This window comes from Sorangium aterium, from assembly GCF_028368935.1.
Lineage (GTDB): Bacteria > Myxococcota_A > Polyangia > Polyangiales > Polyangiaceae > Sorangium > Sorangium atrum.
Window position 1 is genome coordinate 57,672 of sequence record NZ_JAQNDK010000003.1, and the last position, 115,033, is coordinate 172,704.

Consider the following 115,033-nt stretch of genomic DNA (forward strand, 5'->3'; position numbering starts at 1 on the left):
GCCCGCTGCCGTCCGCGTCCAGCGCGACCCCCGCGCTCGAGCGGCTCTGCCACGCCGAGTCGAGCGGGGCCTCGGCGCTCGCCGCGGGCTCGCTGCTCCTCATCCTGTCGCAGAACCCGTCGCTCCGCCTGCCCGAGCTCGACGCCCTCGTGATGCGCACGCTCGCCCCGGTGCCTCCCGCGGCGCCCGCGTCGGCCGAGCCGATCGCCGACCCGTGGGACGTGCTCCCCGACGGGCGCGATCGCGACGGCCACAACGCCAAGCACGGCTACGGCCGCATCGACGCCGGTCGAGCTTGCCTCGCCGCCGGAGATCCGATCGCGCTCGCGCTGGTGCTCATCGGCGAGGACGGCGCCGCGCGCATCTGGCACGACGTCCGCGCCGAGGGCCCGCTCCTCCGCCGCCTGTACTCGCGCCGCCTCGCGCGCTGGGCCGTCCGGGCGCTGCTCGCCGACCCGAGCCTCTGCCACGGCGTCTGCGCGCTCGTGCGCCACGCCCGCCTCACCGCGGGCGACCCCCGGCGCCGGCGCGCCCACGGCGCCGGCGCCGTGCTGCGGCAGCTCTCGCTCCTCGTCCGCGCCCTCGCGGCGAGCCGCGCGGCGCCGCCGCCCTCGCCGCGCGTGCGGGACGAGATCACCGCCGTGCTCGACCGGCTCGAGCGATCGGCGACCGACGCCGCCGCCGTCGCCGAGGTCGAGTCTCGCTTCGGAGCGCTGGCCGACGTCGTGTTCGCGGACGCCACGGACGGCGACGCGCACGAGGGCGCCGCCTGAGCGCGCTCCCGTCCCGCCGTGGGGTGATCCCGCTCTCATCTCCGCGGGAAAACGTAATAATAATTGCGTAGTAGCGCTGCTGGGGCGCCAGGATCGCGGGTGCCGGGCGCGTTGCACGCCGTCCGGCGCGCGAGGCCCGTTGGTTCACTCGGAATTCCAGCGTATCGTGAGTGGCTGGCGGCGCAATTTGCGCGCCGTCGGCTCTCCCGATGCCCGCTATCGAGAATCGGCGTTGGCTCCTCGCGGTGGTTGTCCTCGCGGCGCTCGTGCTGGGCGGCTCGGGGATGAGGAGCGCTCTGAGCTGGTACGAGCGCCCGTTCCCCGGCGTGCTCGTCGATCCGGACGGCGTGGTCTCGAGCGTGGGCCTGCCGTCCTGGGAGGGCTTCCAGAAGGGCCTCCGGTACCCGGATCGCGTCGTTGAGGTCGACGGCTGGCGCCTCGAGAGCACCGCGGGGCGCTACCGCGCCGGCGCCTGGGATGCGGCGGTCGAGAGGGCGGCGCGCGAGGGGCATCGCTCGGTGAAGGCCCGCGTCGAGACGGCGGAGGGGCTGCGCGACGTCGAGCTCTCCCTCGTCCCCTTCGACGCGCTCGCCTGGTGGTTCTACGCCGGCGGGCTGATGGTCGTCGCCTCGCTCTACGTGGGCGCCGCGCTCATCGCCCTCAGCGCGAGCCCTCGCGGCAAGCTCGCCCGCGCCTTCGCGAGCGCCGCGCTGTTCGCCGCGCTCTTCCAGTTCGCGCTGTTCGACTACCACAGCTCGCGCCACCTCGTCCCGTTCTTCCACGTCGCCTACGCGCTCGTCCCGATGAGCTTCTTCACGCTGGCGCTGCGGCTGCCGGACGACGTCCCGCTCATCGCGCGCTACCCCGTCTTCGCGCGGATCGCGCACGGGCTCGGCGGCCTGCTCGCCGCCGCCCTGCTCGCCTCGCACGCGATGGGCTGGACCACCGTCGCGCTCCGGAGCGTCTGCGCGATCCTGTTCGTGGCGTCGTTCTTCTTCTTCGCGACCACGCTGATCCTCCGCTTCGCCGCGGCGGAGGGCGACCGCCGCCGCACGCTGCGCGCGCTGCTCCTCGCGATGGCGCCGCCGCACGTGGTGATCGCCCTGGGCTTCATGCTGGCCATGCTCGGCGCCCCGGCGTCGACGCTCGCGTGGTTCGCGATCCCCGCGCTCGCCCTCACGCCCGTCTCGAGCGTCGTCGCGTTCATCCGCTACGACCTCTGGGGGAGCCGCGCGCTCCTGTCGCGCCCGCTCACGCGCGTCATCATCGCCTGCATGATGGTCGCGCTCACGGTGATCCTCTGCTCCGCGTGCGCGGGGTACGCCGGCCTCCCGCTGCTCGGCGCGATCAAGGTCGCGGCGCCGGCCGCCGTCGTCAGCGCGGCGCTCGTCGTGTTCGCGCTCGGCGCCGGCGATCGGAAGCTCTTCCCGGCGCGCGCGGAGTACAAGCCCACCGTCGAGCAGCTCAGCGAGGAGCTGACGCTCGTCGCCGATCCCGACGAGGTCGCCTTCGCGGTCGAGCGCACGGTGGCGCGCTGGCTCTCCTGCGAGCGGGTCACCTTCCGTCGCATCGCGGTCGACGCGGCCGACGGCGCGAGCGCGGGCAACGCCGGCGCCGCGCCGGGCGAGCCGGCGCCGAGGGCGGACGAGTCGAGCGGCGAGCGGGTCATCGAGGTCGAGCCCTCCGAGAAGAGCGCGAGCGCGAGCGAGCTCTCGCTGACGGTCATGTTCCGCGGCCGGCTGCTCGGCGTCCTCGAGGTGGGCAAGAAGCGCGGCGGCGCCCTGTTCACGAGCGAGGATCTCGACCTGCTCCGCACGATCGGCAACCAGGCCGCGCTCGCCATGGCGCACGCCCACAGCTACGCGGAGCTGGAGCGGCGGCGGCGTGAGCAGGCCGCCGCGTGGCGCGACGAGCGCGCGGCGCTCATCGAGACGCTCGCGGCCGAGATCACCCACGAGGTGCGCTACCCGATCAACTTCTTCCGCTCCGTGTTCAAGCGCGGCTCGAGCAACCAGAGCCTGGACGCCGAGGAGGTCGAGATCGGCTGCGAGGAGGTCGAGCGCCTCGAGCGCCTCGTGATGGGGCTGCGCCGGGTGACGCACAGGAAGCTCGAGCGCCGCCGCCTCGCGGTCGAGGAGCTCGTCAGCCGGGCGGAGATGCTCCTGCGCGATCAGCTCGGCAAGCGGCGGATCGAGGCGCGCGTGAGCGCGGGATCGAGGCTCCGCTGCGATCCCGATCAGGCCACGCAGGTGCTCGTCAACCTCCTCTCGAACGGCCTCGACGCGGCCGGCGACAAGGGGACGATCGGGGTCGTCTGGGAGACCACCGAGAGCGGCGCCGAGCTCGTCGTGTGGGACACGGGGCCGGGCATCTCGGGGGACGCGTCGCGCCTCTTCGCGCCCTGGTACACGACGAAGCCGCGTGGGACCGGGCTCGGGCTCGCCATCACGCACCGCATCGTCCGCGCCCACGGGTGGTTGATCGAGCCGGAGCGGCGCGACGGCACGACGCGGTTCGTGATCTCGATCCCCGCCGCCGACGTCTCCATGACCGCTGAGGACGAGGTCGCGTGAAGATCCTGATCGTCGATGATCAGCGGAGCGGCCGCCGCACGCTGCGGCAGATCCTGGCCGCGCTCGACGAGGTCGAGGTGATCGAGGCGGTCGGCCTGGACGACGCGATGGCCGCCGTGGAGCGGAGCGCGCCGGACCTCCTGCTCCTCGACGTGCGTCTGTCGGACGATCCGCGCGACCGCGGCGGCCTGGAGATCCTGCGGCGCGTGCGGGCCTCGGGGCGGAGCACGCCCGCGCTGATGGTCACGTCGGTCAGCGAGCTCTCCGAGATCCGCGAGGCCATGCGGCTCGGCGCGCAGGACTACGTGCTGAAGGACGAGCTCTGCCCGGAGATGCTCCTGCCGATCATCGAGGGCCAGCGCGAGCGGCTGCTCCTGAAGGGCGAGGTGGTGCGGCTCCGCGAGCGGGTCGACCGCACGTTCGGCACGAAGGCGCTCCTCGGCTCGTCCGCGGGGATGGAGCGCGTCCGCCGGATCATCGAGCGGGTCGCCGAGTCGAACAAGACGGTGCTCATCCGCGGCGAGACCGGCAGCGGCAAGGAGATGGTCGCCCGCGCGCTGCACGAGATGAGCTCGCGCCGCGGCGAGCCGTTCGTCGCGGTCAACTGCTCTGCGCTGCCGGGGACGCTCATCGAGTCGCTCATCTTCGGGCACGAGCGCGGCGCCTTCACCGGCGCCGAGAAGCGCATGCGCGGCCAGCTCGAGCTCGCGGGCGCCGGCACCATCCTGCTCGACGAGATCGCCGAGATGCCCGGCGAGCTCCAGGCGAAGCTCCTCCGCGTCGTCGAGGATCGCCGCTTCCGCCCCCTCGGCGCCGAGTCGGAGATCCCGCTGCGCGCCCGCGTCCTCGCCGCGACCCACGTCGACCTGGAGAAGCGCATCAGCGAGGGGCGCTTCCGGGAGGACCTCTTCTACAGGCTCAACGTCGTCACGGTGCACGTCCCGTCGCTCGCCGAGCGCGACGCCGATCTCATCGAGCTCCTGCTCGCGTTCAGCGCGGAGCTCCCGCGCAAGCTGCGCTACACCGACGACGCGATCGCGTGGCTGGTCCGGCGGCCCTGGCCCGGCAACGTGCGCGAGCTCCGGAACGTCGTCGAGCGGCTGGGGCTGCTCGCGGACGACGATCTCATCGACGTCCCCACGCTCGAGGAGCTCGCGCGCGAGCGCCCGGTCGTGGACGCCACCGCGGAGATCGACCGGCTGGCGCGCGCCCTGCTCGCGCTGCCCGAGCGGCTGGGATCGAAGCTCCGCGTGATCGAGCGCGCCGTCCTGCACCACGCGATCGAGAGCTGCGGCGGCAACAAGGCGGCGGCGGCGCGCCTCATCGGCGTCGATCGGAAGATGCTCGAGCGGCGCTGGGACCGGCACACCGGCGAGGAGCCGCCGAGCAGCCGGCGGATGTCGATGCCGACGCCGATCGCCGGGCGCCACCTCGGCGAGGAGCCGCCGAGCAGCCGGCGTCACACGCCCGCGAACGGGACGCGGCACCTCGGCGAGGAGCTGTCGGGCAGCCGCAACCAGACGCCCGCGAACTTGCCGCGGTACGTCGGCGAGGAAGCGCCGACCACCCGCCGCCAGGTGCTGCCGCCAGGCCACGACGACGCCTGAGCGGCGCGGCGCCGCCGGCGTGCCGCGCTATCGGGTTTGGGGTGCTACTTCCTGCCGATGCCCGTGTAAACGAACCCCATGCCGCGGAGCTCGTCCGGCTCCCAGATGTTGCGCCCGTCGAAGAGCGTCGGGGAGCTCAGGATGCGCTTCAGCCGGTGGAAATCCGGGCGCCGGTACTCGTGCCACTCGGTGACGACGACCAGCGCGTCCGCGCCCTCGGCCGCGCCGTACATGCCGTCGCTCAGGAGGATGCGGTTCCCGTAGATGGCGCGCACGTTCGGCATCGCCTGCGGGTCGTGCGCCTGGACGGTCGCGCCCGCCTCGAGCAGCGCGTCGATGAGCGTGAGCGCCGGCGCCTCGCGGATGTCGTCCGTTTGCGGCTTGAACGCGAGCCCCCAGACCGCGATCGTCTTCCCCTTCAGCGCGCCGTCGAAGTGGGCGCTCACCTTGCTGGCGAGCAGCCGCTTCTGCCGCGCGTTGATCCGCTCCGTCGCCCGGACGATCTCCAGATCGTGCCCGACGGAGCCCGCGGTGTAGAGGATGGCCGAGAGGTCCTTGGGGAAGCACGATCCGCCGAACCCGGGGCCGGCGAACAGGAACTTCGTGCCGATGCGGGGGTCGGCCCCGACGCCCTTGCGCACGAGCTCGATGTCCGCGCCGACCTTCTCCGCGAGCACGGCCAGGTCGTTCATGAACGAGATGCGCGACGCGAGCAGCGCGTTCGCGGCGTACTTGGTGAGCTCGGCCGAGCGCGCGTCCATGAGCTGGATGCGGTCGCTCGCCCGCACGAACGGGTTGTAGAGGTGGCGCAGGATCTCGCGGGCCTTCGGGTCGTCCGAGCCGATGATCACGCGGTCGGGCTTCATGAAGTCGTTCACCGCGTCGCCCTCCTTGAGGAACTCCGGGTTCGACGCGACAGCGAACGGCTGGGTGGCGTTCGCGCCGATGATCTGTCGGAGCCGGTCCGCCGTCCCGACGGGGACCGTGCTCTTCGTGGCGATCACCTTGAAATTGTTCAGGTTCTTGCCGATCGTCTCGCCGACGGCCTCGACGGCGGAGAGGTCTGCGGAGCCGTCGTCCGCCTGGGGCGTCCCGACGGCGATGAAGACGATCTCGGCGTCGCGGATGGCGCTGGCGACGTCGGTGGAGAACCGGAGCCTGCCGTCGCGCGTGTTCTTCGCGATCAGCACGTCGAGGCCGGGCTCGTAGATCGGCACCTCTCCGCGCTTCAGCATCTCGATCTTGGCAGCGGACACGTCGACGCACGCCACGTCATTCCCGAAATCCGCGAACCCCGCGCCGGCGACGAGGCCGACATACCCTGTTCCCACGACGGCAAGCTGCATGGGCGGGACGCTACCACGACCCCGGCGCCGTTCGAGCCGGCAGTCGCACGGACTGTGACCCTCGATCGATCTGTCCTACTCCTCTCGCGTGCGCGCGCGCGCCGAGCGTTCGTGCTGCCCTTGCCCTCCCTGAGCAAAGGGGCTGCCGGGCGCTCCACGGCAGAGGCGCCGCGCGGCTCAGGGGTGGACGAACACCACGGTGCCGGTCAGCGAGCGCGCTGCGCCGTGCCATCCCGGCGGGACGGCCGGCTCGGTCCAGAAGAACAGGCGGCGGGCGTCCTCTGGAGACAGGTTGATGCAGCCGTGGCTCTTGGGCCGGCCGAACTTGTCGTGCCAGTACGCGCCGTGCAGCGCATACCCCTCCTCGAAGTACTGCACGTAAGGCACGTCGCGCAGCTCGAACTCCTCGCCGACGGTGTCCGAGTCCATGGTGCTCGTGACGAACTTCGTGTGGATACGGAAGATCCCGCGCTTGGTCGCGGTGCTGGACTCGTGATCATCGAGCCCCGCCTCACCGCTCGAGATCAGCGTCGCATAGACGGGCTTCGTGCCCTCGTAGGCGACGAGCACCTGCTTCGTGATGTTGACGTCGAGCCACTTCTCGCCGTTCTTGCCCCAGGCAGGCATCTTCTTGGCAGGGTCGATGCGGCCTGCGTGGCGGTCGTCGACCCAGTCGCCGTCCTTCGTCTCGTAGTGCAGCTTGCCGCCGAAGAACTGCTGCTTGCCGGTGAGCGGCACGGCGGATCGCCACTCGAGCTCTCCGCCGTCGACGAGCTTCTTGCCCACGAGGCGCCACCGCTTGCCCCCGGCGCGGCGCACGAGCGCGAACGGGAAGTCGACGTCCTTGCCGATCTCGACGCCGTGGAACTCGGAGCCGCGGATGGGGCGGAACCTGTCGGCCGGGATGACGCGCAGATCGGTGGTGACGTTGTAGCGCCGGCCCTCGTGGAGGAACGACTCGAGGAAGGCCATCCCGTTGCGCCGCGAGACCTCGTCGATCTTCACGGCGTCGCTGGTCTTGATGAGGCCGGAGAGGTTGGGGGCGCGCCGGCCGTCGCGCAGGTACCAGGGGATCTCGCGATCGGTGATGCGCTGCGCGAGCGCGTCGAGCGCGGGCGGGGCTGGCTCGGCGCTCCATTTGAGCCAGACGTCGAGGCCGTAGGTGGCGCCGCTCTCCTCGTCCCTGGCCCAGCGATCGAGGTGCTTCTTGAGGTTGGGCTCGAAGCGCGCGAGATCGTCCTCGGTCGGGATGCGCGCGTAGGCGGGGCCGCCGCGCGTGACGGTCCCGTACATGTACGGGAGCTTGTGGGTGACGTCGGGGCGGCGGGCCGCAGCGCGGACGATCTCGTCGTCGAGGTCGAGCGTCGCATCGGGGCCGACGCACACGTAGCCGAACGGCTTGATCTTGCGGAAGCCCCCGGGGCACCCGGACGTGCCGGCGGGCTCGGGATCCATCTCCACGACCGCGCCGGCGCGCAGGAAGCCGACGGGCTTCGCGTCGGTGCTGGGCCGCGCAAGGACGCGGGTGAGCATCGAGGTGCTGGCGAGCCGCGGGCGGCCCTCGGGGACCGGCGCCGGCGGGGTGGCGACGCCGCCGAGCGAGACGATCGGCGGGCCCGCGGGCAGGCCGGGCGGCGGCTCGTCCTCGGCCGGGGCAGACGAGGCGAGGGCCGCAGGGGAGGCGAGGGCGGCGGCGGAGGCGCCCTGGGCCTTCTGGCTTCCGGCGGCGCCGGGGAGCTCGATGGGCGCGTCGGCGGCGCTCCCGGAGCGGCCGCAGGCCGAGAGAGACGCGGCGAGCGCGAGGAGTGCGAGCGCATGGCGGCTCGCCGCGAGCGTGGCTGCGGCGCGCGTTCGAGGCGGCGTGTCCATGGCGCGCCGACCGTAGTGCACAGGAGGGGGAGGAGGGCCAGTTTTCGGCAGGCGGATGGAGGTGGGCTCTCGGCGCCTCACCTCGGATCAGGCGCCGAGAGCCGCCCTCGCCGCGCCTCCACGCCGGGATCGGCGGCCGCGTCGTGGTGCACGATCAGGGTGAACGGATACCGATCTTCACCTCTCGTATCGGGATCGTAGGCCCCGGTGGGCAGCGCGGTCACCACGAGCGTTCGTTTCCCGTCCGCTGCGAGCTTCAGCTCCGCGGAGCCGGACGACAGATCCAGGATCTCGCCGTCCGAGTCGGGCGTCAGACCGGGGACGGCCTGGACGACGAAGCGGCGCCTCGCGTCGTCGGGCGCCTCGAGCGACACCCGGAGCGATCGAGGCGTGTCCGCGCCCGCCGAGAGCTCGATATAGCTGGTGCCGAGCAACATCGGCGCGCGCTCGCGGATGTCGATCCTGCCCGGCCTGGCCTCGACCTGGGCCGCCAGCGAGAGCTTGGCCGCCGCGAGGTTCTCCAGGCCACCCGCGAAGTGCCGGAAATGGCGGTCGTCGATGTGATCACCGGTGTACCAGCGCCAGCGCGCGAGCTCGGGGACGGCCTCGACATAGCTTGTGCCCGCCGCCTCTCGGAGCATCGCATCGAGCGCATCGACGAAGTCAGGCTCGTTGGGCTGCGCGCCGTCGCCTGGGCCGGCAGCGTCGCGCGACCCGAGCCACATGCGCGAGACGAACCTCGGATCGCCGTCGAAGAACCGATCCTTGAGGTAGAGCAGCACCATGGAGGCGCCGTACATGGACCACGTCTCGTAATGGTCGTTGTGGTCGATGGCCCAGTCCGGGTGCCTCTGGAAATCGGCCAGGCTCTCGCCCGCGTAGTGATCCGCGCGGACCTGGTCGAGGAACAACGCCGACATCTCGAAGACGACGGGGCTCTCGCTCCAGTCGTCGGCGGCCTGCGAGGCGTGCGCCATCTCGTGCACCACGGTCTCCTCGAGCGCGGAGCCGCCGTAAGGCCCCCACGGATCGACGATCATGGTGGGATGCCGGTCGTCCCACGAGGTCGACGGCTCGCCTCCGAGGACGTCGACGAGGCAGCTGCGGTGGCCTCTCCACACGAACACGTCCAACGCGTCGTCCGGTCCGCACTCTCCACCATCGCCGATGGGCGGGCGCATGCCGATCTGGTTCACATGATAGTCCCAGCCCTCCTCGACGAACGCGAGGACCTGGCGCGCGGTGTCGCGCTCTTCCGCCTTGTAATGATGGACGAGCACCGGGAGCGTCGAGGATCGAAGGGAGAAAGGAAACATCTCCTCGAAGTCGATTCGCCCACAGATGCTCTCGCCTTCCGGCAAAGGGTGCTTGTACTCCGCAGTTGTGGCCGGGGTCGTGTCATCTCCCTCTGTGCCGCAGCCGACAGGCCCGAGGCCGAGGGTGAAGCAAGCCAGCCAGGGAAGGGATCTCCGCATCGAGGCGCTTTAACCGAGCCTCCGGGGAGCTTGCAAGCTTGCAAGGATGCGAGGAGCGGCTGCCAGCATGGCCGCGTGGCGCGAGGGAGCAGCACCTGGCTGCGTGCGTGCCAGAGGTGCTGCCTCTCACCGCGGCTGGAGTGCTAGGCAGACTGGTCGAGCTCTCGCAACACGTCGCGGAGCGCCTGGGCCTCGGCACGCTCGAGGATCACGGGCGCTGACAGGGGCGTGGGCGCGTGGTCGCGAAACTCCACGGGCTGGAAGGCGGCGAGCGCACCGGACGCGGTGTAGGCGAGATCCAGGCGCACCGCGGAGGTGTCCGGGTCGCCGTCCTCGTCGAGGGCGAAGGGGAGCTTCGCGATGGCGGCGAAGTCCCGCCTCTCCAGGGCGGTGGTGAGCGCTCCGATCGGGCAGGTGAAGTAGCGGAAGCCTTCTTCCACCTTCTCACCCGTGGAAGTGTACACGAACTCGCTCAGGATCAGCCATTTGCGACGGGTGGTGAAGCGAGGATCGGCGCGCAGGAAGTCGGAAAGGTCTTGGATCGCCATCGTGCGTTCATACCGCAACCGGGCTCAAGATATCCATCAGTCCGTCGGGGCGGGTCACGCTGCTCGGTCATCGCGCACACGAACGCAGGGTGGGTCGTCTCGATGCGTTGATCTTATGACATGGCCCTACGGCGGGGGGCGATGAGGGATTACGACCGTCCGAACCTGAGCAGCAGCCCGAGCCAGCCCTTCGCGAGGTAAAGGAGGTTGATCAGCACATACATCCAGAAGAATACGTCGAGCCGGTCCGCGAGCGCGAACGCCCAGATGTGGCTCGGGTAGTGGTTCAGGAAGCGCAGGAACGTCATCACGAGCGCCGCCGCCCGGGCGGCGGACGACCGGGGCCGCTCCTCCGTGGCCGTCTCGTAATAGGCGGAGACCGACGTCTCCTTGCCGCTGATCTCGGGGCGGCGGACGAAGTTCGTCAGCGAGATCGCCGAGGCGATCACCGCGACCCCGACGACGCCGGCGAGCAGGAAGCGCGGGTCCCCGCCGGGCCAGCGGCCGCCGTCGAGCCCGAGGCCGCCGGCGCTGAAGAGGCGCATCGAGAGGGCCCCCGAGAGGAGCACCGCCTTGAGCTCGTCCGTGAAGAAGTCGAAGAGGTGGCCCTCCTTCGACGCGAGTTGCTTGTGCCGCGCCAGCATCCCGTCGGCGCAGTCGAGCAGGTAGCTCAGCTCGAGCACGGCGATGGCGACGAGGCCCCCCCGCCGCCGTGGGCAGCGCGACGAGCAGCGCCGCCGCGACCACGAACACGGCGAGGTTGAGCAGCGTCACCTGGTTCGGCGTGATCGAGGTCCGCGCGAGCAGCGCGACCACGCCGCCGGCGAGCGGGCGCATCAGGTACGTGTTGAAGAGCTGATCGTGCTTCTTCCGCGTGGCCAGGTAGATCCGCTTCGCTTCGCCGAGCATGGCCGGCGCATCCTAGCCGAGCGGCTCGCGTCTTGCTCGGGCGGCGGCGCCTTCACCCCCGGCTGACGGATCGCCCGCCGCCCGGTCAGCGCCGCGCCGGGCGCGAGGCGGGCGCGCCCGCGTCGAGCGGCTCGTCGCTCCAGTCGACGGCGATCGAGTCCTCCTTGGCGGCCTCGGGGCGCACCCACTCCTTGGTGATGGAGCCGCCGCTCACGGGAGGCTCGTCGCTCCAGTCGACGGCGATGGAGGTCGAGACGCTCGCGGGGTGCACCGCGATCGTGGCGGGCCCGCCCTCGTCCGCGGCGCCTCGGGGCGACGGCTGCTCTCGCAGCGTGATCGCGTCCGGAGCGAGCGCATGCGCGAACCGCGACGCGCACGGCGGCGGCTCGCTGCGCAGGAGGGCGCGCACGTCCTCCAGCATCTGGCGCGCGTCGGGGTAGCGCTGATCGCGGTCGAAGGCGAGCGCGCGATCGACGACGAGGCACACGTCGCGCGGCGCGTACGGCGCGCGCTGCGCGAGCGGCGGCGCCGGCTCCCTCCCCATCTTCAGCAGGAGGTCGAAGTCGGTGCTCGCCTCGTGGACGTGGCGGCCGGCGATCAGCCGGAACATGGTGGCGCCGACCGCGAACAGGTCGGCGCGGGCGTCGATGTCGCGGCCCTTCGCCTGCTCCGGCGGCATGTACGGCGTCGTGCCGAGCACCAGGCCCATCCGCGTGAGCTCCCCCTGGAGGCTCGAGTCCTGGCGGATCCGCGCGAGCCCGAAATCGAGGACCTTGATGCGCGGGCCGCCGCCTTGCGCGGGCGCGTCCCCCGCGCCGTCGCCGACGACGTACAGGTTGGGCGGCTTGATGTCGCGGTGGATGATCCCCTGCGCGTGCGCCGCGGCGAGCGTGTCGAGCACCTGCGCGGTGAAGCGGAGCACCTCGGCAAGCGGGAGGCCGCCGAGGCGGCGCTCGCGCTGGGCGAGCGACTCGCCCTCGAGCAGCTCCATCACCAGGAACGGCGCCCCGTCCTCGGCGACGTCGATGTCGCGGATCTCGACGGCGCCCGGGTGGCGGAAGCGGTTCGCGGCCTGGGCCTCGCGCTCGAACCGGTCGCAGATCTCCTTCGACTGCGCGGCCTGCGGGTGCAGGATCTTGAGCGCGTCCCGGCGGCCGATCCGGTGGACGCCGACGTAGACGGCGGCCATGCCGCCGGCGCCGAGCAGCCGCTCCAGCGTCCACTTGTTGCGGATCGTGGTCCCCACGCGGTGTGAGGCGGTTTCGCTGCTCATGGGGTCCTTGCGTTCATGGAAGCGGCGCGGCCGCACGCGGTCAAGCGTATGCTCCGCGCGGTCGCGAGGAGAGCGATGACGAGACCGGGCAAGCAGAGCGGGCGGCAGTACACCGAGGCCGAGGTGCGGGCCATCCTGGAGCGCGCCCTCCGGGACACGCAGGCGCGCGGCGTGAGCCATGACGAACTCGTCGCGGCGGCCGAGGAGATCGGCATCTCGCGGGGCGCCATCGAGGCTGCGTCGCGCGACGTCGAGCATGTCCGGGGCGAGGAGGAGGCGCGCGAGGCCATCCTTGCGCGCCGGCGCAAGGGGTTCCGCACGCACCTGTTCTCGTTCCTCCTCGTGAACGCGTTCCTCTTCGCGGTGAACGCGCTCACGGACGGGCCGTGGTGGTTCTTCTGGCCGCTGCTCGGGTGCGGCCTGGGGCTCGCCTTCCACGCGCTCGGCGCGCTCTCCAGCGACGTGTCCCCGCGCCAGATCCGCGGGGAGCTCGAGCGCAGCGCCGCGCAGGCGCGGAAAGAGCAGCACCGGCGGCTGAAGGAGCAGCGCAGGGCCGAGCGCCTCGAGCGCAAGCAGCGCCTCGAGCAGAGCGCGGAGGACTTCGGGCATGCGGTCGAGGAGGGGGTCGCGACGGTGCTCTCGCGGATCGCGCAGGAGATCCGCGGGAGCGCTCCGCCGCCGGCGCCGGTCGAGGGCGCGTCGAAGCGGTCGCGGATCGCGCCGCTCGACGCGGAGGAGGCGGAGTTCGAGGAGCTCGGCGAGGAAGAGGCGGATCGCGCGGCCCGGCGAGGCCGCGGCGACCGCTGACGGCGGCGCGCAGCGCGCGTGGCGCTGACCTTCGCGGCGCGCGAGCACGTTGGGCCGGCCTGCCATGGAAGTGGGGCGTCGAGGTCGCCCGCACGCCTCGGTCGCGGTGGTCGAGTCGTCGCTCGACCAGCTCATCCCGGTGGAGTTCCGGGCTGACCTGGTGCTCGAGCTTCGAGACGCGAATGGCAGACTGGCGTTGGCGATCGTCCTCGAGGTCCAGCGCGACGTGGACCCGGACAAGAAGTTCTCGTGGCCGACGTACGTCACGGTCGTGCGCGCCAAGAAGCGCTGCGGCACAATCGTCCTCGTGATTAACGTCCTTGGGGCGAAGACCGCCACCGACGTGCTCTCGTGACGGTCGATCGATGCGGCCCAACAAGGCGATGAAGTGAACGGCCTTTGCCCGCTGATCATCCCCCTGGCGTCCGGATGGCGGACGTCGTGCCGAGGTAGCTGGCGAGAGGGGGCACCGAACAACGAGAGTTCGCCGCCACGCGTCTCACCCCGCCCTCCGCGCGCTTCACCCCTTCATCCGGAAGGTCAGAGAAGAACCCGACAGGCATCTGTCGATTTCTTTCGTCGAGCGCTCGTCCAGGCCGCCGCGGGCTTTCGCCCAGCGCCGCTCCCCCACGCCCACCGCCGGCCCCTCTCGCTTCCGCCTCTCCCCCCGGCGGGCTACCCTCGACGGGATGTTTCACCCCGTCGTCGACCGGTGGTTCCGTGACCGCTTCGGCGCCCCCGCCCCCGCCCAGGAGCGCGCCTGGCCGGTCATCGCGGCCGGTCGCGACGCGCTGATCAGCGCGCCGACCGGCGCCGGCAAGACGCTCGCGGCCTTCCTCTTCTGCCTCGACCGGCTCGTCCGCGACGCGGCGCGAGGCGCCCTCGAGGACCGCACGGACGTCCTTTACATCTCTCCGCTGAAGGCGCTCTCGCACGACGTCCACCGCAACCTCGAGCAGCCGATCGCCGAGATCTCTGCGGCCATGGAGGCGGCGGGCCTGCCCGCGCCGGGCATCCGGGCCGTCGTGCGGACCGGCGACAGCCCCGCGCAGGAGCGGCGCGCCATGGCGGCCCGGCCGCCGCACGTGCTCGTCACCACACCGGAGTCCGCGTTCATCCTGCTGACCAGCGCGTCGGGGCGGCGCGCGCTCTCCGGGGTGCGCACCGTGATCCTCGACGAGGTCCACGCGATCGCCGGCGACAAGCGCGGCGCCCACCTCGCGCTCTCGCTCGAGCGGCTCGAGGACCTCGTGGTCGGCCAGGGCGGCGCCCGCCCGCAGCGCGTGGGCCTCAGCGCCACCGTCCGCCCCATCGAGATCGCCGCCCGGCTCGTCGCCGGCGCGCGCGAGCTGCCCCAGATCGTCGACGTCGGGCAGCGGCGGGACCTCGATCTCGCCATCGAGGTGCCCCGCGACGAGCTCGGCGCGGTCTGTACGCACGAGCAGTGGACCGAGATCTACGACCGCATCGCGGCGCTCGCGGAGGGGGCGCGGTCGACGCTGGTGTTCGTCAACACGCGCCGCCTCGTCGAGCGGGTCGCGCACGCGCTCGGCGCGCGGCTCGGCGAGGACGTCGTGGCCGCCCACCACGGCAGCCTCTCGCGGGCCCGGCGGCTCTCGGCGGAGCGGCGCCTCAAGGCCGGGGAGCTCCGCGTCGTCGTCGCGACAGCGTCGCTCGAGCTCGGCATCGACGTCGGCGCGGTCGACCTCGCCTGCCTCGTCGGCTCGCCGCGGTCGATCAACGTCGCCCTCCAGCGCATCGGCCGCTCGGGCCACGCCCTCGCCGCGACGCCGCGCGGGCGGCTCTTCCCGCTGACGCGCGACCAGCTCGTCGAGTGCGCGGCGATCGTGCGCGCCGCGCGCCGTGGCGAGCTCGATCGGATGGCGTCGCGCGAGGGGCCGCTCGACGTGCTCGCGCAGCAGATCATCGCCGCGTGCGCGTGCGAGGAGCGCGACGAGGAGGGCCTCTACGCGCTCGTCCGCCGGGCCGCGCCTTACGAAGGGCTGTCGCGCCGCGACTTCGACGCGGTGGTGGCCATGGTCTCGGGCGGCGCCGCCGCGGCGGACGACGGCGCGTCCGCGGCCCGCGGCGCGCGGCAGCGGGCCGGGTCGCTCGTCTACCGCGACGCGATCGGCGGCCGGCTGCGCGGGCGGCGCGGCGCGCGGCTCGCGGCGCTCACCTCGGGCGGGGCGATCCCCGACATCGCGGCCGTCGACGTGGTGCTCCAGCCCGACGGCACCAAGGTCGGCACGCTCGACGAGGATTTCGCGATCGAGTCGTCCGGCGGCGACGTCTTCCTGCTGGGCAACACCTCCTGGCGGGTGATCCGGCTGGAGGGCGGGCAGATGTGGGTCGAGGACGCCCACGGCGCCGCGCCCACGGTGCCGTTCTGGCTGGGGGAGGCGCCGGCGCGCACGCCGGAGCTCTCCGCCGAGGTCGCAGCGCTCCGCGCCGAGGTCGCGGCGCGCCTCGACGAGGAGCGGGCCGATGGGGCGCGGCCGGCGGCCGAGCGGGGCCAGGGCGGCGAGGAGGCGCGGGCGGCGCGGTCCCGGGCGGCGCGCTGGCTCATGGAGGCGTGCGCGCTCGACGCGCGCGGCGCGCTGCTCGTGCGCGACTACATCGAGGCGGGGCGCGCGGCGCTGGGCGCGGTCCCGGGCGGCGCGACCGTCGTGGTCGAGCGCTTCTTCGACGAGGCCGGGGGGCAGCAGATCGTCGTCCACACGCCGCTCGGCGGCCGCGTGAACCGCGCGCTCGGGCTCGCGCTGCGCAAGCGCTTCTGCCGGTCGTTCGACTTCGAGCTCCAGGCGGCGGCGACCGACGACGGCGTGCTGCTCTCGCTGTCGGCGGAGCACGGGATCCCGATCGACGAGGTGCTCGATCTCGTCCGCCCCGAGGGCCTCGAGGAGGTGCTCGTCCAGGCGGCTCTCCAGGGCCCGATGTTCCGCACGCGCTTCCGCTGGGCCGCGTCCCGCGCGCTCGCGCTGCTCCGGTTCCGCGGGGGCCGGCGGGTGCCGCCGGCGCTCCAGCGCATGCGCGCCGACGACCTCCTGCTCTCGATCTTCCCCGAGCAGCAGGGCTGCCAGGACAACCACGGGCTCTTCGCGCACGTCGAGCCACCGGATCACCCGCTCGTCCGCGAGGCGCTGCGCGACTGCCTGACCGAGCTGATGGATGTCGAGGGGCTGCGCGCGCTGCTCGTCGGCCTGCGCAGCGGGGCGATCCGGGTCGTCGCGCTCGACACGCCGGAGCCGAGCGTCTTCTCGCACGAGATCCTGAACGCGAACCCCTACGCGTTCCTCGACGACGCGCCGCTGGAGGAGCGCCGCGCGAGGGCGGTCCGCGTGCGGCGCGGGCTCCCGGCGGAGGTCGCCGAGCGGCTGGGCGGGCTCGATCCGGCGGTCGTCGCCGAGGTGGTCGCCGAGGCGCGGCCGGACGTGCGCGACGCGGACGAGCTGCACGAGCTCCTGCTCGACCGGGTCGCGCTCCCCGCGGAGGAGGGGATCCGGAGCGGCCTCGCGAGGCACTTCGAGGCGCTCTGCGCCGCGGGGCGCGCGGCCGAGGTGGGCGCCGCCCCGGGCGCGGGCGCCGGCGTGCCGCGCGCGCCGCGCGCGCCGCGCTGGGTGGCGACCGAGCGGCGGCCGCTTGTCGAGGTGATCTGGCCGGAGGCGGTGTTTGCGCCCGACGTCGCGGTGCCGCCCGCGGTGCGCGGGGCCGCCGGGGCGGTCGATCGCGGCGCCGCGATCACGGCGCTCGTCCGCGGCTTCCTGAGCGCCGCGGGGCCGATCTCGACCGAGGATCTCGCGTCGCGGCTCGACGTGCCCGCGTACGAGGCGCTGTCCGCGCTCGCGCGGATCGAGCTCGCCGGCGGCGCGCTGCGCGGGCGCTTCCTGCCGAGCGCGCCGTCGCGGCCGGCGCAGGCCGCCGCGGGCCCGAGCGATCCGTCGATCGAGTGGTGCGACCGCCATCTCCTCGCCCGCATCCACCGCCGCACCGTCACCGGCCTGCGCAAGGCGATCGAGCCCGCGACCGCGGCGGAGCTCCTCCGGTTCCTCTTTGCGTGGCAGGGCGTGCGGCCGGGCACGCAGGCGCGCGGGCCGGGGGGCCTCGGGCGGGTGATCGAGCAGCTGCAGGGCTTCGAGCTCGCCGCCGGCGCGTGGGAGCAGGCGGTGCTGCCCGCGCGCGTGGCCGGCTACGACGAGGGCCTGCTCGACGCGCTCTGCCTGTCCGGCGAGGTGGCGTGGGGCCGCGTGGTCCCGCGCGACGCGGCGGCGCCCACGCGCGCGGCGCCGATCACGCTCGCGCTGCGCCGCGATCTCCCGTGGCTCCTCGCGCCGCGGGAGGCCGAGGGCGCGCCGCCGCCGGCGTCGCTCTCCGAGGCGGCGCAGGGCGTGCTGTCGTTCCTGACGCGCGCGGGCGCGTCGTTCTTCGACGACCTCGTGGGCGGCGTGGGCCGCTCCCGGGACGAGGTCGAGGAGGCGCTCTGGGAGCTCGTCGCCGCGGGGCTCGTGACCGGCGACGGCTTCGCGGCGCTGCGCTCGCTGCTCGGCGGCGGCGGCGGCGCGCCCGTCGCGCTGGGCGCGGGCCGCCTGCGCGGCGGGGCGCGCCGGGGCGGCCCCGTCGCGTCGGGCAGGTGGTCGCTCCTTCGATCGCGCCCGGACCCGTTCGCGCCCGCTGCCGGCGACGCCGGCGAGGGGGCCGAGGGCCCCGACGCCGTCGAGGCGCTCGCGCACCAGTACCTCCGCCGCTACGGCGTGGTCTGTCGCGAGCTGCTCGCGCGCGAGCCGCGGCCGCCCGCGTGGCGCGACCTCCTCCGGGTCTACCGGCGGCTCGAGATGGCGGGCCAGCTCCGGGGCGGGCACCTCGTCGCCGGCTTCGTGGGCGAGCATTTCGCGCTGCCCGAGGCGCTCGACGCGCTCCGCGCCGTCCGGCGAGAGCCCCTGTCCGGCGAGATCGTGCAGCTCTCGGCGTGCGACCCGCTGAACCTGGTCGGCATCGTCACGCCGGGGCCGCGGGTGCCGGCCGCGCTCGGGAACGTGGTCATCTACCGCGACGGCGTGCCGCTCCTGCCCGTGGCCGCGGCCGCGCCGGGCGGGCTGGGACGGGCGATGGCCGTTGCCCCGGGAGCAGCGATGTGAGGGCGGCCTCTTCGTCTCGGTCAAGGAAGCCTGGAATGGACTCGAGATTGACGCAGACGGGGAGCGCGCGTTCGTCTGCAATGGTCTGGTTCGGGGCTGGGCGATCGATTGAAAGGGAGGGTGGCTGACGCGGAGCGCATGTCGGCGCTTCTCGGCGGGCCCTGCCAGGGATCTGCCTCGCGAGCGGAGAGAGAGTTCAACGCAAAGGTGCCAAGAGCGCAAAGGCGCAAAAACGCACGGTGATTGTTCCTTGGTTTGCGTCTTTGCGTCTTTGCGTTGAACTCTCTCTCCGCGGATCCCTGGCCGGCGTAACTACGCCATCGGCTCATCGCGGCGACCCACTCTCCGCTGGTCATCACGCGGGAGATGCGCCGGCAGGGCAAGCGTCGCGAGACAGACGTGTAATGTCTCCGTCACACGCGCGCCGCGCAGGCAGCCGACGTGCGCCAGGCCGGAGCACGGCGGGCTTCTGCGATGAACGAACCGAGCTCGTGTCCCTCAGCGGTGGGCATCGAGGCGCGCAGCAGGCGTCCTTGACGCTCGACCGCATGGCGCGAGCTGCCGTACTCTCACGCCGATGGCCAGCGAAAAGAAGAAGAAGGCACGAACCGAGGCCGCCTCGGACGCGGGCACGCAGGGCGAGAAGCCCTCCGCTGAGCCGCAGCGGGGCGGCAAGAAGAAATCGACGCTCACGGCCGCCCAGCGGCAGGAGCTGCTCGATCTCGATCCCGCCTATGAGGCGCCGATCGACCACCCCGTCTCCGATACGTTGCAGGAGGCGCGGGAGCTCGAGGTCGCCTTGAGCAAGCTCGGCAAGGAGATCTACAAGAAGAGCAGGCTCTCGAAGGAGGTCGGCACCTCGATCTCTGCCCGGCGCGACCTGCTCGCCGCGGCCGAGTCCGCCTGGACCGAGGTCCGCACGCTCCCGCTCTCCTCCGACCTGCGCGCGCAGCGCAAGGACGCGGAGGCCCTCAAGCGCGACGCCATCGCGGCGCTCCGCTACTTCCTCGCGGCGGACGAGGAGGTGGAGCGGCGCGTCGACGGGATCGTCCTTGGCACCGGCGTCGCCGACCTGGTGAGCGATCTGAGCCAGCTCGCCGAGCTGCTCGAGCAGCACCGCGACGCGCTGGCCAGGGCCGATCTTCCGAAGCGCGCCCCGGAGCGCGCCCGTGAGCTCGCCGCGGCGCTCAGCAGCGGCGCGGCGGAGCGCGCCGTCGACCCCCAGGGCAACGCCGCGATGGCACTCCGGAATCGCGCCTTCTGGTGGCTGCGCGAGGCCATGGACGACATCCGCGCCGCAGGCCGCTATGTCTACCGCGACGAGCGCAAGGTGCTCGCGCTCTTCCGCACATCGAGCGCGCGTGCCCGCGCGCGTCGGCGCGCAGTGAAGCAGGATGAGCCCGAGACGACTGGATCGAGCCCGACACCGGCAGCGCCTGAGCCTGAATCGACCTGACGGCAGCGCAATCCGACGCGTCGGCAGCGCGATCGGACATGCAGGGAGCCCGATCCGACATGGCAAGAGCGCGATCGGACACGCCGGGAACGCGATCGGACACGGGTGGGGCCCAATCCGATAGGACCGCAGGGCGATCCGACACGTCGAGAGCCCGATCCAAGCCGCTTTCGTGAAGCGGACACCGCTGCGGCGTGCCCACGCGCACGTTGCGCTCCAACCCTGATGCGTCAATATCGTGCGGCGAACACGCGCTCGGGGGGGCGTTCCTGGTCATCTGAGGCCGCCGCCATGTGGACTGTCCTTCCCGAGCTTCGCCAGCCTGCCAACTCCCGTCACCGCGCCTCCGGCCCGCCAAGGGTGCTCTGGACATTGCCGGTCGCGTTCGCGGCCGCTCTGCAGTGCCTCGCATGCAACCAGGGAGCATCTCAGCCCGGCGGCGCGAAGGCGGAGAAGCCCGCGGCCAGCGTCAAGGAGGTGACGCTCGCCCCCGTGACGGAGCTCGTCATGGAACAGGCCGTCGACATCTCGGGGACCCTCGACGCCGACGAGCAGGTGACGCTCGGGGCCAAGGTGGCCGGACGCCTCGCCTCGATCTCGGTCGACCTGGCGAGCCCGGTCCAGCGAGATCAGGTCATCGCTCAGCTGGAGGCGCGGGACTACGAGCTGCGCATCGAGCAGGCCACGGCCGCGCTGGCGCAGAGCCGCGCCCAGCTCGGCTTGCCCCCGGACGGGCCTGACAGCGAGCTCGATATCGAGGGCACGGCGATCGTGAGGCAGGCCCTCGCGACGTTCAAGGAAGCGCAGGCCAACCAGGTGCGGGCGCGGGGGCTCGCCAGGGAAGGGTTGATGTCGGGCATGGACCTCGACGCGGCCGAGGCGGCGGCGGTCCGCGCGGAGACCGCCGTGCAGTCGGCGCGGGAGGAGGTGCGCATCCGCGAGGCCGCGGTCCGCCAGCGGCGCTCCGAGCTGCGCATGGCGCGGCAGCAGCTCACCGACACGATGGTGCGCTCGCCGCTCGATGGAGTCGTCCAGGTGCGGCGAGCGAACGTCGGCCAGTACCTCGCCGCGGGGGCGCCGATCGTGGATGTCGTCCGGATCGACCCGCTGCGGCTGCGCGTGGCCATCCCCGAGCTCGAGGCGGCGGGCGTGCGCGCCGGCCAGCCCGTGCGCGTGACCCTCCAGGGAGACGGCGCCACCTATCCGGGGACGGTCGCGCGCCTCGCGCCCGCGCTCGACCCGCAGAGCCGCACCCTGCTCGTGGAGAGCGACATCAAGAACCCCGGCCACCTGCGGCCCGGCAGCCTCGTCAGCGCGCAGATCGTCGTGAGCTCGAGGCCGGTGCCGACCGTGCCGGCGACCGCCGTCGTCCGGTTCGCCGGCCTCGCGAAGGTCATCACGGTCGAGGAGGGCAAGGCGAAGGAGAAGCAGGTCACCACGGGAAGGACGTCGGGAGATCGGGTCGAGATCGTGTCCGGCGTCGCGGTGGGGGAGTCTGTCGTCGCCCGGCCCGGGTCGCTCCAGCAAGGGCAGCCGGTGCGCGTGGTGGAAGGGGGCTAGGGTGCAAGCGCTCGCCAGGATCTGCATCCAGCGGCCCGTGTTCGCCGCCATGCTCACGCTCGCCCTCGTGGTGGTCGGCGCCGTGGCGTACTTCAAGCTGGGCGTGGATCGCTTCCCCGCCGTCGACCTGCCGACGGTCTCGGTCCGCACCACGCTCCCCGGCGGCGCGCCCGAGGACGTCGAGTCGGAGATCTCCGAGGAGATCGAGGAGGCGGTCAACACCGTCGAGGGGATCACCGAGCTCCGCTCGGTCTCGACGAGCGGCACATCGGTCGTCGTCGCCACGTTCAACCTCAACCGGGACATCGACTCGGCGGCTCAGGACGTCCGCGATCGCGTGCAGGCGGCGCTGCGCCGCCTCCCCGTGGGCACCGAGCCGCCCGTCATCGCGAAGCAGGACAACGACTCGACCCCGGTGATGTCGATCGCCCTCTCGGCCGATCGATCGATCCGGGAGCTCACCGAGCTGGCCGACAAGCTCGTGCGGGTGCAGCTCGAGCGCGCGTCGGGCGTCGGCGAGGTGCGCGTCGTGGGGGGGCAGGAGCGCGCCATCAAGATCTGGCTGAACGCCGATCGCCTCGCCGCGTACGGCCTCCCGATCACCGCCGTCCGCGACGCGATCGTGCAGCAGAACGCGAACATCCCCGCGGGGAACGTCACGGGGAAGGAGGAGGAGCGGACGCTGCGCACGATGGGCCGCATCGAGGACGCGGGCGCGTTCAACGATCTGGTCGTCGCCACGGTCGACGGGCGCCCCGTCCGGGTGCGCGACATCGGCCGCGCCGAGGACGGCACCTACGAGCAGCGCTCGCTGGCTCGCCTCGACGGCAAGCCCACCGTCGTCCTCGACGTCGTGCGGCAGTCGGGCGCCAACACCGTCGCGGTGATCGAGGCCGTGAAGGCCAACCTGGCGAAGCTCTCCGAGCAGATGCCCGGGGACGTGCGACTAGAGGTGATCCGCGACCAGTCGGGCTACATCTACACGGCGCTGCACGAGATCAACGTGCACCTCGTCCTCGGCAGCCTCCTCGCGTGCGCGGTCGTCCTGCTCTTCATGCGGTCGTGGCGGTCCACGATCATCGCGGGCGTCGCCATCCCGACGTCGGTCGTCGCGACGTTCGGCATGATGTGGCTGCTCGACTTCACGCTGAACAGCGTGACGATGCTGGCGCTCGTGCTGATGGTGGGCATCGTCATCGACGACGCCATCGTCGTCCTCGAGAACATCTTCCGCTTCGTCGAGGAGAAGAAGATGGACTCCTTCGAGGCGGCCAGGGCCGCGACGCAGGAGATCGGGCTCGCCGTGCTCGCGACGACGCTGTCGCTCGTCGTCATCTTCGTCCCCGTGTCGTTCATGTCGTCGATCTCGGGGCGGTTCCTGTTCCAGTTCGGGATCACGGCCACGGTCGCGATCCTCGTGAGCCTGCTCGTCAGCTTCACGCTGACCCCGATGATGAGCGCGCGCCTGCTCCGCGAGGAGGGCGCCCGCGCGCACGCGGCGGGCGAGGCGGGCGCGCACGGCGGCGGGGGCGAGGCGGCGACGCGAGAGGGCTTCTACGGGAGGCTCGAGGCCAGGTACACGCGCGCCCTCGCGTTCGCGATGCGGCACCGGGCGATCGTCGCCGTCTCGGGGGCGTTCGTGATGGCGTCGGCCGTGCCGCTCTACGGGCTCGTGAAGCAGGAGTACATCCCCTCGGGCGCGGACGACGCGGAGTTCGAGATCCGCGTCACGGCCCCGCTCAGCGCGAGCATCGGCGCGATGGACGACGTGATGCGGCAGATCAGCGATGACGTCCGCGGGGTGCGCGGGGTGCGGAGCGTGCTCGCCACCGCGGGCGGCGGCTTCGTGGGCGGCGTCAGCGCGGGCGAGGCCTTCGTGCGGATCGCCCCGCACGACGAGCGCACGTTCTCCCTGACGCGGCTGCTCCGGGAGACGCTCTCCGCCCATCCATGGCGCGCCTTCAAGGACAACTACTCGCAGAAGGACGTGATGCAGGAGGTGCGGCGCAAGCTGCGCAAGTACTCCGATCTCCGGATCTCGGTGCGCAACGTGCCGTCGTTCAACATCGGCGGCGGGAACTTCGAGATCGACTTCGCGATCCAGGGTCCCGACATCGAGCAGCTCGAGCGTTATGCGAACGAGCTCCGCGAGCGCTCCGCGCACCTCGGCGGCATCGTGGACGCCGACGTGACGCTGAAGATCGACCGGCCGGAGCTCCGGGTGCTCATCGAGCGCGATCGCGCGGCGCAGCTCGGGGTCCGGACGCAGGACATCGCGACCGCGCTGCGGCTGATGGTGGGCGGAGATCAGGCGGTCTCGCGCTTCCGGGACGAGGCCGAGAACGAGAACTACGACGTGCAGCTGCGCCTCATCGAGGAGGATCGCGATCGGGTAGCGGCCGTCCGCCGCCTGTACGTGCCCCGGACGGCGCGCGCGTCGGCCGCGCCGTCGCCGGGCGGCGCCGGCGGCGCGACGGCGCCCTCGGCCGGGACGCCGCTGCTCCGGGGCGACCTTGTGCGCCTCGACAACCTTGTGCGCATCGAGGAGGCGAGGAGCCCGTCGCGCATCGACAGGCTCGATCGCCAGCGGGTGTCGAGCCTGCGCGCCGGCGTCGCCCCGGGCTATGCGCTGGCCGACCGGCTGGAGGCGCTGCGCGGCGCCGCCCGGGAGATGGACATGCCCGCGGCGTACACGACCAGCGTGCGCGGCCGCGGCGCGGAGCTCGAGCGCACGTTCGGCGAGTTCATCTGGGCGTTCCTCCTGTCGATCGTGCTCATGTACATGATCCTGGCGTCGCAGTTCGAGAGCCTTGTGCACCCGGTGACGATCCTGCTCTCGCTGCCGCTGTCGGTGCCGTTCGCGCTGCTCAGCCTGTGGGCGACCGGGAACACCCTGAACCTGTACTCTGCGCTCGGCTTCCTCGTGCTGTTCGGCGTGGTGAAGAAGAACTCGATCCTCCAGGTCGACCACATGAACAAGCTGCGGAGCGAGGGCATGCCGCGCGAGGAGGCGATCCTCCAGGCGAACCGCGATCGGCTGCGGCCCATCCTGATGACCACGCTGGCCCTTGTCGCGGGCATGCTCCCGCTCTGGCTGGGCACGGGGCCCGGGGCCGAGGAGCGCCAGACGATCGCCGTCGTGGTCATCGGCGGCCAGTCCCTGAGCCTGCTGCTCACCCTGATCGTCACGCCTGTCTCGTACTCGCTGCTCGACGATCTCGCGCGCAGCGAGCGCTGGGGGCGGGTCCGATCCCGCGTGGCCTCCCTCCGCGAGCGCGCGTCCGCGCGGTTCGGCCGGCTCTTCGCGCGCAGGACGACGTAGGCGCGGCGGCGCCCGCTGCCGCGCGCCTCAGCCCTTCCCCATCCCGAGCGCGGCCACGGCCACCGCGCCCCAGCCCACGAGCAGGAGCAGCCCGCCGAACGGCGTGACCGCGCCGAGGACGCGGACGCCGGTCAGGGTCATCGCATAGAGGCTGCCGGAGAAGAGGAGCACGCCGCCCGCGAAGCAGAAGCCGGCGACCGTCGCCGCGACGCCGCCGGTGCGCGCGGCGAGGTGGGCGGCGAGCGCCAGCGCGAGCGCGTGGGCGAGGTGGTACTGGGCGCCCGTTTGCCACCAGGAGAGGCGCAGCGCGCCGTCCGCCTGTGCGTCGAGCGTCGACTTGAGCCCGTGGGCGCCGAACGCGCCGAGCGCCACCGCGAGGAACCCGTAAACGCCCGAGAGCAGGAAGAAGAGACGTTCCATCGGGCGCGCAGCTTAGCCGATGGCCGGAGCTCGTCACGAGGGGCGCTAGGCGTCTGGGCACCTATCATTGCGCCACGGCTTCGTGACGGCCCAGCGGACCACCGGCGCGTGCCCTGCCGGCGAGCCGGCGCCGCGCGCCCGCCCGAGCGCGCCACGCGTCAGCCTCCCTCCACCCGCCGCCGCGGGAAGATCGTCCCCCGGATCTCCGCCATCGACGCGCCGAACGTCGCCGCGAGCCGACCGAGGACGAGGCGGTTCAGCCGGCCGTCCGGCGGCGCCTTGACCGCGATCACGAACGCGGCGTCGATCGGCGTGCCGGCGTGCCTCGCCGCCCGCTCCGCGAGCGCCGCCGCGGCGACGTCGGACAGCTCCTCCCGCCGTGCCACGCGGATCTTCACGTAGAGCGCCGCCCGCATCAGCGTGTGGTAGCCGTGCATCCACGCCATCCAGCGCTCCTCCGGGCCCCCGGCGAGGGCCCGTGAGAGCGCGTCGTGGCGCCGCTCGATCTCGTCGAAGGGCAGGTTGTCGAGCTCGTTCAGCGCGCCGGGGAACTCCCCCGCGAGCGCGCGGAACACCTCCTTGCCGGGGATCGGCTCCCCGGCCGCCCGCGCGCGCCGGAGCTCGGCGAGCGTGAGGTACTTGCGGGCGAGCTGCGACAGGACCTCCGGGGAGAGGCGCGTGTCGCCGTCGGGGTCCGCCGCGCCGGTCACAGCCAGCCGTGGGGGAACGCGAGGACGTCGCCGATCGACGCGGCGCCGAGGCACAGCGCGACGAGGCGATCGACCCCGAGCGCGTTTCCCGCCGCGGGCGGCATGCCCTCCTCGAGCGCGTCGAGGAAGCGCTCGTCGATCGGATAGACCGGCTTGCCCTGGGCGGCCCGCGCCCCCTGATCGGCGAGGAGCCGCGCGCGCTGCTCGACCGGGTCGGTCAGCTCGCCGAAGCCATTGCAGAGCTCGACGCCCGCGACATACAGCTCGAACCTCTCGCAGACCCGCGGATCGCTCGGCTTGAGCCGCGCGAGCGACGCGAGCGGCGCGGGGAAATCGACGAGGAACACCGGGTGGGGCAGCGCAGCGATCGCCGGCTCCACCGCGTCCACGAGCAGGCGGAAGAACCGCTCCTCGTCGCTCGACGCGAGCGCGATCGCGTCGTCCGCGGGCACGCCCGCCCAGCGCGCGAACGCCTCGCCGATCGAGATCCGCGGGAACGGCCGCTCCAAACGTACCTGCTTGCCGGACGTCGAGATCGTGCCATCCGCGCCGAGCGCGCCCGCGACGCGCTGCACGATCGCCTCGGTGTCGGCCATCACCTCGTCCACGCCGGCGAAGGCGCGGTACCATTCGAGCATCGTGAACTCCGGGTTGTGCCTGTCGCCGAGCTCCCCGCGCCGGAAGCAACGCGCGAGCTGGAAGCAGCGCGGGACGCCTCCCGAGAGCAGCCGCTTCATCTGGTACTCCGGGCTCGTGATCAGGAACGTCGGGCGCGCCGCCTGCACCGCGAACGCGTCGAGGTGTAGGTCGAGCCCGGGGGAGGGGACCATGCTCGGCGTCTCCACCTCGAGGAAGCCGCGCTCGGCGAACAGCGCCCGCACCGCGGCGAGCGCCGCCGCGCGCTGCGCGAGCGCCGCGCCGCGCCCGCGATGGATCGCGCGCTCCGTCTCGCTCGACGGCGGCGCCGCGGCGCCCGCGCGCGCCCGCGGCGGCCTCCGGGGCGCGATCCGCTCGACGATCCGCGCGGACGTGAGCGCGCAGTCGGTCGGCGCCGGCGCCGGCGCGCCCTCGACGATCGCGAGATCGCCGACCTCGAGCGGCGGCGCGGGCGCGCCCTCGAGCGCGACGCGCAGCGCGCTGAACGCGTCGCCGAGGACGACCGCGCCCTCCGCGACCGCGAGCACGCGGCCGCCGACGCGAACCCTTCCGGGCAGCGGCGCACCGGCGGGACACGGGGAACAGGCGGAGACGATGTCGCTCGGGGCGAACGTCGCCGGGAATCCAATGGAGGTGTTTGTTTCAGAGAGAGCCACGGGAGCCTGCGTTGAAGGTGCCGGAGACATACCACGCAGGTTGACCAGGGAGGTCACGTAACGAGGCAATCGCGGCCACAACTCCTTGATTTTCCGCGAGGACGCCGCGTCGCTTCTCCTTGATGAGCCAACGCAACTCGTTACGTTGGTCGCGCTCGTCGGTCCGGCCCTGCCGCGCCTCACGCGAGCGCTGCTTGCAGAAAGCCAGCAGAAATCCAGCCGGAGAGAAGAACCCATGAGACGACTGCCGCTCTTGCTTCCGTTGACCGCACTCGCAGCCTTGGCCGCTGCGGGGCCCGCCGCCGCGTCCGAGTGGCACACGCTGCGGAAGGGCTCGCCGGCAGCGGACCTGTCCTTCCGCGGCGCGGAGGGCGCGCGGGGCGCGGCGGAGGCGGCCCTGAAGCACGCCGCTTCAGAGCTCCGCCTCCAGGGCGTCTCGCTGCGTTACCAGAGCGAGCTCGTCGATGGCGATCACCGCACCGTCCGGTTTGCGCAGGTCCACGCCGGACTGCCCGTGCTCGGCGCCGCCGTGGCGATCGACGTCACTCGGGAGAACCGCGCCGAGGTCGTGGTGCTCGACGTGGCGCGGGACGTGTCGGTCGCGACGACGCCGACTCACGGGGAGGAGGCCGCGCGGCGCGCGGTCGAGGCGACGTACGGGATGACGCTCTCGGAGCGGCCGAACGCGGCGCTCGCGGTGCTTCCCGAGGCCGAGACGGGCGGCAAGCTCGTCTGGGTGGTCGATGTCCGGTCGGATCGCGGCGGGGAGCGCTACCTCGTCGACGCGCACACAGGCAAGCTCGTCCACAGGCGCTCGCTGGCCGTGCACGCGCGAGGGCGCGTTTACCCCATCAGCTCGGCGGTCACGCCCGAGGTCCAGGATCTCGAGCTCACAAGCCTCGACGCGGCGGATCCCCAGACCTTGAGCGGCTGGGACGGCAACTTCAAGGTGGTGAATTACGTGGATGGCGACCTCGCCGCCGGCGTCCCGCTCACCCTGGAGCAGAGCGTCGGGCCGAACGCAGGGGAGGACTTCCTCTATGACCCGCCCACGAGCGCGGAGGACGCGCACGACCAGTTCGCGCAGGTCGGCATCTATTACCACCTCACCCGGATGCGCGATTACTTCGTGTCGACCCACCACATCGACATGGGGGCGCCTGGCTGGAAGCTCGTCGCGGTCGCCAACATGCTGGAGGCGGGCCGGCCGATGGACAACGCGTTCTTCTCGGGAGAGGGGGTGGGCGAGCCCTTCCGCGCGCCGAACCTCATCGCCATCGGCCAGGGCTCGTTCTTCGATTTCTCGGACGACTCCGACGTGTTCCTCCACGAGTTCACCCATTACGTCTCCGCCAACGCGGTCGGCTACAATGGGGGCCAGTTCGCGATCAACGAATACGGGCTCTCCCCCTGGGCCGGCAGCATCGATGAGGGCATCGCGGACTATTTCGCCTGCACCGTGAACGGCGACTCCACGCTCGGCGAGGCGACGCTGGCGCCCTTCGGCATGGCGCGCGACCTCGCGAAGGACGCCAAGACGTGCCCCGGCGATCTGGTGGGCGAGGTGCACGAGGACGGCGAGCTGATCGGCAGCCTCGCGTGGTCCTTGCGCGAGAAATTCGGGGCCAAGGTGGGCGACAGGCTCGTCTGGGGCGCGGTGACGCTGCTGACCCCCAACGCCTCGTTCGGCGATTTCGCCAAGGCGCTGAAGAGGGCGACCGACAAGCTGGTGACCGCCGGTGACCTCACGGAGGCGGACGCCGGCGCCGTCGACGCGCTGATCGAGAGCCGCGGCCTCGACGACTGCGAGGAGGTGCTCGATCTGACCGGGGGCAAGTCGCAGACGACGAACATGCTCGGGATCGACTCGCTGGTGTTCGGCACCGGGGCGTCGTGCGCGGATTACCGCTCGCAGCTCAGCCTGCAGAGCCTCTTCCACTTCAAGAGCACGCCGGATCGGGCCGCGAAGGGCGTCCGCTTCACCGTGCAGGTCGATCCCGATCGCGGCCACGACGTCGAGTGGAGCATCTATGTGAGGACCGGCCGGCACGTCGGCTTCAGGCTGGGCGAGCTCCTGCCGGAGGTCAGGAACTACGATTACAGCGTCGAGGGGATCACGGAGACGAGCGGTGAGCTCGTCATCGACGAGAGCTCCGAGCCGCCGTTCGATCCCACGCAGACGTACTACCTGGTGATCGGTCACAAGAACTGCCCGTCCTCGTCCGTGACGGTGGAGAGCGAAGATCTCGGGGTGGAGCCGCCTGTCGAGCCGACGGATCCCGTCGAGCCGGAGCCCGCTGGCTCCACGGGCGGCGCGACGCCGGACCCGACCGATCCGATCGAGGATCCCGAGCCGGAGACGGTCGTGGGGTGCGCTTGCCGCGCCGCCGAGCCGAGCGCGCCCGTCGCGCCGTGGACGGCGCTCGCCGGGGTCGCGCTCGCGGGAGCTGCCGTGCTGAGGCGGCGTGCGCGGGCGCGTCGTGCGCTGGGCTGAAGTGAAGGACTGAGGGTCTGAGGCCGCGGGCGCCACGCGGCGGGCGACGCATCGACGCGCGCCGCCGTGGCGCCTGCCCTCTACGCAAGCGCGAGGCTCGGAGCGCTCGCGCGTGTCGCTTCTGTGGGTGGGATACGGGGCCGCTTTCGCTGCGCTAGCGTCCGCCCGCGCCGCCCGCGCCGCCGGTACCGCCCGCACCGCCGGTGTCGCCACCGGCGCCACCCGCACCGCCGGCGCCACCCGCACCGCCGGCGCCACCCGTACCGCCGCCGCTTCCGCCCTCGCCCGCACCGCCGCCTCCGGCCGTCCCGTTGCCGCCGGTGCCACCGCCGCTGCCGCTCGTGCTGCTCGTGCTGCCCGTCGTCGGGTTCTGGTTCGGATCGCAGACCTGCGTGGTCACATCCGGTCTGCAGCAACGATGTTGTTGCTGCTGCTGACCGATGCCCATGCACTCGAGGCCATCGGCGCAGTCATCGTTGCCGTTCGCGATTTCGCAGGGCTCGCCCTCTTGCTGCCGGCTGCAGCTCGCGGCGGAGGCGACGATCGCCGCGGCGAGCGCGGCCAGGAGGAGCGCGGGGCGCAAGGCGTTGCGCGATGTCTTCGGGGCTTTCACGCGCGCTGGTCTAGCAGAACCACGCGGGCTTGCCTATTGCCCATCTACTGCGGAGGGGTAGGCCGGTTCTTCGCGTCGATGGCGTCGATGAACAGGCCCATGTACTGCGCGGCGCTCGTGATCGAGAAGATGAGCGATAGATAGATGAGCAGCCGTCCGACGTGCACCACGTCGACCTCTCCGAAGTCGACGCCGAGGTGGATGTGGTACGGGTAACCGAGGATCAGGCAGACGATCCCGATCATCTGCAGCGCTGTCTTGATCTTCCCGCCGTCGCCCGCCGCGATGACGAGCCCCTCGGTCGAGGCGATCGAGCGGAGCGCCGTGATCGTGATCTCGCGCGAGATGAGCAGCACCACCGCCCACGCCGGGATCCGGCCCATCGGCACCAGCCACACGAGCGTGGCGGCGACGATGAGCTTGTCGGCGAGCGGATCGAGGAACTTGCCGAGCACGCTCACGAGGCCCTGCCGCCGCGCCAGGTAGCCGTCGAGCATGTCCGTGATCGCCGCGAGCGAGTAGACGCCCGCGGCCCAGAAGCAGTCGCGCGGCGCGCCCCTCGAGAGCAGCAAGAGGACGGCTGGGATCATGAGGATCCGGGCGAACGTGAGCAGGTTCGGGAGGTTCCGCGCGTCTTCCCAGAGCGTGCGCCGCCGCTGCGCCTTGATGCCCCGCAGGGACGTGCCCGCGCTAGCGACCATCGACGAGGACCATCCCCTCTCCGCCGAACGTCACGAAGCCCTGCATCCCTCCGGGCGCCTCGGAGGCGGGAAGCGTGCGCGGCAGGAGCCGGCCCATCCACCCGAGCACCGCGGTCGCGCGCGTCGACGTCGGCCGCGACGGGGTGATCTCCAGCGCTGCGGCGCGCTCGGGCACCGACAGGACCATGTGGCCGCGGCCGCGGAGCTGCACCATCGCGACCGCCTCGCCCTCGCCGGCCGGCAGGCGGCCGTTCTCGTAGCCGATCGGCAGATCGAAGCCGACGAGGACGTCCTCGCGCAGGTAGATCGGCTCTTCGCCGAGCGTCACCGGGTGGAGCCGCCGCCCCTCCGGCGCGCCGAGCACGAGCTCGCAGCGCCCGCCGATCTCGACGAAGGGCGTGCTCGGCCCGCCGAGCGGCTCGTCGAAGATGCGCCCGCGCGCCTGCCGCTTCAGCACGTGCGTGGCGGTCCCGGAGTGCACGCTCATCGTGCGCAGCGCGTCGAGCCGGGCGACGAAGCCCTTCGCTGCCTGCACGAGCACGACGCCGGTCGGGTGCCGCGTGACCGCGGCCTCGCGCGGGAAGACGAGCAGCCGCTCGCGCGCGAGCGCCGAGAGCGTCTCCAGCGGCTGCGCCGCCGACGGCGTCGCGGCCGGCGGCGGCGCGGCGGGCGCCGCCGTGGGAGGCGGCAGCGAGGACGACGACGGCCGCCCCGCCGCCTTCCTGCTCGCCGCCGCCACGTCCGCCGCCCCGGGGACGGCGATCGCGAAGCGGCCCGTCGCGGAGGGCTCCTCGGGCGCCATCGTGCTGCGGCGCACGGTCGGGGCCACGCTCCCTCCGGGGGGCGCCTGCACGGCGGGCATCGACGGGACCGTCGGCGCCGCGCCGACCCTCGGACCGGGAGCTCTGCTCGCGCCGGGCGCGCTCGTCGCGCCTCCCGCGCGGTCCGCCCCGAGGCTCTTGAACGACGGCGGCGCCGGGATGGTCGGCATCATCTCGCGGCCAGGCTCGATGGCCGACCATGTCCCCGACGGGATGCGCGGCAGATCCGAGTCGTGCCGGAAGCCCGCGCCCGCGCGATCGAGCGCCTGCACCGCCTCGCCTGCAGCGCGTTGCACCTCGGCCTTGGCCTCGATCGGCGGCTGATCCTCGGTGTCGGGCGCCTCCATCGAGTACCGGCCCGTGGCGCCGCCCGTCATGTCGAGCAGGCGGCGCGCCATCGCGTCGTGGCCGCCCGCCGCGAACGCGTGGCTCGCGCGCTCGTAGTCGCCCATGCGCTGGAACGCGAGCCCCAGGTAGCCCCATGCGCGCTGGTGCTTCGGGTTCTGCTCGAGCGCCTTCTCGAGCTCGGACCGCGCCTGCGCCGGCTGCCCGGTCTTGAGGTACGAGAGCGCGAGGTTGATGCGCGGCTCGACCGCCTCCGGGTGGGCCTGGATCAGCCGCTCATAGATCGCGATCGCCCGCGGGTAGAGCCCCAGCCGGAAGTAGACGATCCCGAGCAGGTCTTGCCCCTTGGGATCGCTCGGCTGGAGCGACAGCGCGCGCTCGAGCTCCGCCTTCGCGGCGTGGACCCGGTTGTCCTGCAGGAGCTCGCTGCCCCGGTGCAGGTGGAACAGGAACTCCTCCGCCGCGACTTCGCGTGTGGAGGGCCGTGGGTCGTCGCGCTCGTGCATCGTCGGATGGATCGTACACGAAAACGCACACACGCCGTCAGGCGCTCGCCGCCTCGATCGCCTCGGCGAGCGTGAAGGCCCCCTCGTAGAGCGCGCGGCCCACGATGACGCCGCTGACGCCGGGGATCTGGGCGAGCGCGCGCAGGTGAGCGAGCGATCCGACTCCGCCGGAGGCCAGGACGGGGAAGCCGCACGAGGCGGCGAGCTCGCGGGTGGCCTCCAGGTTGGGGCCGACCTGCGTGCCGTCGCGGGAGACGTCGGTGTAGAGGAGCGCCGCGACGGGGGCGCCGGCGAGCGCGCGGGCGACGTCGAGGGCGGTGACGGAGGAGACCTGCTCCCAGCCCTGCACGGCCACGCGCCCGTCCTTGGCGTCGACGGCGACCACCACGCGCCCCGGGAAGCGGCCGGCGAGGTCGCGCACGAGCGCGGGATCGTTCACAGCGGCGGTCCCGAGCACGATGCGATCGGCGCCCAGCGCGAGGTAGCTCTCGGCCGCGGCGGCGGAGCGGATGCCGCCGCCCACCTGCACGCTGCCGCCCTCCACGCCGAAGGCCGCGATGACGGCGCGGACGGCGTCGGCCTGGACGGGCAGGCCGGCGCGGGCCCCTTCCAGGTCGACCACGTGCAGCCGAGCGCAGGCACGGCGGAGGCGAGCGGCGAGCGCCGCCGGGTCCTGGTCGTAGACGGTGACCTGATCGTAGCGCCCTTGATGGAGGCGCACGGCCTGGCCTCCGAGGAGATCGATGGCGGGGATGAGCTGCACGCGGCGGGTCTAGCGCGCCTCTGCGCCGGCGGGTAGAGGCGGCGAAGGCGGCGGAGGTCCGCGGCGCCGCCGCGTCACCACGACCCGCTCGCCCCGAGCACGACCCCTTCCGGGCTTGCCGCGAGCACCCCTGCGCGGATCCGCCTTGACGTCGCGCCGGCGGTCATGTCGCTCTGCGTCGGCTCGGTCAGGTAGAGGACCGCCGCCGCCCCGAGCCCGGCCAGCCCCACGCCGAAGCCGATCGTGCTCACGAGCCCGGTGGTGCTCGCGCTCTCCGCCGCGTCCAGGCCCGTCGGGTCGCAGGCCGTCGGGTCGCTCAGGCCGATCCCGCTGCCGCAGTGCTCGCGGACGACGCTCTTCTTGCCGAGCGTGAGCGCGCCCGTCACCCCGCCGAGCACGAGCCCCGCGACGCCGACGCCGCCGGCCACGTACACGGCCGCCCGTCGGCTCGAAGGGCTGCTGTCGGCGGGCGGCGCCGCGGCGCCGCTCACCTGCAGCTCGACGCGCTTCTTCTCGCCGTGAGCGAGGTGGATCCGCGTCTCCTGGACAGGCCCTCCCGGCGCCTGCGTCGACACGACGTGCTCTCCCGGATCCACCGGCACGCTCGCGCCGAGCGCGGCGCTGTCCACCGCGCGACCGTCGCGCTTCACCACCGTCCCCGCGGGGGCTCCCGGCGGGAGGGAGAGCGCGAGCTCCGGCACGAGCGGGGCCAGCTTCTCGCGCTCCTCCCTGGCGACCTTGGGCCGCTCTCCTTGCCGGCGCTTCTGCTCCGGCGTCAGCTGCTCGTGGAGCGCAAGGTACTCCCCGAAGTGCGCGAACGCGGTCGCGACGTGGCCCCACCTCGACTCGCAGATGGCCAGCGTGAAGAGCGCCCCCGGCTTGGGCTCGATCCGGTGGCTCTCGGCGATCGCGTTGCAGCCCGCCTCGTACCGGCCTGCCTCCATCTCGGCGAGGCCCCGGTTGAAGAGGGCTTCCGCGGTGGCGCTGTCCTGCGCCGCGGCGGGCGTCGAGGCGGCGAGCGGCCAGAGGACGAGAGCGAGAGGAGCCAACCGGCGCAGGCGACGTGTCATGTTCTGGGGCATCCACGAGAGAAGGTGTCGAGCGGTGTCGGCGAGGATCGGACCGGCAGCCTGGCGGACATCGGCCTCAATCTCGTCCGAGCAAAGGGACTTTGGGGCGAGCGGGGGAGCCTCTTCGCTCTGTCGACGCGGGCCTCGGCGTCGCCTTCGGGGCAGCGCCCGCCGCCCCGCGCGCGGCCGGCCCCGCGCTGGCGCTCGCGCTGGGCGCGGGTTGGGCCGCGGCGATCGCCGGCGCGGAGGCGCTGGGCGCCGGCGCCGACGGCTCTGCCGGCGTCGTCGCGCTCGGCGCGGCGGTCGCCGCGGCGCTCGCCGAGCCGGCGTCCAGCGCAGGGCCCTCCGACGGCGCGGCCGCCGCGGGCTCGGCCTGGGATCCGGCGCGGATCAGGAGCCAGGTCCCTGCGCCGAGCACCCCGAGCCCGAGGACGACCGCGGCGGCGACGAGCGGGGCTCGGTTCGGCGCCGCCGGCGCGATGTTCCCCGAGGGGACGGACGTCACCGACGTCTCCATCGTCGCCGCTAGGGGCGCGGCCGGAGCGCGGGACGGGTGCTCGGGCCCCATCGGGCCGATGCTCGTCGCCACCGGCGGCATCATCGCGGGCGCGGTGATCGCGGGCGCGGTGATCGCGGGCGCGGTGATCGCGGGCGCGGTGATCGCGGGCGCCGGCGTGGCGAGCGCGTGCGCCGAGGGGTTCGCCATGGCCCAGGGCGGCGTGGTCGGGCGGGGTGAACGGCCGCTGCTGGCCGGCGCGAGGCCGAGCAGCTCCGAGAGCGCCTGCGCCGCCTCGCTCGCCAGGCGGAACCGCGCCGCCGGATCGACGGCCGTGGCCCGGGCGAACCAGCCATCGAAGCTCGGCGGCAGCACCACCCGCTGCGACATCGCCCGGTGGACCGGCGGCTCCTGCGGCCCGTGGACGACCACGAGCGCGAACGCGATCACGTCGTTCGCGCTGAGCGCCTCCGGGCTCCAGTACGGCGTCCCCACGAGCAGCGTGTACGCGATCATCCCGAGCGCGTAGATGTCCACGGCGCTGGTGAGCTTCGTGTCGGTGCGGAACTGCTCGGGCGCCATGTAGATGGGCGTCCCGAGGCTGCGCGTGATGCCGGCCGCCGTCCCGCCCTCGGCGAGCAGCTTCGCCACGCCGAAATCGAGGATCTTCATGCGGGGCGTCCCGTCGTCCCGCTGCGTGACGAACAGGTTCTCGGGCTTGAGATCCCGGTGGATGATGGACGCCGCGTGCGTCCGGTCGAGGGCCGACGCGGTCTGCTGGAGGTACGTCGCGACCTCGCCGGGAGGCAGCCTGCCGAGGCGCTTGAGGCGCTGGCCGAGCTCCTCGCCGCGGAGCAGCTCCATCACGAGGAACGGCATCCCTGTCGGCTCGTCGATGCCCGCGTCGAAGACGTCGACGATGTACTCGCTCTCGATGTCCGCCGTGATCTGCGCCTCGCGCTTGAAGCGGCTGCGCATCTCCTCGCTCTGGAAGAGGTACGCGTGCATCACCTTCAGCGCCCGGCGGCGGTTCGTCTCGATGTGCACCACCTCGTAGACGGACCCCATCGCGCCCACGGCGAGGAGGCGCGCCACGCGATAGCGGTGCGCGAAGATCGTTCCGTCCGCGAGCGTGCCCGACACGGCGGGAGGGTCGCGCGCGGCGGCTGTCGCGTCAAGGATCCCGGGACCCCGCCAAGGACGGCGCGCGCTGCGCGGAGCGGCGGCCGCGACGCGCGACCGCGCGACCGCGCGCATCACCGCGCTCGTGCGCACCGCAGCCCTGCGCCGGCGAAGTGGCCGGTCGGCGAGCGCTCCTGGAAGGCCGAGGTGAGCAATGTAGCCTCCTCGCTGCGCCAGCCCCCGCCCCAGATCATGTGGTTCGTGTCGGGCGTGATGACGGCGCAATCCTCGCAATCGAGCGGGAGCGCGTCGTTCGTCGCGAACGAATCCAGCACCCACTCCCACACGTTTCCCCCCAGGTCCGCCTGTCCCCACCGCCCGTCTCCCCGCGGCGACCTCGACCCGCCCGGCTGGAGGTCCGCGATCTCGCACGACCCATCGAGGCCGCACCCGTACACCGCGTAGCTCGCGTCGGGCTCCGGGGCGCTCTCCGGGCCCGACCATGGATACGTGCGCTGCTCCTCCCCGCCGGCGGCCGCGTACCGCCGCTCCGCTGCCGTGGGCAGCCGACCGCCGTCCCACGCGCAGAACGCGAACGCCACGTACCAGCTCACGCAGGCCGCGGGCAGGAGCTCGTGATCGCCCACCTCGTCGGTCCATGAAAAATAGGGATCCTCGCAGTGCAGCGACGCCGACAGCGCCGCCCGGTCCACGGGCAGGTCGGCGTCCCACGCAGCGCGCCACCCGCTGTCCGGAATCTTCGGGTGCGCTCCTGCGCCCACCGCCGGCCAGCTCGCCGGGTACTCCGAAAGGAACGCCCGGAACCGCCCCACCGTCACCTCGAATCGATCCAGCCGGAAGTCGCTCACCGTCGCCTGGCGCGGCTCCACGTCGCCCCGATCGAACGTGCCTCCGGGCACCACCAGGCTCCCGCAGCAGCCCTCGTCTCCGCGTGGCCCGCAGATCGCGTCCATCTTCTCGCAGCTCCGAGGGACGGCGCAGCGCCCGTCATCACACGAGGGCGCCTCCGCCGGGCACTCGGCTCCGTCCTGCCACGCTCCGGCTTCGTCGCACGTCTGCGGCCTGTTCTGCGCGCACCGCACCTCGTCCGGCGTGCACGCCTCGACGTCCCCACCGCCGCTTCCGCCGCCCGCCAGGTGGTACGGCTTGTCCACACCCACGATCGCCGTGCAGCCGCCGATCACGAGGCATGCCCCCGTCCACATCGCCACCGCAGCCGCCGCGATCTGCATCAGCGCCGCGCTCCGAGGCGCTCGACCAGCGCGGACCGCGCCGCGCGCAGCGGCCGCCGAGCCACCGTCCCAAGAATCGCCATGCGCGGGATTCTACTGACATTTCGGCTCGCGAGAGGGCCCGCTCGACGCCGCTCTGCCGCCGTGGGGAGCGAGGTGCGACCGGCGCCCTCCTCCGCAGCGCCGGGCTCTGCCGCGTGTGTCCTGGCTCATCGCGGCTTCTGTCCTTGCGCGCCGGCCGACGTCCGCGCCGACGTCCGCTCGGGGCGAGTCGTTCCGGCCCGGCGGGCGCTGGTTGCGCGAGGTCGGCGGGCGGATACCATCGCTCGCTGAAGATGGCTGTACTGACGCTCGAGCAAGCGGCGATCCCGCTCCGACAGGCGTACCGGGAAGGCCGCCTCATTCCCTTTCTGGGCGCCGGCTTCTCTGCCCCGCTCCAGCTCCCGATGTGGAAGGAGCTGGTGGGGTGGATGGGCGCCGCGCTCGGCTTCGAGCCAGCGCTCTTCGAGCTGCACGGCCTGCCCCCTCAGCTCGCCGGCTTCTTCGCCCGGGAGTGCGCGGGCGGCCTCGACAGCTTCATCGCCGAGATGCGCGCGCGCTTCCACGCGCGGGAGGTCGACGAGCGGCGCAGGAGCTCGTGCCAGCACAAGGCCCTGGCGCGCCGCGACTTCTCGACCATCTACACGACCAACTTCGAGCACCACATCGAGGAGGCGCTGCGGGACGCGGGCAAGGAGGCCGTGGCGCTCGCCAGGTTCGACGACTTCGCGCGGTGCCCGGCGCAGGGGGCGTGCCACGTCATCAAGTTTCACGGCGATCTCGACTGGCCCGAGACGGTGGTGCTCACCGAATCCCAGTACTTCAGCCGCCTCCGGCTCGAGGCGGCGCCCGATCAGCGCCTGCGGGCCGATCTGCTCAGCAACAGCTTCCTCTTCCTCGGCTACAGCTTCGGCGACGTCGACATCCGGTACATCTGGTACCGCATGGAGCAGATGCGCATCGAGGGCAGCCCGCAGCTCGCGAAGCGCACGTCGAACCGCCGCGGCTACTGGGCGACCTTCGGCGCCGGGCTCGTCCAGCCCGCGCTGCTCGAGGACTGGCACATCGACGTCATCGAGCTCGACCCGAACGACAAGACGAAGAGCGTCGTGCACTTGCTCGATTCGCTGGGCGGGTGAGGGCGGTGGTCATGGTCTATTTCGTCTCCTCGAACCACCGCAAGCTCGCGGACATGACGTATATATGGAAGGACGCCCCGACGCCGCTCCGCGTCCTCCGGCTCGACGTGCCCCAGATCCTCTCGTCGGATCTCGACACCGTCGTACGCGAGGAGGCCCTCGCCGCCTACCGGCTCTCCCTCGTTCCGCTCTTCGTCGAGCACGGCGGCCTCTTCATCGAGCACCTGAACGGCTTTCCGGGCCCGCTCGTGATGCCGTTCTGGGAGCGGCTGCAGGACCGGATTTGCTCCCTCATCCCTCCGGGGCAGTCGCGCGCAGCGCACGTCGTCCAGAAGGTGTGTTATTGCGACGGCCGGACGCTCCGTGTCTACACGGGCAGCGTCCTCGGCGAGATCGCCTGCGAGCGGCGGGGAGACGAGGGCATCCACTGGGAGCCGATGTTCATCCCGGCCGGGCACACGCGCACGCTCGGGCAGATGCCTCGTGACGAGCGCCTCCGGTGCTCTGCGAGCGCGGAGGCGCTGCGGGCGTTCCGGTTCGATCTCGGGCTGTGATCGCGGAGCGCGGCGCTCGCGCTCGTCGAGACGCGCGCGGCCGCGACGCCGCCTCCCGGGGCGCCGGCTCCTCCTCACGTCGCCGGGACCTCGCGCCGGACGGGCCGTGCTGGCAGGCCGCCGCGGCGCGCCGTGCACCTCCCCGTGCTGGACGCGGCGGGGCTTGACTTCCGGATCGCTTTGGAGTTCCTAACCGTCCACGACCGCGGCAAGGGGGCGAGATCCTGGTGTCCGGCGCTCCGCTCCCCCGCGCTCAGAGGTTGTCCCCATTTGGCGCGGAGGCGATTCATGGAGTTCAGACAGCTCGGCGGGTCAGGGTTCAAGGTACCGGTGCTGAGTCTCGGGACGGGGACGTTCGGTGGCTCCAACGAGTTCTTCCGGGGGTGGGGCGCGAGCGACGTGGCCGAGGCGACTCGGCTGGTCGACGTCTCGCTCGAGGCCGGGATGAACATGTTCGACTCGGCCGACATCTACTCCGACGGGATGGCCGAGGAGATCCTCGGCCATGCGATCAAGGGCAGGCGCGACAAGGTCATCATCTCCACCAAGGCGACGTTCCGGAGCGGACCGGGCCCCAACGACGTCGGCTCGTCGCGGTATCACCTGATCCGGTCGATCGAGGGGAGCCTGCGCCGGCTGCAGACGGATTATATCGATCTCTTCCAGCTGCACGGCTTCGACGCTGTCACGCCGCTCGAGGAGACGCTCGGCACGCTGGACGATCTCGTGCGAGCGGGGAAGATCCGCTACCTCGGCTGTTCGAATTTCTCCGGCTGGCACCTGATGAAGTCGCTCGCGGTGTCGGAGAAGTATGGCCTCTCTCGGTACGTGGCGCACCAGGCGTATTATTCGCTGGTGGCGCGCGACTACGAGTGGGAGCTGATGCCGCTGGCGCTCGATCAGAAGGTCGGCGCGGTGGTCTGGAGCCCGCTGGGCTGGGGGCGGCTCACGGGGAAGATCCGGCGCGGGCAGCCGTTGCCGGAGGTCAGCCGGCTCCGGAACAAGCTCTCTGTCGACGGGGGGCCGCAGATCGACGACGAGTACCTCTATGGTGTCGTCGACGCGCTCGACGCGGTGGCGAAGGAGACGGGCAAGACCGTCCCGCAGATCGCGCTCAACTGGCTGCTGCAGCGGCCGAGCGTCGCGAACGTGATCATCGGCGCTCGCAACGAGGAGCAGCTTCGGCAGAACCTCGGGGCCGTCGGCTGGACCCTCGCGCCAGAGCACATCGCGAAGCTGGACGCTGCGAGCAAGACGAAGCTGCCGTATCCCTACTTCCACCAGGCCGGCTTCAACGAGCGCAATCCGTTCCCTGTCTCGCTGTGACGGTCGCGGCCCGGCCGCGACCGGCGCCTGACGGCGCCTGATCCTGCGCGGAGGCCCGACACGGGGGCGCCAACCCTCGCCGTGGGAGGCGATCCCGTGGCGAGGGCAGGTCAGGGCAGCGCGGCGGTGGCGTCCGGCGTGGCGGCGTGCAAATCAGCGGTCGTGCTCATTCTTTGCGACTTCGACGGGACCATCACCCGCGACGACCTGACGAACCGGATCTGGGACGCCCACCTTGGCTATGACTGGCGGCAGGTGCTGCTCGCGCCTGCCGTCGGCGGCCAGCTCACGCCGTTCGAGCTCCTCCGCCGCGGCTACGCCGACGTGGATCGCCCGGCCGCCGAGCTCCTGGACGAGCTGCGCCCGCACGCCGAGCTGCGGTCGGGCTTCGAGGATCTCCTGGCCCTGTGCGCCCACCGGGCGTGGGTGTTCCACGTGATCAGCCACGGCCTGCCGTTCTACATCCGCGAGTTCCTGCCGCCGGGCACGGCGTTCTCCTGCTTCGATGCCGTCTTCGATGGGCGCTGGCGCGTGACAGTGCCGGAGGCGGTGCCGCTCGGCCCCGGCGAGGACTTCAAGATCCGCGTGCTCGATCAGCTGAAGGCGGCCACCGGCGAGACCTCCACGGTCTACATCGGCGACGGCCGGCTGGACTACCCCGCGGCGCGGTGCTGCGATCACGTGTTCGCGGTGCGGGACAGCGCCCTCGACGTGCTCTGCGCCCGCGAGGGGATACCGTATACGCCCTTCGACAGCTTCGCCGAGATCTGCGCGGCGCTCGAGGGCCGCGGCACCCCCGATGGGGAGCGCGCACGGCGCGCGGCCGGCGCCACGCCGACAGCTGGCTGATCCATCCGGGGTTCATCCAGCCCAGGCGCCACCTCGCCTCGGGTCACGCCTGCTCGATCGCCGCCCCGGGGGCGGCGCGGATCAGATGTGCTTCGGCGGGTTCAGCTTGTCTTCCGCCGATCTCCGCTGGACGAGCGCCTTGGCCTTCTCGTAGAGGACCCGCAGCCGGCCGCCCTCGGGCTCCCAGTACTCGGCGCGCTCGACATAGAGCTTCAGGAAGGCGGCGTGAGGGTGGGTGGGGCCGGCCGGCAGCCACGCCTTCCACGACGGCTTCCAGAGGCTCCGGATCTTCTCCTCGTTCCTCTCGACCGTCGCGCGCGCCGAGATCGAGATGTACGCCCGGTCCCGCGGCCTGTAGCAGCAGACCGCCACCTGGTGCTCGCGGGTGATCTCGCCTGTCTTCGCCGCCTCGTCCTCCGTCACGAACCAGAGATCGCAATCCATCAGCTCGGCCGGCTCCTGGATCTCCATGGGCCGCCCTCGCATCAGCCCCTCCGGGGTCATCGTGACGAGCATGGCAGTGTCGAACTCCCTGAGGAGCGCGTGCAGCTCGCTCATCGATCCACGGACCTGAGCCTTGGCACCCGGCTCCACACTCCGGTGTTGCTCTTCACTCTGGTGTTGCATGCGGACAAAGCTGCTCCGCGGACCCTGGCCCGCAAGCAGGGGTGCGCCCTTACCCGTGTACCGCTGCAGCCTGGCGGCGCTCCGGCGTGACCCGAGGCGCTGCCCCTGGCTCGCGGTCCAGGCGGCTCGGCTTGCCTCGCGGGGTTTTGCGCAGTGGACGGCGCAATGCGACGCCTTGACGCGCGTCCGCTCGGCAGATGTGGCGTTCTCCTGCCGCCAGAAGTGCCAATCCGCGAGCCCTGCGGGGGTGGCACACTCCATGCGTTCGCCGGCGCGGGGGCACACCACAACTCCGCCCAGCAGGCTCTGCCATGACCGCGTTTTTTGACGACGTCGACCCTCGTATCCCCGCCGTCCCCATCCGGGACGACACCGCCCGGATCCGGGAGGACTTCCTCGTGCTCGCCGCGCACGAGATCAGGACGCCCGTGACCTCGCTCCTCCTGCAGCTCCAGCTGACGAAGCGGATGAGCGAGCAGGAGCCCGAGAAGACCCCGGCGTGGGCGGCGGCGATGCTGGCCGTCTTCGACCGTCAGCTCGGCCGCCTCGCCCGGCTCTGCGACGACATGTTCCAGGCGAGGCACGGCGGCCTGGCCCACGGCGCCCCGGCCCGCCAGCCGCTCGATCTCGTCGGGCTCATCCGCGAGGTGGTCGCGACGGCGGTCGCGCATCGGCCGGCCGCGTGCGGCGCCATCTCGGTCGCGGCCGAGGGCTCGGTGATCGGCTGGTGGGACCGGTCCCAGCTCGAGCGCATGACGTTCCACCTGATCAAGAACGCGATCACCTTCGGCGAGGGCAAGCCGATCGCGATCGAGGTGCGCGCCACGCGCGCGCGGGCGCGGCTCATCGTGCGCGACCACGGCATGGGGATCGCCCGGGAGGACCACGAGCGGATCTTCGCGCGCTTCGAGCGGGCCGTCCCGGTGGAGCGCTTCGGCGGCCTGGGGCTCGGCCTGTACATCGCGCACGTCGCCGCGCGCGCGCACGGCGGCGCGATCCGCGTCGAGAGCGAGCTCGGCTGCGGCGCTGCGTTCATCGTCGATCTCCCGCTCGCCCCGCGGCGGCCGCAGCGGGTGAGGGCGGCGCGGCGCTCCTCGTCGATCTCCTCGCCGATTCCGCCCTCGCGCCCGGCGCGGGCGCGGCGCGGCGCGAGCGCGGCGCGCGCGCCCGAGCTTCCCCGGGGGGCGCGCCTCAAGCTCGCGCAGGTCAAGCAGGTGCACCAGCGCCTGCTGCGCCCGCACTGAGGCGCGCGGGTCAGCCGTCGAGGAAGCGGGCGAGCAGGCGCAGGCCGGCGGCCTGGCTCTTCTCGGGGTGGAACTGCGTCGCGGTGACGTTGTCCCGCTCGATCGCGGCGGTGATGCGGTGCGGGCCGTGCTCCGTCGTCGCCGCGACCAGCGCGGGGTCGAGCGGGACGGCGTGGTAGCTGTGGACGAAGTAGACGAAGGGGCGCTCGCCCGCGAACACGCCGAGCGGGCCCGCCACCTCGCGCGCGAACGCGATGCGGTTCCAGCCCATGTGGGGGATCTTGATCCCGACCCACGGCTGGCCGGCGACCGCGTCCGCCTCGGCCGCGCTCGGCTGAGGCGTGAGGCGCTTGACGGTGCCGGGGAACACGCCGAGCCCGCGCGCGCCCTCCGCCTCCTCGCTCCCGTCGAAGAGCGCCTGCATGCCGAGGCAGATGCCGAGGTAGGGCGTCCCCTTCCGGATCTGCGCGCGCAGCGCCTCGCCGATGCCGCTCTGCAGCGCCGCGGCGCAGTCGCGGAAGGCGCCCTGGCCGGGCACCACCACCTTGTCGGCCCGGCCGATGATCTCCGGGTCGCCCGAGCGCGTCACCGCGCACGACGCGCCGGAGTCCTCGGCGGCCTGGAGGAGCGCCCGCTCCACGGAGCGCAGGTTGCCCATCCCGAGATCGACGAGCGCGATGGCTTGCATGGCTCAGAGGCTCCCCTTGGTGGACGGGATGCCGGCGACGCGCGGCTCGATCCGGGTCGCCTTCATCAGCGCCTTGGCGAACGACTTGAAGCAGATCTCGACGATGTGGTGCAGGTTGTCCCCCTCGATGAGGCGGACGTGGAGGTTCGCGCCGACGCCGCGCGCGAAGCCCTCGAAGAACACCGGGGCCAGCTCGACGTCCCAGGTGCCGAGCTTCGCCTTGGGCAGCGGCACGCGCCAGACGAAGTACGGCCTGCCCGAGAGGTCCAGCGCGCACTGCGCGAGCGCCTCATCCATGGGGAGCGTCGCCTCGCCGTAGCGGGCGATGCCCGCCTTGTCGCCGAGCGCCTTCTGCACGGCCGTGCCCAGGGTGATGCCGCAGTCCTCGGTCGTGTGGTGGCCGTCGATCTCGACGTCGCCCTCGGCGTGGATGGTGAGGTCGAACAGGCCGTGGCGGGCGATCTGATCGAGCATGTGCGTGAGGAAGGGGAGCGGCGTCTTGATCTCCGAGCGGCCCTGGCCGTCGAGATCGATCTCGATGCGGATGTCGGTCTCGCGCGTCTTGCGCTGGACGTTGGCGATGCGGGGCATGGCGCGTAGGGTAGTCGCGCTTGGCGGCAAGGGAAGCGGCGTGATCCCGATGACTCCCGATGACGCGGCAGGTAACGCGGCAACGGCCTTGGATGCGAGCGTCGGATCGCATAAGGTGGCCCCCTGAATAACGTGGCGGTGGTGGCGCCCTGGAGGCAGCCCCAGCGCAGGAGCGTCCGTGAGCTCACCGGTCACCGAAGGTCAAATTCTATCGGGAAAATACCGGGTCGAGCGCATCCTCGGGCAAGGGGGCATGGGCGTCGTCGTCGCCGCGCTGCACGAGCAGCTCCACCAGCGGGTCGCCATCAAGCTGCTCCACCCCGGCGCCAACGACGAGATGGTGGAGCGCTTCGTGCGCGAGGCGCGCGCGGCGGTGCGCCTGAAGAGCGAGCACGTCGCGCGCGTGCTCGACGTCGGGACGCTCGAGACGGGCGCGCCGTTCATGGTGATGGAGTACCTGGAGGGGAGCGACCTCCAGGAGACGCTGCGGCGGAGCGGCCCGCTCGAGCTGGAGGAGGCCGTGGGCTACGTGCTCGAGGCCTGCGAGGCCATCGCCGAGGCGCACGCGGCCGGCATCATCCACCGCGATCTCAAGCCGGCGAACCTCTTCCTCACGCGGGCGGCGGACGGCAGCGGCATGGTGAAGGTGCTCGATTTCGGCATCTCGAAGGCGCTGGCGGACCCGTCGACGGCCGGGGCCGAGCCGGAGCTCGGGCTGACGAAGACGGCGATGGTGCTCGGCTCGCCGCTCTACATGGCGCCCGAGCAGATGCGCTCGGCGCGCTCGGTCGACGCGCGCGCGGACATCTGGTCGCTCGGCGCCATCCTCTACCAGCTGCTCACCGCGCGTGTCCCCTTCGACGCGAGCTCGCTGTCCGAGCTCATCCTGATGATCAACACCGAGCCGCCGCCGCCCCCGACGACGTTCCGGCGCGACCTGCCGCCGGGCCTCGAGGCGGCGATCCTGCGCTGCCTCGAGAGGGACGTCACGAAGCGCTTCAAGTCGGTCGCCGAGCTCGCGGGCGCCATCGTCGATTTCGGGCCTCCGCTCGCGCTGGCCTCGCTGGAGCGGATCGAGCGGACGCTGGGGCTCGTCCCCGCGGTCTCGTTCCGGGACCGGGCGAGCTCCGTGCGCGAGCGCATGAGCACGCCGCCCGCCTGGCAGACGTCGCAGGACCGCGCGAGCGGCGTCCCCGCGGCGACAGCGCGGCACAGCGCGGCGCCGCCTGCCGGCGCGACGGCGGGCGGCGCGGTCGGCCACACCGCAGGCCCGGCGGGCACCGCGCCCGGCTGGGCGGCCGGGGGCGCCGCGCCCGGGGCGCGCTCGCGGAGCGGCGTCGTGCTCGCGCTGGCCGTGGTGGGCGTCGCCGTGGTGATCGGCGGGGTCCTGCGCTTCGTCACGTTCCATGGCGGCGCGGACGCTCCTCCCGCCGACCCGTCGGCCGTGGCGGCGACCGCCTCCGCCGAGCCCTCCGCGCCCGCGACGCCGGCTCCCCCTCCTGTCGCACCTCCGGAGGTGACCGCGGAGCCGCAGCCGCCGGCGACCGCGGCGCCGTCGGCGACCGTGTCCCCGGTGGCGACCGCCGCGCCGGTGGCCACCGCTGCGCCGCTGTCGACCGCCGGGCCGAAGGCGCCGGCGAGCGCGACGCCGGTCGCCACCGGGCCTCGGCCGAAGCCCACCGCCGCGCCCTCGGCCGCGCCGGCCGCGACCGCCGCGCCGACCGCGACCGCGACCGCCGCGCAGCCGGGGAGCATCTTCGATGTGCTGAACGACAAAGGTAAGCCCAGATGAGTTGGCCAGGAAGCGAACGGCTCCCGCTGTGGAGCAGCAGGAGCCTGCGCGTCGGCGCCGCGGTCGCGCTCGGCGGCGCCGTGCTGACGGCCCTCGCGCCCGCGGGGGCGCAGCCGGCGCCGGCGGGAGCGCAGCCGGCGCCGGTGGCGGCGCAGCCCGCTCCTGCCGCTGGCGCGCCGGCCGCGGGCGCTCCTGCTGCCCAGGGGCCGCTGTCCGCGACGCTCACCGGCGAGGCGAAGGCCGAGTACGAGGCCGCGCGGATCCTCTTCAACGACGGCGACTACCGCAACGCCATCATCAAGTTCGAGCGTTCCTTCGAGCTCTCCGGCGACCCGCGGCTGCTCTGGAACATCGCCCTCTGCCAGAAGAACCTGAAGCGCTACGCGCGCCTCCTCGGGACGGTCGAGAAGCTCCTCAGGGACGCCGGCCCCCAGCTCGGGGAGCAGGATCGCAAGGACGCCGCCGCGCTCATCGAGGCGACGAAGGCCTACGTGAGCCGGCTCGATCTGAAGGCCAGCGAGGCGGGGGCCACGGTCTTCGTCGACGGCGAGGAGGTCGGCCAGACGCCGCTGAGCGAGCCCGTGCTGCTCGACGTCGGCACCCGGAAGATCCGGGTGACCAAGAAGGGCTTCAAGGACGTCGAGGTCTCCCAGCAGGTGACGGGCGGCGGTGACGTCACGGTCACGGCCACGCTGGAGAAGGAGGTCCACCAGGGGCGCCTCATCGTCACGGCGGCGCCGGACGCGGTCATCTCCATCGACGGCCGCGTGGTCGGCCGCGGCGGCTACGACGGGCCCGTGCCGAGCGGCGGTCACGCGCTCCGCGTCACGGCGTCCGGGATGGTGTCGCACCAGTCCGAGGTGATGATCCAGGACGACCAGACGCGCCGCGTGCAGGTCACGCTGGCGCCGCAGCCCAAGCAAGGGAACGTCGAGACCTGGCTCTGGATCGGCGGCGGTGTGCTGGTGGCCGCGGGCGCGGTCCTCGTCGCCACGGGGGTCTTCGGGCCGGAGCCGCCGGTCGAGGGCCGCACGTCGCCCGGCTCGGTCGCCCTGTCCCGGAAGGGCGGCGCCACGTTCACGATCCCCTTCGGGGGTGGCCGATGAGCGCCGCTGCCCGGGCGGCGCTCGCCGCGCTCGTCGCTGTCGCGGCCTGCGGGTGCTCTCCGCCGGACGAGATCATGCTCGCCGTCTCGACGGATCTCGCCATGCCCGACGACTTCAGCGCCCTCCAGGTGCAGGTGTTCGAGGGCGGCACGCCCAAGTTCTCGGCGTCCTACGAGCGGCTCGGCGAGTCCGACGCCGCCGCGCGCCTGCCGGCGACGATCGGCTTCTTCTCCGCGAGCGGCGGCGGCGACTCGATCCGGATCAAGGTCAGCGCCCGCATCGGGGACGAGCTCGGCGCGGTGCGCGTCCTGCGCGAGGCGGTCACGAGGATCCCGAAGAACCGCGTCGCGCTGCTGACGCTGCCGCTCAACTTCCTCTGCGACGACTCGGGCGAGATCGACGAGAGCGGCGACGTGGTGAACAAGCACTGCTCGGAAGGGCAGACCTGCGTCGCCGGGGCGTGTGTGTCGAGCGAGGTCGATGCGGGCGCGCTCCCCGACTACGCGCCCGGCGACGTCTATGGCGGCGGAGACGGAGACGGCGACGGCGATTGCTTCGACGTGACGGCCTGCTTCCAGGGCACGGCGCCTGCGGAGGTCGACGCGGCCTGCTCGATCGCTGGCGAGGCCGGGGTCCCGCTCAACGTGGCGCTGGAGACCGCCGCGGGCGACGGGATCTGCGATGACGCCGACCGTTGCCTTGTGGCGCTCGACGCCGGCAGCGCCGATGGCTTCCGGGTGGAGGACGACGGGCGGATCCAGCTGCCGACCGCCGTGTGTGAGCACGTGGCCGCGGGGAAGATCGCGGCTGTCGTGACGTCGCCCGTGACGGCCGCGTGCGTCCAGAAGACCGCGGGCCTGCCGACGTGCGGGCCGTGGTCGGCGTCGGGCTCCGCGAAGCCGTGATGATGGAACCGCCAAGACGCCAGAAGACGCCAAGAAAAACACAAAAATCTTGGCGTCTTCTGGCGTCTTGGCGGTTCAAAAGACCCTGCCTTTGGCCGAAGTACCCCTCCACCCATCCGAGCGCTCGCCGTCCGGCGTTTCGGCAGGTCGCGATCTGGGAAAGCGGTCGATATCGACGTGCCGTCGAGAGCGTGACCTGACCTGACGCTCGTCGTCGAGCGTTCCGGCAGGTCGCGATCTGGGAAAGCGGTCGATATCGACGTGCCGTCGAGAGCGTGACCTGACTCGACGCTCGTCGTCGAGCGTTCCGGCAGATCGCGATCTGGGAGGACGCTTGAACCCGGATGTCCCGTCGAGAACGTGACCTGAGCCGACGCATGTCATCAGGCGCTCGCCCAGGTCGCGATCAGCCCGAGCGCCGGAGCTCGACGTGCCGGCAAGATCGCGATCTTCCCGGGACATTGCCGCGAACGCTGTGCCCAGGTCCCCACCTGGGCTTCCCTTCAAAATTACGCTGAGCGCCAGATCGGGGCCGCCTTCCTCACGGCTCTCGTGAGCCTCGGCCCATGACGAGCGCCTGTGAGGGCCGTCACCTCACGTCGGTCGCCCCGAAGCGCGACTCGGGGCCGCGCTGCGCGCTCCGCGGTTGCTCCTGTAATCGGGTGTCATCGACAGGACATGAGACCGGCGCTTCCCTGGCACGACGCGCTGTCCCCCACGTGGAGGTCTGTCCCATGTTGAAACACCTGATGATTGAAGAGATGGTCGCCCTCGTCGCTCCGTGGATCGAGGATGCCCAGCGGAAGCGGCTGTTCCTGTCGATCCCGGAGATCGCCGGGCTGCACGACAAGGTGGCCGAGGTCCACGGCGCCGTGCTGGCGGTTCGCCCGAGCAAGACGGGCGTGTCGGCCGGGATGACGGCCCTGAACGACGAGCTCGCGAAGGTCGACGAGCGCCACGATCACCTGGCCAAGGCGGTCTCGTACGGCATCGACGCGCACCGCGAGCACTGTCTGGCGGAGGAGCCGCCGGACGTCGGGGGGGCGGAGGCGTGTGATCAGGCCCAGGGCCGGCTGTTCCCGACCGGGCTCGCCATCATCAAGGCGTCGCCCACCGCGGAGTCGGGCAACACGGCGCGTATCGCCCGGCTCCTCGACGAGGAGCCCTCGACCGCCGCGCTCCTCAAGGCGATCCCGGCGCCGGGCAAGACGACGCTGCTCCACACCGTGCAGCGGTGGATCGCGTCGGGCAAGGAGCTCGCGACGATCGAGCACCGGCGGGACGCGCTCGCCGCCAAGGAGAAGACCGCGCCGGTCGTGAACGCGACGATCCTGGCGGCGCGCAATCAATGGCTCCGCGTCGTCGCCGCGGTGCTCTCCAACCTGGAGATCTCCAGCGCTCCGGCGGAGGCCATCGAGACGATCCGCGGCCCCGTCCTGAAGGCGTCCGAGCGAGCCGGCAGGCGCTACGCCAGCGGCAAGGCCGGGGGCGCCGGCGCCGAAGGGCCTCGCCAGCCCGCGGCAGCGGGGGAGGGGGGCGCCGCCGCCGGGGGCGCGCCCGGGGCCAGCCCGCCCGTGGAGTGACGCCACGTGAGGGACGGCCCGGCGGCGCGCGTCACCCGCGCCGCCGCCGCCACCGCGCGAGGAGCGCCGCGGCGGCCAGCCACGCCGCCGCAGAGCCAGCCGCCCCGTCGGTGCCCGCCGCGAGCCCGCAGCCGTTGCCGTGCGCCCGGGGGTCGCCGCGCAGGGGCCTGGGGGCGGCGCCCTCGCCGCCCGAGCCGTCTTCGCCGCCCTGGCCTCCGCCGCCCGCACCGGCGTCGCCGCCGCCCGGGCCCGCGTCGCCGCCGCCCGGGCCCGCATCACCGCCGCCCGCACCGGCGTCGCCGCCGCCCGCACCGGCGTCGCCGCCCGCGCCGCCGCCTCCGCTGCCGGCGTCATCGGGCACGCAGCCGCCGGCCACGCAGGTGCCGCCGGGGCAGCGGGCGCCCTCCTTGGGGAGGAGCGCGCACTCGCCGTGCCTCGGGTGGCACTGCGCGGAGGTGCAGACGTTCCCGGAGGGCGCGCACACGACCGGATCGCCGCCCTTGCAGACGCCGCCGTCGCAGGCGTCGTTCCGGGTGCAGGGGTTGCCGTCGTCGCAGGGCGTGCCGTCGGGCTTCGCCGGCGCGCTGCAGTCGCAGGCGTCGCCCACGTGGTCGCCGTTCGCGTCCTCCTGCCCCTCGTTCGAGAGGAAAGGGCAGTTGTCGTCGGCGTCGGGCGCGCCGTCGCCGTCGTCGTCGTCGTCGCACCGGTCGCCGTAGCCGTCGCCGTCGCCGTCGCTCTGGCTCGGGTTGGCCACGAGCGGGCAGTTGTCGCCGTCGTCGGGCGCGCCGTCGCCGTCGTCGTCGATGTCGCACGCGTCGCCCTCGCCGTCGCGGTCGAGATCGGACTGGTCGGGGTTCGGGACGGAGAGGCAGTTGTCCGCGCCGTCCTCCACGCCGTCGTCGTCCCTGTCCAGCGCGTTCAGGTCGCACGCGTCGCCCCGGCCGTCCGTGTCGGCGTCGGCCTGATCGGGGTTGGGGACGAGCGGGCAGTTGTCGACCTCGTCGCCAAGACCGTCGTTGTCGTCGTCGTCGTCGCACGCGTCGCCGCTGTCGTCCGGCGGCGACTCGTCCTTGTTGTTCTCCTGCCCCGCGTTGGGCGTCGACGGGCAGTTGTCGAGGTCGTCGGGCACGCCGTCGCCGTCGTCGTCGGGATCGCAGGCGTCGCCCGCGCCGTCGCCCTCGAGGTCCGCCTGATCGCGGTTCGCCGTGAGCGGGCAGTTGTCGTCGCCGTCGAGCACGCCGTCGCCGTCGTCGTCGGGATCGCAGGCGTCGCCCGCGCCGTCGCCGTCGGCGTCGGCCTGATCCGGGTTCGGCGCCGACGGGCAGTTGTCGTCGAGGTCCTTCACGCCGTCGTCGTCGTCATCGCCGTCGCCGTCCGCGTCCCAGTTGACGACGTAGGCCCGCTCGCGCACCGACATCCCGGCGAGCGCCGGCGCCGGGAGCGCGTCGAGGTGGGCCGCGCCCGCGTGGGAATCGGCCCGGCTCGCGCGCTGGCCGCCGAAGTGCATGACGATCCGCGTCGCCCCGGGCGGCAGCTTCAGGGTGAACTCGACGGCGGGCCCCTGCGTCGCCGCGCAGTCGAAGGTGGTCATCCCGACGCTCCCCGGCACGATCGCCGCGGAGGGCCCGAAGAAATTGAAATGGAGGCTCGGATCCCCCGCCATGTCGACGGTGTCGTCCGTGGCGAGCCATCGGTCCGCCGGCGTGAACTCCAGATCGCCCGTGTACGACTGCGTGATGGTGGTGCCGTTGTCGGACCCGACGTTCGTCTCGATCCGCACGACCGTCACCCGCTCGCCGGCGGTGGGGTTGTGGAGGATCTCCAGGAAGCGCGCCCACCCCTCGTCGGTCGGCACGTAGATCTTCCGGGTGACCTCGAGCTCGCCCATCAGCGCCGGCCCGTGGACGAGCTGCCGCCCGTCCATCTCCTCGGCCCGGGTCGACGAGGGGAAGGTGCTCCCGTCCACCCGCAGCATCATGCCGGTGTCGAAGGCGTCGTTCGTCCCGTCGCCGATCACCCCGTCCGTCCCGACGTCCCACCGGAAGGAGAGACCATCGATGAGGTCCTGCAAGGGGCCCGCGGCGGAGCACTGCGCGGCCGCGCTACGCGGCGCCGCAGCGAGCGCCAGCGTGACGCCGAGCGCGGTGGCCATCACGGTTCGCTTCATCCTCTTCACCCTCTCTCGCCACGCAGGGCCGCGTCGCATGGCCCGATCACGCTCGTCCTCGTCACCGCGCCGCGCCGCCCGCGGCCGGCTCCTGCTCGCCTTGCGCCTGCTCCGGGCAGCCGCGCCGCGACGGGTCGCCGCCCGCGGAGCCCGCGGCCGCCCGGGGGCAGAGGTCGTCCTGATCGGCGACGCCGTCCTCGTCCTCGTCCTCGACGGGACAGCCGTTCCTCTTCGCGTCGGCGCTGGCCGGGCCGTGCGCGTACGGGCACGCGTCCCGCGCGCCGGGGATGCCGTCCATGTCCGGATCCGCGTTCGCTTCGACGTCCGCCGCCGCGCCGGCGGGCGGCCGCGCCGGGGGAGCCCACGCCACCGTGCCCATCGCGCGGAACGACGGCGTGCCGATCGCGTCGCCGATCCCCGGCCCGGCGGCCGCTCCGACGACGAGGCCGGCGAGGGGGCGGAGCCGGGCGCCGATCAGGAGCTCGGCGCTCGTCGTCCTCTCCACCTCGACCCGCTCGCGCGCGGTGAGCGACAGGGAGCCGCCCTGGAGCATCGTCTCGGCGTACACCTCCGGGCCGACCTGCAGCCGCTCGTCCCAGAGGAGCACGCCCGCGCCGCCGCCGTAAGCGAGCGTCGAGGGGCTCTCGGAGCTCCGCATCACCGCGCCGGCCGCGACGCTCCACACGACGCGCGCGACCCGCCCGCCGAGCAGGAGCTGCGGCGTGACGCGGACCGCGCCCTCGCCCATGTACGCGTCCGAGCTGCCCGTGGGCAGGTGCAGGGACGCGCTCGTGCCGATCTGGAAGGGGTCGCCGTCGTCGCCGAGCAGCCGGACCCGCACGCCGAGGCGCAGATCGCCGAGCGCAGGGGACGAGGGGGCCTCGGGCGCGCCCGCGCCGGCCGCCGCCGCGGCGCCGTCGCCGCTCTGGGCGAGCGCGAGCGGCAGCGAGGCCGAGACGAGCAGCCGATCCCACAGCGAGAGGGAGCCGCCGACGTGGAGGAGCGACTGGCTGCCGACGATCACCCGCTCGGGCGAGGCGCCATCGGAGAGCGTGAGCGGATCCTCCGCGTGGTCGAACAGGGCGAGCCCGCGCGGGACCAGGTGCCCTCCGATGAACGGCGACGGCACACCGAAGAGCGGATCGCCCGCCGGTGTCGGCTCGAACCGGCTGAGCGCGACGGCGCCAGGCCCCTCCGCGCGCGCGGAGGACGGGCCGAGGGCGATGCCGAGGAGCGCGCCCGCAAGCGCCGCGCCCACCGTGATGAGGCCTCTCATGGGCGCCGGATGGTATCCCCGCCACCGCAAGCGGAGCAAAGGCGATTTGTCCGAGACGTTTCCAACAGTTGCTTGCGCGGCGCGCGCATCGGGTAGCATCGCGGTGATCCCAGCCGGAGAATCGCGGTGATCCCAGTCGGAGAATCGGAGAGTCGGAGCACGGCCCGCGCGGTGTGCCTCCGCCAGCAAGGAGCATCGATGCGAGGGAAGCACCTGGGCCGTTGGGGGCGCGCCGTCGCGGCCGCGCTCGGCGTGGGGCTCGCGGCGGGCGCGGCCGCGGCCCAGCCGGCGCGCTCCGCGCCCGCAAAGGCGCCGCCCGCAAAGGCGCCGCCCGCAGCGACGCCGCCCGCAGCGACGCCGCCCGCGCCGCCCGCGGAGACGCCGCTCGCGGAGTCGCTGACCGGGATGGCCAGGGCCGAGCACGGGGCGGGCGCGGCGCTGTTCGACGACGGCGACTACGCGGGCGCGCTCGCGCGGTACGAGCGCGCCTACGAGCTGTCGCGCGATCACCGGCTCCTCTGGAAGATCGCGCTCTGCCAGAAGAACCTGCGGCGCTACGCGTCGATGCTCGCGACGCTGCGCCGGCTGGAGGCCGAGGGGGGCGCCGCGCTGTCGGCGCGCGACAGGCAGGACATCGCCGATCTGCTCAAGGCCGCCGGGATCTTCGTGTCCCTCCTCGCGATCACGGCGAGCGAGCCGGGGGCCGCGGTGTTCGTGGACGAGGAGCGGGTCGGGACGACGCCGCTCGCCGCGCCGGTGCCGATCGACATCGGCGAGCGCCGCATCCGCGTGTCGAAGCCCGGCTTCGTCGATTTCGTCCGCCAGGTGAAGGTCGTGGGCGGCGACAGCGTCGCGCTCGTGGTGCAGCTCGACCGGGCGGTGCACCGGGGGCGGCTCGCCATCGCGGCGGGGCAGGACGATCTCATCGCGATCGACGGCAAGGTGGTGGGCAAGGGCCGCTGGGAGGGCTCGGTGCAGAGCGGGACCCACGCGCTGCGGGTGACGGCGCCGGGGATGGCGCCGCACGAGGCGCAGATCCTGGTCCGCGACGACGAGCGCCGCCGGATCGACGTGTCGCTGGAGCGCGCCGCGCAGCGGGGCGGCGCGAGCAAGTGGCTCTGGATCGGCGGCGGCGCGGCGATCTTCGCGGGCGCGCTCGTCGCGGGCGCGCTGCTCTTCGAGCCGGGGACGCCGGTGGAGCAGGGCAGCCTGGGCACGGTCCCGCTCAGCTTCGGAGGGAGACGTTGATGCGGATGAAACGGACGAAGCGGACCAGGTCGATGTCGGCGGCGGTGTGGCTCTCGCTCGCCGCGGCGGCTGGGCTCTCGGCCTGCGGCGGGGAGAAGGGGCAGCTCATGGTCGTCTTCCAGACGGACATGTCGCTGCCGAAGGACATCGATACGGTCCGGATCGAGGCGACGCTCGACGGGTCCGTCGTCTACGACGAGACGTTCGAGCGGCTCGGGAGCGACGGGTCGATCCGCCTTCCGGCGACGCTGGGCTTCCTCACGCCCGACGAGCCGTCGCAGGCGCTCCGGGTGCGCGTCATCGCCAGCCGCGGCGGGAAGGACGGGGTGCGCCTGCTCCGCGAGGTGCTGACGACCGTGCCCGAGGGGCGCACGGCGACGCTGCACATGCCCATCCAGTTCCTGTGCGACGGCTCGGCCGAGGTCGAGCGCGACGCGCAGGGCAACGCGCTGCGCGACGCGGACGGCAACGTGCTCGTCAAGAACAGCTGTCCCGAGGGCCAGAGCTGCGTCGCGGGCTCGTGCGTGCCGCGCGAGGTCGACTCGCGCGAGCTGCCCGATTACGAGGCCGTGGCCGTGTTCGGCGGCGGGTCGGGCGACGGCGACGGGCTCTGCTTCGACACCCTGCGGTGCTTCGCCGCCGCCGCGTCGGCGCCGGTCGATCTCGAGGCGTTCGCCGCGGACGGCACCGTCTGTCGGGCCGCCGCCCCGAGCGGCGACGTGAACGTCGCGCTGCTCACGCAGGGCGGCGGCATCTGCGGCGAGAGCGCGTGCTTCGTGCCGCTCGACGCGGAGAGCGACGCGGGCTTCCGGGTGGAGGAGGGCAACGTGCTCCGGCTGCCCGTCGAGGTGTGCAGGCGCGCGCAGAGCGGCAAGCTCGCGGGGCTCGCGATCGTAGCCGCGGGCGAGGGGAAGTGCCGCAGGAAGGGGACGGACCTGCCGACGTGCGGCCCGTGGTCGGCGCTGCAGGGCGGCGAGTCCACGGTGCCCGACGCGTCGGCGCCCGTCCCCGTGGCGGTGGCGCAGGTCCACCCGGTGTCGCTGCAGGTGGCGGCGGGCGGCGTGACGTGGATCGCGGGCGCCACGTTCGACGGGGAGGGGATGGCCCAGGAGGACGGGGAGCTGAAGACGGCGCCCGTCGACGGCGGGGAGCCGCTGATCCTCGGCGCGACGCAGGCCTCGCCGCGGGATCTCGCGATCGACGAGGCGCGGCAGGTGGCCTTCTGGACGAACGCGGAGGACGGCACGCTGAGGGTGGTCCCGCTCGCGGGCGGCGAGCCGCGGGTGCTGCTCGCCGATCTGGAGCAGCCCGAGGGGCTCGCGCTCTCGGGCGGCGCGCTCTCGTGGACCGAGCTCTGGGGAGGCGGCGTGTTCCGGGCGCAGCTGAGCGGCAGCGGCGCGGAGGTCGAGCTCGGCGCGCCGGAGGAGCTGACGCCGACCGGCACGGCGTTCTCGTCGCCCTACCGCGTGGCCAGCGCGGGGGACACCGTGTGCTGGACGTACCAGGGCACGCTGGGCAGGACCGACGGGGCGGTGGCGTGCCGCGTGGGCGAGGCCTCGGTGACGATCGCGGCGGAGCAGCTCACGCCGCGCGAGATCGCGCTCGACGTGGACGGGGAGGGGAACGCGGCGGCTGTCTACTGGGCGAGCTTCGAGGGCGGCAGCGTCTTCCGGGCGGATCTGAGCGGGGCGGAGGTCGGCGCGCCCGAGGAGATCGCGTCGGATCAGGGCCAGCTGAACGGCCTCGCTGTGGACGAGGGGCACGTGTACTGGACGCGGCGCGACGCGGGGACGGTCGTGCGCATGCCGAAGGGCGGCGGCGAGCAGGAGGTGCTGGCCTCGGGGCAGGCGCGGCCGGGCGACATCGCTGTGGACGAGGCGACCGTCTACTGGATCAACGAGGGATCGCCGGACGGCAGCGACGGCGCGCCGGTGAAGGACGGGGCGGTGCTGAAGCGCGCGAAGTGACGGGGGCGGCGGCGAGCGCAGGGGGCGGCGCCGCGCCGTCTGCGCGCTCGCCGCCGCGTGTGCTATGGGCCGATCCGTGAAACGCACGGCGCTTCTCCTGTTCGCCCTCGCGCTCCCCGCGTGCGGATCGAGCTACGCACAGCAGGGCCCGAGCGACACGCTCCGGGCCTACGCGCAGGCGCTCCAGGAGGGGCGCGTCGACGCGGCGTACCGGCTGCTCTCGGACGAGGCCAAGCGGTCGATGTCGCTCGAGGCCTTCCGGCGCGCGGTGCGGGACAACCCGGACGACGCGCTCGAGATCGCCCGCGCCATCGCGCGGCCCGCGGCCGATCCGGTGGTGACCGCGACGGTCACCATGCCGAACGGCGAGGAGCTCCTGCTCGTCTTCGAGGGCGGCCGCTGGCGGCTCGACGCGGCGGCGGTCGATCTCTACGGTCAGGCGACGCCCCGGCAGGCGCTGGTGGGGTTCCTGCGGGCCTTCGAGCGGCGACGCTACGACGTGATCATGCGCTACGTTCCCGACGCCGAGCGGGAAGGCCTCGTCGAGCCCGCAGGCGCTGCGCCCGACGAGGTGGGCGCGCCCGCCGAGGCGAGCTCCGCGCGGGGTGGCGAGAGCCCGGCGCAGCCCGCCGGATCTGGAGCCGCGCCGCCCGGCGCGGGAGCCGGACCTGGAGCCGCGCCGCCCGGCGCGGGAGCTGACGCGGCGCAGAAGCCGGGCGGTCGGCCCGGGACGGTCAAGGCCGCGGCCGACGCGGGGCAGCTCACGCCCGAGAAGCTGAAGAGCGCCTGGGAGGGGCCGCAGAAGGAGCAGATCAACCGGGTCGTCCAGGCGATCAAGGCGGCGCTGCCGACCGCGACCATCGAGGAGACGGGGGACAGCGCGTCGATGGCCTACGGCGCCGGCGGTACGGTCGCTTTCACGCGCGAGCACGGGGTCTGGAAGATCAAGGACTTCTAGCGGCGCGCCCGCGTCATGGCTTCGAGAAGAGCGCTGTACTAGGGTTGTCTGCATGCCGACCGGCGATCCTTCTTCGCGAACGCCTCCCTCGCCCGACGCGGATAGCGTCCCGATCCTCCCGCTGCGCAACTCGGTGCTGTTCCCGATGTCGGTCGTGCCGATCAACGTCGGCCGGCCGCGGAGCGTGCGCCTTGTCGAGGATCTCCTCGGCCGCGAGCGCGCGCTGGTCGGCGTGATCAGCCAGAGGTCGCCCGACGTGGACGAGCCCACGTTCAAGGAGCTCTACGCCGTCGGGACCGTCGCGCGCGTGGTGAAGGTCATCCGGCTCGGCCCGAACAACTACTCGGTCGTGCTGAACGGGCTCGGCCGCTTCCGGGTGAAGTCGGCCTTCTCGCTGGAGCCGTACATGCGCGCGCGGATCGAGCGCATCCCGGAGTCGCTCGTGCGCGACGTGGAGCTCGAGGCGCTCGGCGCCGGCCTGCGCGAGGCGACGCGCGAGGTGCTCGGCCTGATGCCGAACCTGCCGCGCGACACGGCGGGCATCCTCGACAACGTGCGTGAGCCGGGCGCGCTCGCCGATCTGATCGCCTCGAACTTCCCGCAGGCGCAGGCCTCGGTCGGCGACAAGCAGGAGATCCTCGAGGCGTTCGACGTGAAGGCGCGCGTCCGCCTCGTGCTCGCGATGGTCGGCCGCCAGCTCGAGGTGCTGCGGGTCAAGAAGGAGATCTCCTCCATGGTGCAGGAGGAGATGGGCAAGTCGCAGCGCGAGTACATCCTCCGGCAGCAGATGAAGTCGATCAAGGAGGAGCTCGGCGAGGGCGGCGACGACGACGAGATCGAGGAGCTCCGCGAGCGCATCCGGCGCGCCAAGGTGCCGGCGGAGGTCGACAAGGTGGTCCGCAAGCAGCTCAGCCGGCTGCGCTCGATGGCGCAGCAGTCGGCCGAGTTCAACGTGACCAAGACGTACCTCGAGTGGATCGCGGATCTGCCGTGGTCCAAGACGACGGTGGACAAGCTGAGCGTCGAGAGCGTGCGGCGCTGCCTCGACGAGGATCACCTCGGGCTGGAGAAGGTGAAGAAGCGGATCGTCGAGTACTCGGCGATCCGGCAGCTCCGCACGGACAAGAAGGGGCCGATCCTGCTCTTCATCGGGCCGCCCGGCGTCGGCAAGACGTCGCTCGGCAAGTCGATCGCGCGCAGCATGGGGCGCCGCTACGAGCGGATCGCGCTCGGCGGCGTGCGCGACGAGGCGGAGATCCGCGGGCACCGGCGCACGTACGTGGGCGCGCTGCCCGGGCGCATCCTGCAGGCGCTGAAGAAGGCGGGCACCAAGAACCCGGTGCTCGTGCTCGACGAGGTCGACAAGATGGGCGTCGACCTGCGCGGCGATCCGGCGGCGGCGCTCCTCGAGGTGCTCGATCCGGAGCAGAACTCGACGTTCCAGGACCACTACCTCGACCTGCCGTTCGATCTGTCGCAGGTGATGTTCCTCGCGACCGCGAACAACTGGGACGGCATCCCGGGGCCGCTCGTCGACCGCATGGAGGTCATCGAGGTGCCCGGCTACACGCGGACCGACAAGCTGGGGATCGCGCGGGAGTTCCTGGTGCCGAAGCAGCTGTCGGCGCACGGTCTCACGGACGAGCGCCTGGAGTTCACGGAGCCGGGCATCGAGGCGGTCGTCGACCACTACACGCGCGAGGCGGGCGTGCGCGGCCTGGAGCGGCAGATCGCGGCGGTGTGCCGCGCGACGGCGGTGAAGGTCGCCGAGGGCCACGACGTGCGCGAGGTGGCGACGCCCGAGCACGTGGAGCAGGTGCTCGGCCCGCACAAGCACCGCCCCGAGATCGCCGAGCGGACGCTCCAGCCCGGGGTCGCGACCGGCCTCGCGTGGACGCCGGCGGGCGGCGAGATCCTCTTCATCGAGGCGACGAAGATGCCGGGCAAGGGCAACGTGGTGCTCACCGGCAACATGCGGAACGTGATGCAGGAGTCGGCGAGCACGGCGGTGAGCTTCGTGCGCAGCAAGGCCGATCGGCTGCACCTCGATCCGGAGTGGCTCAAGGAGATCGATCTGCACGTGCACATCCCGCAGCACGGCACGCCGAAGGACGGGCCGAGCGCGGGCGTGACGATGTTCGCGGCGGTGGCGTCGCTGCTGCTGGGGGCGTCGGTGCGCAGCGACGTCGCGATGACGGGGGAGATCTCGCTGCGCGGGCGGGTGATGCCGGTCGGGGGGGTCAAGGAGAAGCTGCTCGCGGCCCACCGCGCCGGGATCCGGCACGTGCTCATCCCGGCGAAGAACCGGCGTGACCTCGAGGACGTGCCGCAGGACGTCAAGGATCAGATCAAGATCACGATGGTGTCGTCGATGGAGGAGATCCTGCCGATCGTGCTGGAGCCGCCGCGGCGCGCTCCGGCGCAGAGCGCGTCGCCGGAGGAGATCGAGGAGCAGGCGGGGGCGCAGTAGGAGAGAGGTCGTCGAGGGCCTTACCGTCGTCTGTCGATGGGGGGTTGGGGGTTGGGGGGGCGCGCTAGCCGTGGCAGGCGCGCACGAAGCCGCAGCGCAGCTTGCGGCATGCCTCGACCGGGACGCCGTCGAAGCGATCCTCGGACCTCGCCTCGGCGAAGCGCTCGGCGAGGCGGGCTAGCTCGCGCTCGAACCGCGCGTGCTCGTCGTCGGTGAGGGTCCCCATGGGGCCCGCGGCAGCGAGCCACACGGGCTCGACCTCGGCGCCGACGAAGAGCACGCCAGCGCGGATGGGGCGGTCGGGGTGACGCCTCCTGAGCGCGAGCGCGCACGCGCGCAGGCGGAGCTCGTACGGCGAGAGATCCGCGCGGGGGCGCGCGCGCTTGTACTCGACGACGTCGATCTGGCCGCCCGGGTGCAGGATGGCGAGATCGATGGCGAGCGAGAGCGCGAGCCTCGCGCCGCGCCGCCGTCCCGCGCGCTGGGGCTCGACGTCGAGCACGAGCGCCTCCTCCCGGAGGAGCGACGCCTCCTCTCCGCGCACCTGGCGCGCGTAAGGGCCGTCCAGGAAGCGCGCGACGCGCTCCGCGGTGCGCAGCACGTCCGGGCCGTGCGGCGGGAAGCCCTCGAAGGCGAGGCGGGCGGCGACCTCCTCGGCCTCGGTCGGCTCACCCCAGCGCGCGCGAGGCCAGCGCTGGAGCACCCGGTGCACGGCGCGGCCAGGAGGGCGAGGGTCCGCGCCGTCCTCGAGCTCGACGCGCTCCTCGCCCGGGAGCTCGGGCGGGCCCTCGACGTCGAACAGGCCGAGCTGACCCTCGCCGGCAGGCTCGCCGATCCCGAGGAGGTGGCGCAGCCGGAAGCGGCGCGGGCACGCCTGGAACGCCGCCAGCGACGCCGCCGCGACCAGCACGGTCTGCGCGCGCGCAGGCCCCGTCGCCGGCGGCGCACGGGGGGCCGGCGCGGCGCGTGCGTACGCGTCGGTGCCGGGCGCGGGCGCCTTCGCCCCGGCGAGCAGCGAGCTGGCGTCGAGCGTCGTGCGGATGGTGCCGGCCAGCGGCGTGGAGGCCTCGATGTCGACCGCCGCCGCGGTCCGGGGGTCGGCGTCGACCGCCGCCGCGGTCCCGGGGTCGGCGTCGACCGCCGCCTTCAGCGTGAGCCAGGCCGAGCCGCTCCGCGGCTTCGCCTCGGCGCCGACGAGCACGAGCTCGCGGCGGGCGCGCGTGATCGCGACGTACGTGAGCCGCTGCCGCTCAGCGCGCTCCCGCGCCCGCACCTCGGCGCGCGCCGCCTGGAGCGCGGGCGTGCTGATGGGCAACGACGGCCCGCGCGCCGACGCCTCGGCGTCGTGGAGCGAGCCGGTCCGCAGCCGCCCGTCGATCACCTGCACGTAGTGGCGCACGAGCAGCGCGGCAGGCCGGTCCCCCGCGGCGGGGACGTAGCTCAGGCCAGGCTGGGCCGCGCGGGGCTCCGCGTTGAGATCCAGGAGCACGACGGCCGGGAAATCGAGCCCCTTGCTGGCGTGGATCGTCGTGAGCCGCACGGCGTCGTCCTCGGGCGAGAAGACGGCGGCCTCGGGCTCGTCCGCCTCGTCGCGGATGCGGCGATCGAGCCAGCGGACGAAGCTCGCGAGCGAGCCGCCCCGGCGGCGGGCGATCGAGACCAGGCGGTCGACGTTGCCGAGGCGGGCCTGGGCGCGAGGGAGCGCCGCGAGGACGCGGTCGAGATCGAAGGCGGTGACCGCGGCGCGGATCGCCTCGCCGGGCGTCGAGCGGAGCGCGGCGCGGCGCAGGCCGGCATAGCGGGCGCGGAACGCCTCGAGCCGCTCGCGATCCCCCGCGGGCAGGCGCGCGAGCGCGGGGAGCGGGCGCCCGTCGTCGAGCTCGGCGTCGTCGGGCGAGGGCGACCGGCCCCCCTGCGCGAGCGCGGCGGCGGACCAGCGGCCGAGCAACGGGACCGCGAGGCCGCGGCCAGGAGGCGCGAGGAGCGCAAGCGAGGTGTCCGAGAGCGCCACCACCGGGCCGCGGAGGACGGTCGCCAGGGCGAGGCGATCGCGCGGATCGAGCAGGAGGCGGAGGATCGCGGCCAGATCGCGGACCTCGGCCGCGTCGAAGAGCGCGCGGCCGGCCACCACGTACGGGATCTCGAGGCGCGCGAGCGCCAGCTCGACGAGCGGGATCGTGCTCCTCCGCCGGGTGAGCACGGCGACGTCGCGGAAGCGCAGATCGCCGGTCGCGGCGCCGTCGCGGCCTACAGCGCCGTCGCGGCCCGCAGCGCCGTCGCCGCCCGCGCCGCGGACGCGCCGCGCGATGTACGCTGCCGCGATCAGCGCCTCGCGCAGCTGTCCGCGCGCGTCCCGGACCAGGGCGTCGACCCCGTCCGGAGCGCCGCCGCCGTCGCTGACCAGCACGACGTCCGTCGGGCCCTCCGCGGCCCTGCCCGGCGCCGCGACGAGGTGCTCCGCCGCGCTGTAGGCGATCTCGAACTCGCGCGGCGGACTTCCAGCCTCGCGCGCTCCCGCGTCGCCGTCGCCCGCGCCGCCATCGCCCGAGCCGCGATCCTGGGCGAAATCGCGCGCGGAGAAGGCGTTGATGAACGCGAGCAGCTCGGGTGTCGACCGGCGGCTCTCGCGGAGCGCCACGAAATCGGCGCTCGGATCCGGCGACCAGAGCGCGGGCGCGAGCTCGAGCGCGCGGCCCGCGGCGGCGCCGGCGAGCTCCGCGCAGACGCGGCAGAAGATGGAGACGTCGGCCCCGCGGAACCCGTAAATGGATTGCTTGCGATCGCCGACGAGGAACAGGCCGTGGCCCGACAGACCGGCCGCCGTCGGGGCCACGCCGGCCGGGCGCGCGAGGGCGGCGTCGTCCCGCTCGCGCAGGAGGTACACGAGATCGCGCTGCACCGCGCTCGTGTCCTGGAACTCGTCGACGAGCAGCACGTCGACCGAGCCGCGGACCGCCGCGCCGATCGCCGGATCGTCCCGCAGGCCGTCGCGGGCGGCGCGCAGGAGATCGCCGAACCCGAGGCCGCCCTCGGTGCGGCGGATCGCCGAGAGCCGCTCGCGGATCTCCTCCAGCAGCTCGATGATCCGCGCCTCGCGGCGCGACAGGGCCGGGGCCTCGCGGAGGAAGCCGAGCAGCTGCTGCGCCTTGTCGCGGTGCTTCTCGCCCGGCAGCGCCTCGCGGAAGGCGATGAGCGCCTCGTCGGCCGGCGTGGACTTGCTCTTGTGCGGCTTGCGCTGCGTGAGGAGCTCGATGAGCGGGGCGCTCGCGGCGCCCGCGGGGAAGGGCGCGCCGCCGTCCTCGCGGCCGAGCGCCGCAACGAGCGCCGCCGCCGGCGCGCGGAAGGCGGCGCTGCCGAGCGCGGCGCTCCCGGCGGCGAGGCGGCGGAGCTCCCGCGCGAGCGCGCTGGCCTCGGCGGCGTGGTCGGTCACGGAGAGCCGGCGCGGCGCGAGGCCGTCCTCGTCGAGCCGGTCGAGCAGCCGCGTGACCTCGCTCCGCGCGGCCTCGACGCCGCCCGTGGCGGCGATGAGCGCGCGCGCGGCGTCGGCGCGCTCGCCCCCCTCGGCGAGCGCGCGGCTCAGCGCCTCGTCGACCGCGAGGTCGCTGAGCGCCTGCGCCTCCTCCTCGTCGAGGATCCGGGCCGAGGGCGAGAGCCCCATCGCGATCGCGTGCCGGTCCACGATCTGCTTGGCGACGCCGTGGAGCGTGTCGATGCGCGCGGCGGGGAGGCGGGCGAGCGCCTCCTCCGCGCGCTTGCGCAGCTCGGCGACGGGCAGCGAGGCGCCGGGGAGGCCGGCGACGGCCGCCTGCCGCGCCCGGAGGATGTCGGCGAAGGGGATGTCCGCCTCGCCGTTCCAGCGGGCGATCTCGCGGAGCGATCGCTCGACGCGGTGGGCGATCTCCCGCGCCGCGGCGCGCGAGAACGTCGTCGCGACGATGCGGTCCGGCGGCACGGGCGGCGCGGCGGACGCGGCGTCGGGCAGGCCGAGGGAGGTGAGGCCGAGCGTGAGCAGCACGTAGAGCGCCGTGAGGCGGTGCGTCTTGCCGGTGCCGGCGCTCGCGGCGACCACGACGTTGCGGCGGAAGGCGTAGATGAGCGCGTCGCCCTCGGCGAGCTCCGCGCCGCGCGGCGCGAAGCTCACGCGACCTCCTCCGCGGCCTCGTCGCTCGGCACGACCGCGGGGCGGCGGCACACGTCGCGCGCGTCGCACCGCGCGCACATCGTCGAGAGCGTCGGCCGCGGCGCGGCCTTGCCCTCCCAGAGCGCGACGACCGCGGCCCGCGCCGTGCGCGCAGCCTCGGCCCAGCCCTCGGCGAGCGCGCGCTGCTCGTCGGCCGTGCGCGGCCACAGCTCGATGAGCCCGCGCTGGCGCACGCCGATGTAGACGGCGCGCACCTCCTCCGCGCCCAGCGCGCGCGCCGCGATGGCGCTGTACAGCGGCAGCTGGAGCGCCCTCCGCCGCTCCTTGGCGTCGGGGAGCTTGCCGGTCTTGTAGTCGACGACCCGCACGACGCGCTGGTCGGTCGATCGATCGAGCCGGTCGATCTGGCCGTCGACCCACAGGCTCGGGCCGCCCTCCTCGTCGAACGGGGGGAGCTCCAGCGGCTGCCAGGGCGGCGGCTCTCCGGCCCCGAAGCGCCGCTCGGCCAGGAAGAAGCGGAGCTCGGGCGACGCGTCCTCCCCGTCGAGCGTGCGGGCCACGACCTCCATCACGTCCGCGATCGCCTTCTCGACCGCCTCGCGGCGGAGCGGGGCCATGGGCGCCGAGACGCCGAGCGCCGCCTCGGCCGCGGCGCGCGCCGCCGCGAGCTGCTCGGCCGGATCGCGCTCCGGGCCGAGCTCGCGCAGGGCCTCGAACGAGGCCTGCAGGGCGCGGTGGATCAGCGTGCCGCGCTCGCGCGCGTCGGCCGACTCGGCGAGGTCGTCGGCGCGGCGCACGTGCAGGACGCGGCGGGCGAACGCCGCGAAGGCGCAGCCCACGGCGCGCTCGATGTGGGTGACCGCGATCGGCCTGCCGGGGTGCGCCCCGCCGATCGCGGCCCTGAGCTGCGCGGCGAGCGCGGGATCGCCGTCGACGAGGACGCGGCCCGTGTGGAGGTCGATCGGCGCGCGCGGATCGAGGAAGAAGTCCGCGCGGGCGCGCTCGATCCGGATCCGCTCCGCGAGGTCCGCCGGCGGCCGCCCGCCGCCCGCGAGGGCGATGAGCTCCGCGTCGCGCGGGCCGAGGGGCGCCGCGTCCGGGGCGACGCGCGAGGCGGGCTCCGTGCGCTGGGGCGCGCCGGCCGCCGCGGCCGCGACGAAGAGCGGGTGCGGCTCGTTCGGCTCGCTGTCGTCCCCGCGCGTGAAGCAGAGGGCGACGCGCCGGGCGCCGGCGAGCGCCCAGCCGAGCTCCGCGCGCTGGGCCGCCTGGCGCTCGCGCCCCGACGCGGGGCGGCTCGGCGCCGCCAGCCTCCCGCGGAGCGCCTCGCCGAGCAGCGTCTCGTCCGCGCCCGGGCTGCCGCCGTAGGCGCGCGCGTCGAGCCCGGTCACCACCACCACGTCGTGCTCGAGCGCCGTGAAGCCGGCGGCGACGTCGATGCGCACGGCGCCGGCGCGCCCCGCGTCGCCGCGCGGCCCGGCGCCCTGCTCGGCCGCGGCCCGCTCGAGCTCCGCGTAGATCTCGGCCGCGGTGGCGGGGCGCTCCTCGCAGCCGAGGTCGTACGCGGCCCGCGCGAGCGCCTCGGCCTGCTCGCGGATCGCGCGCGCGGCCCGCGCGCCTTGTCCCATCGCGCCCATCGCCTCGAGCGCGAGCGCGCCGCCGCTCCGCCGCTCGCCGCGCAGCGCGGCGCGGAGCTCCTCGATCCCGGGCTCGCCGAAGCCCAGCTTGTCGAGGAGCGACAGGAAGCGCCGCACGATCTCGGGCCGCGTCGCCGCCTCGCCGATCCAGCGGGCGCTGGCCAGCAGCCGCTCCAGCGCGTGCGGCATCCACGCCTCGTCGTCGCCGTCCTCGTCGCCGTGCGCGCCGCGCAGCACCTCGAGGCCCAGGGCGAGCTCCGCGTCGCTCAGCGCCTCCTGCGCGGTCGCCGGCGGCGTCCGCGCCGTCCCTGCGCGGCGGTCCGCGCGGCGGGCTGCCACGACCGAGATGAGGCCGTCGATGAGCAGCCGGCCCGTGCGATCCACCTCGACGGGCACGTCGCGCAGCCGGTGGGCCAGGTCGGTCGAGCGCCGCTCCGCCTCCGTGGCGGACGTGCGGTCCATCCAGGCGCCGGCGTGGACCCCCGGGGCGCGGAGGATCTCGATCGCCTGCTCGCGGCGCACCGGCCCGACGGCGAGGCGCAGGATGGCGAGCGCGACGCGCCCATCGGGGCAGCTCGCGGCGGCGCGGCCGCGCGGCTCCGAGGCGCGGACGCCCGCGTCGGCCAGCGCGGCGCGGAGGGGCTCGAGCGCGGCGTCGTCGAGCGCCGGCACGACGAGGGCGATCCGCTCGGGCGGGATCCCGCGGCCGAGCGCGGCGGCCACCTCGGCGGCGGCGGCGCGCGCCTCGCCCTCCGGGGTCCTCGCCGTGATGGCGGCGAGCGGCTCCGCTCCGCCGTCGGGCACCCACGCGATCTCCGGCGCGTCCTCGAGCGAGGCCCAGCGCCGCTCCAGGGCGTCGGCGACCGGCGCCGCGCCGTCGTCCGGGAGCGCGGGCAGCTCGACGGTGACGCCCGCGCCGCCGCGGGCGCGGACCGCGGCGTGCAGCGCCTCGACCCAGGCGAGATCGTCGGGCTCCCAGGCCACGGCGCCGCGGATCGTGACCTTGCGCGGGAGCGGGAGCGCGGCGGACGCGCCGGCCGAGCGGAGCGCCCGTGCGAGCACGGACCCCGCGCAGCGCGGGTCGACGAGGCGCGCTGCCCGCAGGGCGGCGTCCGCCCGATCGAGGACCTCGGCGATGGCGATCGCGTACGGGGTCCCCAGCGCCCGCAGGTCCGCCGGGGAGGTCCCGGCGCGCCGGAAGCTCCCGAGGGCGCGGTCGATGGCGTGCGCGAGCGCGACGCGCGCGGCGGGCTCGGCCGGCTGACGCAGCCGATCCGGCGGCAGGGCGTCGAGGGCGAGCCGGGTGGCGAGGCGGCTCGTGTGAAGGCTCGCTATGGCGGCGTCCGGCGCCAGCAGGGCGAGCGCCTCGGAGACGAAGCTCCACCGTGAGCGGATTTCCTGGCCTGCGGTACGCGGGTCGCGCAGATCGAGCGAGGCGAGCTCGCGTTCAACGTGCCGCTCGGTCGGGACGATGAGGAGCGATGTTCTGCTCACCACCGCGAAACGGCCGAGTGCCGCTCCCGGGAAGCGCAGGCGCCCGCCAGGGCAGGCGGCTGAGAGGGCGCCGGCGCGTCTGAATGCACGTCCAGCATGGGGGACCTCACGGCAGACGCTTTACTTCATGCATCCGTCCCCTCGCAACCTCTGCCGGGGGCGCGCCTTGTTGAAAAAGTCCCGCGGAATGTGGGAATTCTTGTGGGGAAAAGGGAATGCGTGTTGAAAAACCTGTTGAGAACCCCGGACGGTCCGGGTCGCAGCGCGCCGTAGACCTGCGGAATTGCACGCAGCGAGGGCGGGCCAGAGCACGCCCGGGGCGCTCTGCAGTTTTCAACAGGCTCAGCGGTGGTCGGCGGCGATCGGAGGCGACCGGGCGTCACGACGGGGCGTGAGCCGCCTCGGTAGGCCGAGCGGGGCAGGGCGGACGGAAGGAGGAAAGGGGGAGGGGGGCTGGGCGCTCCGTCGCGAGGCGCCCTCTCGGTTGCGTCGGTTTGCGTCGGTTGCGAGGGGACTAGCGGCGCGCCACGTCCTTGTCGCGGCGGACGCTGGTGTCGTCGGCCGGCGGCAGATCGGACACGCTGGCCGGCGGCATCGCTGGCGGCAGCAGCGTGGGAGCCGCCGTCGCGCTGCCCTGGTCGCCGCCTCGCGCGGCGGGACCGGCGCCGGCCGGCGCGGCGGCGGACGCGCTCGTCACGGCGCCCGGCGAAGCATCGGAGGCGGCGGGTGAAGCACCGGAGGCGGCGGTGGTCGCTTGCGTGCCGGGGGGCGCCTCGGACTGTGCGCGATTCCGCACGGCGGTCACCGCCTTGTCGGCCGCCTTGACGAGCTGTGTCGTCACGACCGAGGGCGGGAAGGGGAGCTTCGGGGCGACGAAGAGCTCGAGCTTCAGGATCGTGTGGTGCTCGTCGACGGCGCGGAGCCGCCAGCGGGCGCGGAAGTCGGCGACGTTGCCGCGCTTGTGGCGGCCGGAGATCACCTCGTCGGCGCCGTCCTTGGTGGGCGGCGACATGTCGGCGACCGTCCAGATGTGCGCGGCGCCGTTCAGGATCGGCACCTGGAGATAGACCTCGCTCGTGCCCTTGCGCTTCGCGAGCACGCGGCTCTGGTCGAAGGGGCCGATGAACGTCTTGTAGCTGCCGTAGGAGGTGACGATCTTCCGGACCGCCGACAGGGGCGCTTTCACGAGGATCGCTGCGCCCCCGGTGTCGATCGCGGCGACGGGCCCGGTGGTCTTCAGCGTGTACCGGAGCGCCTTCCCGAGCGACGCGAGCTTCTCCGACTCGGCGTCGGCGGCGCGTGCCGCGCGCGGCGAGAGGGAGAGGGCGAGGACGGCGAGCGAGAAGGCGATCAAGGACAGGGACCACAGTTTCTTCATGGACTCTCCTGTTCGAGCGACGTCCGTCAGCGCGGGCTCCCCCCCACGTAGCGGACATGCGCCTCGGGCGGCGAGACCGCAGCCCCTCGCTACATGTAACTCCGTGAGCAGGCAGCCGCACGCCTGCGCACTACAGAAAACATGCTTTCTTCGGACGAGGTCGGAATTCAGCGATCGGCGTCGGCGCGCTTCACGTTCACGCCGCTGGCGCCGCGCTGCGCGCTGTCGTCGATCGTGGGCGTCGTGGGCGCGGCGCTCGCGGCCTGTCCGGCAGCGTCGGCATCGGGCTCGGACGAGGCCGCGGGCGGCCGCAGGGGCCGCTCGCCTGGCTCCTCGTCGAGCGGGGCCATCTTGCAGGAGCCGTCGAACTGCACGCCGCGATCGATGAAGATGGCGGGCGCGTGCAGGGCGCCGGTCACCTTGGATGGAGCGTAGAGCTCGATGGCGTCGCGGGCGCGGATGCTCGCCTGGACCTCGCCGCCCGTGACGATGCACGTGACCACGTGGATCTCCCCGATCACGAGCGCCCCTTCGCCGATCACGAGCACGTCCTCGCCGCGGATCTCGCCGCGGAAGCTGCCGTCGATGCGCACGCGGCCCTCGAAGAAGAGCTTGCCTTCGAAGTGCGTACCGCGGCCCAGGAGGGCGTTGATCTCGGTGGGCCGGTGGCCCCCGCCGTCGTCGCCGCGCGGGCTTCCTGGGGATCGCGGCGAGAGGGGCGAATCCCTGTCGCCCGGGAAGGACATCGGCTCCATCGCCTGCTGGCTTACTTCAGGCATCGTCACATTCGCAACGGGGGTGCGCGTCAGTCGCGTAACGGGCGCGCCGAGGTGGCCGTGTATGTTGAGTGATTTCCTATGCTTGGAGATGATTTGCGGCAGGGTACGTTTTCTGCAAAGGGGGCGGACCGAGCAGGTGTCCCGGCGCGCTGACCGCGCCGGTGGACGGCGCGCGCGGAGGGTGGGCCGACGTCTGGCAGAGCGCGCGGTGGAGCGTGAGGGTCCGAGGCGACCAGGAGAGGGAGTGGAGATGACGTTCCGATCGTTGCTTGTGGCTGCCGGTGTCCTGGGCAGCATCTCGGTGGCGTCCGCGCAGACGCCGCCCGCGCAGCCGACAGCTCCACCGGCCGATCTCACGCCGCCCCAGCCGCCGCAGCAACCGGCCGCCCCGGCGCCGGCCGCGCCCGGCGCTCCCGCTGCCGCGCCCGGCGCTCCTGCCGCGGCTCCCGGTGCCCCTGCGGCTGCGCCGGGGGTGGCTGCTGCGCCCGCCGCCGCTCCGCCGGCGGAGCCAGCGCCCCCGGCGCAGCCGGAGCCTCCGGCAGAGCCGCCGTCGGCCCCGGTGACACCGCGGTCCGACGCCGTGGTCTCCCCGGTGGTGCGGATGGATCTGGCCACCGCGGCCGATACCGTGCAGGAGGAGGACGAAGAGACGAACCTGCGCTGGCGCGGGACGAGCTTCACCTGGAACCAGGCCGGCAGCACGACCCTCTTCGGCGTCGGCGGCGAGTACACGCCCGACATCCAGGTCTACGGCTGGGATTTCACGCTGCGGCCGAGCTACTACCTGCTCGACCGCCCCAAGGACAAGGTGTCGCTGTCGGCCGAGATCGGCTGGCTCGTCGAGCTCACGAACAGCGACACCACCGCCACGTACCGGGAGCCGCAGCTCAAGGACACGACGCTCGGCGCCCGGTACAGCCGCGCGCTCTGGGAGAGCGGCGGCGCGAACAAAGGCGAGTACAAGACGGACGCCGCCATGCGGCTGCGCGTGACCCTGCCGACCTCGCCGCAGAGCTGGAACTCGGGCGACTACTTCACCGTGTCGGTCGGTCCGCAGGTGAGCCAGAAGATCAAGCTGCTCGGTTCGAAGGCCGACGGGCTCAACCATGTGACGGCGACGCTCGGCGTGACGTATGCCCACCTGTTCTCCAGATCGATCATGCGGGTGAACCCGGATCTCCGACGACTCCGGCAGAACCCGAGCGGTGAGAGCGAGCTCGACGAACAGCTGAGCGGGTATGCCCAGGTCCTCAATCGCCTGACCACGAGCCTCGATCTCGACGTGCCGCTCTACAAGGACCTCTCGCTGGGGACGAGCTTCGGGCTGCTCAGCCGGTTCAAGCCCGAGCTCGGAGAGGGATGCCTCAAGATCAGCACCGGCTGCGCCCCGTATACCTTCGACGGGGCCACCTACCTCCCGAACACGGCGTTCGACATCAACGTGAGCTACCCGGTCTACGAGGTCGTCGACCTCACGCTCGGCTACAACAACACAACGGCGCAGCTCGGGGAGGACGGCCAGCGCAGGAGCTTCTTCTATAGCCCTGACGCCCAGTTCTATCTCGACATCAACGCCAACCTCGACGTCATCTACTCGAAGGTGACAGGCCGCGGGAAGAAGGCCGAGAAGGCGGGCGCCGCCAGCGCTTCGCGCCGGCAGGCGCTCTGACGCGCGCGATCCGTCGCGGCTCGCGCGTGACAGCGGCTCGTCGCCGTACCGTTACGCGCGCCCGCGGCTCTCGCCGGTGGTCAGGCCGCCGGCGATGAGGTGCGCGGCGCGCAGGGGCTCGGGGAGGTGGCCGTTCACCGAGAGCCGCGCGATCAGCGCGCTCGCGTCGTCCAGCGAGATCCCGGCGCGCTGCACGTACACGCTCGCGACGGGCTCCATCGGGCCGGCGCGCTCGATGAGCGCCCACTTGCGGCGCCCTCCCCGGACGCGCGAGAGCAACGCGTCGCGGATCGCGTCGAGGTCCGGGAGGCGCCGCGCCACCACCACGACCGGCAGGGCGAGGGCTTCGTGCAGCGCCGCGAGATCGACGACGTTGAAGCCCGCCACCGCGATGCCCTGGAGCATGACCACCTGCGCCTGGGCGTAGAAGCGGGAGCCGCGGATCATCGCGGCGATCGCGGGCGTGGCGTTCCGCCCGTCGCGCCTCACGCGGGTGGAGAGGACGCCCTCGAGGCGCAGCCCCGAAAAGACGGTCCCGACGACCTGCACGTCGCCGCGGTGGTCGCGGGCGAACGGCGCGTCGTCGACCCCGATGACGTGCGAGAAGCGTGGAGCGCGGGCCGGCACACGCGGAGCTTAACGTGCTGCCGCCTTTGCCGGGCCAGGCGGTCGTGCTGTACTGCTAGGATGCGACCTTCCAGGCACCTCTCGCTGAGCCTTCTGCTCGCCCTCGGCCTCGCCTCGTCGCTCGCCCTCGGGCAGGGCGCCACCGCGCAGCCGGCCCCGAAGGCCGCCGCGGCGCCGGAGAAGGCCGCCGCCCCGCAGAAGCCGGCGGTCAACAAGCCGCGCGGCGGCAGCGCCGGCGCGCCGAAGCGCCCCGGGCGCGCGCGCAAGCCCAAGAAAGACGCGCAGGCGAGCCTCGCCGGGCGGCCGGTCGCCACCTTCCCCGGCTTCCGCATGCTCCCGGCCGGCGGCTCGCGCGTGTTCGTGCAGATCCACGGCGGCAAGGTCGACGTCGCCGAGTCGAAGGCCGCCGGGCGCCTCGTCTACCGGCTGAAGGGCGCAGGGGCGATCCAGACGAACCGCTTCCCGCTCGTGACGTCGTTCTTCGCGACCCCGGTGACCCAGGTGCAGCTCGTCGGCCAGGGCAACGATCTCGACATGGTGATCGACCTGCGCACCCAGACCGACGCGGCCTACCGCGTGCTCGAGACCGATCAAGGGATGGTGCTCCAGGTCGACTTCCCCCCGTCCGTCCCCGAGCAGCGCGCCGCGGCGCCGGCCGAGGGAGCGCGCAAGCGCTCGGAGCGCCGCACGATCTCGCAGGAGCCCGGGAGCGACGAGAGCTCGGATCTCTAGCGTTCCGGCTGGCCGCGGCCGGGGTCCGGGCCGAGGCCGAGCTCACCGCCAGAGGGGGACTAGATGGCGACGGCCTCCCGCCGGGCCTTCTCCCCGGGCGGGCCTGCGTCCGCCGCCGAGGCCGGCTCGCCCATCGCCGCCGCGGCGAACGTGACGAGGACCATCCACAGGAGATCGGCGAGCAGCAGGTGGACGAGCTGCATCCACACCGGCGCGAGCAACAAGAGGTTGAGGAGCCCCGCGCCGATCTGCAGCAGCACGAGCGCTCCGGTCGCCGCCGAGAGCCGCGCGACCTCGGGCGAGGGGCGCCGGGCAGCGACGGCGCCGCGGGCGAAGAGGAGGTAGACGCCCACGGCCGCCGCCACGGTCGGGTGCAGCACGCGCAGCTGCAGCAGGAAATGCGCCGCGGGCGAGAAATCCTGCGCCAGCCCCTCGCGGAGCGAGCCCGCGGCGAAGAGCGTGTCCCCGAGCGCGGCGATGGCCCCGGTCACACCCACGGCGAGGACGCCTGCGAGCCCGGCGCCGAGCAGCGCGCCCGTCACCCCCTGGCCGCGCAAGCGCACGCGCCGGCCCCCGCGCGCCCAGTAGAGGGTGCAGGTCATGGCGGCCACCAGCAGGAACGTGTTGATGAGGTGCACGGCCATCCAGAGCGCGCGCGCCGCGGACGCGTCGTGCGCGACGTACTCGAGCAGGACGATCCCGGCGCCGACCGCCGCCTCGGTGATCATGAACAGCATCGACGCGGCCGCGCCGCCGCGCACCGGGTGGCCCGACGGATAAGCGACGAAGGCCCAGACGAGCTGCTGCGCGACGAGCAGGAACGCGATGCCCGAGGTGGCGCGGTGCGTGAACTCGATGAAGGTCGCCGCGCTCGGAGAGCGCGGGATGACGTCGCCGTTGCACGTCGGCCAGTGGCTGCCGCAGCCGGCCCCCGAGCCGGTCGCGCGCACGAACGCGCCCCACAGGATCACGCCGAGCGTGAAGGCCAGCGCGAGCGCCGCGAGCTTCCAGAACCGCGCCTGAGTCATGCCGGGTCCTTACCGCGAAACCAGCGCGACGGCAGCCCGCGCGAGATCGGCGATGCACGGGGAACCTGCCCGAGCAACTCCTGCGATCGGCGGCCCCACCGCGCGCGATCGCGCGCGATCGCGCGCGACCGACGGCGAGGCGGCGTCCACCGCAGCGCGATCTCGTTGCGCCCGGCCCCGGCTGAAGGGAGGATGTGCCGGTGCCGAACAGCGACGAACTCCGAAGCGCTCCGCTCTCCGCGCCGATCGAGCTCCCGAGCGGTCGACCGGCCAGGATCGTCGTCGCGGACGACGACCGCCTCGCGCGCCAGATGCTGGCGAGCATCCTTCAGAAGGCGGGCTTCCAGGTCGAGGCGGTCGACGACGGTCAGGAGGCGATCGAGCTGATCGGGCGGGGAGGGGTCGATCTCGTGCTCCTCGACATCGTGATGCCTCGGCTCACCGGCCTCGAGGCGTGCAGGCTGCTCAAGAGCATGACCTCGGAGTCGTTCCTCCCCGTCGTGCTGGTCACCGTGAAGAGCGACACGGCGAACCGGGTCGAGGGGCTCAAGATCGGCGCCGACGACTACGTCTGCAAGCCGTTCGAGGAGGAGGAGCTCCTCGCGCGGGTCGGGGCGATGCTCCGGATCAAGCGGCTGCACGACCAGGTCGCGGCGCAGCGCGCCTACCTGGAGCAGCTCTCCATCCACGACGAGATGACGGGGCTCTACAACTACCGTTACCTCTTCACGCGCCTCAACGAGGAGTTCAAGCGCGCGGAGCGCTACCACGAGCCGTTCGCCTGCGTGCTCGTCGACATCGATCGGCTGAAGGCGATGAACGAGACCGGGGGGCGCACGCTCGGCGACGCCGTGATCCGGCGCGTGGCCGACGGGATCCGCCGCTCCGTCCGGGAGGTGGACGTGGTCGCGCGCTACGGCGGCGAGGAGTTCCTCATCGTCCTGCCGAGCACCCACTTCGCCGGGTCGCTGACGGTGGCCGAGCGGATCTGGCGCGAGGCCTCCGGCAACCCGGTCGAGTTCGGCGGAGAGGCGAGGCCGTGCAGCGTCTCGATCGGCGTCTCGCTCTACCCCTCGCGCGACGTCCGCTCCAAGGACGCGCTGATCCGCGCCGCGGAGAGCGCGCTCAACCAGGCGAAGCGCGAGGGCGGCAACCGGATCTGCGTCTTCCAGCAGCACGGCCACATCTACACGCCGACGGCGAGCGGCGAGCCGCAGTCCTCACCCCCGCCGGGGAAGCTCCGGCGCTCGAGCGATCCGGCCTTCGCCGCGACGCACGTGGCCACGGAGGAGCCGAGGGAGCCGCAGACGCGCCGGGGCACCGACCTCCCGCCCTTCCCGTCACGCAAGCCGCTCTAGCCCCGCTCGCCGCTCCGCCTCGTGAACGCCGCAGATCGCGCCCGTATCCTCCTCGTCGACGACGAGCCCGCCCTGCGCCGCGGCCTGGCGCGCGCGCTCGTGCGCGATTTCGACGTCCTCACCGCCGAGGACGGCCCCGCGGCGCTCGGGCTGCTCGCGACGACCCGCGTCGAGGCGGTGCTGCTCGACCTCGCCATGCCGCGCATGAGCGGCGCCGAGGTGCTCGATCGGATCAGGGCCGCGTACCCCGACGTCGAGGTCGTGGTGATGGCCGGCCACGCCGACCTCGACGCCGCGATCGCGGCCGTTCGCGCCGGCGCGTACGGGTTCGTGACGAAGCCCGTCGACGCGGAGGCCGCGGTCGCGATCACGATCGAGCGCGCGATCGAGCGCCGTCGGCTCGAGCGCCGCGCGCGGGCCCTCGAGGAGCGGGTCGACGAGCACGAGCAGCTCGGCGAGGTGATCACGAGCTCCGCCGCGATGCAGGACGCCTACAGGAAGGCGCTCGGCGTGGCGGCCGTCGCCGCGCCCCTCCTGCTGGTGGGCGAGCGCGGGACGGGCAAGGAGCTCGTCGCGCGCGCCGTCCACCGGCGCGGCCCGCGCGCCGCGCGGCCGTTCGTCGCCGTCGACTGCAGCGCGCTGCCGCCGTCGCGGGCCGAGGACGAGCTCTTCGGCGAAGGCGGCGACGCCTCGCTGGACGGCCGCGCCCGCGGGGGCCTGATCGAGGCGGCGGACAAGGGCACGCTCTTCCTCGACGAGGTCTCGGCGCTGCCGCTCGCGGCCCAGGCCAGGCTGCTCCGGGTCCTCACGCACGGCGAGATCGCGAGGGCGGGGGGCGAGCCGCGCCGCGTGGACGTGCGCGTGATCGCGTCGACGTGCGAAGGCCTCCGCGAGCTCGCCTCTTCCGGCCAGCTCCGGGAGGATCTCGCGTACCGCCTCGGCGTCATCGTCGTCGAGCTGCCGCCGCTCCGGCGGCGCAGGGAGGACGTCGCGCTGCTCGCGAGCCACTTCCTGAACCGGTGCGCGCGCAGGCACGGGCGCGACGTCAAGCGGATCGGCCCCGAGGCGGCGCGCCTGCTCCGCGAGCACGCGTGGCCGGGCAACGCGCGCGAGCTCGAGAGCGCCATCGAGCACGCCGTGATCTCCGCGCGCGGCGAGGCGATCCTGCCCGCGGATCTGCCGCCCTCGGTGTCGGGGCGCTCCGGGCCGTCGCTTCGCCCTCCGAGGGACGCGCTCGTCCTGCCGGCCGAGCTCTGCGATCTCCCCTACGCGGAGGCCAAGGAGCGCGCCGTCGATGCGTTCGATCAGATCTACGTCGGGCGCCTGCTGGAGCGCACGGGCAACAACCTCAGCGAGGCGGCGCGGCAGGCGGGGATGGATCGCTCGAACTTCCGGAGGCTGAAGAAAAAGGTCGCCTCGCGCGGAGACGAGGCCGCGCAGGGGGAGACCGACGGGGCGGCGCCGGGCAAGGGCGGCGCGGGCTGACGCGCGGACACGTCGGCGCACGTCGGGCGCGCACGTCGCAGAAGCGCGCGGCCGGCTCGTGCTACGTTGCGCCGAAAATGGCCCGACGCGCTGCACGAGCTGCCGTTGCTGCCGCCGCCGTTTCCCTCGCGGTCCGGCTGGCGCCGCTTTCTGCTGCCGCCGCCGACGCCGGCGGGGCTCCCGGGCGGCGGGCGGCGGTGGTCCACGATCTCCCGGGCGTCCTCGCGCTCGCCGACCGCAATCACCCGAACGTCGCCGTCGCCCGCGCGAAGCTCGACCAGGTCCGCGCGCAGCTCGACGAGGCCCGGTTCGCCCCGTTCTCGCAGTTCAAGCTGACAGGCGGCGTCGCGCTCGCGCCGACCGTCCGCGGGAACAACGTCTTCAGCCCGAACACCGACGTCTCGCTCACCTCGAGCCTCGGGGTCGGCTGGCGCGTGAACATCGACGGCGTCATCCCGCTCTGGACGTTCGGGAAGATCACGAACCTCTGGGACGCCGCCGAGGCGAACGTCCGGGTGAACCAGGCGAGCGTCGAGAAGGAGCGGGACGCGGTGCGGCTCGACGTCCGCAAGGCCTACTTCGGCCTCCAGCTGGCGCGCGACTCGCGCAGCCTGCTCGTGGACGTGAGGGCCGAGATGGACAAGGCGCTCCGGCGCTTGGAGGAGCAGGTCGAGCGCGAGGAGGGCGATCCCATCGAGCTGCTCAAGCTGCAGACCTTCGGGGCCGAGCTCGAGGCGCGCGGGGCCGAGGCCGACAAATACATCTCGGTCGCGCTGGCGGGGCTGCGCTTCTACACGGGCGTCGCGGATCTCGACATCCCCGACCTCCCGATCCGCCCGCCGAAGCACCGGCTCGGCCACGTCACCCGTTACCTGACCGCGGCGCGCCTGTACCGACCGGAGCTCGCGCAGGCGCGCGCGGGCTTCGACGCGAGGTCCGCGCAGGTGCGGCTCGCGCGCGCGCAGCTGTTCCCCGACATCGGCATCGCCGTGCAGGTCGGGGTGAGCGCCGCCCCGGAGGTCGCGGATCAGCTGAACCCGTTCACCAACGACCCCGGCAACTTCTTCCACTACAGCGCGGCGCTCGCGCTGCAGTGGAAGCTCGACCTCTTGCCGCAAGCGGCGCGCATCCGCGCCGCCGAGGCGCAGCTCGAGGAGATGGCGGCGACGCAGCGCTTCGCCATGGGCGGGGTCGCGACCGAGGTCGAGACCGCCTATGCCGAGGTCGTGGAGGCCCAGAAGCGGCTCGACGCCTACAGCAAGGCGACCAAGTACGGGAAGCGCTGGCTCGTGATGGTGCAGCAAGGAATCGACGTCGGGACCATGACGGACAAGGATCTCATCGATCCAGCCAAGGCATATGCCACGAACCGATTTAACCAGCTGAACGCGACGATGGATCTCGACATGGCGATGTCGCGGCTCGCGAAGGCGACCGGCTGGGACGCCATCGCGCCGGACGGCACCTGAGCGAGGGGGGCGGCCGCGCTGAGGCACGCGCTGCGTCGCTCGGCTCCGCGTCACCCCGGCTTGAACGCGACCGTCCTTGGCAGTACGGTGCGCGGACAGCATGGGAGCCAACGTCAACGTCGAGCGGGCGCCGCACAAGGTGGCTTTGGCAGCGAGCGGTGATGCGGCGCGGCGCGCGGCGAGCGGGGCCTCCGCGGGCGCCAGCATCGCGTTTTACGTCCTGCTCGCGGCGTCGGCCCTCGCCATCATCGGCACTCTCCACTTCGTGGCGTACGTCGTGCCGACCGAGGCCACGATGGGGATCGTGCAGAAGATCTTCTACTTCCACGCCCCCGCCGGGTACGCGATGTACATCGGCGCGACCGTCTGCTTCATCGGCTCCGCCGGCTACCTCGCGCGCGGCACCCAGCGCTGGGATTCGCTGGCGAAGGCCGGCGCCGAGGTCGCCGTGGCGATGGGGCTGATCGTCCTCGTCACCGGTCCGCTGTGGGCCGCCAAGGCGTGGGGCGTGTACTGGACGTGGGATCCGCGCCTCACGACGTCGCTGCTCAGCGTGCTTATCTACATCGCTTACGTCGTGCTCCGCGCCTTCACCGGCGACAGCGACGCCGAGCGCAAGTTCGCGGCGGCCCTGGGCGTCCTCGGCGCGGCCAACCTGCCGATCATCCATTATTCGGTGAAGATGTGGGGCGGTAACCACCCCACGGTCATCACGGGCAAAGGCGGCGGCCTCGGGCACCCCGACATGAAGATGGCGCTCGGCTTCGGCTTCCTCTCGTTCACCCTGCTCACCCTCGCGCTCGTGTGGGCGCGCTACCGCGTCGATCTCGCGTCCGCGCGGCTCGCGGAGATCGAGCAAGAGGCCCTCGAAGCCGGCATCGGAGAGGACTGACAACGTGAATTCCCATCATTCCTTGTTCTCCCATGCGGCGTTGCAGCAGCCGACGGGCACCACGTCGGACGACCGGTCGCAGGCGTTCCGCCCCGTCCAGGGGGGGAACGACATGCAGAGCGGAGAGAAGCTGCTGGTCGAGGCGTACGCCGCGATCTGGCTCATCCTCTTCGCGCTGGTCTTCCTCTCCTGGCGCCGGCAGAAGCAGATCGACCGGCGCATCGACGCGCTGGAGGCCGCCGTGCAGAAGGCGCGGTCTGGAGCAGGCCAGGGGGCGAGCTGATGCCGAACCTGGGGGAGATGACCCCGCAGCACGCGCTCTACATCCCCGTGGTGCTGATGCTCGGGCTGATCGTCGGCTACATCCTGGGCAGCCGCGCCGTGCGGGCCGAGCTAGAGCGACGTAAGCGCAGAATGAAGCAGTGACGGGGGCGCAGGCCCCTCGTCCCGCGTAGCTGGCGGGCTCGGTGAGCGCCGTCCCCGCCCCACGAGCCGGAGGTCACAAGGTGGTCGATTTCTCTGTGAGCGAAGAGCACAAGGCTCTCATCGATACGGCGCGTCGCTTCACGAAGGAGCGCATCCTCCCGATCGCGGCCGAGTGCGATCAGAAATCGTACTTCCCGATGGATGTCTTCGTGGAGGGCTGGAACATCGGGCTCGTCAACCCGACCTGCCCGGCCGAGTACGGCGGCCCGGGGATGGGCGAGCTCGAGAACGCCCTCCTCGCCGAGGAGCTCTCGTACGGGTTGTACCGGGATCCAGACGAGCTTCCTCGCGAACGGCCTCGCGCTCACCCCCATCAAGCTCGCCGGCAGCGAGGAGCAGAAGAAGAAGTACCTCGGCATGCTCACCGCCGAGCCGATCATGGCGAGCTACTGCACGAGCGAGCCGGACGCGGGCAGCGACGTCGCGGGCCTCAAGACCCGCTTCACGAAGCACGGGGACGACTACGTGCTGAACGGGCAGAAGTGCTGGATCACGAACGCGAGCTACGCGCGCTACTACGTGATCTTCGCGACGTCGAACCCGGAGCTGCGGCACAAGGGGATCGCGGCGTTCATCGTCGACCGCGACACGCCCGGCGTGCGCGTCGGCAAGAAGGAGGACAAGCTCGGCCAGCGCGCGAGCGACACCGCCCAGGTGTTCCTCGACGATGTGAAGGTGCCGAAGGCGAACCTGCTCGCGCCCGAGGGGCAGGGCTTCAAGCTCGCCATGGAGACCTTCAACCAGACCCGCCCGGACATCGGCGCGGCCGCGACCGGCCTGATGCGGCGCTGCGTCGACGAGTGCGTGGCCTACGCCAAGGAGCGCAAGACCTTCGGCCAGCCGATCGGCAACCACCAGCTCATCCAGTGGATGCTCGCGGAGATGGCGATCCGCGTCGAGGGGACGCGCCTGCTCTACCAGAAGGCCGCGTGGAACCTCGATCACGGGGTGCGCGACCCGATCGTGTCGAGCTTCGCGAAGGCCTACGGCGCCGACAGCGCCATGCAGACGGCCGTGGACGCCGTGCAGGTGTTCGGCGGCAACGGCTACGTGAAGGAGTACCCCGTCGAGAAGATGATGCGCGACGCGAAGGTCCTCCAGATCTACGAGGGCACGAGCCAGATCCAGCGCCTCGTCATCGCGCGCCAGCTGCTGGCGTAGCGCATAGCGCGCCGCGAGGGCGCGCCAGCGGACGCGAGGCGCGGCCAGCGCGTCAGATCTGCGGGTGCCAGATCAGGGTGAGCTCGGGGCCGAGCGTGAGCGCGAGGCCCTCGGCGGGCACCATCACGCGGCGGACCTTCTGGCCCGCGAACCTCGTCCCGTTCGTCGAGCAGAGATCGAGGGCCATGATCTCCGTGCCGTCCCGCAGGAGCAGCAGGTGGGTCCGCGAGATGTGCGTGCTCAGGACGGCGCGCAGGCCGCGGTCCAGGCAGTTGTCGGCGCGCCCGAGGAGCACGCCGTCGTCGAGCGCTTGCTGGGGCAGCTCGACCGCGGCGCTGCGCTCGCTCGATTGCAGCGTGAGCCGCACGTACCCGCTCTTCGCGCGCGGGGCCACCATCTCCTCGATGTGCGAGACGGGGCGCACCGACGTGATGTGGGAGATCTCTCCGCGGGCGAAGCGGTGGCTGGTCGTGATGCCCTCGGTCGCCGCCGGCGGCGCGGCGCCCTCGCTGACGGCCTTGCCCGCGATGCTCTCGATCCCGCGCGGCGGCTCGCTCATCCCGCACGAGCTCACCTCCAGCGCCCTCGACGAGGCGCGCGGCCCGACCGGGAGCCCGCCGACCACGTGCTTGCCGATGCGCACGAGCAGCGGGCCGCTGACGACGATCGACCGCCGCGGCACGTCGTCGTCCACGAAGAAGGGGATCGAGGTCTGCAGATCCATGAGCCGCAGGCCGAAGGCGCCGTCGGGGAGGTTGCAGCAGGTGGCGACCAGGTGGCGCACGCAGACGTCGTCGCCCGACGCGAACTTCATGTCGCAGCGCGGGTGCGAGCCGAAGACGGCATACGCGCCGCTGTTCGCGGGCAGGTCCAGCCACGCGACGTCACCGCCTGACACCCGGAACAGCCGGTACCCCTCGCTCATCGGCGACTCGGGAGGGTTCAGCGCCATCACCGCCTCGGCGGTGGACAGGGCGCGCCGCATCGTGGCGACGTCGATCCGCGGTTCTACCGTCATCGCGCGCTCCACGAGCGGCGCGAGGTCGCGCGCCCCGCAGTCCGCGTCGGACCGCCGAGCTCGAGCGTGAACGGCGGAGTCGCTGCGCAGGCCTCCGGCAGAGCCGCGGCAGGAGCGAGCGTGGTGGATGTCAGACAGCGGCGAGGCCTCATGCGGTCGAGCCGAATCCTACCGGAATTTTTCGTCTGGGGCTCTTTCGCTGCGCGCCCCGAATCTGCTGTGGCCGGCGGGGCTCAGGTCGAGACGACGGCTGTCCGGCTCAGCTCACGCCGACGCTGACCTCCGCAACGAGCTCGCCACCCCAGCGCCAGAAGGCCACCGAGCGGCTGAACAGGACGATGACCTCCAGCCCGAGCCCTCCGCCCAATTCGAGCCGAAAGCGCCCGACGTCCACCTCGATGAGTTGCATGCTCCCCGAAGACGCGAGAGTCGGGCCAACCGTGGATCCGTGCGCGTTGCACGCTGGTGTGTCCGCCGGAGGCACGGCCTCGCCGCGGCCCGCAGGGCGCGCCGGCCCGCGTCGGCGGGCCAGGGCGCGGACGCGCTGCGCGCCGCCGCGCGAGGGGGGCAGCGGGGCGGCGACGTGGCGCGCCCGCGGCGGGGGGCAGGGGCGAGCGCCGGCGGACGCAGGCGAGCGGGCGCGGGGCCGTCGCGCGGTCGTCGACAGCCGCGCCATTTTGACGCCGCCCGCACGGTGTCTATCCTGGTCGCGGTGTCCCGGATCCTCCCACGCTTCGACTATCGCATCGAGTTCGCCGCATCGACCGATGTCGGCCTCGTCCGCCCGAGCAATGAGGACCGGATCCTCTGTTGCCCCGAGCTCGCCCTCTTCGGCATCGCCGACGGGATGGGCGGCCACGCCGCGGGCGAGGTCGCCGCTCAGATCGCCGTCGACACGGTGCGCGCCGAGGTGCTCCGTCCGCCCGCCGCCGACATCCTCGACGCGTACGTGGCCGACCCGAACATCGAGGCGCGGCGCGAGGTGTTCGCGCTGCTCCGGCGCGTGGGCGAGGCCGCGCACGCGGCCATCCTGGAGGCGCGCCGCACGGAGCCGAGCTACCAGGGGATGGGCACGACGCTCGATTTCGTCGTGCTCGCGCACAGCCGGGCGTTCTTCGCCCACGCGGGCGACAGCCGCGCGTACCTGGTTCGCCCGACGACCACCGTCCAGCTCACCCAGGACCACGCCCTCTACGATACGCTCCGCGCGGCCGGCAACCCGACCCCGGCCAGGAAGCCGCAACGGAACCCGCTCGTGAACGCGATCGGGCTCGCGGGCACCGTCGCCGTCGACACCGTGTTCGTCGATCTCTCGCGCGGCGACCGCATCGTCCTCTGCACCGACGGGGTGCACAACGCGGTCGACAGCGAGGCGGCGCTCTCCCGCTTCTGCTCGAAGGGCGGACCCGAGGAGGTCGCCGCCGGACTCCTCGGCCACGCGCGCGAGCGGGGGGGCCACGACAACGCGAGCGTGATCGTCATCGACATCAAGGAGCGCTTCGTGAAGCGCGCGGACGACGCCGGCCCGTCCTCGCGTGATCTGTCGGTGCTCTCCGCGTGCCCGCTCCTCGCCGGCATGAGCCCCGCGGCGGTGCTCGGGGCGCTCGCGGCCGGCGTCGAGGTGGAGCTCTGCGCGGGGGATCGGATCCCGCGCGACGTCGCCAGCGATCTGGTCGCTTACCTGGTGCTCGACGGCGCCGTGAACCTGCCGGACGGGCGGCGCGTCGGGTCTTCCGGGCTGCTCTTCCCCGAGTCGCTCGTGGGCGCGCGGCGCAAGGGCGATCTGCCCGTGGCCGCGGCGCGCACGCGGCTCATCCGGATCCGCAAGGACGATTTCGCCGAGGTCTGCGAGCACGACGCGGATCTCGCGGCCGCCCTCTACCAGCGGCTCGCGCGGTACCTCGCGCTCGGGACCGGATGAGCGGGGCCGCGATGCAGCTCTCCCTGCTCCACCTGGACGATCGCGTCGCGGCCTTCGCGAAGCCGTCCGGGCTGCTCGTGCACCGCGGCTGGGGCAGCGCGCCGGTCGTGTTCGTCGACCTCGCCGAGCGCGCGCTGGGCCGGAAGGTCTACCCGGTCCACCGCCTCGACCGGGCCACGAGCGGCGTGCTGCTGGTCGCGCTCGACCCCGCCGCCGCGGCGCTGCTCGGCGCGCAGTTCGAGCAGGGCCTCGCGCGGAAGCGCTACCTGGCGCTCGTCCGCGGCGTTCCCCCCGAGCGCGGGTGCATCGATCACCCGATCCCGCGGCGCGAGGGGGGCCCGCGCGTCCCGGCCGTCACCGACTTCGAGCGCCTCCACGCGCTCGAGCGCTACGCCGTCGTCGAGGCGCGCCCGCGCACGGGCCGGCTGCACCAGGTGCGGAGGCACCTCAAGCACATCAGCCACCCGATCATCGGCGACGTGAACTACGGCAAGGGCGAGCACAACCGCCTGTTCCGCGAGCGCTATGCGCTGCACCGCCTCGCGCTCCACGCGGCCGAGCTCGCCGTCGCCCACCCCGAGACGGGCGCGCCGCTGCGCGTCGCCGCGCCGCTGCCCGACGACCTGCGAGGCCCGTTCGATCAGCTGGGCGTGCCGGCATGGATCGGCGCCGTCGGCGACGCGATCGCTAGCCCGCCCCTGGATCGCGGCGCTCCGGGGTGACGCCGTGGCCGGCGCGGATCCCCTCGAGGGAGAGCGCCGGGCCTCGCTGGACGAAGCCGCCGTCGAACGGGTTCTCGGCGAGGAACATGGGCGTGTCGAGATCGACGAACGAGAACCCGCCGAGGCCGGCGGCGAGGCACGCCGACGCCGTCATCGCGAGCACCGACTCGACCATCCCGCCGATCATGAGCCCGAGCCCCGCGGCGCGGGCGACCGCCGCGATGTCGAGCGCCTCGGCGATGCCGCCCTTCATCAGCTTGATGTTGACCACGGTCGCCGCGCGCTCGGCCGCGACGCGGAGGACGTCCTCCGCGGAGGCGGCGCTCTCGTCGGCGGCCACGTCGACGCCGGCGCGCCGCGTGACCTCCTTCATGCCGTCCCAGTCGTCCCGAGGCACCGGCTGCTCCAGCAACGCGACGTCCGCGCCGAGCCGGCGCGCGTGCGCGACGAGCGCGAGCGCCTCGCCCGCCGTGAGCCCGCCGTTGCCGTCGAGGATCAGCGACGCCCCGGGCGCGGCCGCGCGGATCGCCTCGATGCGCGCCGGGTCCGACGCGGCGAGGCGGCCGCCGACCTTCACCTTGAGCGTGCGGAAGCCCATGCCCGAGGCGCGCCGCGCGGCCTCCTCCGCGCGCTCCGGCGAGCCGGTGGTGATGGTGATGTCGGTCGTGAGCGCCGTCCCGGAGCCGCCGAAGAAGGCCCAGAGCGGCATGCCGGCGCGCTTCGTCAGCGCGTCGAGGATCGCGGTCTCGATCGCGCAGCGCGCCGCGCCCGCGCCGCCCCCGGCCGCCGTGTGGAGCGCGCGCGCGACGGCGCGCCACGCGCGCGCGTCCGAGCCCACCACGGCCTCGCGCAGGGAGAGGGCGGCGGCGCGCGACCCGTCCTGCGTCTCGCCGTTGAAGGCGGGCAGCGGCGCCGCCTCGCCGAAGCCGAGCGTCCCGTCGGCGAGCTCCACGGTGACGAGGAGGTTCGCCGCGCGCTCCTGCGCGCCGCCCGCGATGCCGAACGGCTCGTGCAGCGGGATGTCGAGCGCCTCGACCGAGACGCGCCGGATCAGGGTGGGGGTCGTCAAGACGGGCGTCGCCTCCTCGGGAGCCTCAAGGGGATTGGCGGCCGCCGTCGGCGGGCGGCGGAGCGGCCGCCGGGCCGAGGAGCGCCTCGATCTCCCGGGAGATCTTGTCCTCCTCGCCGTCCTCGTAGCCCGCGTGGATATGGCGCACGACGCCGCCCCGATCGACGACGAACGCGGTCGGCATCCTCCGCGGCTTGTACGCCTTCTCCGCGCTCTGGTCCTTGTCCCAGAGGATCTTGAACCTCACCCCCGCCTCGTCCGCGAACGCCGTGAGCTGCTCCGTCGAGACGTCCTCGGGCGCATCGAGGGACACGGCGAGCACGGCGAGATTGCCGCCGAAGCGGTCGAGGAGCGCCTGGTACTTGGGGAACGACTTCCTGCAGGGGCGGCAGTAGGTCGCCCAGAAATCGACGATCACCACCTTGCCGCGCGCGTCCTTGAGCGTGGAGGGCCCCTCGCCGCTCACGACCTCGGCAGCGAGCTCGGGCGCCGCCGAGCCGATCAGGCCGCCGCCCGTCTCGGGCGCCGGGGGCGCGAGGGGCGCGGCGCCGCCGCAGCCGCCCGCGAGCGAGAGGGCGAGCGAGGCGCAGAGGGCCGCGAGGACACGGGCGAACGACGGCGATGGACTGGGCCTCATGACGAGATCTCCCTCTTCGGTCAGGGCTCGCGATCGACGATGGAAGCGAGCATCTCTCCCTCGGCGCAGAGCGTCCCGTCGACGCTCGCCTCGCCGCGCAGCTTCCAGACGTTCGAGCGGTGGTGCAGCACCTCGGCGTAGAGATCGAGCCGGTCGCCGGGCGTCACGGTGTGGCGGAACTTCGCCTTGTCGATGCCAAGGAAGAACATGAGGTTCGACGTCGCGTCGAACGGATCCGACGCGTAGGCGAGGATGCCGCCGAGCTGCGTGAGCGACTCGAGGATCAGCACCCCGGGCATGATCGGCCGCTGGGGGAAGTGCCCCTGGAACCAGGGCTCGTTGTAAGCGACGCACTTGTAGCCGCGGATGCACTTGTTGGCGGTGATCTCCGTCACCCGGTCGACCATCACGAGGGGGTAACGGTGCGGCAGGATCGACAGGATCTGATGGATGTCGAGCGTGACGGGCGCTTGGGTTCGGTCAGGCAAGGCCGGCTCCTTTCCGCGGTGTGGAGCGCGCGGGCGGCGCGCTACTTCGCGTCGTCCTTCTTCTCTGCCTTGTCGCCGCCGGCGTCGTCCTCGCCGCCGCCGGTGTTGTAGAGCTGGATGACCTGCTCCGTCAGGTCGAGATCGGCGCGGACGTACGGGGCCGCTTGCTTGTCGAAGATGATCTCGTAGCTCGACTTCTTCGCGATCCTGCCGACGATGAGCATCATCTTCTTGAGGATGGGCCCGGTGAGCTCGCCCTGCTTCTTCTGGAGCTCCTTGTTGTAGTCGACGAACACGGTCTGGAGCTCGACCATCTGGCGCTGCCAGTCCTCCATCCGCTTCTGGAGCGACTCGCGCGAGAGCACGCGCGACTGCTTCTCGATGTCCTCGCGCGCCCGCTGGAGCTCGGTCTGCTTCGCGTCGAGCTCCTGCTGCCGCCGGTCGAAGAGCTTCTTCAGCGTGGCCTGCGCCCGGATGCCGTCCTCCGTCTGCATGACGGCGTGCTGCACGTCGACGACGGCGATCCGGGTCTCGGCGGCGGCGACGCTCGGCGCGGCGAGGGCGAGCGACACGGCGGCGGCGCGGGCGATCCGGGCGAGGAGCGGCGCGGACCGATGCGCGGACCAATGAACAGGAGAGCGGGCGACCATTGGAGCCGATTACCTGCCGCGTGACGGACGGTCAAGGTGTGCGGCGGATCAGAGGCACTTGCCCGAGATGCAGCTCTCGCCGTCGGGGCAAGGCTCGTCGAGCGAGCACTCCGGCGCGACCTCCTCCCGCGTCTTGCAGAACCCGTCGTCGCAGCCGACGAAGCGGCTGTCGATGAGCTGGCAGGCCCGCGTGTTCTCGCACGGGTAGTGGCAGTAGCCGTCATCCATGCACTCCTGGCCCTGCGCCGCGCAGGCCTTGGCGGCGCAGCCGGGCTGAGGAGAGGGGTCATCCATGCACGCGCCGGTGGCCGCGTTGCACACCTCGCCGGGCGCGCAGTCCGCGTGCGTCGCGCAGCCGGTGGTGCAGGCGCCGTCGACGCAGACCGCGCCGCCCTCGCACGGGGCCGCGTCGCTGCACGCGGGGTTCGCGGGGTCGGGGACGCAGACCCCGCGGTCGCAGCGCGTGCCGGGCTCCGCGCAGGGCGCGGCGTTGGAGCAGCCATCGGCGCACTCGCCGTTCACGCACACCCTGCCGTCGCCGCACTCGTAGCTGAACTCGCACGCCGCGATGCAGAGCCCGTCGACGCACCGCGTGCCGTCCTCGCACGCGCCGTCGCCCTCGCAGGGACACGTCGTGAGCTCCGCGTCGCAGTCGGTCTCCGCGCCGCCCGCGCCGCCCGCGCCCCCCTGGCCCGCGCCGCCCTGACCCGGGTCTGCAGGACCCGCGCCGCCCCGACCGCCGCTGCTGGTGTCGATGTCCGGCTCCACGGGGCGACACCCGTAGCCGTCGCAGAGGAAACAGTTGTCGCCATCGGGGTCGCACTGGAGCGACGCGTCGCCACAGCCGCCGCAGCCCGTCGCGGTCGCGGCGATCATCAGGAACAGCGCGCCTCGACCCAGGATCTTCGCAAGGGGGGAATGAAGAAGCATCGAAGTCCTCCAGCGGCGGCCGGCACCGGCGCGGCCTTCCCGCACGACTACCATGACGCGCGCTAACACGCAGCGTGCCACGGGGCGGCAGGAGAGGAGCGCCGGGAAGCCCGACGAGGCGCTCGTTTTGTGAACCCGCTTGTGAACCTGCGTTCACCTGCGCTCGTCGCGCGAGGTTCACTGATCCGCGGGGTCACGCGGCGGCGAGGCGGGGGACGGCCGGCGATCGAGGCCCGGGAGTGATGTGGAATGCCGCAGCAGGCGCTTCCGGTCAGGGCGAAGGCGCGGGGGCGCTCCTGCGAGCGACCCGGCCGGTCACCCCGCGAGGATCAGGAGCGGTACCCCGCGTTCACGTCGACGTAGCCGTGTCCGAGATCGCTCGTGAGGTACGCGAAGTCGCCGGGGCCGCTGCCGAGCACGAGCTCGATGACGTAGGTGTCGCGCGCGAGCACCTCGTTGGCCTTGAGCTCGGCTTCCGCCCCGACCGGCGCGCCGTTCCGCACGATCGGGATCCCGCCGACGAGGATCTGGGTCTCGCGCGGGTCGAACGGGACGCCGGCGCGGCCCGCGGCGGCGAGCAGCCGCCCCCAGTTCGCGTCCTTGCCGAACAGCGCTGTCTTCACGAGCATCGACGTGGCCACCGTGCGCGCGACGGCGCGCGCGCCGTCGCGCGTCGCGAGCCCGCGGACGCGGATCTCGGCGACGTGCGTGCTGCCCTCGCCGTCGGCCACCATCGAGCGCGCGAGCTCGCCGCAGACCTCGGTGAGGCCCGCCGAGAGCTCGTCGCGCGAGGCGCGGCGCTGGGACGCGCCGGAGGACAAGAGGAGCACCGTGTCGTTGGTGCTGGTGTCCCCGTCGACGCTGCACGCGTTGAACGTCACGTCGCACGAGGCCGCCAGGGCCTCGCTCGCCTCGCCGGCGTCGAGCACGGCGTCGGTGAACAGGAAGACGAGCATCGTCGCGTGGGGCGGGCCCACGTCGGGGTGGATCATCCCGGCGCCCTTGCCGATGCCGAGCAGCGTCGCGCCGGCGCCGAGCTTGCGCTGCGCGAGCTTCGGCCAGCGGTCCGTCGTGCAGATCGCCTGGGCGAAGTCGAGGTAGCCCTTCGGCGACAGGCGCGCCGACAGCTCGGGGACACGCTCGATGATCCGGTGCGCGGGCAGGACGGCGCCGATCACGCCGGTCGAGGCGGGGAGCACCTCGTCCTCCGAGGCGCCGATGGACTCCGCGACGGCGCGCGTCGTATCGAGCGTCGCCTTCCACCCTGCCTCGCCCGTGCAGGCGTTCGCACACCCGCTGTTGGCGACGACGGCGCGAGCGCGCCCCGACCGGACGCGCTGCATGGCGATGTCCACGGGCGCCGCGCGCACCAGATTCCGCGTGAACATGCCGGCCACGACCGCCGGCTGATCGGCCACCGCGAGCGCGACATCGATGCGCCCGTCTTTCCGGATCCCGGCGCTGACGGCGCCGAAGCGAAAACCTGCAACTGGCTCGAAGCTCATGAGGGCGCGGAGTCTACGCACGAACGCGCGCCGGGAGAAAGCGACAAGCGGAGGGCAGGCGCCGCGGGGGATGAGAGGCCCGGAGGCGGCCGAGCTGAGCGCGGCATTTGCAATGCTTCGCCTCGATGATCGCGGTCCGTATTGTCGACATCAAGGGCCTGTATCTGCCGGGCTTTCCCGACAGCACGGCGCCGCCGGGGACGACGCGGGCGGCTGGATACAAGCCCGGTTACAAGAGCGTCGATAACCGGGGACGCGTCTACATCAATCGAGATCTCGATGGGCAGTGGGCAAAGAATACGCAGCTCGTCGAGATCACCGTCGAGGTGACGAGCTCCGAGGGCGAGCTGCCAGAAGGAGCCCGGATTCGCTGGAGCGCGCGCGATCCCGACGATCCCTCGAATGAGCGGTCGGAGGTGCACCCGGACTGGGGTCCCACCCTCGACGAGAACGATTACGACGCCGCGGGGGGCTATGTGGGGCCGGTCGAGGACGACAACGAGGGAACGCAGGACAGGGCGCCTGGCTGGGAAGAGGTGGAGGGCTACGCGCTGTCCGACGTGACGGAGACCAGCGCGAGCACGGCGATCGTCGGGAGGAGGAGCAAGGTCCGGCGCCACATGACCGATGTCGCAGGAGACAACCTGATCGTGAGCGCCGCGCTCGACGCCGCTGGCGTCGCCGAGGCGGCCGGCGACGAGACCGGGATCATGACGCTCTGGCGCCGGATCGACGTCGAGTACATCCGGATGGAGAGCGCGCCCCCGCTGCCCGTGGAGCTGGCGCCGGAGCACTTCGAGCCGGTCTTCACCCAGCTCGATTTCGCCGAGGCGCGCGTCATCCAGGACCTGCAGCGCCTGGCGCCCGACGCGGAGACGCTCGGCGACATGGCCGCGCGCTTCGTGAGCGAGCACTTCGAGCACGCCGGGGAGCCTGGCTGGTTCTGCCTGATCGCCGCGCTCGAGCCGCACCCGGTGCCCGAGGTCCGGGGCGAGGTGCTGTTCTCCGGGAGCGTCGCGATCCTCGACGGCGGCGAGGGCGAGCGGCGCAGCGAGTACGTGGAGATCCCTGGCACCCACCCGGACGCGAGCTACATCACGTTTCGCTGGGAAAGCTGGCAGATCAGCTTCTCGGTCGCGAGCGCGGCCGTCCTCGACGACCCGCCGCGGACCCGCCTCTGGCTCGCGCCGCACGACATCCAGAGCCAGTTCACGGCGGGCGACGGGTCCCTGGCGCACGCGTACGAGAGGCGCCTCTTCTTCTTCCCGCGGGCCCGCCGCAGGGACGGGGCGTGGGAGCCCCCGGGCTACGGCATCCCCGCGAGCGCCGAGGCCGACGTGCGGGGCTCAGGGGCCCCCTACGTCGCCGGCATGAGCCCCACGATCGACGTCGGGCCGGCGAGGTACTTCGCCGGCAGGACCATCCTCTTCACCCACCACAGGGCGTGGTGGGACCCCGAGGCGGCGCAGCCCCGGCGCGGCTACGAGCAAGGCACGCTCCACACCATCGTCCACGAGCTCACGCACGCCTTCGGGATGCCGCACAAGTGCGGCTACTTCGATTACCGGCAGCCGCGCCGGACGACGTGCTGCATGAACTATCGGTCCCACTGGATGGTGGACGCCGACCAGCAGCTCATCCCTGGGACCGACGGGCGGGTCGGCAACGACCTGTGCGGGCGCCACGTGAAGGAGACCCGGCGCGTGCGCCTCGAGAACAACAGGGGGCTTCGATGGAGATGAGGGGCTGTCATGTCCGATGAACACGCGCGGAGCGCCGGGGACCCGGCCGGCCCGCCTGGGCTGGTGCTCCGCTCGCTCGATCACGATCGCCGCTATGTGCTCGGCTTCCCCCTGCACGTGGCCATCACGCTGTGCGCCGACCGCCCTGGCGCCTGCATCCTGCGGCTACCGCGCCCGAGCTGGGCGGGCAACGCCGGCGCCATCGGCGTCCGCCTCGCGCGGGCGGGCACCGGCGAGGAGGTCGTGAGGACCGAGCCCTCGCCGGTCGTGCTCCCTGAGCACGGCACGCCGGTGTTCCGCCTGTGCCCGGGCGAGTGCAGGCGCATGCTCATCGACGTCTCGTCGTACCTCCCGGCGGGGCTCGATCCCGGGCAGTACACGCTGGCGATCGTCTACGTCGGGCCGCCGAACCGGGCGGAGAGCGCGCCGGTGCCGGTCGAGCTCGCGGCGCCGAGCCCCGAGGAGCAGCGCGAGCTCGGGCGCCTCGCGCCCGAGGCCGCCCGCGCGGGCTCCTGGGGCCGCTGGACGAGCCTCCCGCCGGACAGCGGCGCGGCGGTCACGGGCCGCGTGGAGCCGGGCGATCCGCTCCGCTTCGACAGCATCTTGCGTTATCTGTTGTACGGGCCGCAGCCGCTCGGCGACGTGGACCCGGCCATCCTCGACGTGCTCCGCGGCGTCTACGAGCCGGAGGCCCAGGCGCTCCGCGCCGAGATCTACGCCGCGCGGGGGGACACGGCGCGCTTCGCGGAGACGGCGGCGCTCATCCGGGCCGCTCACCCGGGGCTCGGCTGGTGGATCGAACAGATCGCGGCGGGGCAGAGCGAGATCGGCTTCGTCCGGGCGTGCCGGGCGAACCCGTGCGGCGGGTGAGCGGCGGCGCCGGTCCACGTCTGCCAACGCCCGCCCACGCCCTCGCCGCCGCGCCGGCTCCACACGCGGATCACGCGATTGCAACGCGATGGTCACCTTGAGCGGGTTCACTTGTCGCAGAGCGATGCGTGACGCGATGCGAGCGATGGCGAGGTGTTTCTACAAAAGGACGCGGTCGTGAGCGCGCTGCCCCCCGACGCCGTGGCGTCGCTCCCGGGCGCGGAGGCCGCCGCCGTCTCGTGGCGCACGCAGGGCCAGCGCTACATCACGATCATCGTCAAGGCGAGCTTCGCGTTCACGCCCGGCGCGGCCATGTGGCGGACGGAGCCGCAGGAGATCCTCCGCGCCGAGGTGCATCACGGCAAGAACCCCGCGCGGAGCGTGCGGTTCACCGGCGATCTCGCGCCCTACCTCGGCCGCGCGGACGTGCTCTTCACGGGCGACGCGCACGCCCCTGACGGGGCGCATGTCGAGTCCTTGCCGGTGCGGCTCGCGGTCTTCGGCGCGAGCGGCTGCGCGCTCGACAAACGCCTCCTCGTCCGCGACAAGAAGCCGTTCCAGCGGATGCCCCTCGTGTACGAGAAGGCAGCGCGCGGCGCGAACGGGTTGGAGAACCCCTTCGGCATCGACGCGAGCGACGGCGAGGCCCGCGTCCTCGACCCGCAGGACCCCGCGCGGCCCGCGGGGCTCGGCCCGATCGCGCGCGCCTGGCCCGTGCGAAAGCGGCTGCTCGGCAAGACCCGGCGCGAGACGCTCGAGGGTCCGAACGCGGAGATCCCCGCTGGCTTCGACTGGTCGTACTTCCAGGCGGCGCCCCCGGACCAGCGGATCGACTATCTGCGCGGCGACGAGTGGATCGTGCTCGAGAATTTGCACCCGGCCGCTCGCCGGCTGGAGATGCGCCTGCCCCGGGCGCGCGGCATGGCGCGGATCCACGGGCTCGGCGCGCCTCCTGCGGCAGGGGGCGACGTCATCGAGCTCAACGCGGACACGCTCCGGATCGACGGCGCCGAGCAGCGCTGCACGGTCGTGTGGCGTCAGATCGTCCCTGTCCACGACGACGCCCTCGCGGCCGTGCGGATCGCCGCCGGCGTCGCGGTCGACGGCGAGGAGCTCGCGTGGCCCGACCTGCGCCCCGGGCGGGCCTCGGGCGCCGCGAGCGCGGCTCCGGGGGCGCTCCCGATCGGCCCGCAAGGGACCGTGCACATCGAGGACACGCCCGGCGCGCCTGGCCCGGCGCGCCTTCGGGACGGGGATCCGGGGCGCACCATCCACCTCTCGGACGACGAGGTCGAGATCATCGACCTGATCCAGCGCCCGTCGCCGCTGCAGACGGTCGCGCTCACCGACGAACAGGGCGAGGCGGCGGTGCGCGCGGCGGCGCTTCCGTTCGCGGCCGCGCCGGGATCGGCGAGGCAGAGCCGGCCCGAGCCGGCGCGACCGCTGATCGATGCCGTCGCGAGCGCGACGCTCACCGACGAGCACGGCGAAACGGTGATGCGCGCGCCGGCGCTGCCGTTTACGGCCGCGCCGGGATTGGCGAGGCAGAGCCGGCCCGAGCCGGCGCGACCGCTGATCGATGCCGTCGCGAGCGCGACGCTCGCCCTGTCGAGCGAGGAGGAGGTGCGCGTTGGCGAGCGGCCCGCGATCCCGTTCTTCTTCGACCCGAGGTCGGCGCCGCGCCTCGATCTCAGGCTCAGGGCGCCGATCGTCGGCGCGCCATGGTCTGGCGCGCTCGCTTCACCCGCGCCCGGCCCGTCCATGGGGCTCGCGACCCTCGCGCTGGAGGATGCTCCGCCGCCGTCCGCCGAGGTGTTGCCGCCGCCCGTCGAGGTGTTGCCGCCGCCCGTCGAGGTGTTGCCGCCGCCCGTCGCGTCTTCGTCCTACGCCGCCCCCGCTTCGGGCGTCCTCGTGCGCGAGCCCGAGCGACCCGCCGCGTCCCGCTTCTTTCACGTCCTCCGGCGCGAGGACGAATCGCCCTCCGGGCCGCTCCCGCCGCTCGGAGACGGCGAAGAGGTGAGCCTCGAGCGGTGCGCGATCATCACGGCGGAGCTCGCCGAGAAGCCGGTCCCCCGCGCCGACGTGCTCAAGGCGCACGGCCTCTCGGAGGCGCGCTGGGCGGAGGCCGAGCGGCGGTGGCGGGACTCGATGACGGAAGAGGCCAGGAGCCGTGAGCGGGCGCTCCGCGACAGGTTCGACGCGGCCTATGTCGGCGCGTGGGAAGCCGTCTGTGGCCCGCTGCATGCGGCCGATTATGCCCGGCTGATCGTCGCGACCGAGCGCAGCGGCGGCGCGGCGGCGCTCGGCGAGCGCGCGATCCGACGCACCGTGTGGGTGCGCATCAAGCGGCTCTGGGCCAGGCGCCTCGCCGAAGATCCGCGGCTCAGAGCCCGCGTCGAGGCCGAGATCGCGAGGCTGCGCGAGGCGCCGCGCCAGCGCGCGCAGGGCGGCGCTCTCACGGCGCACGCCGTCTGAGCGCAAGCGCGAGGCGCCGCGCGCTGGCGCGCCGCGTCCACGAGGAACTCCGCGTCAGGACATTGCTCCCGGTCGGCCCGGTGCGCGGCGCGCGACGCGCTCCAGCAAGCCTGGTACTCCCACCGCGAGAATGCGCGCGCTCCCGTACCTGTTTATCGCCGTCGATGGTGGATTCATCCTGTACTGGTTGATCACGGTGCTGCACGTCATCCCGGCCGAGCACCTGTTCAACGACTACGACAACCCGCTGATGGTCGCCTGGAACTGGTCGTTCCTGCCGATCGATCTCGCCGTGTCGGTGACGGGGGTCGGCGCGCTCTCGCTGCGACGCAAGGGGATCGCGGCCTGGGAGCGGCTCGCGACCGTGTCGCTCGTCTTCACGACCTCGTCCGGCCTGATGGCGATCTCGTTCTGGGCCATCGTGGGCGACTACAATCTCTCCTGGTGGGCGCCCAACCTGTTCCTTCTCGTCTATCCATGGTTCTTCCTCCCCCGGCTCCTCATGAAGGCCTGAGCTCGACCGCTGCCCGGTTGCCGCGCGCGGCCGTGGCCACGCCGCCTCGCGCGTCGGGGCGAGCCCAGGCCGGGGGGCGGCGGATCGACGGCCGCGCCCCGCCGGGGAAGGGCGCGGCGCGCCGTGCCCCTTGACCGCGGCGCGCGGGGTTCCGAACATCGAAGGCAGTGGGAGTCATCGTCCGCTCATGATCGACGCGTCAACGCTGGGCAAGGAGCTCGCGGGCCGGTACAGCGTGGAGGGGTTGCTCGGCGTGGGCTCGATGGGCGCCGTCTTCCGCGCGCGCCACCTCGCGCTCGCTCGGGTCGTGGCGATCAAGGTGCTCACCGGGCACACGGAGCCGAACGCCGGGGAGCGGATGCTGCGCGAGGCGCGCATCTCGGCGCTCATCAAGTCGCCGCACGTGGTGAGCTGCTACGACTTCGGCTTCCTGTCGAGCCGATCGCCGTTCATGGTGATGGAATACGTGGGCGGCCCGTCGCTGGCCGCGCGGCTCCAGGGCGGCCCGCTGCCGCTCGACGATCTGCGGCGTTACATGCTCCACGCGGCGCGGGGGATGGCCGCTGCGACGGAGCTCGGCGTGATGCACCGCGACCTGAAGCCGTCGAACATGCTGATCGCGCCGTCAGGGGAGCTGAAGGTCGCCGACTTCGGCCTCGCGCGCCTGACCGCCACGACGGGGCCGTCCGCGCTCCGGGAGCAGCCCCTCACCGCGATGGGGACGGTGCTGGGGACGCCGTTCTACATGGCGCCCGAGCAGGCGTGGAGCCCGCAGGAGAGCGACACGCGCGCGGACATCTACAGCTATGGCGCGTCGTTCTACCACGCGGCCACGGGGCAGCGGCCGTTCGAGGAGCAGGAGCTCCTGCCGCTCCTGCTCGCGCACCGGCAGGACATCCCGGCCCGGCCGCGGGCGCTCCGTCCCGAGCTCGACGAGGACGTGCAGGCCGTCCTGGAGCGCTGCCTGGCCAAGGACCCGAAGGACCGCTTCCAGTCCTTCGAGGAGATCGACACGGCTCTCGTGGGCGCCCAGAGCACCCGCTGGGGGGACCCGCACGACCTGACGCTCCGCGTGTACATGGAGCAGTACAAGCGCTTCCGGCCCGCCCTCCTGTCGGGCGGCCCTGCGGGGCCGGTCACGGCCTTCCAGTTCCACGGCGACAGGACGCTCTCGATCGTGCGCGCGAACATCGCAGGCGTGTCGGCCGACGCGCTCGTGAGCGCGGACGACGGGCAGCTCACGATGTCGGGCGGCGTGGCGCTCGCCCTGAACCACGCGAGCGGCGGCGTGTGCCACATGGAGACGCGCAAGTACGTTCCCGTGCGTCACGGCGGGGTGGTGGTCAGCTCCGCTGGCAGGTTGAACGCGCGGTTCGTGTTTCACGCGATCACGCTCGACTGGGATCACGTGGCGACCTACAGGCCGACGCGCGACCTCATCCTGCGGCTCCTGGAAGGGTGCTTTTATCACGCGGACACGATGAAGCTCCGGAGCATGGCGCTGCCGCTGCTCGGGGCGGGGAGGGCGGGATTCGCCCCTGCCGAGTGCCTCGACACGATGGTGGAGTTCCTCGTGAAGGCGATGCTCCTCGGCGGGACCGGGCTATCCCATGTGACGATCGTTCTGCGGGAGGGCGCTGGGGTCTGAGCGATCGTCCTGTCGATAGGTAGCGCCGCGTCAGCGCCCCCGGCGGTTACCAACGTGAACGTGAACGTGAACGTGGTCGTGGTCGTGGTCGTGGTCGTCGACGACACGATCGTGGACGTGAACGTTCCGCGAAAGCCTTAGGCGACGATTGGGGACGTCTACGTTCACGACCGAGCCGTTGACGACCACGACCACGTTCACGACCACGACCACGACCACGTTCACGACCACGACCACGTTCACGACCACGACCACGTTGGTGACTTGCCGGGGGGGGCGGGCTTGGTGCCCTGAACGCGCTTGGTGAACCCCGATGAGGGAGAGGGGGGCGCTCTCGCGGGCCTGTCGTCGGCCCGCGCCCGCCCAGGCCGAGGCGGGGGATGACGCTCCATAACCGCGCGGCCGCCCGCCTGCGCCATCGTTGTGTGTTCTTGGTACGGACCGGTGGCCTGGGTAACGGTTCAGACCGGGAGCCTGGGTAGCACCCGGACGGACCGGGAGCTTAGGTGACACATGTCGTAGAGGACCGGCGACGGAGGAGCGCCGGTGCCCTGGAAAGAGACATGTTCAGTGGACGAGAGGCTTCGATTCATCGCGCAGGTCAACGAGTCGGACGAGACGTTCGCGGAGCTGTGCCGGCGGTTCGGCATCAGCCGGAAGACGGGGTACAAGTGGGTGGAGCGCTACGAGCAGGCCGGACCGAGCGGGCTGGAGGAGCGGCGGCCCGTGGCGCGCTCGTTCCCGCATGCGACGCCAGCGGCGCTCATCGACGCGCTGATCGCGCTGCGGAAGGAGCGCCCCACGTGGGGGCCGAAGAAGCTGCGTGCGCGGCTGGAGAGCCTGGGCGTCGAGGGGCTGCCAGCAACGAGCACCATCGGCGAGTTGCTCAAGAAGCACGGGCTGATCCGGCCCCGTCGGCGCCGCGTAGTGACGCCGACGACCGCGATGCCGTCGCCGCTGGCTCCAGCCGAGCAGCCGAATGACACGTGGTGCGCCGATTTCAAAGGGCACTTCGCGCTCGGCGACAGGACGCGCTGCCACCCGCTGACGTTGACGGACCAGGCGTCGCGGTACCTGCTCAAGTGCGAGGGCGTGGCGAAGCCGGACGAGGCCTCGGTGCGGCCGCACTTCGAGCGCGCGTTCCGCGAGTTCGGGCTGCCGCACCGCATCCGCTCCGATAACGGGCCGCCGTTCGCCACGATTGGCATCGGTGGGCTCTCGGCGCTCTCGGTCAGCTGGATCAAGCTCGGCATTCATCCCGAGCGGATCGAGCCCGGTAAGCCGCAGCAGAACGGCCGCCACGAGCGAATGCACAAGACGTTGAAGGCGGAGGCGACATCGCCGCCAGAAGCCAACTTGGCAGCGCAGCAGCGCGTCTTCGATCGGTTTCGGCACGAGTACAATGATCAGCGTCCGCACGAGGCGCTCGGCCAGAGGACGCCGGCTTCGCGCTACACGCCCTCGCGCCGCTCGATGCCGAGCAAGCCCTCGTCGCCGGAGTACCCGGACACGATGGCCATTCGACGCCTTGACGACCAAGGACGGATGCTGTTCGGGGGCGCGCAGACCACCGTCTCCTCACTGCTCGCCGGCGAGCCCGTGGGGCTGATTCCGAGCGCCGATGACGTCTGGGAGCTGTACTACGGCCCGGTTCTGCTCGCGCAGGTCACCCTGAAGAACAAGGAGCTGAAGCTGGCCAGGGCGCGGTGACCTGCGCGAACTCACGCCGGATCGTGAGAAGAGGCTCGTGTGTACCGCGACCACGGGGAGCGGTTCGTGTATAGATCCAGGCGGTCCGAGAAAGCGCGGCGAGCGTGTCGCGCCGACGAGGATCCGGTCCCTGTTTCCAGTCCTCCCGGAGCATGGGCCTGTAGCTCAAGGAAGTGTCACCGCAGCTCCCGGTCAGAAGTGTTACCAGGGCTCCGCTCGTACACCTGCGCAGCCACGGCCGCCTCCTGGGCAGCGCCGCTGGCTCTCCTGCGCGGCCTTGGCCTCGTCCTGCGCAGCGCCGCTAGATCTCCTGCGCGACTCTGGCTCTCTCCTGCGCAGTCTCTTCTGGTGCGTCCAACGAGATCGCCGCGGCGCCGCGGATTTCCGGACGCGTGCTGTTCGCCGACCACTCGGCTGAAGAAGACTCCCAGTCACATCACTGCCAGCACATCAGTGTACGCCCAGGACGGGTCCACTCCTGTCTCTTCGGATCACTCGCCGAGTTTCTATTTGACGCCCAGATCCCACCAAGAACAATGGCGCGTGTCCCCATTCCGCGTGTCGCAGCTCGGCGAGGATCCTTCACCATGTCGATGCGCTTCCACGGCAAGGTCGGCCTGCTCTGCGCTTGTAGCCTCGTCGCGGCCCCCGCCCCGGCGCTGGCGCTCGAGTTCAGCGGCGGTGTCAGCGTCGGTGGGATCCAGGTCGGGACCGAGCCCAGGCTCGCCGTGAGCCCCTTCATCGGGTGGCTGTGGCGCAGGACGGGCGACTTCCGGATCGAAGTCCACAACGTGCTCAGCGTCGTCCCAGGGGCAGGCGTCGGGGTCTACGATCGGACGGCGGTGACGCTCGGGTACACCACGAAGACCGGCAACGTCAGCCTCGGGCCGTCGCTGTCGATCTACATGATGCAGGTGTGCGGCGCCGTGATCTGCGACCGCGTGATGGGGGTCGCTCCGGGCGGCCGCGCCCAGTCCGACTGGTACTTCGCCGGGCGCCTCGGGGCGTCCACGAGCGTCAACGTGGACTGGGCCGGCGGGAGCAGCCGTGTCCTGCCCGGCAGCATGGTCCTGATGGTCACGGCTGGGCCTATCTGGAGGTTCGGGGGAGAGTCGAAATGAAGAGGCGGATCGTTCTTCTGGTGCTCGGTCTCACGGATGCAACTTCGACATGGGAGAGTGCTACGTCCGGGGTCATGGAACGGAGGGGGCCGGCGGGGGCATCATCACCCCTACCGGCGGGGTCGGCGGCTTCGGGTATGTCCCGCTGGAGCCGCAGAACCACACCGGCTACGACGAGGACCCGTGCAGCGGCGGCTCACAGCTCGCCGAGTGCACGGTCACGTGGAAGGCTGGCTCGATTCAGTGCAAGAACTGGGGAGAGACAGGCGCCTGCACCTCGCTCTACCAGGGCGATCATGCGAGCCTGGACGAGGCCAAGGAGCGATGTGAGTATGCCAACGGGGTGCACCTCGGCTCGGGGGCGCAGTCGTGCGGCCCGTGCCGGTGGGTGAACGGCGCGAATGGCGATCCTGTTGAAAAGTGCAAACAGAAGTGCGAGCGGATTAACAAGAAATGCATAGACAACTGTCCGAAAGGGGACAAGAATTGCATGTACGAGTGCAATTTGGAGCTTCGTGACTGCCTCATGGATTGTGAACGATGAACATCTTAGAGATCGTCTCCACCTTCACGCCATCGGACGGAAGCGCACCGCGGACCATAACGATCCGTATTGGCGACCTTCGCGAAGAACCTGACGGGTTGTGGTCTGTGGCCGTGGACGTGCTAGGGTTCAAGACCGATGACCACGTGCGCCTCAAGGGTGCTGACTGGCTGAACACCATCGAGAGCGCGGCTGGCTTCATCCGGAGGCTGGCGGGAGGCAAGGTCAGGGATTACGGCGGTACCATTACCCCGCTCCTCCTTCCGCCTTGACGTCTGGGCCGTGAGAGTCCGAGCTCGCGCCGCGCTGTCTCGGGTCGAGGTGCCCCAGTAGCACGGCGGCCGCGGCGGCATCCGCCTGGCTGAACTCGTGCTGCTCGGTGCGGCCGAGCTCCAGGCGGTGGCCAGCGTGGACTTGGCGAGTTCACCTGCTGCTACGTGTCCAGATGTACGTATACAGGTCTGTACGCGCAGCCCTGGTGTCGAGGCGCTCCAGGCCGCGGTGGCGTCGATGCATGGGGTTCCACGGTTGCCGGCGTCTGGCTCCCTCGCGATGGCGACATGGGTTAAGTCGTTCAGCGCTTTGAGAAGTCTGGTGTTTCGCCGCGTTCGATGGCGAGCGTCCATTTGGCGAGCCGTGATGCGCCGCTCTCCCAGAACTTCTTGCAACCGTCGATGTAGTCGACAACGGCGTCTCTCTGCCCCATGGAGAGCAATCGGGATGCGAGCTCGAAATCGGGCCCAAATGTGTTGAGTTGTGGCGAGCCGCGGACCTCGCCTGCGGCCCGCAGGTGTTCTGCTGCGCTGGCCGGATCGTTGCGTGCCAACGCGATCTTTCCCAGGGTGATGTGCGCGTAATGTACGGCATTCCCATACTGAAATGTGTCGGCGTGATCCGCGGCATCGGCAAGCAGTCGCTCCGCGGCTTCGGTCGCTCGCTCGTAGTTCTCGGACATGACTGCCGCATCTGCGATGTCCATGAGGATTCCGAGTGCTTCTAGCGAGCAGCGCTCAAGTGTGAGCGCCGCTTCGTATTCCGCGAGCGCCTCCCGCGCAAATCGTGTGCGTTCTTCGCTCGATGTGGATCGACTGCTGGACGTGAAGTGCAGCCCTCCTAGGAGCTGTCGCCAGTCCGACGTGCCCGGGTCGATCGCGGCTCCTCGCTTGTACAGCTCTTCAGCTATGTCTGGATCTTCGGACGCAAGAAAGCTGCCGGCGTTCCTGAGGACAGCGAGGTCGTCAGGGCTGTTGGATACCGTGCTCAGCCAGAGGCGTTTCGCCTCGTTGTATGCATCCGGGTAATATTCCGGATGAATGCGCGCGAAGGCACCAAGGTGGATTTCTGGGCGATGTGCGATCAGCCAGTGAATGTGGTCTGCTCGTCGCTGCTGAGAGTCATCGTCCGGGCTCGTGAAATAGAACCCGAGCAATTTAGCGCGCGCTTCGATGTCGTTCGAGCTCTTCAGCAGGTGAGTCTCGAGGGCTGCAGCATCTTCCGCTGCCAGGTCGGTGCCGTCGGTGCATAGGGAGAGCCAGTCGGGCGAGCGTTCCATGGTGCTGCAAGGATAGCGCAGCTGGCGAGCGCATGTCGGCGAACTCGGCGCCGCTCTTGCCCACCCGACCGAGCTCGGGAACGTCGCCCAGGACGTCGCGCTACATGGCCGCGGAGCAGACCGCGCGGCGCGGGGTAGGGGTAGAGGATCGAGGGCCTCAGCGTCGCGGCGGTGTGACTCGGACGTTCCTGCGGGCGTCCGGCTGTCCTGGTCCGCGGTGACGCTCCCTGGTCCGAGCCGGCGAGCTCGCCGGCTCGGACCAGGGAGCGTCAATCCAGCTATTCAGGAAACCGCAGCGTCTTGACGGAGTTGCCGTCCTCCGCCACCGTCGTGCTGCCATCGTAGTTCCGGCTGATGCCGCCAGGGCCCGGCGGTCCGATGTCGAAGGTGACGCCCTCGAGCGTGAGCTGGTCCTCGTCGAGGTAGGCGACGCCGATCGAGTCGCCACCGCGCCCCGGGCCGCCGTAGCCGCCGGGCCCTCCTTGGCCGCCGCTGCCGCCCCTGCAGCCCTGAAAGACGTCCACATCGGCGGCGCCCGGTGCGCCTCGACCGCCTCTGGCGCCTTCCTGGGGTGGCCCGCCGTCGCCGCCCTTGCCGCCGGAGACGGTCGTGATCACGCTGTCGCGCACGGTCACCCGTGCGTGAAGCGCGAGGACGCCGATGGCCGGATGTCCGTTCGCTCCCCCGCGACCCCCCCGGCCTCCGCAACCGCCGGCCCCGCCCGAGCCTCCTCCTGCGCCTCCCTTGGAAGCCGCGCCGCACGCGGCGAGCCCGCCCCGGCGACCGCCGCCGCCGCCGCCACCCTGGCCCGGCGTGCCCCAGGTGCCCTCGCCGCCCGTGTCGCCCTCCCATCCTGTCTCGGTGAGGCGCCCGATGCCCGTGCCGGGCGCCCCCCGCGTCCCCGGAACCCCGAAGGTCCCGTCGGATCCGGTATGGCACCAGACGCTGCCCTGCTCCCCGGTGCCACCGATCCCGGAGGGCGAAGGGTCCAGCCCTGAAGCGGGCTCCCCGTCGCCTCCATCGCCGGCGCTGTCGGGCAGCCCATCCCCTCCCTTGCCGCCGATGCTCGTGAGCCCGCTCTCGCACCGGTTCACGTTCGCAGGCCCGCCGGCGACGACGGCCGCCGAGCACGCCTCCGCCGCGAACATGCCATCTGGTCCGGTCGGTGGGCTGTAATGAGGCCACATCTCGCCGTCGATGCCTGCCACTCCGCCGTCGGCGCCGATCTCGCTCCGCAGGATCTCCACTGCCGTGTTGGACTGAGCGAGCACGCCGATCGGACCCCTCGCGATGAAGTGGAGGTCGGCGAGCGTCGACACCCCGTCCGCGGCGCCGCTGTCCTCGGGCCCCGCTGGCTCGACGATCACCAGGGGGCCGTCGACCGTCACGCGATTGAACAGGGTCCACGGGCGCAGGGAATCGCGCACCCATTTGAGGCAGTGGAAGCCCCCGAGAAGATCCACGCCGGAGGGCACCCTGAACTGACTCGGGATGAATCCCTCGTTGCAGAGGAACACGCGCCCTCGTCCGGTGCGCGCGAGCTCGATGGCGCGCTCGACGGTGTACACCGGCTTCGCCTTCGTGCCGGGATTCCTGTCGTCGCCGCCACCGACGTTTCCGGCGAGGAACACGCCGCATCCGTCGTCGAGGATATCCGCTGCGACATGCTCGATGCACACCGACTCCGGGGGCGGATCGTCCTCGCACGAGGTGCCTTCACAAGGCGTCACGCCAGGGTCGTTCACGCCGGAAGCGGTTCCGCAGCCGGTCGCCCACGGCGACAGCAGAAGGATAAAGGTAGCAGCGGTGCTCTTTCTCATGAACGTCTCCTGACGTGCGCTGCCAGCACAGTGCGGTTCATTGAGGCGGTTCCGGATCTTGCTCATCGAACCTGTACCAGAACCACGCAGTCCCATCGTTCCCCGTGCCGTACGTGTTTGCCGCGGATGCATTGCCGCCGGACCCCCCCTTGCCGGCTTGTCCGGGCGAGACCTTCGCCGTCTCCAAGATGGCCACGGAGGCGCCCACGGAGCCGATGCCGAACGAGTGGCCACCGTGACCGCCGCCGGCGTCGCCCCCGCGGCCGCCGTCGCCGCCAAGGCCGCCGTCGCACCCTGGCGACGTGTCGGTCAAAAAACCGCGTCCACCTTGGCCGCCGTTGACGCCAAAGCCTCCCCACTGGCCCGTTCCGCCGACCCCGCCGTTGCCGCCCTTGGCGCCGAGGACCGTGCTGGCATCGACCGTGAGGTCGCTCCCCTGCAAGGCCACGATGGCGATGCTCGCGCCGCCGTAGTCGCCTCCCTTGCCCCCCTTGCCCCCGCACCCGCCGCTGCCGCCCGATCCGCCGGCCGCCCCGCCCTGGGGCCGATCCGCCGGACACGCGTTCGTGGGGACGTTCATGGGGTCGCGCCCTTTTCCACCGCCACCTCCGCCGCCGCCCTGGCCGACGCCGCCCTTCTCCCCGTCTTTACCGCGGACGCCGACCCATCCGTAGATGTCCAGGAGGCCAGCACCCGCCGCTCCGGCGCCGCGCTCCGCATCGGCGCCATTGGCTCCCTTCTGCCCATCGGTGCACGCCATGCCGGACGCGCCGCTGCCAGCCAGGCCGCGCTCCTCCGGAGTCCCGACCGCCTCCGGCAGTCCTGGCGTCCCGTCGCTACCTGTCTCGAGGCTTCCACGAGCCCCCTCGCCACCCGTCGACTCGATCCCGTCGTCGCACACGGTCACGACCGGAAGGGCGCCCAGCGCGGCGTCCGCGGTGCAGGCGTCCGCGCCGTTGTTCCCGACCACGCCGGCCTTCGCGCGGACGCTCGGCGCGTCCTCGCCGGGGTCTCCATCCTTGCCATCGCCCGCGAGGATCACGCTCGACCGCACGATCGCCCTGGCCCCCTGCTCCAGGATCATCGCGATCGACGACTTGTGGTCGCTTGCGGAGGCGTCGGCCGCCTCGACGCGCACGCCGAAGATCACCGACGTCGCGTCGTCCCCCGTGATGACCCGCACCGGGATCCCCACCGGCGGAGCGATGACGGTCAACGCGCTCTGCTCGTCGAGCGGCCCTCCGTAGGACCAGTCACCGCCGGCACACAGACGGCCGCCCCAGAGGTCGACACCCTGGGGGAGCGAGATGGCCTCCTCGAACGACCCGCCGCACGCGTACACGCGCCGTGTCGCTGCCTCGCCGTGGCCTCTCCCGTGAGCGGCGAGCCCGATCGCGTGTTGCAACGTCCTCACCGGCGCGCCCTTCGTGCCGGGGCTCGTGTCGTCACCCCGCTCGCTGACGAACACGCCGCACTCGTCGAGCGCTGGCGCCGTGCCCGGCTCTCCGTCGCAAAGACCGGGCGGCGGCTCCGGATCGGGGGTACACGCCGCTACCTCGCTGCAAAGATCGGTGTAAGCGCACCCCGTCAGCGTGCCCGCGCCGCACGCGAAGAGCGCGACGGCGACGGCGGATGCCGCCTCGCGCCGGCCCTTCTTCGAGCGCATGTCCTCTATCCCCGATGTCCTCACCACAGCCCCTCGATGCTCACGCCGGCCTCTCGCCCGGTCGCCACGGGCGCGACGTGAAGCCGACCCTGCGCCCGCGTGGGTCCCAGGAAGGACAAGTCGGTGAAGAACGACGCAGCGGTCAGCGCCCCGATCACACCACCCGCGATGACCAGGCCAGTCCCCACGCCGGCCGACAGGTTGCGCGCGTCTCGCAGCCGGACAAGGTCAGCGCAAGGGGAGTTCTGCGGCGCTTGCCAGCACATGGACGAGCTCGGCGTCGAACCACGCGTCAGCCCGTCGCGCCGCTCGCTCAGGTCGCCGTCCAGCTTGCTGGCCCTGATCATGAAGATGCCGCCCCCGAGCACGGCGCCCGTCGTGACGGCGATGCCCGTGATACGCAGCGTCCCTGGCCAGGAAGCCCACGGGCTGGGGGCCTGCGCGCGCGGAGCGGACGAAGCGCGCACGGGGGTCGGCGTCGTCGGCGCGGCCTCCTTGGCGCTGCTCGCCGCCTTGGCGCTGCTCGCCGCCGCACACGGCAACGGCATCGTGAACTCGTGCTCGGCGCCCTCCACGGCGCGCAACGTATGCAGCGCGTCCTGACAGCCGGGTGCACGGGCCCGCACCATGTGTTGGCCCGGCTCCAAGAACAGCGTGTAAGTCCGCGCGGTCCGGCCGATGCTCTTGCCGTCGATGAGCACCTCGGCGTCGGGAGGGTCGACCGCGAGGATGAGCGTCGCGACGTGCTTCGCTGCCTCGCGCAGTCCTGCCTCGAATCGCCGCCGGAGCGCTTCCGGCAGCGCCTCGCGCTGTTCCAGGCTCTTGGCAAGGTGCTCGGCCGCGTCGCGATACTCGTGAAGCGCGACCTCGCAAAGGCCGAGCTCGCCGGCGAGCTCGGCGCGCTCTCGCTCGGTGCTGGTCGCCGGGTCTGCGGCGTCGAAGGCCGCGCTGTAGGCAGCGTGTGCCTCGGTCCAGCGCCCGGCATCGCGCGCTCTCCGGCCACGGCGGACATGGTCCTTCACCGCGGCACTGCCGCTCGGCTTCGTCTCCGGTTGGATGCCGTTCGCGCGGGCCGAGCTCGTGACGCCTGTCGCGGCCCCGAGCGCGAGAAAAATCGAGAGGGAATGCGCGATACAACGCATGCCGTCACGGTACTGACGCCGTCCGTTCGGCGTCAACCGGGAGGGATCTGCAAGCTTTGGCCCATTTTGCGAGAAAATGTCACCCGATGCCGCAATGCTGCCGTTGGTCTCAAGGGCCAGCGGGCCTTACCAGCGAGTCGAGGTGCCTCGCATGGCGCGCTTTCTGGTTGACAACGCACCAGTGCAGGACAGCGCAGATGCGGCCGTTCCGCCCTGGGTACCTTCGCCTCCGCCGTCGTGACCGCCCGGATCGAGCTGTCGTCGCTTTTCCAGGAGAGTGAACGAAGTGAGGGTCGACAGAGGTCCATGATTGAACCCGTGCGCGCAGCGTGACTGTATCTTGCAAGGCACGCCACTGCGAAACTGTCGCGATGAAGCAGTAAAGACCCTTGACTTTCGCCTCATGGCCATAAGAATATTCCAAACCTCCCTTGGCGGTCCGGACCCCTCTCCGCCGGGCGCCGCAGTCGGTCGCTGGATCGCGCAAGGGCCGACTCCGAGTGAGGCTACTGTGGGGATTACTTGCCTCTTGCGGCTGCGCGGCCGAGGTGCTCTTGCTTTCTCTGAAGTGATGCCGAACCCCATCACGGGGTATTCGCATGCGAGTGTCTCTTCGACCAACGTCGTGATCGCCAGGCCTGTGGTCGGCGCAGGCACTGCGGGTGCAACCATGATCACCGGGAACATGGGCACGCTCGCCGGAACATTCGAGTTTTGACCGCTGGATCGAGGGGGCCGCAGACGGCTCGATGGGTTCATGAATCCATCTAGAGCAGAAGTTTGAGGCTCAGCCGGTCCATCATGGAGAACCCTTCAATGCGCATCGCTCCCTTGCTTGTCTACTTATCCGCTTCGGTCGCATGCGGCCTGCTGTCGTGCAACGTCGAGCGCACTGTGGGCGAGGACGTCGAAGTCCTGGACTCCTCGTCGAGCAGCGCGTCGTCGAGCAGCAGCTCGAGCGCGTCGTCGAGCAGCAGCTCGAGCGCGTCGTCGAGCAGCAGCTCGGGAACGGGCGGCGGGGCCGGCGGCGCCGGCGGGGCCTCGTCGTCGAGCAGCAGCTCGGTGACGGGCGGCGGAGCCGGCGGCGCCGGCGGGGAGGGTGGGGCCGGCGGCGCACCCGACACGTGCACGACATCCGAACAGCCGGTCTGCAGCAATCAAAGTGGCGACCACTGCGGCTTCTACTATCAACTCTGGAAGGACCAGGGGACCGGATGCCTGACCAACACCGCGGATGGCTTCAGCGTGGAATGGAGCGATATCAACAACTTGCTGGGCCGTAAAGGTCTGAGGCCCGGGTCGGGGAATCAGATCGTGACCTACGAGGCTGACTTTCAGCCGAACGGCAATGCCTACCTGGGTGTCTATGGGTGGACGAAGAGCCCGGCCGTGGAATACTATATCATTGATGGCTGGGGCACCTGGCGTCCCCCTGGCGGATCGGGAGCCATGGGCACCGTCACGAGCGACGGAGGCGTCTATGACATCTACAAGACCCAGCGATCCGAGGTGCTTGCGATCGATGGCATCAATGCACCTTATCAGTTCTGGAGCGTTCGTAAGCAGAAGCGCACGAGCGGAACCATCACCGTCGCCAACCACTTTGACGCATGGCAGAAGCTGGGGATGAACATGGGGAGCTTGAGCGAGGTCTCGATGCTCGTGGAAGGATATCAGAGCAGCGGAAGGGCCGACGTGCGCGTGACCATGAGATGAGCGCCGGGGTTCGAGCGTCGTCTGCCGTGAAGCGTCCGCACCACGGCCACGGAGCGCAGAAGGCCGGCTCGTCCGTACATCTCGAGCCCGGCGACGCCGACGAGCTCGAGGCCGCGCCGCATGACGACGTATGCGGCGGGGAACTGGTCGAGGAGGCCGGTGGTCGGGAGCTCCGATTGGGCAAGGAGCTCCCGAACGACGTCGAGATCGCCTGCCGCAGCAGGGGCGATCTGCGCGTGGCTCATCCTCCCCACCCCTCGGCTGCGATGAGCGTCTCGACGCGTGCCTTCACCTCGTCGCGGATGGCACGGACGCGCTCCAGCGGCTTTCCCTTCGGATCCTCCAGCGGCCAGTCGTCGCGGCGCAGGCCTGGGACCGCCGGACAAGCTTCGCCGCAGCCCATCGTGATCAGCAGATGTGCGTCCGCTGCGAGCGTGTCCGTGAGCTTCTGCGGCGTCGACCCGGACAGGTCGATCCCGACCTGCTGCATCACCTCGCGCACCTCGGGGTGAACGCGCGAGCCAGGCTCGGTGCCGGCGGAGATGGCGCGCGCCTTCGAGGGGTCGACCAGGGCGTTGAACCATGCCGCGGCCATCTGCGATCGGCCCGCATTGTGGATGCAGGCAAAGAGGATCAGCTTCGGTGTGCTTGTCATGCCGTGCGGGCCTCCTCCCGCGGAACGACGACATCGGATGCGCGCTGGGGCAGGCTTGGCACCAGCCAACGGAAGAACCCTGTCGCGGCAGCAGCGCCGGCGATCTGGGCGACGACGAAGCCCAGGGTGTCGATGGGACGGATGCCGGCGAACGTATCGGTCGCGGCGCGTGCGACGGTCACTGCAGGGTTAGCGAATGAAGTTGACGCGGTGAACCAGTACGCGGCGGTGATATACGCGCCCACGGCGAACGGCGCGGCCTCGGAGCGCTGACGGGAGCATCCCCAGATCACCGCAAGCAGACCGAAGGTCGCGACAAACTCGCTGAACCACTGCGAGAGCCCCGTACGGACGTGCGCCGACACGAAGAAGACCGGCAAGTTGAACATCGCATGCGCTGCGGCGACCCCGGCGAACGCGCCGGCGACCTGGGCGAGCACGTACGGCGGCACGTCGCGCCAAGGCAGGCCGCCCTGCGAAGCGTCAGCCACGGTCACCACCGGGTTGAAGTGAGCGCCGGAGATGGGCCCCAGGGTCAGGATGAGGGCGACCAGCGCAGCGCCCGTGGCGATCGCGTTCGCGAGCAGCGCCACGGCGACGTTCCCACCGGCCAGGCCCTCGGCCATGATCCCCGACCCGACCACCGTCGCGAGGAGGAGGGCCGTCCCGAGCGCTTCGGCGACGGCCCTTCGGGTGAGATCAGGGCGCTGCATTGCCGAGCTTCGAGGGCGCGCAGCAGGCAGGTGCGCAGCACGTCGCCTCGCTCGTCGCGGGCTCGCTCTTCGCGGGCTGGCTTCCCATCACGTCCGCGTCACCCTTCACCACGAACACCTCCCACGAGTTGCCGTCGGGATCCTCGATCCAGACCTTGTCCTGCACCGCGTAGCAACACGCGGTGTTCTCCTCCGTGAAGGTCTTGAGCTCAGCCGCCTCGAAGGCGCGCTTGGCTTCGAACACGTCGTCGGGGCCCGCGACCTGGATTCCGAAATGGCTTGCGTTGATGCCCGTGCGCGGCGCCTCTTGCATCGTGAGGTTCAGGGCAGGCGACGCAAGGTCGAACTTGGCGTAGCCAGGGCGACGCTTCGTGGCGCGCACACCGAATGCCTTCTCGTAGAACGCGACCGAGGCATCGACGTTGGATACGTTGAGCGAGACGTGCGGCTTGAGGACATTCATGATGATCGCTCCTTCCAAATTTTTCGAAATAGGCGAGAAAAAATTAGCAGCAGCCCTTGCCGCGCTTGCAGCAGTCCTCCCAGAGGTAGTCGGTGAGCCCGCGAAGCGCCGCGTAATCGGCGCTGTAGAAGTGGAACGTTCCTTCACCGCGCGTCTGCAGGACGCCGGCGTCGACAAGGCGCTTCAGGTGATGGCTCAGCGTGGACGCAGGCATGTGCATGTGCGCCTGGATGTCGCCCGCGGACGCTCCCTCGGCGCCGGCCTGCACCACGAAACGCAAAACTGCGAGGCGCACCGGGTGGCCCAGCGCGGCCAGCTGTTCAGCGTGACGCTCCAGGGTCGACGGCACGCGCTAGTTCTACGGATCTCGTAGGACAGGCGCAAGGCCGTGCTTCCAAAAAAATCGAAGAAGCTGCCAGAGGGTACTTCGCTCGCCCGCGGCTTGCAGCTTCCGCCAGGCGGCGGTGCTCCTCCGTGTCCGGGCAGCGTGTCCGGGCAGCTCGGCACGACGTTTCCCCGGGGAGGAACCTCGGCGACGTGGACCTAGCGCCCGCTCGCGCCGTCGCCCCGCGCCGTCACGGATATCCGCAGCGCGCCGATCCCGCGCGTCTCGGCCGTGGCGCCGGCGATATCGATGACGAGCTCGTCGCCGGACACGATCGGCCCCACGCCCTGGGGCGTCCCCGTCGCGATGACGTCGCCGGGCTCCAGGGTCATCACCCGGCTGATGTACGCGACCAGCTCGGGCACTCCCCAGATCATCTGCGCCGTCAGCCCGTCCTGCCGCACCTGCGAGTTCACGACAGCCCGCACGCGGAGCGCCCCGGGATCGAGCTCCGTCTCGATCCACGGGCCCACAGGGCAGAACGTGTCGAACCCCTTGCCCCGCGTGAACTGCACGTCCTTCCGTTGCAGATCCCGCGCGGTGATGTCGCCAAGGCAGGCGTACCCGAGCACGTGATCCAGCGCGTGCTCCGGTCGCACGTCCCGGGCGCGGCGGCCGATGACCACGCCGAGCTCCGCCTCGTGCTCGACCCGCTGGCTCTCCGGAGGGAGCACGATGGACTGGCCAGGACCGATGAGCGCCGAGGGCGGTTTGAGGAAGAGGAGCGGCTCGACCGGGACGTCGTTGCCCAGCTCCTGGGCGTGCGCCGCGTAATTGCGCCCCACACACACGATCTTCGTGGGGACCACGGGGCAGGCGAGATCGACGTCGGTCCACGCCACGGCCTCCCCCGTGGTCTTGCCGCCGAGCCAGGGCGGCGCGTCCAGGACGAGCGCGGCTGCGCCGTCGAGGCGGGCGAAGAAGGCTGGGCGATCCTGATCCGGAGGCGCGAGGCGAGCGAAGCGCATGGCGCGAGCAAAGCGCGATCTTCGCGTCGCGGCAAGCCTGTGGGACCCACGCAACACGACGCCGAGCGCCTGGCAGCCGTCCGCGCGGAGCTCGTGCGTCGTGGTCGTCGCGCGGCGTCGGCGGTGGGCCGCCGTCACGGAGGAGGCGCCGCGGCGCCCCGACGTCGCGCGACGAGGCGGGCCTCGTGATTCCCCTCCTCGAGCCACCCTTCCTCGTAGCGGACCACCTCGAGCGCCTCGCCGAGGAGCCCCGGGAGCTCGCCGTCGTCGAGCAGCCAGCGCGCGCTCGGGTGCGCGTGTCTCAGCAGGTTCGACCGCGTCGGGTGCACGACGACGAGGAGGCCGCCCGGGGCGAGCTCCGCCGCGCAGGCCGCGAGCCGGCGCTCGAGGAAATAGAAGATCAGGAGGAGGTCCCACGGCCCGGCAGGGAGCGGGTCGCGCTCGACGTCGAGCGCCGCCGTGTGCAGCGCGAGCCCTTCCTTCGCCGCGGCGCTCCGAGCGATGCCGAGCCCGACCTCGGAGATGTCGGCCAGCGTCACGTCGAGCCCGCGCCGCGCGAGCCAGAGGGCGTGACGGCCCGCGCCGCCCGCCAGGTCGAGCGCGCGCCCGCGCCGGGGCAGGAGCGGATCGAGCGCCGTGAGCACGGCGGAGGGCTCCCCCGGATCGCCGCCGCCCTCGCGGTAGCGGGCGTCCCACCTCGTGCGATCGTCGTCCGACACGCTGTCCTCCTGTCCTGTTGGCCGGGCCGGGGCGGACACCGGCGAGCGCCCCTCGCTGGCGCGGAGCGTACCATCACCCGGCGGGGCCGCTTCGGCGCCGGGCGACGGAGGCGGCCGGCCGCCGCTGGACGCGCGGCATGACCTGGCCTAGCACGCCGCCGGTTCGCCATGCCCGAGTGCCTGACCCTGGCCCCGACCCCGGATCCCCGCCGCTTCCGCGCGCCCGACGGCGCGCTGCTCTCGCCGCCCGAAGGCTGGGCGTGCCTGCCCCCGGGCGACGCGGGACTCACCCGCCGGGTGAAGCTCGCGGGCCCATCCTGGATGGTGGTCGAGAAGCGCGGGAGGAAGACGTTCTCCCGGGGCCTCTGGGCGCCCGCCGCCACCATCGAGGCCGCCCGCGCCGCGCTCGAGGCCGAGCGCAGCACGCCTTCGTACGCGAAGAAGCGGGAGGCGGACGCCCGGCGGAGGGAGCGCGACCAGGAGGAGTACGTGCGCGAGTTCGAGGCCGCGGTGGCCGCGTTCCTCCGGTTCTCGCCGCGCTACGCGGCGCTCGCGCGGGCGGTCGCGACCAAGGTGACGCTGCACGCCACGCCGGTCGGCAGCGGCACCGTCGCCCGCACCGAGCGGATCCCGGTCGCCCAGCGCGCCGAGTCGGCCGTGATCGCCTGGATGCGGCACCAGACCACGGCCTACGACTCGATGGCCATCCCGCGCGTGAAGGGGATGCGCCGCGAGGTGCGGCGCGAGCTCGCGCAGATCTCCCGCGCCATCCTCGATCTCCATCGCGGCGACGCGCCGCACGCGGCCGCGTCGTGCCCGCTCTGCGCGGCGCTCTGACGCGCGGGGCGGAGCAGAGCGAGCGCGTTACCCGCCGAGCAGCCCCTCGCCGACCAGCCGCGCGCGCAGCCCCGCGGCCCCGTCGAACACGTGGGCGCGCATCCCGACGGCGGCCGCCGCCTCGCAGTTCTCCGCGCGATCGTCGACGAAGAGGCACTCGCCCGCGTCGACCCCGATGCGCGCCATGAGCCGATCGAAGAACTCGCGCGCCGGCTTGCGCACGCCCAGGTGATGGCTCGAATAGACGCCCTCGAACAGGACGTCGAGCGCGAACGCCTCGCGCACCTCCTCGACCCACACGGGGTAATTGCTCGCCACGAACCGGAGCGCGCGGCCCTCGAGCGACGCGACGATCTCCCGCACGCCGGGCAAGAAGCGATATCCCGCGCGGCGCACCCGGTTGAACGCGTCGAGGTCGAACGAGAACCCCTCCGCGCCTTCACGAAAGAACCGGCGAGCGAACTCGGCCTCATCGATCTCGCCGATCTCGAACGCGGGCCAGCACGTGGGGTCGCGATGCCTCGCAATCTCGGGGGGCGCGCCGCGCGCGGCGGGCGCGGCGGACCGGATCGCCGCGGCGAGCGCCTCCCGGTACGGGTCGTAAAGGACGGTATCCATCAGATCGAAACACACTGCGCGGACCATCAGGCGCGAACCGTAGCACCGGCACGCGCGCGTGTGCGCACACAGGTCACACGAGCGCACAGGCGTGCGGCCACACCGGTGAGTTGCGCTGAGGGCGCCGCGACGTGAGAGCGGCGTGGAAGCGGCCTGTAACAAAGACACAAAATTGATACGAACTTTGAGAAGGCGCATCTCGCAATGCGCTGCGCGATGGCTTATACTGGGTATGGGTGGCGAGTCCTCAGGAGCGTGGTCCGGCGATGCGCCGGCTCCTGAGGACACGTGTGGTTGGTCTGCTTTTCTACCGGCGCGCAGCGCCGGCACTTACTTAAAAAGGAGTCAGGCCATGAGATTGCCTGCTATGGGCATTGCCTTGTTCACGGTCGCCGTGGCCAGCGCGGCGTGCGGCGGCGGCGATGGCGACGAGAATCAGAGTGGCTCGGGCGCCGCGAACAGCTCGGGTAGCGGGAGCGGAGGCGACGACAGCGGCTTCGGTTCAGGAGGTGTGACCTCGGGCAGCGGCTCGGGCTCAGGCAACCCCAGCAGTGGCGCTGGCCCTTCGACCGGCGCCGGCGAGGCGTGCGCCACGCAAACGGCCCAGGCCGGGCTCCAGCCCGTGTACCTGGCAGTCGCGTTCGACGTGTCGGGCAGCATGGGGATGAACGATAGGCCCTCGCACAGCAAGGAGCTCAAGTGGGATCCCGTCGTCGCCGCGACCAAGCAGTTCTTCACGGATCCGGCGTCCGCGGGGCTCACCGCCTCGCTCACGTTCTTCCCCGGCGAGCGGCGGATGTGCGACGCCAGAACCTACGGCGCGCCGGACGTCGAGATGACGCCGCTGCCCTCCGAGGCGTTCGGTAAGGCGATCGACGACGTCACGCCCGCGACCGACGACGACTGGCGCACGAGCACGCCGACGGCGTTCGTTGTCGATGGGACGGTGACCTTCATCGAGCGGCAGCGCCAGGAGAGCCCCGGGAAGTACGCGCTCGTGCTCGTGACCGACGGCTACCCGCAGCGCTGCGGCGGGCAGGCGGACTCCATCGAGGCCGTCGTCGAGCGCGTCGAGGGGGCGCGCCAGGACAACATCCCGACCTACGTGATCGGGGTGGCGAACCCGCCGGAGGACGAGCCGGGGAACGTCGACAACCTGCGCGACATCGCCGCGGCGGGCGGCACGGGGCAGGCCTTCATCATCGAGACCGGCAACCCCGACGCGACCGCGACCGCGTTCAGGGCGGCCATCGACCAGATCCGCGGCGCTGCGGTGACGTGCAACGTCGCGATCCCGGCGGCGCCCGACGGGAGGACGTTCGACAAGCAGCGGGTGCGCGTGACGTACACGAGCGGAGGGGGCCAACCGAAGGCCGTCGCGTACGATCAGGAGTGCGCGAGCGACGACGCCTGGCGCTACGACAATCCATCGAACCCGTCGCAGATCGAGCTCTGCGAGAGCGTGTGTAACGCTATACAGTCCGATCCAGAGGCGTCCCTTGGCGTCGACTTCACCTGCGAGGACGTGATCGACATCCCGCAGTGATCCAGTGATCGGCGGCGGGGGCGCTCCCTGATGCGGGCGCGCCCGCCGCTGGCGTGGCGCGGGGCGCGCAGGCTCGCGTCGCGAGCGCGTCCTTCAGGGCGCGCAGGCGGCCTGTGGGCTGAAGAGCGCCCGGACGAGGCCCCGGTAGTCGTCGTGGGGCACGCCGCCGCGGAGATCGCCGCCGAGCTTGTAATAGTAGCACCGCGAGGGGGCGATCCCGGCGGCCGTGTACGTCGCCACGTCGCTCGGCATGTTGCCGAAGCCGAAGGAGGGCACGATGCCCGTGCGCGCCTTGAGCCATCCGAGCTCGATCGTCTTGTACTTCGCCGCCGCGCCGCCGAACGCGCCGGTGACTCCGATGGTGGTGTGGAGGATGCCCGGCGGGAAGCCCTGCTCTCGCAGCCAGACCCTCGTGCTTCCCACGAGCCACTCGGGGCGCGCGGTCACGTAGAAAAGGTAGATCCCGCTCTCGGCGAGGGCGCGCATCGCGTCCGCCGCGCCGGGGTGGGCGGCCGGCGGGGCGCCGC

Annotated in this window: 97 protein-coding genes and 1 pseudogene (2 of these 98 only partly in view); 48 read left to right on the forward strand and 50 right to left on the reverse strand. The window is 72.4% G+C overall.

Annotated elements, in window-relative coordinates:
- The 3 genes from POL72_RS24630 to POL72_RS24640 all read left to right on the forward strand — a co-directional run.
- Positions 1-773, forward strand: partial view of a S8/S53 family peptidase gene (locus tag POL72_RS24630; RefSeq protein ID WP_272098000.1) — the end only. 1,198 nt of this gene lie to the left of the window's left edge; 773 of the gene's 1,971 nt are visible here — the last part of the coding sequence; its start codon lies beyond the left edge, outside the window; it ends in the stop codon at positions 771-773.
- A gap of 209 nt (positions 774-982) precedes the next feature.
- Positions 983-3,346 (forward strand): sensor histidine kinase, encoded by a 2,364-nt coding sequence (locus POL72_RS24635; protein WP_272098001.1) that lies wholly within the window; start codon positions 983-985, stop codon positions 3,344-3,346.
- Positions 3,343-4,953, forward strand: coding sequence for a sigma-54-dependent transcriptional regulator (locus POL72_RS24640; RefSeq protein ID WP_272098002.1), 1,611 nt, complete (start codon positions 3,343-3,345; stop codon positions 4,951-4,953). The genes POL72_RS24635 and POL72_RS24640 overlap by 4 nt, the downstream gene beginning before the upstream one ends.
- A 44-nt stretch (positions 4,954-4,997) precedes the next feature.
- Here POL72_RS24640 and POL72_RS24645 read toward each other — a convergent pair whose 3' ends face one another.
- From POL72_RS24645 to POL72_RS24665, 5 genes are all read right to left on the reverse strand, one after another.
- Positions 4,998-6,299: a UDP-glucose dehydrogenase family protein gene (locus tag POL72_RS24645; protein ID WP_272098003.1), complete on the reverse strand. Its 1,302-nt coding sequence runs from the start codon at positions 6,297-6,299 to the stop codon at positions 4,998-5,000.
- A 177-nt stretch (positions 6,300-6,476) separates the two neighbouring features.
- Entirely contained in the window at positions 6,477-8,168 is a 1,692-nt protein-coding gene (locus POL72_RS24650; protein ID WP_272098004.1) for a L,D-transpeptidase, read from the reverse strand.
- 77 nt (positions 8,169-8,245) lie between these two features.
- A complete protein-coding gene (locus tag POL72_RS24655; protein ID WP_272098005.1) occupies positions 8,246-9,484 on the reverse strand; it encodes a hypothetical protein in 1,239 nt (412 codons plus the stop codon).
- Between the two features lie 302 nt (positions 9,485-9,786).
- Entirely contained in the window at positions 9,787-10,191 is a 405-nt protein-coding gene (locus POL72_RS24660; RefSeq protein ID WP_272098006.1) for a hypothetical protein, read from the reverse strand.
- A 149-nt stretch (positions 10,192-10,340) separates the two neighbouring features.
- The gene (locus POL72_RS24665) at positions 10,341-10,874 is read right to left on the reverse strand and encodes a CDP-alcohol phosphatidyltransferase family protein (protein WP_272098007.1); all 534 of its coding nucleotides are present in this window, start codon (positions 10,872-10,874) and stop codon (positions 10,341-10,343) included.
- A gap of 29 nt (positions 10,875-10,903) precedes the next feature.
- Between POL72_RS24665 and POL72_RS24670 the strand changes: the two genes are divergently transcribed.
- Positions 10,904-11,050, forward strand: a complete 147-nt coding sequence (locus tag POL72_RS24670) for a hypothetical protein (RefSeq protein WP_272098008.1) — start codon at positions 10,904-10,906, stop codon at positions 11,048-11,050.
- Between the two features lie 135 nt (positions 11,051-11,185).
- On the opposite strand, the gene POL72_RS24675 is transcribed toward POL72_RS24670, so the two are convergent.
- Positions 11,186-12,373, reverse strand: a complete 1,188-nt coding sequence (locus tag POL72_RS24675; RefSeq protein WP_272098009.1) for a serine/threonine-protein kinase — start codon at positions 12,371-12,373, stop codon at positions 11,186-11,188.
- Positions 12,374-12,448: 75 nt separating this feature from the next.
- Between POL72_RS24675 and POL72_RS24680 the strand changes: the two genes are divergently transcribed.
- The 6 genes from POL72_RS24680 (at position 12,449) to POL72_RS24705 (ending at position 24,653) form a co-directional block, all read left to right on the forward strand.
- The gene (locus POL72_RS24680; protein WP_272098010.1) at positions 12,449-13,180 is read left to right on the forward strand and encodes a 2TM domain-containing protein; all 732 of its coding nucleotides are present in this window, start codon (positions 12,449-12,451) and stop codon (positions 13,178-13,180) included.
- 64 nt (positions 13,181-13,244) lie between these two features.
- Positions 13,245-13,535 (forward strand): hypothetical protein, encoded by a 291-nt coding sequence (locus POL72_RS24685; RefSeq protein ID WP_272098011.1) that lies wholly within the window; start codon positions 13,245-13,247, stop codon positions 13,533-13,535.
- A gap of 334 nt (positions 13,536-13,869) precedes the next feature.
- A complete protein-coding gene (locus tag POL72_RS24690) occupies positions 13,870-18,315 on the forward strand; it encodes a DEAD/DEAH box helicase (protein ID WP_272098012.1) in 4,446 nt (1,481 codons plus the stop codon).
- 577 nt (positions 18,316-18,892) lie between these two features.
- A complete protein-coding gene (locus POL72_RS24695) occupies positions 18,893-19,771 on the forward strand; it encodes a hypothetical protein (RefSeq protein ID WP_272098013.1) in 879 nt (292 codons plus the stop codon).
- A gap of 291 nt (positions 19,772-20,062) precedes the next feature.
- On the forward strand, positions 20,063-21,331 hold the full coding sequence (locus tag POL72_RS24700) for an efflux RND transporter periplasmic adaptor subunit (RefSeq protein WP_272098014.1): 1,269 nt from the start codon (positions 20,063-20,065) through the stop codon (positions 21,329-21,331).
- Position 21,332: 1 nt separating this feature from the next.
- The gene (locus POL72_RS24705; protein ID WP_272098015.1) at positions 21,333-24,653 is read left to right on the forward strand and encodes an efflux RND transporter permease subunit; all 3,321 of its coding nucleotides are present in this window, start codon (positions 21,333-21,335) and stop codon (positions 24,651-24,653) included.
- Positions 24,654-24,680: 27 nt separating this feature from the next.
- Here the strand turns inward: POL72_RS24705 and POL72_RS24710 are convergent, their stop codons facing one another.
- The 3 genes from POL72_RS24710 to epmA all read right to left on the reverse strand — a co-directional run bounded on the left by POL72_RS24710 (position 24,681) and on the right by epmA (position 26,967).
- Positions 24,681-25,073: a DUF423 domain-containing protein gene (locus POL72_RS24710; RefSeq protein ID WP_272098016.1), complete on the reverse strand. Its 393-nt coding sequence runs from the start codon at positions 25,071-25,073 to the stop codon at positions 24,681-24,683.
- 158 nt (positions 25,074-25,231) lie between these two features.
- Entirely contained in the window at positions 25,232-25,783 is a 552-nt protein-coding gene (locus POL72_RS24715) for a hypothetical protein (RefSeq protein ID WP_272098017.1), read from the reverse strand.
- The gene (epmA, locus tag POL72_RS24720) at positions 25,780-26,967 is read right to left on the reverse strand and encodes an EF-P lysine aminoacylase EpmA (RefSeq protein ID WP_272098018.1); all 1,188 of its coding nucleotides are present in this window, start codon (positions 26,965-26,967) and stop codon (positions 25,780-25,782) included. The genes POL72_RS24715 and epmA overlap by 4 nt, the downstream gene beginning before the upstream one ends.
- A 364-nt stretch (positions 26,968-27,331) precedes the next feature.
- Here epmA and POL72_RS24725 point away from each other — a divergent pair, with 364 nt between their 5' ends.
- A complete protein-coding gene (locus POL72_RS24725) occupies positions 27,332-29,590 on the forward strand; it encodes an MYXO-CTERM sorting domain-containing protein (protein WP_272098019.1) in 2,259 nt (752 codons plus the stop codon).
- A gap of 154 nt (positions 29,591-29,744) precedes the next feature.
- Here the strand turns inward: POL72_RS24725 and POL72_RS24730 are convergent, their stop codons facing one another.
- The 7 genes from POL72_RS24730 to POL72_RS24760 form a co-directional block, all read right to left on the reverse strand.
- Positions 29,745-30,203, reverse strand: coding sequence for a hypothetical protein (locus POL72_RS24730; RefSeq protein WP_272098020.1), 459 nt, complete (start codon positions 30,201-30,203; stop codon positions 29,745-29,747).
- 44 nt (positions 30,204-30,247) lie between these two features.
- Positions 30,248-30,904, reverse strand: coding sequence for a CDP-diacylglycerol--glycerol-3-phosphate 3-phosphatidyltransferase (pgsA, locus tag POL72_RS24735; RefSeq protein ID WP_272098021.1), 657 nt, complete (start codon positions 30,902-30,904; stop codon positions 30,248-30,250).
- A complete protein-coding gene (locus tag POL72_RS24740; RefSeq protein ID WP_272098022.1) occupies positions 30,894-32,576 on the reverse strand; it encodes a tetratricopeptide repeat protein in 1,683 nt (560 codons plus the stop codon). The genes pgsA and POL72_RS24740 overlap by 11 nt, the downstream gene beginning before the upstream one ends.
- A 37-nt stretch (positions 32,577-32,613) precedes the next feature.
- Entirely contained in the window at positions 32,614-33,339 is a 726-nt protein-coding gene (hisA, locus tag POL72_RS24745; RefSeq protein ID WP_272098023.1) for a 1-(5-phosphoribosyl)-5-[(5-phosphoribosylamino)methylideneamino]imidazole-4-carboxamide isomerase, read from the reverse strand.
- A gap of 74 nt (positions 33,340-33,413) precedes the next feature.
- Positions 33,414-34,409 carry a tetratricopeptide repeat protein gene (locus POL72_RS24750; protein WP_272098024.1) on the reverse strand — a complete coding sequence of 332 codons (996 nt, stop codon included), beginning with the start codon at positions 34,407-34,409 and terminating at the stop codon, positions 33,414-33,416.
- A gap of 76 nt (positions 34,410-34,485) precedes the next feature.
- Positions 34,486-36,048 carry a serine/threonine-protein kinase gene (locus POL72_RS24755; protein ID WP_272098025.1) on the reverse strand — a complete coding sequence of 521 codons (1,563 nt, stop codon included), beginning with the start codon at positions 36,046-36,048 and terminating at the stop codon, positions 34,486-34,488.
- Between the two features lie 113 nt (positions 36,049-36,161).
- Positions 36,162-37,280, reverse strand: a complete 1,119-nt coding sequence (locus tag POL72_RS24760; protein WP_272098026.1) for a formylglycine-generating enzyme family protein — start codon at positions 37,278-37,280, stop codon at positions 36,162-36,164.
- A gap of 335 nt (positions 37,281-37,615) precedes the next feature.
- On the opposite strand from POL72_RS24760, the gene POL72_RS24765 reads away from it, so the two are divergent.
- The 4 genes from POL72_RS24765 to POL72_RS24780 all read left to right on the forward strand — a co-directional run bounded on the left by POL72_RS24765 (position 37,616) and on the right by POL72_RS24780 (position 41,187).
- Positions 37,616-38,458: an SIR2 family NAD-dependent protein deacylase gene (locus POL72_RS24765; RefSeq protein ID WP_272098027.1), complete on the forward strand. Its 843-nt coding sequence runs from the start codon at positions 37,616-37,618 to the stop codon at positions 38,456-38,458.
- 11 nt (positions 38,459-38,469) lie between these two features.
- A complete protein-coding gene (locus POL72_RS24770) occupies positions 38,470-39,012 on the forward strand; it encodes a non-canonical purine NTP pyrophosphatase (RefSeq protein ID WP_272098028.1) in 543 nt (180 codons plus the stop codon).
- 288 nt (positions 39,013-39,300) lie between these two features.
- A complete protein-coding gene (locus tag POL72_RS24775) occupies positions 39,301-40,338 on the forward strand; it encodes an aldo/keto reductase (protein ID WP_272098029.1) in 1,038 nt (345 codons plus the stop codon).
- Positions 40,339-40,434: 96 nt separating this feature from the next.
- Positions 40,435-41,187, forward strand: coding sequence for an HAD-IB family phosphatase (locus POL72_RS24780; protein WP_272098030.1), 753 nt, complete (start codon positions 40,435-40,437; stop codon positions 41,185-41,187).
- Positions 41,188-41,268: 81 nt separating this feature from the next.
- Here the strand turns inward: POL72_RS24780 and POL72_RS24785 are convergent, their stop codons facing one another.
- Complete coding sequence (locus tag POL72_RS24785) at positions 41,269-41,745, reverse strand: pyridoxamine 5'-phosphate oxidase family protein (RefSeq protein ID WP_272098031.1); 477 nt, start codon at positions 41,743-41,745, stop codon at positions 41,269-41,271.
- Positions 41,746-42,125: 380 nt separating this feature from the next.
- On the opposite strand from POL72_RS24785, the gene POL72_RS24790 reads away from it, so the two are divergent.
- Entirely contained in the window at positions 42,126-43,058 is a 933-nt protein-coding gene (locus POL72_RS24790; RefSeq protein WP_272098032.1) for a sensor histidine kinase, read from the forward strand.
- A gap of 10 nt (positions 43,059-43,068) precedes the next feature.
- Here the strand turns inward: POL72_RS24790 and hisH are convergent, their stop codons facing one another.
- A complete protein-coding gene (gene hisH / locus POL72_RS24795) occupies positions 43,069-43,746 on the reverse strand; it encodes an imidazole glycerol phosphate synthase subunit HisH (protein ID WP_272098033.1) in 678 nt (225 codons plus the stop codon).
- A gap of 3 nt (positions 43,747-43,749) precedes the next feature.
- The gene (hisB, locus tag POL72_RS24800) at positions 43,750-44,337 is read right to left on the reverse strand and encodes an imidazoleglycerol-phosphate dehydratase HisB (protein WP_272098034.1); all 588 of its coding nucleotides are present in this window, start codon (positions 44,335-44,337) and stop codon (positions 43,750-43,752) included.
- Between the two features lie 178 nt (positions 44,338-44,515).
- Between hisB and POL72_RS24805 the strand changes: the two genes are divergently transcribed.
- From POL72_RS24805 to POL72_RS24820, 4 genes are all read left to right on the forward strand, one after another.
- Positions 44,516-46,129, forward strand: a complete 1,614-nt coding sequence (locus POL72_RS24805; RefSeq protein WP_272098035.1) for a serine/threonine-protein kinase — start codon at positions 44,516-44,518, stop codon at positions 46,127-46,129.
- Positions 46,126-47,235 carry a PEGA domain-containing protein gene (locus POL72_RS24810; protein ID WP_272098036.1) on the forward strand — a complete coding sequence of 370 codons (1,110 nt, stop codon included), beginning with the start codon at positions 46,126-46,128 and terminating at the stop codon, positions 47,233-47,235. Before POL72_RS24805 ends, POL72_RS24810 begins: the two co-directional genes overlap by 4 nt.
- Positions 47,232-48,140, forward strand: a complete 909-nt coding sequence (locus POL72_RS24815) for a hypothetical protein (protein ID WP_272098037.1) — start codon at positions 47,232-47,234, stop codon at positions 48,138-48,140. Before POL72_RS24810 ends, POL72_RS24815 begins: the two co-directional genes overlap by 4 nt.
- 734 nt (positions 48,141-48,874) lie before the next feature.
- Positions 48,875-49,723 carry a hypothetical protein gene (locus POL72_RS24820; protein ID WP_272098038.1) on the forward strand — a complete coding sequence of 283 codons (849 nt, stop codon included), beginning with the start codon at positions 48,875-48,877 and terminating at the stop codon, positions 49,721-49,723.
- Positions 49,724-49,754: 31 nt separating this feature from the next.
- Here POL72_RS24820 and POL72_RS24825 read toward each other — a convergent pair whose 3' ends face one another.
- Entirely contained in the window at positions 49,755-51,890 is a 2,136-nt protein-coding gene (locus POL72_RS24825) for a thrombospondin type 3 repeat-containing protein (protein ID WP_272098039.1), read from the reverse strand.
- A 61-nt stretch (positions 51,891-51,951) separates the two neighbouring features.
- On the reverse strand, positions 51,952-53,166 hold the full coding sequence (locus tag POL72_RS24830; protein ID WP_272098040.1) for a hypothetical protein: 1,215 nt from the start codon (positions 53,164-53,166) through the stop codon (positions 51,952-51,954).
- Between the two features lie 198 nt (positions 53,167-53,364).
- On the opposite strand from POL72_RS24830, the gene POL72_RS24835 reads away from it, so the two are divergent.
- From POL72_RS24835 to lon, 4 genes are all read left to right on the forward strand, one after another.
- Entirely contained in the window at positions 53,365-54,414 is a 1,050-nt protein-coding gene (locus tag POL72_RS24835) for a PEGA domain-containing protein (RefSeq protein ID WP_272098041.1), read from the forward strand.
- Between the two features lie 5 nt (positions 54,415-54,419).
- The gene (locus POL72_RS24840) at positions 54,420-56,381 is read left to right on the forward strand and encodes an NHL repeat-containing protein (RefSeq protein WP_272098042.1); all 1,962 of its coding nucleotides are present in this window, start codon (positions 54,420-54,422) and stop codon (positions 56,379-56,381) included.
- Positions 56,382-56,457: 76 nt separating this feature from the next.
- Positions 56,458-57,339, forward strand: coding sequence for a hypothetical protein (locus tag POL72_RS24845; protein ID WP_272098043.1), 882 nt, complete (start codon positions 56,458-56,460; stop codon positions 57,337-57,339).
- A gap of 52 nt (positions 57,340-57,391) precedes the next feature.
- Positions 57,392-59,809 (forward strand): endopeptidase La, encoded by a 2,418-nt coding sequence (lon, locus tag POL72_RS24850; protein ID WP_272098044.1) that lies wholly within the window; start codon positions 57,392-57,394, stop codon positions 59,807-59,809.
- A gap of 64 nt (positions 59,810-59,873) precedes the next feature.
- On the opposite strand, the gene POL72_RS51290 is transcribed toward lon, so the two are convergent.
- The 4 genes from POL72_RS51290 to POL72_RS24870 form a co-directional block, all read right to left on the reverse strand.
- A complete protein-coding gene (locus POL72_RS51290; RefSeq protein WP_272098045.1) occupies positions 59,874-63,950 on the reverse strand; it encodes a UvrD-helicase domain-containing protein in 4,077 nt (1,358 codons plus the stop codon).
- Positions 63,947-67,078, reverse strand: coding sequence for a PD-(D/E)XK nuclease family protein (locus POL72_RS50505; RefSeq protein WP_272098046.1), 3,132 nt, complete (start codon positions 67,076-67,078; stop codon positions 63,947-63,949). The genes POL72_RS51290 and POL72_RS50505 overlap by 4 nt, the downstream gene beginning before the upstream one ends.
- 514 nt (positions 67,079-67,592) lie before the next feature.
- On the reverse strand, positions 67,593-68,456 hold the full coding sequence (locus tag POL72_RS24865) for an SRPBCC family protein (protein WP_272098047.1): 864 nt from the start codon (positions 68,454-68,456) through the stop codon (positions 67,593-67,595).
- A gap of 167 nt (positions 68,457-68,623) precedes the next feature.
- Positions 68,624-69,235, reverse strand: a complete 612-nt coding sequence (locus tag POL72_RS24870; RefSeq protein WP_272098048.1) for a bactofilin family protein — start codon at positions 69,233-69,235, stop codon at positions 68,624-68,626.
- A 250-nt stretch (positions 69,236-69,485) separates the two neighbouring features.
- On the opposite strand from POL72_RS24870, the gene POL72_RS24875 reads away from it, so the two are divergent.
- Positions 69,486-70,904: a hypothetical protein gene (locus POL72_RS24875; RefSeq protein WP_272098049.1), complete on the forward strand. Its 1,419-nt coding sequence runs from the start codon at positions 69,486-69,488 to the stop codon at positions 70,902-70,904.
- A 51-nt stretch (positions 70,905-70,955) separates the two neighbouring features.
- On the opposite strand, the gene POL72_RS24880 is transcribed toward POL72_RS24875, so the two are convergent.
- Positions 70,956-71,531, reverse strand: a complete 576-nt coding sequence (locus POL72_RS24880; RefSeq protein ID WP_272098050.1) for an endonuclease dU — start codon at positions 71,529-71,531, stop codon at positions 70,956-70,958.
- 60 nt (positions 71,532-71,591) lie between these two features.
- On the opposite strand from POL72_RS24880, the gene POL72_RS24885 reads away from it, so the two are divergent.
- Positions 71,592-72,263 (forward strand): AMIN domain-containing protein, encoded by a 672-nt coding sequence (locus POL72_RS24885; protein WP_272098051.1) that lies wholly within the window; start codon positions 71,592-71,594, stop codon positions 72,261-72,263.
- 59 nt (positions 72,264-72,322) lie between these two features.
- Here the strand turns inward: POL72_RS24885 and POL72_RS24890 are convergent, their stop codons facing one another.
- Entirely contained in the window at positions 72,323-73,291 is a 969-nt protein-coding gene (locus POL72_RS24890) for a COX15/CtaA family protein (protein WP_272098052.1), read from the reverse strand.
- A 200-nt stretch (positions 73,292-73,491) separates the two neighbouring features.
- Between POL72_RS24890 and POL72_RS51295 the strand changes: the two genes are divergently transcribed.
- The 8 genes and pseudogenes from POL72_RS51295 to POL72_RS24930 all read left to right on the forward strand — a co-directional run bounded on the left by POL72_RS51295 (position 73,492) and on the right by POL72_RS24930 (position 80,142).
- Positions 73,492-74,649, forward strand: coding sequence for a diguanylate cyclase (locus POL72_RS51295; protein WP_272098053.1), 1,158 nt, complete (start codon positions 73,492-73,494; stop codon positions 74,647-74,649).
- A gap of 21 nt (positions 74,650-74,670) precedes the next feature.
- On the forward strand, positions 74,671-76,134 hold the full coding sequence (locus POL72_RS24900; RefSeq protein ID WP_272098054.1) for a sigma-54-dependent transcriptional regulator: 1,464 nt from the start codon (positions 74,671-74,673) through the stop codon (positions 76,132-76,134).
- 197 nt (positions 76,135-76,331) lie between these two features.
- Positions 76,332-77,603 (forward strand): TolC family protein, encoded by a 1,272-nt coding sequence (locus POL72_RS24905; protein WP_272098055.1) that lies wholly within the window; start codon positions 76,332-76,334, stop codon positions 77,601-77,603.
- 100 nt (positions 77,604-77,703) lie between these two features.
- The gene (locus POL72_RS24910) at positions 77,704-78,495 is read left to right on the forward strand and encodes a cytochrome c biogenesis protein (protein ID WP_272098056.1); all 792 of its coding nucleotides are present in this window, start codon (positions 77,704-77,706) and stop codon (positions 78,493-78,495) included.
- A gap of 4 nt (positions 78,496-78,499) precedes the next feature.
- Positions 78,500-78,778, forward strand: coding sequence for a CcmD family protein (locus POL72_RS24915; protein WP_272098057.1), 279 nt, complete (start codon positions 78,500-78,502; stop codon positions 78,776-78,778).
- Complete coding sequence (locus tag POL72_RS24920; RefSeq protein WP_272098058.1) at positions 78,778-78,921, forward strand: hypothetical protein; 144 nt, start codon at positions 78,778-78,780, stop codon at positions 78,919-78,921. Before POL72_RS24915 ends, POL72_RS24920 begins: the two co-directional genes overlap by 1 nt.
- A gap of 95 nt (positions 78,922-79,016) precedes the next feature.
- Positions 79,017-79,181, forward strand: a pseudogene (locus POL72_RS24925) (acyl-CoA dehydrogenase family protein); the annotation flags it as partial.
- A gap of 157 nt (positions 79,182-79,338) precedes the next feature.
- On the forward strand, positions 79,339-80,142 hold the full coding sequence (locus tag POL72_RS24930) for an acyl-CoA dehydrogenase family protein (RefSeq protein ID WP_272098059.1): 804 nt from the start codon (positions 79,339-79,341) through the stop codon (positions 80,140-80,142).
- Positions 80,143-80,194: 52 nt separating this feature from the next.
- Here POL72_RS24930 and POL72_RS24935 read toward each other — a convergent pair whose 3' ends face one another.
- Both POL72_RS24935 and POL72_RS24940 read right to left on the reverse strand, forming a co-directional pair.
- Positions 80,195-81,160 (reverse strand): FHA domain-containing protein, encoded by a 966-nt coding sequence (locus POL72_RS24935; RefSeq protein ID WP_272098060.1) that lies wholly within the window; start codon positions 81,158-81,160, stop codon positions 80,195-80,197.
- A gap of 259 nt (positions 81,161-81,419) precedes the next feature.
- A complete protein-coding gene (locus POL72_RS24940; RefSeq protein WP_272098061.1) occupies positions 81,420-81,569 on the reverse strand; it encodes a hypothetical protein in 150 nt (49 codons plus the stop codon).
- A gap of 285 nt (positions 81,570-81,854) precedes the next feature.
- Here POL72_RS24940 and POL72_RS24945 point away from each other — a divergent pair, with 285 nt between their 5' ends.
- Positions 81,855-83,081, forward strand: a complete 1,227-nt coding sequence (locus POL72_RS24945) for a protein phosphatase 2C domain-containing protein (protein ID WP_272098062.1) — start codon at positions 81,855-81,857, stop codon at positions 83,079-83,081.
- 11 nt (positions 83,082-83,092) lie between these two features.
- On the forward strand, positions 83,093-83,803 hold the full coding sequence (locus POL72_RS24950) for a pseudouridine synthase (RefSeq protein ID WP_272098063.1): 711 nt from the start codon (positions 83,093-83,095) through the stop codon (positions 83,801-83,803).
- On the opposite strand, the gene POL72_RS24955 is transcribed toward POL72_RS24950, so the two are convergent.
- The 6 genes from POL72_RS24955 to argJ all read right to left on the reverse strand — a co-directional run bounded on the left by POL72_RS24955 (position 83,769) and on the right by argJ (position 89,082).
- Complete coding sequence (locus tag POL72_RS24955) at positions 83,769-84,872, reverse strand: dipeptide epimerase (RefSeq protein ID WP_272098064.1); 1,104 nt, start codon at positions 84,870-84,872, stop codon at positions 83,769-83,771. The genes POL72_RS24950 and POL72_RS24955 overlap by 35 nt on opposite strands.
- Positions 84,873-84,897: 25 nt before the next feature.
- A complete protein-coding gene (locus tag POL72_RS24960; protein ID WP_272098065.1) occupies positions 84,898-85,509 on the reverse strand; it encodes a TlpA family protein disulfide reductase in 612 nt (203 codons plus the stop codon).
- Between the two features lie 20 nt (positions 85,510-85,529).
- Entirely contained in the window at positions 85,530-85,997 is a 468-nt protein-coding gene (gene fabZ / locus POL72_RS24965) for a 3-hydroxyacyl-ACP dehydratase FabZ (protein WP_272098066.1), read from the reverse strand.
- 41 nt (positions 85,998-86,038) lie between these two features.
- On the reverse strand, positions 86,039-86,647 hold the full coding sequence (locus tag POL72_RS24970) for an OmpH/Skp family outer membrane protein (RefSeq protein WP_272098067.1): 609 nt from the start codon (positions 86,645-86,647) through the stop codon (positions 86,039-86,041).
- A gap of 48 nt (positions 86,648-86,695) precedes the next feature.
- On the reverse strand, positions 86,696-87,577 hold the full coding sequence (locus tag POL72_RS24975; RefSeq protein ID WP_272098068.1) for a hypothetical protein: 882 nt from the start codon (positions 87,575-87,577) through the stop codon (positions 86,696-86,698).
- A gap of 329 nt (positions 87,578-87,906) precedes the next feature.
- Complete coding sequence (argJ, locus tag POL72_RS24980) at positions 87,907-89,082, reverse strand: bifunctional glutamate N-acetyltransferase/amino-acid acetyltransferase ArgJ (RefSeq protein WP_272098069.1); 1,176 nt, start codon at positions 89,080-89,082, stop codon at positions 87,907-87,909.
- A 125-nt stretch (positions 89,083-89,207) separates the two neighbouring features.
- Between argJ and POL72_RS24985 the strand changes: the two genes are divergently transcribed.
- The 5 genes from POL72_RS24985 (at position 89,208) to POL72_RS25005 (ending at position 96,331) form a co-directional block, all read left to right on the forward strand.
- The gene (locus POL72_RS24985) at positions 89,208-90,824 is read left to right on the forward strand and encodes a hypothetical protein (protein ID WP_272098070.1); all 1,617 of its coding nucleotides are present in this window, start codon (positions 89,208-89,210) and stop codon (positions 90,822-90,824) included.
- A 9-nt stretch (positions 90,825-90,833) separates the two neighbouring features.
- Positions 90,834-91,694: a hypothetical protein gene (locus POL72_RS24990; RefSeq protein ID WP_272098071.1), complete on the forward strand. Its 861-nt coding sequence runs from the start codon at positions 90,834-90,836 to the stop codon at positions 91,692-91,694.
- 177 nt (positions 91,695-91,871) lie between these two features.
- Positions 91,872-94,169, forward strand: a complete 2,298-nt coding sequence (locus POL72_RS24995) for a DUF2169 family type VI secretion system accessory protein (RefSeq protein ID WP_272098072.1) — start codon at positions 91,872-91,874, stop codon at positions 94,167-94,169.
- Between the two features lie 130 nt (positions 94,170-94,299).
- Complete coding sequence (locus tag POL72_RS25000) at positions 94,300-94,683, forward strand: DUF5360 family protein (protein WP_272098073.1); 384 nt, start codon at positions 94,300-94,302, stop codon at positions 94,681-94,683.
- Positions 94,684-94,870: 187 nt separating this feature from the next.
- Positions 94,871-96,331, forward strand: a complete 1,461-nt coding sequence (locus POL72_RS25005; RefSeq protein WP_272098074.1) for a serine/threonine-protein kinase — start codon at positions 94,871-94,873, stop codon at positions 96,329-96,331.
- Between the two features lie 30 nt (positions 96,332-96,361).
- Here the strand turns inward: POL72_RS25005 and POL72_RS25010 are convergent, their stop codons facing one another.
- A complete protein-coding gene (locus tag POL72_RS25010; RefSeq protein ID WP_272098075.1) occupies positions 96,362-96,574 on the reverse strand; it encodes a hypothetical protein in 213 nt (70 codons plus the stop codon).
- 303 nt (positions 96,575-96,877) lie between these two features.
- Here POL72_RS25010 and POL72_RS25015 point away from each other — a divergent pair, with 303 nt between their 5' ends.
- The 4 genes from POL72_RS25015 (at position 96,878) to POL72_RS25030 (ending at position 99,978) form a co-directional block, all read left to right on the forward strand.
- A complete protein-coding gene (locus tag POL72_RS25015; protein ID WP_373372240.1) occupies positions 96,878-98,041 on the forward strand; it encodes an IS481 family transposase in 1,164 nt (387 codons plus the stop codon).
- A 587-nt stretch (positions 98,042-98,628) separates the two neighbouring features.
- On the forward strand, positions 98,629-99,162 hold the full coding sequence (locus tag POL72_RS25020) for a hypothetical protein (protein ID WP_272098077.1): 534 nt from the start codon (positions 98,629-98,631) through the stop codon (positions 99,160-99,162).
- Between the two features lie 49 nt (positions 99,163-99,211).
- Positions 99,212-99,706, forward strand: coding sequence for a hypothetical protein (locus POL72_RS25025; protein WP_272098078.1), 495 nt, complete (start codon positions 99,212-99,214; stop codon positions 99,704-99,706).
- Positions 99,703-99,978 carry a hypothetical protein gene (locus POL72_RS25030; protein WP_272098079.1) on the forward strand — a complete coding sequence of 92 codons (276 nt, stop codon included), beginning with the start codon at positions 99,703-99,705 and terminating at the stop codon, positions 99,976-99,978. The genes POL72_RS25025 and POL72_RS25030 overlap by 4 nt, the downstream gene beginning before the upstream one ends.
- A gap of 302 nt (positions 99,979-100,280) precedes the next feature.
- Here the strand turns inward: POL72_RS25030 and POL72_RS25035 are convergent, their stop codons facing one another.
- The 5 genes from POL72_RS25035 to POL72_RS51300 form a co-directional block, all read right to left on the reverse strand.
- Entirely contained in the window at positions 100,281-101,258 is a 978-nt protein-coding gene (locus tag POL72_RS25035; RefSeq protein ID WP_272098080.1) for a tetratricopeptide repeat protein, read from the reverse strand.
- 278 nt (positions 101,259-101,536) lie between these two features.
- The gene (locus tag POL72_RS25040) at positions 101,537-103,078 is read right to left on the reverse strand and encodes a hypothetical protein (RefSeq protein ID WP_272098081.1); all 1,542 of its coding nucleotides are present in this window, start codon (positions 103,076-103,078) and stop codon (positions 101,537-101,539) included.
- Between the two features lie 37 nt (positions 103,079-103,115).
- Positions 103,116-104,744, reverse strand: coding sequence for a hypothetical protein (locus POL72_RS25045; protein ID WP_272098082.1), 1,629 nt, complete (start codon positions 104,742-104,744; stop codon positions 103,116-103,118).
- A 20-nt stretch (positions 104,745-104,764) separates the two neighbouring features.
- The gene (locus POL72_RS25050; RefSeq protein ID WP_272098083.1) at positions 104,765-105,886 is read right to left on the reverse strand and encodes a PEGA domain-containing protein; all 1,122 of its coding nucleotides are present in this window, start codon (positions 105,884-105,886) and stop codon (positions 104,765-104,767) included.
- A gap of 839 nt (positions 105,887-106,725) precedes the next feature.
- Positions 106,726-107,016: a hypothetical protein gene (locus POL72_RS51300; protein WP_272100046.1), complete on the reverse strand. Its 291-nt coding sequence runs from the start codon at positions 107,014-107,016 to the stop codon at positions 106,726-106,728.
- Here POL72_RS51300 and POL72_RS25060 point away from each other — a divergent pair.
- Positions 106,949-107,602 (forward strand): glycoside hydrolase family 11 protein, encoded by a 654-nt coding sequence (locus POL72_RS25060; RefSeq protein ID WP_272100001.1) that lies wholly within the window; start codon positions 106,949-106,951, stop codon positions 107,600-107,602. The genes POL72_RS51300 and POL72_RS25060 overlap by 68 nt on opposite strands.
- Here the strand turns inward: POL72_RS25060 and POL72_RS25065 are convergent.
- The 7 genes from POL72_RS25065 to POL72_RS25095 all read right to left on the reverse strand — a co-directional run bounded on the left by POL72_RS25065 (position 107,560) and on the right by POL72_RS25095 (position 111,505).
- Positions 107,560-107,847, reverse strand: coding sequence for a GNAT family N-acetyltransferase (locus tag POL72_RS25065; protein ID WP_272098084.1), 288 nt, complete (start codon positions 107,845-107,847; stop codon positions 107,560-107,562). The two genes, POL72_RS25060 and POL72_RS25065, sit on opposite strands and share 43 nt — an antisense overlap.
- Positions 107,844-108,257 carry an arsenate reductase ArsC gene (locus tag POL72_RS25070; RefSeq protein WP_272098085.1) on the reverse strand — a complete coding sequence of 138 codons (414 nt, stop codon included), beginning with the start codon at positions 108,255-108,257 and terminating at the stop codon, positions 107,844-107,846. The genes POL72_RS25065 and POL72_RS25070 overlap by 4 nt, the downstream gene beginning before the upstream one ends.
- A complete protein-coding gene (locus tag POL72_RS25075; protein WP_272098086.1) occupies positions 108,254-108,970 on the reverse strand; it encodes an aquaporin in 717 nt (238 codons plus the stop codon). The genes POL72_RS25070 and POL72_RS25075 overlap by 4 nt, the downstream gene beginning before the upstream one ends.
- Entirely contained in the window at positions 108,957-109,433 is a 477-nt protein-coding gene (locus POL72_RS25080) for an ArsI/CadI family heavy metal resistance metalloenzyme (protein WP_272098087.1), read from the reverse strand. The genes POL72_RS25075 and POL72_RS25080 overlap by 14 nt, the downstream gene beginning before the upstream one ends.
- Positions 109,434-109,476: 43 nt before the next feature.
- Complete coding sequence (locus POL72_RS25085; protein WP_272098088.1) at positions 109,477-109,782, reverse strand: ArsR/SmtB family transcription factor; 306 nt, start codon at positions 109,780-109,782, stop codon at positions 109,477-109,479.
- A gap of 194 nt (positions 109,783-109,976) precedes the next feature.
- Positions 109,977-110,786, reverse strand: a complete 810-nt coding sequence (locus POL72_RS25090) for a fumarylacetoacetate hydrolase family protein (protein ID WP_272098089.1) — start codon at positions 110,784-110,786, stop codon at positions 109,977-109,979.
- A gap of 134 nt (positions 110,787-110,920) precedes the next feature.
- Positions 110,921-111,505, reverse strand: coding sequence for a class I SAM-dependent methyltransferase (locus tag POL72_RS25095; RefSeq protein ID WP_272098090.1), 585 nt, complete (start codon positions 111,503-111,505; stop codon positions 110,921-110,923).
- Between the two features lie 168 nt (positions 111,506-111,673).
- Here POL72_RS25095 and POL72_RS25100 point away from each other — a divergent pair, with 168 nt between their 5' ends.
- A complete protein-coding gene (locus POL72_RS25100; protein ID WP_272098091.1) occupies positions 111,674-112,342 on the forward strand; it encodes a DUF2293 domain-containing protein in 669 nt (222 codons plus the stop codon).
- A gap of 27 nt (positions 112,343-112,369) precedes the next feature.
- On the opposite strand, the gene POL72_RS25105 is transcribed toward POL72_RS25100, so the two are convergent.
- Positions 112,370-112,987 (reverse strand): HAD family hydrolase, encoded by a 618-nt coding sequence (locus tag POL72_RS25105; RefSeq protein ID WP_373372241.1) that lies wholly within the window; start codon positions 112,985-112,987, stop codon positions 112,370-112,372.
- Between the two features lie 325 nt (positions 112,988-113,312).
- On the opposite strand from POL72_RS25105, the gene POL72_RS25110 reads away from it, so the two are divergent.
- The gene (locus tag POL72_RS25110) at positions 113,313-114,506 is read left to right on the forward strand and encodes a vWA domain-containing protein (RefSeq protein WP_272098093.1); all 1,194 of its coding nucleotides are present in this window, start codon (positions 113,313-113,315) and stop codon (positions 114,504-114,506) included.
- A 93-nt stretch (positions 114,507-114,599) separates the two neighbouring features.
- Here the strand turns inward: POL72_RS25110 and POL72_RS25115 are convergent, their stop codons facing one another.
- A protein-coding gene (locus tag POL72_RS25115) for an LNS2 domain-containing protein (RefSeq protein ID WP_272098094.1) crosses the window boundary here: on the reverse strand, positions 114,600-115,033 show its end. It continues 625 nt past the right edge of the window; the window shows 434 of its 1,059 coding nt (coding positions 626-1,059); its start codon lies beyond the right edge, outside the window; its stop codon occupies positions 114,600-114,602.

Coding starts and splice junctions, on each gene's coding strand:
- POL72_RS24635 (WP_272098001.1), top strand. CDS start 983: ATGCCCGCTATCGAGAATCGGCGTTGGCTCCTCGCGGTGGTTGTCCTC.
- POL72_RS24645 (WP_272098003.1), bottom strand. CDS start 6,299: ATGCAGCTTGCCGTCGTGGGAACAGGGTATGTCGGCCTCGTCGCCGGC.
- POL72_RS24650 (WP_272098004.1), bottom strand. CDS start 8,168: ATGGACACGCCGCCTCGAACGCGCGCCGCAGCCACGCTCGCGGCGAGC.
- POL72_RS24655 (WP_272098005.1), bottom strand. CDS start 9,484: ATGTTTCCTTTCTCCCTTCGATCCTCGACGCTCCCGGTGCTCGTCCAT.
- POL72_RS24660 (WP_272098006.1), bottom strand. CDS start 10,191: ATGGCGATCCAAGACCTTTCCGACTTCCTGCGCGCCGATCCTCGCTTC.
- POL72_RS24675 (WP_272098009.1), bottom strand. CDS start 12,373: ATGAGCAGCGAAACCGCCTCACACCGCGTGGGGACCACGATCCGCAAC.
- POL72_RS24680 (WP_272098010.1), top strand. CDS start 12,449: ATGACGAGACCGGGCAAGCAGAGCGGGCGGCAGTACACCGAGGCCGAG.
- POL72_RS24685 (WP_272098011.1), top strand. CDS start 13,245: ATGGAAGTGGGGCGTCGAGGTCGCCCGCACGCCTCGGTCGCGGTGGTC.
- POL72_RS24690 (WP_272098012.1), top strand. CDS start 13,870: ATGTTTCACCCCGTCGTCGACCGGTGGTTCCGTGACCGCTTCGGCGCC.
- POL72_RS24695 (WP_272098013.1), top strand. CDS start 18,893: ATGGCCAGCGAAAAGAAGAAGAAGGCACGAACCGAGGCCGCCTCGGAC.
- POL72_RS24700 (WP_272098014.1), top strand. CDS start 20,063: ATGTGGACTGTCCTTCCCGAGCTTCGCCAGCCTGCCAACTCCCGTCAC.
- POL72_RS24710 (WP_272098016.1), bottom strand. CDS start 25,073: ATGGAACGTCTCTTCTTCCTGCTCTCGGGCGTTTACGGGTTCCTCGCG.
- POL72_RS24725 (WP_272098019.1), top strand. CDS start 27,332: ATGAGACGACTGCCGCTCTTGCTTCCGTTGACCGCACTCGCAGCCTTG.
- pgsA (WP_272098021.1), bottom strand. CDS start 30,904: ATGGTCGCTAGCGCGGGCACGTCCCTGCGGGGCATCAAGGCGCAGCGG.
- POL72_RS24740 (WP_272098022.1), bottom strand. CDS start 32,576: ATGCACGAGCGCGACGACCCACGGCCCTCCACACGCGAAGTCGCGGCG.
- POL72_RS24750 (WP_272098024.1), bottom strand. CDS start 34,409: ATGACACGTCGCCTGCGCCGGTTGGCTCCTCTCGCTCTCGTCCTCTGG.
- POL72_RS24760 (WP_272098026.1), bottom strand. CDS start 37,280: ATGCAGATCGCGGCGGCTGCGGTGGCGATGTGGACGGGGGCATGCCTC.
- POL72_RS24765 (WP_272098027.1), top strand. CDS start 37,616: ATGGCTGTACTGACGCTCGAGCAAGCGGCGATCCCGCTCCGACAGGCG.
- POL72_RS24770 (WP_272098028.1), top strand. CDS start 38,470: ATGGTCTATTTCGTCTCCTCGAACCACCGCAAGCTCGCGGACATGACG.
- POL72_RS24775 (WP_272098029.1), top strand. CDS start 39,301: ATGGAGTTCAGACAGCTCGGCGGGTCAGGGTTCAAGGTACCGGTGCTG.
- POL72_RS24785 (WP_272098031.1), bottom strand. CDS start 41,745: ATGAGCGAGCTGCACGCGCTCCTCAGGGAGTTCGACACTGCCATGCTC.
- POL72_RS24790 (WP_272098032.1), top strand. CDS start 42,126: ATGACCGCGTTTTTTGACGACGTCGACCCTCGTATCCCCGCCGTCCCC.
- hisH (WP_272098033.1), bottom strand. CDS start 43,746: ATGCAAGCCATCGCGCTCGTCGATCTCGGGATGGGCAACCTGCGCTCC.
- hisB (WP_272098034.1), bottom strand. CDS start 44,337: ATGCCCCGCATCGCCAACGTCCAGCGCAAGACGCGCGAGACCGACATC.
- POL72_RS24810 (WP_272098036.1), top strand. CDS start 46,126: ATGAGTTGGCCAGGAAGCGAACGGCTCCCGCTGTGGAGCAGCAGGAGC.
- POL72_RS24815 (WP_272098037.1), top strand. CDS start 47,232: ATGAGCGCCGCTGCCCGGGCGGCGCTCGCCGCGCTCGTCGCTGTCGCG.
- POL72_RS24820 (WP_272098038.1), top strand. CDS start 48,875: ATGTTGAAACACCTGATGATTGAAGAGATGGTCGCCCTCGTCGCTCCG.
- POL72_RS24825 (WP_272098039.1), bottom strand. CDS start 51,890: ATGAAGCGAACCGTGATGGCCACCGCGCTCGGCGTCACGCTGGCGCTC.
- POL72_RS24830 (WP_272098040.1), bottom strand. CDS start 53,166: ATGAGAGGCCTCATCACGGTGGGCGCGGCGCTTGCGGGCGCGCTCCTC.
- POL72_RS24835 (WP_272098041.1), top strand. CDS start 53,365: ATGCGAGGGAAGCACCTGGGCCGTTGGGGGCGCGCCGTCGCGGCCGCG.
- POL72_RS24840 (WP_272098042.1), top strand. CDS start 54,420: ATGAAACGGACGAAGCGGACCAGGTCGATGTCGGCGGCGGTGTGGCTC.
- lon (WP_272098044.1), top strand. CDS start 57,392: ATGCCGACCGGCGATCCTTCTTCGCGAACGCCTCCCTCGCCCGACGCG.
- POL72_RS24865 (WP_272098047.1), bottom strand. CDS start 68,456: ATGAAGAAACTGTGGTCCCTGTCCTTGATCGCCTTCTCGCTCGCCGTC.
- POL72_RS24870 (WP_272098048.1), bottom strand. CDS start 69,235: ATGCCTGAAGTAAGCCAGCAGGCGATGGAGCCGATGTCCTTCCCGGGC.
- POL72_RS24875 (WP_272098049.1), top strand. CDS start 69,486: ATGACGTTCCGATCGTTGCTTGTGGCTGCCGGTGTCCTGGGCAGCATC.
- POL72_RS24885 (WP_272098051.1), top strand. CDS start 71,592: ATGCGACCTTCCAGGCACCTCTCGCTGAGCCTTCTGCTCGCCCTCGGC.
- POL72_RS24890 (WP_272098052.1), bottom strand. CDS start 73,291: ATGACTCAGGCGCGGTTCTGGAAGCTCGCGGCGCTCGCGCTGGCCTTC.
- POL72_RS24910 (WP_272098056.1), top strand. CDS start 77,704: ATGGGAGCCAACGTCAACGTCGAGCGGGCGCCGCACAAGGTGGCTTTG.
- POL72_RS24920 (WP_272098058.1), top strand. CDS start 78,778: ATGCCGAACCTGGGGGAGATGACCCCGCAGCACGCGCTCTACATCCCC.
- POL72_RS24930 (WP_272098059.1), top strand. CDS start 79,339: ATGCTCACCGCCGAGCCGATCATGGCGAGCTACTGCACGAGCGAGCCG.
- POL72_RS24935 (WP_272098060.1), bottom strand. CDS start 81,160: ATGACGGTAGAACCGCGGATCGACGTCGCCACGATGCGGCGCGCCCTG.
- POL72_RS24940 (WP_272098061.1), bottom strand. CDS start 81,569: ATGCAACTCATCGAGGTGGACGTCGGGCGCTTTCGGCTCGAATTGGGC.
- POL72_RS24950 (WP_272098063.1), top strand. CDS start 83,093: ATGCAGCTCTCCCTGCTCCACCTGGACGATCGCGTCGCGGCCTTCGCG.
- POL72_RS24960 (WP_272098065.1), bottom strand. CDS start 85,509: ATGAGGCCCAGTCCATCGCCGTCGTTCGCCCGTGTCCTCGCGGCCCTC.
- POL72_RS24970 (WP_272098067.1), bottom strand. CDS start 86,647: ATGGTCGCCCGCTCTCCTGTTCATTGGTCCGCGCATCGGTCCGCGCCG.
- POL72_RS24975 (WP_272098068.1), bottom strand. CDS start 87,577: ATGCTTCTTCATTCCCCCCTTGCGAAGATCCTGGGTCGAGGCGCGCTG.
- argJ (WP_272098069.1), bottom strand. CDS start 89,082: ATGAGCTTCGAGCCAGTTGCAGGTTTTCGCTTCGGCGCCGTCAGCGCC.
- POL72_RS24985 (WP_272098070.1), top strand. CDS start 89,208: ATGATCGCGGTCCGTATTGTCGACATCAAGGGCCTGTATCTGCCGGGC.
- POL72_RS24990 (WP_272098071.1), top strand. CDS start 90,834: ATGTCCGATGAACACGCGCGGAGCGCCGGGGACCCGGCCGGCCCGCCT.
- POL72_RS25000 (WP_272098073.1), top strand. CDS start 94,300: ATGCGCGCGCTCCCGTACCTGTTTATCGCCGTCGATGGTGGATTCATC.
- POL72_RS25005 (WP_272098074.1), top strand. CDS start 94,871: ATGATCGACGCGTCAACGCTGGGCAAGGAGCTCGCGGGCCGGTACAGC.
- POL72_RS25020 (WP_272098077.1), top strand. CDS start 98,629: ATGTCGATGCGCTTCCACGGCAAGGTCGGCCTGCTCTGCGCTTGTAGC.
- POL72_RS25025 (WP_272098078.1), top strand. CDS start 99,212: ATGGGAGAGTGCTACGTCCGGGGTCATGGAACGGAGGGGGCCGGCGGG.
- POL72_RS25030 (WP_272098079.1), top strand. CDS start 99,703: ATGAACATCTTAGAGATCGTCTCCACCTTCACGCCATCGGACGGAAGC.
- POL72_RS25035 (WP_272098080.1), bottom strand. CDS start 101,258: ATGGAACGCTCGCCCGACTGGCTCTCCCTATGCACCGACGGCACCGAC.
- POL72_RS25040 (WP_272098081.1), bottom strand. CDS start 103,078: ATGAGAAAGAGCACCGCTGCTACCTTTATCCTTCTGCTGTCGCCGTGG.
- POL72_RS25045 (WP_272098082.1), bottom strand. CDS start 104,744: ATGCGCTCGAAGAAGGGCCGGCGCGAGGCGGCATCCGCCGTCGCCGTC.
- POL72_RS25050 (WP_272098083.1), bottom strand. CDS start 105,886: ATGCGTTGTATCGCGCATTCCCTCTCGATTTTTCTCGCGCTCGGGGCC.
- POL72_RS25065 (WP_272098084.1), bottom strand. CDS start 107,847: ATGAGCCACGCGCAGATCGCCCCTGCTGCGGCAGGCGATCTCGACGTC.
- POL72_RS25070 (WP_272098085.1), bottom strand. CDS start 108,257: ATGACAAGCACACCGAAGCTGATCCTCTTTGCCTGCATCCACAATGCG.
- POL72_RS25075 (WP_272098086.1), bottom strand. CDS start 108,970: ATGCAGCGCCCTGATCTCACCCGAAGGGCCGTCGCCGAAGCGCTCGGG.
- POL72_RS25080 (WP_272098087.1), bottom strand. CDS start 109,433: ATGAATGTCCTCAAGCCGCACGTCTCGCTCAACGTATCCAACGTCGAT.
- POL72_RS25090 (WP_272098089.1), bottom strand. CDS start 110,786: ATGCGCTTCGCTCGCCTCGCGCCTCCGGATCAGGATCGCCCAGCCTTC.
- POL72_RS25100 (WP_272098091.1), top strand. CDS start 111,674: ATGCCCGAGTGCCTGACCCTGGCCCCGACCCCGGATCCCCGCCGCTTC.
- POL72_RS25105 (WP_373372241.1), bottom strand. CDS start 112,987: ATGGTCCGCGCAGTGTGTTTCGATCTGATGGATACCGTCCTTTACGAC.
- POL72_RS25110 (WP_272098093.1), top strand. CDS start 113,313: ATGAGATTGCCTGCTATGGGCATTGCCTTGTTCACGGTCGCCGTGGCC.